This window comes from Paenibacillus germinis, assembly GCF_013141785.1.
Lineage (GTDB): Bacteria > Bacillota > Bacilli > Paenibacillales > NBRC-103111 > Paenibacillus_E > Paenibacillus_E phytorum.
In genome coordinates, this window is the sequence record NZ_WHOC01000142.1 from 1 (window position 1) to 93,219 (window position 93,219).

Consider the following 93,219-nt stretch of genomic DNA (forward strand, 5'->3'; position numbering starts at 1 on the left):
TACAACTTTACATGTTTTCAAGCTATCAGGTCAGGATGTTACCTTTTGTAATTTAGCAGGATTATTTATTTTGTAAGGCACGGGATGTTTGGAGAGCTTCTTCGCAACAATCTTACATTCGAACGAGAGCTTGTCCCCGATTTCCAGTTCCAATTTCTTAAGTGTGGCACTGTGGCTGGACCAGGCTTCGCCGATTTCCATCTCTGGTTCTATCATGGAAACAGCTTCGTAGATAATGACTTCATCTTCCGTATCAGAGAAATTGTTCGGTACCGTTGTAAATTCCTTGACTGTAGCTATCATTTTCACTTTTTCTTCGGGAAGTTGAAGCTTTGGAGCTTTTTCTTTTTTTACTTTCTCTTTTTTCGGTTCTTTGGGGACCTTTTTAACTTCAAGCTCTTCAACACTAGCTTCTACGTTAGTTTCCACATTAGCTTCTACGATAGCTGGAGCATCTTCTTGCAAAGTCTCAAGTTCTAAGACTTCCGCCTCTGTGGAGTCAGCGGAACCTGTACCCCTCTGGCTGTAATTGGCAGCTTGCATTTCCTTCAAGTAGGAGGGGTGGATGCAATGCAACTGCTTGTTGTCGAATTCAATGACAGCTGTCATTTTATCCACAAAACCAACAATGCCGCATGGCAGATTCATACCATTCCCCTTGTAGAAAAAAGCCTTTGTTTTCGCTGCTTTCTCCGATAGCAAGCCCCATTCTTTACACTGTTCGAGCTGCTCAGTCTCGTCTTCGAAAGTAGTATACGAAGCGGGCTGGATGGTAAACGCATGGACCATGTTATATCCGCCTTTCTATTATTTGTTTTGGATGTATGTATCCCTAGTTATTCTAAGCGGTAATCGTCGGTTTTCTCGCCATCTTCCCAAATCTCTACGAAAAGGGCCTCGCAGTTTTCAAAGTCAGTCGGCTTCAGAGAAAGTGCTTTCTCCTCATCTGCGCCTACATAAACATTTTCCATTCCTTCGCCATCGAAGGAGAGGATAACATATATTTTCATATGCCATTATGCCTCCAGTAATTTGATATTGAACATTATAACACAATTGCGGAAATGTTCGCTTGATGAGCACATATATATCAATACAACCTGTTCTCCATATTGTAAGGGCAGCACTTTCATCCATCCGTTATGAGGGAATCGAAGGAGGGGGTTCGAGGGTGGCGATATATGTATTATTTGTCATCGGGTGTCTATGTGGTTTCTTGTTATTTAGAAAAAATGTAATCACTGTCCGTCAGGAAAAAGGTCCTGAAAAAGTGAAGCTGTCAATCATTATTCCTGCCAGGAATGAAGCATGCAATTTGCCTCAACTCCTCCATGCACTCAAGATACAAACCTTGGAACCCTTTGAAATTATCGTTGTTGATGATTTTTCGGAGGATGATACGAAGGGAATTGCTGAAAGTTACGGGGTTACTGTCATTAGCAACACAAGTCTCCCGGAGGGATGGACGGGTAAAAACTGGGCTGTATGGAACGGATATTTGCATGCTTCGGGTGATCTAATTGCCTTTCTTGATGCGGATATTCGCTTAGCTCCACGTGCGCTGGAGGCACTGGTTAAGGCGAGAAATAAAGCGGGAGGCGTCGTTTCTGTCGTTCCCTTCCATTATACGGAGAAGTTTGTGGAAAGACTGGCGTTGATCTTTAATGTACTTGGTGTATTCGCTTTTACGTCCCCTTTTGAAAAGAAAAATCCGAAAAAGGGTCTGTATGGCTCCTGCATCTTAACGACTAGGGAAGATTATGAGAAAATCAAGGGACATGAAGGCATCAAGTCGGAGATGTTGGATGATTTGAACCTTGGGGCCTCCTATAGGAATGCCGGGATTCAAGTGACGAATTTTATTGGGCGAGGCCTGGTTTCTTTTCGTATGTATCCACAAGGGATCAAGAGCGAGGTTCAAGGCTTCGGTAAAGGAGCAGTCCTGAGCACGTCAACGTTAAGTCCGGGCACGATCCTCCTTGTTGCCATTTGGGTTGTAGGGCTAATTGCTTCAGAAACTTTCTTCCTATTTATCAACACTTCGTGGGCGCTACCACTTTTCATCGGATATCTCTTATACATGCTTCAGTTGTTTTATTTCATTAAACATGTTGGTATGTTTGGAATCATTATGCCAGTTTTGCACGTCCTCTCCACGTTATTTTTCATTTTCGTTATGCTGTATTCCGTTTATCAGGTCGTATTCCTTGGGCATGTGTCATGGAAAGGACGGCACGTCAAGGTAGGAAGCAGGAGGGGGCAATGACCATTGTTTGGACGGTTTGTGCCTTTCTATCAGGATCTTTCATGTTTTCTTACTGGCTTGGCATTATCGCCAAAAAAAACTTGAAGAAGGTTGGTGACGGGAATCCGGGGGCTCTAAATCTATGGAAAGCAGCTGGTTATAAGCTTGGTGTTGTTGGTGTTATTCTCGACTTTTTAAAAGGATACCTTATCCTTCTTTTTGTAGTAGGGAATGAAAGGATTCAAGGGTACTCAGTGATTTCCATCGCATTGGCTCCGATTATCGGGCATGCCTTTTCTCCATTCCTGAAGGGGAAAGGAGGCAAAGCCATCGCTGTGACCTTCGGCGTATGGAGTGCATTGTCCAGCTTTGAAGTTTCACTTGCTTTTGCCGTGGTTTTGGCCATTTTACTAAGTGCAATCAAGGTGATCAACAGAGGAAAGTCTACATCGACAGAGGCAGACGGCTTGCAGGTTGTTGTCGGTTTTCTGCTGGTAGGTATCTATTTGTATATGAGGGATTATTCGAGTGCGATCCTTTGGGTATGGTTAGGGAATTTTCTACTGCTTGCATTTACCCATAGAAATGAGCTTGCTGTTTATTTAAAAAGGTGATGAAGAAATAAATAAAATGGATCTCGGTCATGATGCCGGGATCCATTTTTTGTGTTCATAAACAGGGCAAAGTGATTACATACAAGGCTTAACATTAGGAAAAACTAGGAACTAAGCAGAAAGGAGTGAGCCTACGAATGGAAGATAGATTAGCTCTGAGTGAAGAACGGCTAAACGCATTAAGCCACGGCTTGGGCGCGGCGCTAAGTGCCTTCGGTCTTTTTTTACTTTTACAACGTTCCGTTCTGTTTGAAGATCTTGCCTATATCATTAGCAATGCGGTTTATGGGGTATCCTTTTGCCTGCTATATCTGTCCTCGACCCTGCTGCATTGCTCTCGCTCGAAGAAGTGGTGCGAACGCTTTGAAGTCATGGACCATTCGGCTATCTTTATTGCCATTGCGGGTTCGTATACGCCATTCCTACTGATTACCTTGCAAGGAACTCTTGGATACACTTTGCTGTTTTTGATATGGGGACTAGCTTTCGGAGGCGTGCGCTATGTTCATTTGATTATTAAGCGGTTTATGCCTTGGGGCCTGATTATGTATTTGTTGATGGGTGCCTTCATGGTTTCATTAATCGGTCCGCTAAGTGAACTTCTTCCCTCTATGGCTCTAGCTTGGTTAATGGTCGGAGTCGCTTTTTACTGCATTGGCGTGCCATTCTTTCTTTGGCGAAGGTTAAAATATCACCATGTCATTTGGCATTTGTTTGTACTTGCGGGAAGCAGCTGCCACTTTATTGCCATATATGCTTATGTGATGCCTGCCGTTTTGTAGGGGTGAAAATGTGCCTAGTGTCCGGCAGGCTGACATCGCATCGTAATTGGATCTATAAGCTCGGACCGATACGGTTAATGCTGAATTCCTGATGACCTAGAATCTCTGCCTTGGTCAGTTTGCCTTCAGCCACTTCGTAAATTTCCTGCCAGATTTGTTCGCCTGCTTGCTCCAAGTTTAAGGTTCCAGCGAGCATGCTGCTCACATCCACATCCATATTGTCTTCCATATTTGAGTAGGTGAATTTGTTTGCCGTAATTTTGGAATTGAATAGAGACTTTTCTCACGCATGTTAGCACAAGACTAAGATAATGGGGGGACTGACTTCATAGCGGGCTCCCGTTTTCGCCGAACGTCAGAAGGCGGGAAACTCTTATATTTCTTGTATAACTTCGTAAAATAGTTAGCGTTACCGCAGCCAATACGCTCGGCGATTTCGGTTACGGTCCATTCGGTTTCACGAAGTAAACGATCAGCTTCATTGATTCGAAGCCAGTTTATATAATCTACGAAGGTACGTCCGGTTAGCTTCTTGAATGTTTTGCAAAAATGGTACGGGTTCAGATTCACCATCCGTGCGGCCTGCTCAACCGACAAAGGCTCGGCAATATGGGATTCTATATGCTGGATTAACGGTTTGAAAGATTCCGAATGACGGGCAGGAGCTGGCTTATCTATGAACTTCTCCGGTAAAAATTGCCTAGATAACAGAGCGAAAAGCAGCTGAAAGTTATGTTTGATGACGAGCTCGTATGCGGCATTTTGATTCTCGAATTCAGCCGTAGATTCACGAATGAGTCTACGATAAGGAGCAGCAAGTTCATCCTCAGCAAACAATTGGGCAGGCATTGGAACTCGTCCGTCTAGAAACGGGAGAATATACCGTTCGTGCACAGGATCTGGATGCATCACTCGCAGTAAGGAAGCATTAAAAACGACAGCGACATACTCCATTGCTTCATCTGCTGCATTATAGCCAACATGCAAAGCTCCAGCGGGCACGAACAACAGGTCGCCAGCGTGGGCCTCATAAGGATGGCTATCTATATGAAATATAGCTTTACCAACCTGCATATCAATGATCTCGAAATGTTCATGCCAGTGAAGATACAGAATGTTATCGTCTTTAGCGGTCGACTGCGGTCGGTTTCGGTAAAAACGGAAAGGATAGCTGCTATCCCAGGGTGGTGTTTTTTCCATTAGATCTTGCGGGTACGTCATGTGCTGCCTCACTTCCTAATCATGCAGGTTAATGATGATATGCGATAATCTTATACCAATATAGAAGAGATATACAGTCGAGTACAAGAAGCTTGAATGGGCAGATTTTAAAGGATAGTTTAAAGAATCGTTTTCAGTCCATCTTAGTTTTGTGCTAGCTCTGATTAAGATCGTCTATTTTTAGTCAGAGACATCTTTCTTATAATAAGGTCATTGTTACCGCATTCATTCAAAGCCAAGGAGGCTAACAGCCATGCAGGAAAACACACCTTTATTATTGACAGATGAGCAGATGAGAGAATTTATCACAAATGGATGTTTAATACTCAAAACCGACTTTTCGAGCGAGTTTCACAGCAATCTTCTAGAACAATTAAACACGGTTTATGCGGAAGAGGGGAACCCCGGCAATAATTTACTACCCCGCATTCGTGAGCTGCAAAAAGTATTCGATCACCCTGTAGTGACAGGTGCATTAACAAGCGTATTAGGCCAGAACTATATGATGCACGCACATAGACATGGGCATTTCAATGCTTCAGCAACGGCTGGAGGCTGGCATAAGGACAGCTATTGGGGCTATGACAGAATGCGCAATCATCACCCCAATTGGGCAATGATTATGTATTTCCCACAGGATACACCAGTGGAATTAGGACCGACAGGTGTTATGCCAGGCACACAAAATTACCAGACTCGGACATTTGAATCGAGTGAACAAGAAGGGGAAGTCTTAGCAAGCGGGGAAGCAGGTACCTTTGCGCTGATCCATTATGATATTTGGCATCGTTCCACACCTAATGTGTTAGGAGAGCCGCGCTACATGCTGAAGTTTGAATTCATGCGTACAGAGCTGCCGCAAGCACCTAGTTGGAATAATCAAGAGGCTGCATGGAGGAAGCCAGCCAACTTGCATTTGCCAATAGCCGAGCATGATTTGATGTGGGAAGAAACCTGGAACTGGCTGTCTGGCAAAATCGGCAGTCTGGCAGGAACAGCTGCATCTGATCCGGATCAAATTAAAGAGTTATCAGCTAAGTTGGATGGTTTTGAACCGCTAGCGATCAATGCAGCCTATGATCTGGCACGTAGAGGGCAGCAGGGTGTGGACGCTTTACTCGAAGGATTAAATAGCGAGAATAAACAAGTATCGCGAATTTCCGCTTATGGATTATCAGTTTCTGGAAGCGAGGCAGTTAAAGGACTAATTGCAGCTTTGAATCATGAGAATATTGAAATCGTTACACATGCGATATTTGCTCTTGGTGAATTAAGAGATTTAGCGGCAGAAGCCGTTCCTACCTTCATAAAGCTGCTCGAACATCCTGCTGATCGAGTTCGCTGCGCCGTAGTAGATGCACTTGGATTCATGAACACACCGCTGAATGAGATCGTATCAAGCTTAGGCAGATGCTTACAAGATGCGAACGCGCAAGTTCGCTTCATGGCAAGTTTGTCCTTATCACGATTAGGCTCTCAAGCGGAAGCTGCTGTGCCGCAGTTAGAAATCGCATTGGATGATGAGAATAGATATGTTCGTGCTCATGCTGCGGAATCTCTGAATTATATCGGTTCGGAGCGGGCGAAGAATACGCTGATTAAGTTTCTGCTTAATTCCCGCTGGTGCCCGACAACGACAAAGACAAATGCGTTCTATCCGTAAACGCGTAAAATAGATTGAGAAAAAGGGCAAATTAACTTTTGCCCTTTTTGCGTTGTTCCATGTTTCATTTCAACATCGTTTCGTTGTAATCGATCATTTTCGGCTTCAAATCCCGGAAAGAAGTTGGTGTGAAACCCGTCTGTTCTCGGAACATGCGGGAAAAATACGATAACTCCATGCCCAGAGAATCGGCGATTTGTGAAATATTTAATTCCGACATCATGAGTAAATCCTTGGCCTTTTCCGAGCGCAAATGGTTCATATATTGAATCGGTGAATAACCCGTAAACTGTTTAAAAGCATTAATAAAGTAGTTAGGATGATAGTGTGCAATTTGGGATAATGTATCTATGGATACGTTATCAGCGATATGCTGTTCCATATAGTGCAGCACACTATTCATTTTCTCGTAAGTAGGGGTAGAAGCCAAGTTCAGCTTGACAGTTTCAGTTTGTTCAATGAAATCGGCAATGAATTCACTTATAATCGCATTGACTCTAAAGGCGGAAGTTAACTCTTCACTTTTATTATAGGCTATCAGTTGTTCGAATTTTTTTTGTAAAGCTTCTGGATCTTTGATCGTAATGAAAGCGGATGTTTGTAAAATCTGAAACAGATCCAAATCCCCGATTTTGGCCGTGAAATGACACCAGTACTTTCCGAATGTGTGATCACTTATGGTTCCATAAGCTTGATTACTCCCCGCTGGGAGCAGATAAAGTTCTCCTGGTTTCGGATAATAGGTCTGATCCCCAACTTTTACATAGCCTTCTCCCTCGATAATAAAATATAAGCGATTAAACGGACAAGAAGCGTTCGCATCGTTCCAGGATCTTAGTACCTTGGTGTAAGCCGCATAGGATAAATCAAGCTTCGCTTTAGCCATGTATTTTTTCCAGAAGGTGAGCTGGCTAGGATTCATATCAATTCTCATGAGCTCATATTCCTTTCACGAAGAGTCGGCAAATGCCCTCAACAAATTGCTGTTTGCTGTAGCCCAGAATTTCTCTATGATACAAGTATTGTTCTGGCGTTAGGGAGGCAAGTATAGTGTTAACTGTCAAATCGACATCGATCTGTTCAATCTCTCCTTGTTGAACAGCACGAGTGATCAAAGGAGCAACAATGCTGTGAAGTCGGATATAAATGGGCTTTTTGTGTAAATAAAAGCTTCGTTTTTCGGTATACATGGTGTTGATGACGGAAAGTAAAGAGGCTTTATCGTCCACAAAATCAATGATTCTAACGATCGTGTCCGACAATTGGTTCATAGCTGTTACCTCAGGACCGCGATCCGCGAGACCCTCTTCAAGAGAAGCAAGAAACTGGGCTGTTGTTGAACGAAGCAGATCGCTGCAAACCTCGCCAATATGGGCGTAACGGCGATATAGAGTACCTTGTCCCACACCAGATTCTTTGGCAATCTGGTGCATGGTAACGGATTCAATTTGATTGGTTTCGAACAGGCTTCTGGCAGAAGTAAGAATACGCTGGCGATACTCCGAATCACGTTCTTCACGTCGACCGCAAGGTGGAATGGCTTTCATATCTTGGTTATATAATGAATTCTCATTGGTATCTGGATGTTTCATACATGGTCCTCCTATAAGAACAATCTTAACAAAAGAAATAATTGACATTACGGACAATTGTCCGTAATATGATGTTGCGGACAATTGTCCGTAACTATTGTAGCACGATGGAATACATATTGTGAAGGAGGAACACAACATGAGTCAACCAATAACTTCTGGCCAAGCGGAGCCAGAGTTTAAGATTACGAGTATTCTGGTACCGCTCATCGCCATAATATCGGGTATATTTATGGTTATCCTCGACACAACTGCGATGAATGTGGCATTGTCGAAGCTGGTCATCGATTTTAAAACGGATTTACCTACTATTCAGTGGACTGTAACGGGCTATATGCTGGCGACAGCGGCCGTCATTCCACTAGCGGGATGGCTATCCGATCGATTTGGGGCGAAGAACGTATTCCTCACCTCTGTTGTTCTTTTCACTGTAGCATCGGTTTTATGTGCTACACCGAACAGCGCGGAGTTGTTGATTGTTTTCCGTATCCTTCAAGGTTTAGGCGGCGGATTCGTTATGCCTGTTGCTATGGCATACGTATTCCGGTTAAGTCCACCTAACAAAATTGGTCAAGTGATGGGAATGCTGGGTGTGCCTATTTTGTTGGCGCCTGCGATTGGACCTATCTTATCCGGATGGCTGGTTGAGTACCATTCCTGGCATTGGATTTTCTTAATTAATCTTCCCGTCGGTATTTTCAGCTTTATCTTTGGACTATGGAAGCTGCCGGCTGTTGCACGTAAGAAGGTAGCAGGTTTTGATTTACCGGGTATGATTCTAGGGCCCATTGCCTTTGCATCACTATCGTATGGAATTACACAAGGTGCTGAAAGCTGGACTTCCGATAAAACGCTGTGGGGCATCATCATTGGAGCTGTCGCCTTGATCGCCTTTATCATTGTTGAACTTAAATCCAAGCTCCCTCTGCTCGAGTTGAGAGTGTTCAGATCTGTTGATTTTTCCTTCGGTATTTTCGTACAGTGGGTACTGCAATTCTGCTTGTTCGGGGCTATTTTCCTGCTTCCGCAATTTCTTCAGCAAGCCCGCGGGTACGGTGCTTTCGACACAGGGATGACGTTATTCCCGCAAGCGTTAGCTTCGGCCGTTATGATGCCGATTGGCGGTTACTTATTTGATAAAATCGGTGTTCGCTGGTTGGTAGTCGTTGGGCTCAGTCTTGTATCCGGAGCGATCTTTCAATATTCACATGTCGATCTAACGACAGAAGGTCATGACTTAATTTTACCGCTTATTATGGCTGGTTCGGGTATGGGCCTTATGATGATGCCGCTTAATTCGCATCTGATTAAGAAAGCTCCGCATGATTTGGTGAGTCGAGTTACTTCTTTAACTAGTGCGATGCAGCAAGTAATCAATTCTTTCGCAGTTGCTACCTTGGTGACAATTCTCTCCTCGCGTGTGAACTCATCCATAGCTGCAAAAAACATGCCAATAAACAGTCCTGCTGATATGCAAAAAGCTATGCTTGCTGTAGCGCCAGAAGCGTTCGGCCAGACTTTCCACGTGATGCTAATTATTGCGATCTGTGGGATATTCTTAGGCTTGTTCCTTCGCCGTGACAAGACACAGCCTAGTGAGGCTGTAAAACAAGAAGTCGTGTTAGAAGGACTACACTAGATACGAACAATTGTGCAAGAAGCTTACCGATGAATCGGTAGGCTTTTTTTGTTATTACGAATCTACATAGAAGTTGGTATTTATGGAATTCTAAATAATAGCGTAAAACATCCTATTAGGGGGCAATACAATGAGTCAAGATGAGCATCATATTCAACTAACTTCTGGTGATATCGCACCTCTATGGGGAGGTTATTTAAGTGACAGTATGGTCAATTGCGTGCTTAAACATTTCTTGCATACAGTTGAGGATGGTGACGTAAAACCAATCATTGAATACGCACTTGGACTGACAACGGAACATATGGAATTTAGTAACAAGTTGTTTAAAGACGAAAAGTTCCCTATCCCTCTAGCCTTTACAGAGAAGGATGTCAATTTAAATGCGCGAAGACTATTTTCAGATGGATATATGCTTCTCTATCTCAGGCATATGGGCATTGCTGGTATAGTTAGCTATGGAATGGCATTAGGAAGCTGTTCAAGACAGGATCTTCGTGCATTCTTTCATCATAATCTGAAGACTGCGGCTGAGTTGCTAGAGAAAGCAACGGCTATTCTGCAATCTAAAGGAATTCTCCCAAGGAGTCCTTTCATACCGTACCCAGATTCAGTTGAGTATGTACACAAAGAAAGTTGGTTAAATGGACTGCTGGGTGATCGTAGACCCTTAAATGCAGTAGAAATCTCCAACCTTTATATGAATATTATGAAGAACAGTATTGGTCAGGCATTGATGTTAGGTTTTTCTCAAGTTGCTAAAACCAAAGAAGTCATTGAATATATCGTGCGCGGCAGAGATATTTCCTCAAAGCATGTCGAAATATTCAGCGCATTATTACGCGATGACCAGCTGCCCGCACCCACGACTTGGGAAACAGAAATTTCGAATTCCAAAGAGTCCCCATTTTCCGATAAGTTAATGCTCTACCATACGGTCTTTCTTGCAGCGATAGGAATGGGGAACTATGGAGCTTCTTCTGCAGCAAGCATGAGGAGAGATTTGATAACGGTATACATTCGGCTTACAGCTGAAATCGGAACCTACGCAGACGATGGCGCAGAGCTCATGATTAAGAATGGATGGATGGAAAAAATACCTGGTGCGATCGAACGTAACGCTCTATTATCCTTATAAGCGGTGATTTAAATGGTCGTAGAGAGTGATCAAAGTTGGCATATGCAGCTCTATTTTTTCAATAAAAAACCATCCAATGCTTGAATTGGATGGTCTTTGGTATGTCTGGATTGTACAGCTATACATTTTTACTCTTCTTGGTGCTTGGTTTTTTTCTCGCAGGAATCTTCTCTGGCAGCGCTGCGACCTATTGCAAGGATTGCTCGATCCACGCCGTAATTGTATCAGGCGTTTCCCGCCACTGGATCGGTAAGGTGACATATTCCTTCATCGTTTTGCCTGGCATGGGGGAAAATAACGATGCTCCTTCTTGCTCGACAAGACGAGTACGCTCGTCCTCCGGCAGGCGGATAAAGATTTGCTGTCCGTAAAGTCCAACGAACATGTTGCCATTAATAAAACCGGCCAGATTACCGAACATTGGACGAATATGAATATGAGGATCGCCGGGCATAACAGCAGCGAAAAATTGTTTCATCTCCTCATCAGGACGAGGCATGGACATCATGATGCTCCCTTCGAATTGTTTTTCTATGATTCCATAATCGTCTTAAGCCGCTTCAGGTCACCTTGAATGCTTCGTTTTACTTGTGGAGACATGAAGATATCTGTGAAACTATAGAAGCCTTCAGAGGTACCTTCAACACGTATTTGTGCAAGTGTGGCGTCATTTTCATCATCAAATTGATAAGTGACTTTCATCGGAAAAGGACCTTTGATCGATTGCATCACCATCAACTGCTCGGATTTATATTCAACTACTTTAAGCACATAATGAATTTCCTTACCCAGAAATGTTGCCATTCGTCTTACCTGAGTTCCCAAGCCAATGGGGCGTTCGGTAAGGAGTTCAGCCTCCTTAATGCCTTTGGTCCATTTGGGATCATTGGTTGGCTCCATCGCATATTGAGCAACCTCAATACGGCTTTTAGCAATCACCAGCTTGGCAGAAACATCAATTCCCATCTCTATAATCTCCCTACCTCGTAGTGTAATAAGTAAAATCAGTCGTTGTTGACACTCGTATTTTAGCAATCACTTATGTAAGTGTCAACTTAAATAGTTTTATTAGTTAAGTTGACACTTAATTAAGTATATGCTAAATTAACGTCATGATCGAAAAAGTGATCCAAGCCATCGTAGAGCCAAGACGCAGAGATATTTTATATCTCGTACGTGATGGAGAGCTTACGTCAAGCTCCATCGCGTCCCATTTTGACATTTCGGCGCCAGCAGTATCTCAACATCTTAAGGTTCTTGAGGAATCCGGACTACTAGTGGTTCGGAGAGAGGGAACCAAGCGGTATTATCGTATGAGGAGGGAAGGTTTTGCTGATCTGAAAGAATACATTGACCGTTTCTGGGATGATAGTCTACTGCTATTGAAGGAAGTCGCAGAAGAAGAAGAGAGGAGACAGCGTAACCGTGAATCAAACGAATCAAACAAGCGATACGATTAGGAAAGAGATGTTCATCGATTGCCGTCCGGAGATCTTATTCTCCTTTTTTACCGACCCAGAGAAGATGGTTCGTTGGATGGGCCGACATATTCTGCTCGAGCCAAGCATCGGAGGGAAATATCGGATCGATGTTAATGGATCGGATATTGCGATGGGGGAGTATAAAGAGATTATTCCTAATGAGAAAATCGTTATGACGTGGGGCTGGGAGAAATCCAAGGTGGTTCCACCTGGTTCAAGCACGCTCGAATTTAAATTCACAGCTAAAAACAAAGGTACTGTTCTGCTATTAACTCACTACGATTTGCCGGTCGAAGAAGTCGCCGCCCACACAGAGGGTTGGATGCACTATACAACTAGACTCCAAACGTTGGCTGAGGGTGGAGATCCTGGTATAGATCCTTGGTCTGTTAAGGCCATGCATTAAACATTTTGTTTCATAAAAAAGCTTATGGGGAGATGGAAGACAATGACGACATTATCTTGTGATTGTGGGTTCAAAGTAGAAGAGGAAAACCGGTACGAAGTAGAGGCAAAGATGTGGCATCATGCCATTCACGATCACGCTGATATGTTGAAAAGCATGTCTGTGGAGCAGCTTACACAATGGTTGAAGGGAAAAGACAAACAATTAGGCGATTCCTCAGCTATTCATCAGGAGGTTGTGTTCGCAGCAAGCCCAAACCGCGTTTATGAAGCATTGACCGATGCTGCACAGTTTAGCAAAGTCTCAGGTGGAGCACCTACAGAAATAACTCCTGAAGCTGGTGGTTCTTTCTCCTGCTTCGGTGGGATGATCGTAGGGAAAAATATTGAGCTTGAGCCAAACAAGCGAATCGTTCAAGCGTGGCGTGTCGCGAATTGGGAAGAAGGCGTATATTCTCTAGTGAAGTTCGAATTGGAAGGGCAAGGCGCAGAAACCCGCCTAATCTTTAGCCATACAGGCTTTCCCGAAGGCCAAGAAGCTCACCTGGCTCCCGGCTGGCATACAAATTATTGGGAACCGCTCAAGAAGTACCTAGCCTAAGTTGGGGCCCAAAAGGCATATTTGGAAAATTCAGCTCCTACGTTGTGAATTTAGCAGTCTGCCCGCTACTTCCATTGGATTAATCCAATGGAAGTAGGGATTTCATTCTGAATACCGATTCGAATGTTGTAATAGGTCTTATGGGGCTGTTCTCAAGTAGATTTTATCTACTTTTGGGACAGTCCTTTATTTATTTCTCGATTCTTCCAAAGGGTATGAAGTAGTAGTTAATCAATTCTTATTTACATGTTAGATGCAGACACCCTCTTCCTGGGATTAATTTGTATGAGCGTGGTCTACGCATTTATTGGGTAACCAATATGTAATTGGATTATGGTTGTTGTCTGTATCAAGTGGAAGTATGTTTACTCTGCCGTGTATGACATCGTTATCGGAATCATTGTAAGAGTGATTATAGAAAAACTAAAAGGGAAACAGGAAGAACGATGGCCTCCTCAAGCTTGAGGAGGCCATCGTTCTTCAATCACCACTCCTTACGAAGTGCAAACAAATCTTTCAATTCGTCGTTTGAGAGTTCCGTAATCCAACCTTCGGAGGTGGAGATCACGTTCTCGCTTAAACTCATCTTGCTCTCGAGCATCTCGTCGATTCGTTCCTCTAATGTGCCGAGAGAGATGAACTTGTGTACTTGTACATTGCGCGTCTGTCCCATCCGATAGGCTCGATCCGTGGCTTGGTTCTCTACGGCAGGGTTCCACCAACGGTCGAAGTGGAACACATGGTTCGCTGCGGTCAAATTGAGTCCGACTCCGCCAGCTTTCAGCGATAAAACAAAGATACCCGGCCCCGCTTCATCTGCGGCTTGGAACGTATCAATCATCTTATCACGCTCCAACTTGGGCGTGCTTCCGTTCAGATACAATACCGGTTCATTCCGATGTGCCCGCAGTACGTCTGCCAATATTCGCCCCATGCCTACATACTGGGTGAAAATCAAGCAGGAGTCGCCCTCGTCTCGGAGTTCACCGACCATGGCAACCAGCCGCTCAAGCTTCGCGGATCGCATCACAAAGGCTTCGCGGCTCTCCTCGGAAAGAAGAGATTCCTCCGATAGATTATCTTCCTTCGTGAGCAGTATGGGGTGGTCGCATAGCTGCTTTAGCTGCGTTAAGGCCGCTAGGATTGCTCCTTTGCGCTCCATGCCTTCCAGCTTTTGCATACGTTCCATGAGATCCTTGACGGATCGTTCATAGAGTGCTCCTTGCTCGGCTGTTAGATTGATATAGACTTTCATTTCAAGTTTATCAGGCAAATCAAGCTGAATCGCAGGATCTTTCTTTTTGCGTCGCAGCATGAAAGGTTTGACGAGCTTCTGCAGCTGTGCCGTTCGTTCCTCGTCGTGGTGCTTCTCAATCGGATTCGCAAAACGATGTTGAAACCCGCGTTGGTTCCCGAGGTATCCTGGATTAAGAAAGTCGTAGATCGACCACAGCTCGGATAATCGATTCTCAATCGGTGTTCCTGTCAGCGCAATGCGGTGCCGAGCTTTGAGCGTACGGATCGCTGCGGATTGTTTATTGTGGGCATTCTTGATATTCTGGGCTTCATCTAAGCAAAGGGAGCTCCACATGGTTTCCTGCAGAGTCTCTTGATCCATCAAAGCTGTCGTATAAGAGGTAAGCACAATATCGGTGTCTTTCAAAACCGTAGAAAGTGCCTCACCGCTTAGTCGTCCCTTCCCATAATGAAGAAAAACCTTTAAATCTGGGGCAAAGCGGACAAGCTCCTTCTGCCAGTTGCCAAGCACGGAGGTAGGGCAGATCAGTAGGGCAGGCTGCTCGGACTCCGCTCTATGGTGGAGTAAATACGTGATGAATTGAATGGTCTTGCCGAGCCCCATGTCATCGGCTAAACAGGCGCCAAGCCCGAATTTCCTAAGGAAGCTCAGCCACGTGAAGCCCTCGCGTTGATACCCGCGAAGCTCAGCGCGCAACCCCTCCGGTACCGCAATTTCCTTCAATTCCGAGGGCTGTCCAAGCTGACGCAGCAGCGCCAAGAGATGCGCATTCAGCTCGACTTTCAGCTTCAGCCGTTCTTCATTATCCGCTTCTTCTTCCGCCGTGAGACTTTCCTTTTGGGTTCTTTCCTTTTCTGATTCACTTAACAGGTGAAGCTGAAAGATATCCTGCAGGGACAGACCTTCTTCCGGATTCACACTCTCCATGAGCCTTCGAATTTGCACCAATAAAGAAGGATCCAAGATCACCCACTGTCCACGGAATCGGATAAGCCGTTCATTGCGTCTAAGCAGACCAGCGAAATCTGCTTCGCTCAGGTCGGTATCGCCAATGGCAATCCGCCAATCGAAGTTTACCAGCGAGTTCAGCCCGAACAGCGACTCGCCTCTGCCGCCAGCTTCTGAGGAAACCTTTGCGCGCAGACGAGGCTTCCTTTTGGAGGCGGCCTCCCACCAACCGGGGAGCATGACATTCCAGCCATCTTCCAACAAAAGTCGGCTGTCCGTTGTCAGAAACGACCAAGCTGCTTCGTCGCTTAAAGGCTCTGCAAATAGCTCGCCGCCGTTATTTCGTCCAGGCAATGCTTCTGTTAATCTTGTAGCCCAGCCAAGAGAACGCTCCAGAATATACGGGCTCCATTCACTAGCCCACGTGCCTGAAGCACGTCCATCAGCATAAAGGCGAATTAGGGTTAACACAGATCCTTCACTTTTATCTTGCAGTACCAAGCGAAGGCGCCAAGTATCATCGTTCTCGTCCGGTTCCAGCAGCTGCAGAGCAGGGCGGAAGGGAGCGGTGTCCGGTCTCCAGCCCAGAGAGGCGAGCCATTCTTCGTCCGTGAATGCATCAGCCGAGGTAGGGGCAGCTTTCTGTGCTCGGAACAGGGCTGGATAATCCCGCCGAAGATCGGATAGAGCAGCTTCATTGGGATAGTGCTCAGCCGAAACCACGGCAGAGAAGGCGGCACGCAAGCCAGACATTCCGTCACCAAAGCCATCTAAACTTTGCAGTGCATGCCAGTCAAGTTCTTTCAGTGACTCCGTCTCGGGATCCCAAGTCCAAGCCAGATTTCCATTTCGGAATGCGCTGTAACTGGGTACATAGTGACCTGCTTTAGCTTCTCGGTATAGAACCGGCGCCAATTCTAGCAGCCCCTTAGTGGTTTCGTTTCCCCCTTCCCATCGGAGGACATCCATGAAATAGGGTTCTGCGAAAAAGGGGAGCACCATCTCCACGGGCAGGACCGTAAGTGTTAACTCTCCTGCTACCAGTTGGTCCAGAATGGTCCCATAGTAAGAGGACTCATGCCACGCGAATAGCAGCTTTCGAAATTTATCACCGGGCACATCGCGTCCGTCCTGCAGCCCCCAGAGTAAGGCATCTCCGCTGTCCGTTAAGGTCACGTTTAATGTCATATCATGCAATTTTGTGCTCATCCCAGTAGCTTTCCTTTCCTTAGTTCCTCTTGCAGCGCCCTCAGCCTGCTGTGTCGTTCCACGAAACCAGAAAAGAAATGTTCCCATCGCTCGGTTTGTTTCATTTTCTTGTACACTTTATCGAGCCTCTTGAGGAGCCTCACCGCTAATTTGTAATCATGCCGATTTTTCAAACTGACATAGTGATCTACCGCTTGATGGTAATAGGGTAGAAGGAGTTTTGGTGTATCCTTCTCAATCGGCTGCAGAACATTGACTCGATGGTAAAGAGGGTCATGCCCCTGAAGGATCTGCATTTCCAACCATGGCTTCCATTTTCTTTGTTCGTATAGCATTTCCTCTATAATCCGGAAAGAATAAGGCAATAGCTCTTCTAGAACGCTCCACATTTGCTCTTCTGCTTGAGGGAGATGCACGATGACTTTTGTCCAAAAATCGGCATAAATCTCAAGTTCTTTGGTCCGTTTCCGATTGAAAAAAGAGACTGATCTTCTCAACCAATTCACTAACTCTTCCCAATTCTGGGTGTCATATAGATAGTCGAGGAAAGGAATAAATAGTTTGGCAGGGGCCTCTTTGAAAATACCATTCGTTTCTAAAGCCTCCCAGGCTTCTTTACTTCTGGATTGCTGCAAGTACAAGAAGGCCTTTGCGGCTGAGAGAGAAGGTGATGGACTGTCTATTGTCATCGTCTCAAGAGCTTCTATTTCCTTAGTTACATAGTGACTCGCCTCAGGATCTGGAGATACCCAATATTTCCAAAGCACCGTATAGACGCCATAATCTTGATAGTTATGACCAACTTCTTCAGCCATCTGCTGTCTGATATGACTTAACGTTTGATCAAGGCGCTCTCCGGAGATCGAGAAGTTGAGAAGGGAAGAATGTTGCTTCAGCCAAGTATGAATCTCATCGTAAACCCGGTAAAGGGTGGAAGAAGTGTAGTAACTTACACCACCTTGTGCATTCTGTTCTTTTATTTTTCTAAGGATAAATAATTCCTGATGCATGTCAAAAAAAATCCGATCCATATCAGAAAAAGGAATAGTGACCTTCTTGATGTTTTGCAATTGCTGCCGCAGCATATCAACATAATTTCCCAAATCATAGGTCGCCTTAATGGAGGACGTGTAATGATTCAGGAACTTCTGCCAGCCGGATACATCCATTTTGGGCAATTGTGTGAGTGTAGACTCCAAAGAGGTAATTGAAGTAGCCCGCTTAAGATGCATTTTGGCATTCATAATTTGGGAAGCGGGGTAACCTAGACGATCTCCAAGCTCCATCCAAACGGCTGCCATATGCTTGCAAGAGGCTGGTACCGGACAACTACATTCACTGGAGCGGGGCTTGTCTAAGTTCAGAGTAACTCGGTATTCTCCTGATTCTTCCTCTTCCACTCGGGCCTGAACAACTCGAGTCTCAGAAATGATCACAGAAGCTACCCGCTGTTGTTTAAAGTAGGTAAACCCTCGACTTAGGGTAACGTCATTATAAGTTTCGGCTACGTACTCCAGCAGCTTCAACCATTGGTCATCATTTAAAACGGGAGAACTCATAGAATAGCTCCTTTTTTCCACTTTCAATAATCAAAATCATCTTTTAGTATAAATAGTGAAGCTGATAATGTAAATTTAAAGAAATATGTTCAAATCATATAACAAATGAGAATGATACACCAGTTAGTGAGTCTATTTAATAGGAAGGAGGATTCTCATTGAAAACTCGGATAAAGTATTTTGTAGCCATAATAACTTCCGTCGTTTTAGGCTTAAGTTCAAGAACGTTCTCCGGCCTAATCCCTCACTTTATTGCTAAGCATGCTGGGGACGTGCTTTGGGCAAGTATGGTCTATTTTGGATTTCGATTTCTTTTTATACAGAGAAGTTTAAAATGGGCAGTAATAATCAGTGTCTTATTTAGCTTTGCTATTGAATGTAGTCAGTTATATCAAGCAGAATGGATAATCGAAATAAGAAATACGGTCATTGGATCCCTCATACTTGGAAGAGGATACTTAACGGTTGATTTGTTTCGATATGTCATAGGTATTACAATTGCTTTTTGGATAGACAAGCTATGGCTGCAGCGCGATAAGCGCATTTAATCATGCCATTTACCCACGAAGGGACGATTTTCGCATCCAACCTACAAGTACTATCAAGAGAGGATAGACTACACCTATCAGGAGTGCAAGGGGAATGAATGTTAAGTTATCCCATCTCTCTTCATGTACTTTATTTGGATAAACTACCAGCGATAAGACAGTAATGATTAAACCAATTGGGAAACAAAGTATTTTGTAGTCACGTATATGGAGCACATGCGCAAAACCTTTTATTGTTGTGTAATAATACAAAGATAGTTTGAAGTAAATGGAAACAAGCCATAAAAAGGCCATGATCACTTCTATCCGTTGTAAAAAATTCCCTATATTAATTCTTTGCGCCAAAGCATAACTTGGATAGACTTGCATAGCTGTATTACCTGCCCCTAATACCAGAATAGAGGATACGACGAGAATAAGCATGATGATACCGCCTGTTATTACACCTATCAAATAAGCTTTCTGGGCCCGCTGCATACTTGTAACTTTATGAAGTAGGGGTCCAATCGTAATAAACAAAGGTATAAACGTATAACTAGTGATTCTTATTACAGTTCGAGCCACAGGAAGGGGCGTGATTTCTCCAATCGGTAAAAGGCGATTCACTTCCATATTAGGAGTATTAAAGAAAATGAAGAAGATAAATAAAAGCAGTATCCACGGGAAGAAGATCTCTGCAGTTCTTAACAGGACAACCATCCCTAACTTTGCCCCCATGATGATAACTAGTATAAATACAATGTGAATGGCTTGAATTGGAGTTGTCGGCATGATTTGCGTATTCATAAAATCGCCTACATAAAAAACAACCATTGAGCAAAAAATCAGTGTCAAAAACGCAAGACAGAGTGTGATGAACTTCCCCAACCAATTTCCAAAAACTGTATCATTTATTTCAAAAATTGAACGCTTCGAGAATTTCTTCGCAATATACAAATAAAGCAAAGTGAGAACGACCCCTATCCCATTGCTTGCCAGTTGTGCCATCCATGCATCCTGCTTCGATTCCGCTGCTACCGATGCTGAAATAATCAAGATAGCCGTTCCAACGGAAACTAGGATGACGATAATCATTAATTGTCGCGGAGAAATTTGATCTGTACCCATCTTTGCACGTCCCTTGTTTACCTCATTTATCTCTTTCCACGCAAGTAACTGAGACCGATCAATAAGACTGGGTACAAAAATCCAAAACAAAACGCGAGTGGTACCCATGTCAAAGTATCCCATTGCCTTGTATATGCCGCATTTGGATACACCAATAACGAAAGCACAGCAACTATAACCCCAGTTGGAGTCGAAAGAGATTTGTAATCTTGGATATGAAAAAGGGAGGCGATTCCTTTAATCGCTACGTGAAAATACATTGTCAATTTAAAATAAATGGTAATAAACCACAAGAATGCAACCGTGACCTCGATACGCTGCAAAAAATTCCCTACATTTATTTTCTTTGCCAATGCATAGGTGGCATATACATTTCTTGACGACTGGTCGGGTCCCATCACCATGATGCTAAGAAAAGCTATAATAATCATCATACTTCCACTCACTATACCTCCATAGAGGAATGATTTAGTTAGTTGTTTAGGGAATTTAGCATCTCTTGAAATTAAGCAAATCGTAAAGATAATAGGAAAATAGGAATAAACGATCATAAAAATGGATGCTCGAGTTATCGACATCATACTTGTTTCACCTATGGGCAGCAGGTTATTATAATGGGTCTGCGGAGTTACAAAGATCACCAATAGGATAAACAACAGAAGAATCCACGGAAAAAAGATTTCCGCGGTTCTCCCCAATATAACTACGCCTAGCTTTGAACCAATGATTACGAAAGTAATCATGAGAATATGTATGGCTTGTACGGGTGTTGTTGGCATGATTTGTCTAGTCATGAACGAGCCGATGTAGAAGAGTACCTGTGCGCTCAGCACAATTGCGATAAAGACAATAAAGAGAGTGACTGTTTTGCCTAACCATGTCCCCAATACATGCTCATTCATATCAAATAGCGTATAATCTGGATACATCATCGCTAACTTGACATACATCCATAAGAAAAGCAAGCCAATTCCTACGCCCATTACACCAGAGATCCAGGCATCTTGTTTAGTTTCAGCAGCTAGCATCGAGGGGACTACAAGAATGGTCGTTCCCACCGAAAAAAAAATAATCAAGATCATGAGTTGACGAGCTGATAACACATTTTCGTTATTCATGACACGCCTCCCTAAGCAGGATGAATACTCACAATTTTAATAATCCGATGTGTAGTAAAATTTTGGTGAAAGGCACCATTAGAAACGTAATCCAGTCAGCCGGATTAGGTAGTTCTTTGTTCATTCCTTTCAGTGTTGCCATCACATTGCCAAGCAACATGAGAGTGCAGTAGATTCCGACTTCCTTCTTACATCCTTGTTTCCATAATTTCGGAATTTCATAGCACGCAATGAGAATGGATAACGCAAGTACACTTACACCAATTAACATAACGATTACTCCTTTATATCGTTAACAACAGAATCACCCAGAGTTCCCGTACCTCTCACTTTGATATCATACTTCAGATGGGGTTCCAAATGTTTGAAATGCTCTTCCCAATTGTTCTTTACTTTGTTCCAGTACTTCGGGTCAGCACGATGAACGGCCTCACCGAAACCGAATATATCTGCGCCTAATTGTTGTGTCTTCTTAATGGTCTTCCCCATATTCAACTTAGCAAATTCAACATATTGTTTATCTAAGTATGCGAGAGTCTCGACTTTGAATAAATCGATTTTACATTCTACATCTGAAACATTTCCCTCTGCTCGAGTTTCAATGAAAATCTCCGGTTTATCGTTCTTTACAACTGCGTAAATCTTGCTATGGATGGTTGCTACATCAATGCCAATGTTCCCTCCTTCGGGACAGGGCAGATGTATTGAAGACCTCTTGGCTTGATTGGTAATCACGGAATAAGCGCGAGACTCAAATTCGTTCAGCCAACCAACCAGTTTATCTTTCTTGATGATCGCATTACCCGAGTATTTTAATCGTACAGGTGGCATGGTGTAATCAATGTTTTTGTTGCTAGTACCAATAGAATGATCTCCCACAATCTGAATTCCTGATATGACCGTACTCTTACCTGGTGTCACTAGTGCATCTGATAGTTGATCTAGTTTAATGGTTATCCCAGATGTCCATTCTTTCTTGGCTGCTTCGAGGGAGTTGAAGATATAATTTGCTGGAACTTTTTCCAAAGGCGTCATCACACTTAATAATTCCTTAGCTGAGCTTTCTCTGGCAATGACGACGTCAAAATCAGATCGGAATTCGCTCCCTCTCATTAAATAGTCCATCGAATTGACAATCCCTTTTTTGGCTAATTCCTCAGAAAACACAAGAATACGAATGTGAGCGAAATAAATCTTTCTCGAAATCGACGAGGTCAATCGTTTAACAGCTTCGTTCAGTGTGACACCTTTGGAAGAATACACAATAACGGGAACTTCATGCTCCCCTTTCGCTTTCGTTACACTGCCCGGATTAACAATTTGAACGGTTAGCTCAAACTGATCACCGGTAATATCGATGCCAACTCCTTCGGCAATTGCAATATCATTAAGCTCCCTGCGGCTCCAACAGCCGCTTAACAGTAAGACTATAGCCAGTAAGCAAGCTGTTAGTCGAATCAAAGATTTCACATCTGCCTCATTCCTCCTTCTAAGGGTTGAAGGGCTTTCTATTCGCTTTCTTGACAACGTTTCTGGCATTAAGGGTACGAACTCGTGAAAATATGGATTGAAAAGGAAATCGAAACAAGGCATCCTTTTGTTGGTTCAATTCAAGTGGAGCAAAAGGGCTTAAATAAGGTACACCGAATGATTGCAAGCTATTCAAATGCAAAACAAGTCCGAGTAATCCCGCGAGTATGCCGAAAAACCCGAATGAAGCAGCGAGAGCCATCAGTGGAAATCGAAGAATGCGAATGGCATTCGATAAGTCATAAGAAGGGAAAACAAAACTGGAAATCGCCGTAATGGAAACAACGATAACCATGGCTGCCGAAACAATACCGGCTTCGACCGCTGCTTGCCCGATGACGAGTGTGCCGACGAACGATAAGGCGGAACCAATGCTCCGCGGCATGCGCAGTGCTGCTTCCCGTAAAACTTCAAATGTAATTTCCATCAATAAGGCTTCGATGAACGCCGGAAATGGAATGCCTTCTCTTTGTGCAGCGAGGCTAATGAGCAGTTGAGTTGGCAGCATTTCTTGATGAAACGTAGTTATTGCTACATAAAACGATGGCGCTAATAAAGCAATGAGAAATCCAGCATAACGAAGGATCCTTACTAATGTGCTTATATCTACCCGATGATAATAGTCCTCGGATGATTTGAGGAAAGTTTCAAATAAAGCTGGAGCAATCAGCACGAAGGGGGTCCCATCTACGAGAATGGCAATTTTACCATGAATCAATTCAGTAGCGACGACATCTGGACGTTCTGTGTTATACACGGTTGGGAAAGGAGTTATCACTTCATCCTGAATAAGTTCCTCAATATTACTGCTCTCGAAAATCCCGTCAATGTAAATCTGAGTCAATCGATTGCGGGCCTCGAGAATTAGTGAATCTAGAGCAATACCTTTTACATACATAAGAACAACGTCAGTTTGGGTAACCTGGCCAACCTGAAAGGTTTCCATCCATAAATTCGGATCTTTGATCTTTCTTCGTATCAATGCGGTGTTCGTTCGAATCGATTCGGAGAAAGCTTCCCGCGGTCCGCGCACGACGGTTTCTACATTCGTCTCTGTAACGCCTCGGTCTTTCCATCCTTTGGTACCTGCTGCCAGCCCTTTGGTATACCCGTTCATTAATATGACTGAATCGCCCGATAGGATATGATGAAGCATTCCTTTCATATCCGATACCTTCTGAATTTCACCAATCGTCAGTGTATGCATGGTTAATACATCAAATGGGTCTTGCTCGGGATCAATTTCCGTGGAATCTGCCATCAAAGATCTCATAACGAAATCATTGACGACAGTCGCATCAACAAGACCATCTGTATACAAGATGGCTAACCCTTCTGTAATGGAATTATAGGTAAATTCTCGAATAATAATATCCGTGCTATTTCCGAGAGTTTGTCGAACGTAATCAACATTTTCTTGAATGGTTGAGAATAAAGGCGTGGATGCCGTAGGTTCTACGATTGTGTTCTGTGAAGGAGCAATTGGATTCTTTTTGGAGCGCAGCCAGTGAGCGAACATGTGGTAGTTTCTCCAAGTTCTAGGATGTTGTTATATCATACATCATTTCCTGAACTTTCATGAGGTATGCGTACTGAAGTTCTTTTGTTGCGTTTCGAGCAACGAATTATCCGCACAAAAAGGCGACGTCAAATGTTAGTATGAAGAGGTCGTCGATTGCTTCACTTAATATGGTTCTACATTGGAGTGTCTTAAATCGGAATTCATTGACATATATGCTCACTGGAGGTTTCGGGATGAATGGATGAATGAAGGAATGATAGCTCTTTAAATATACAAATAATGCCCTAAACACTTCTTTTGGAAGCGCAAGGGCAGAAATTAATTCAATGTTATTCAGCTAAAGTCATGCAGTCAAAAGTTTGGTTTCAGGCGAATGATCTTATCATCGCCTGTTTTTGGCTTGCCGCGACCGTCACGGTTGTTCGTCATAAGATATAGAGATCCATCTGGTCCTTCGTAGACATTGCGAAGCCTGCCGAATTTCCCTTGAAATAGATGTTCCACGTTGGCGACTGAATCGTATTTCGGTCCTTTTAGGTTTACTTTTAAAAGTTGTTCTCCGCGTAATCCTGCCACCAAGAGGCTGCCTTTCCAAGGCCCTTTGCTAACGAATGCTGCGCCTGATGGTGCCCACGTTTCTTTTCCGCTTTGGAGGATTGGCGTTTTTAGATTAGCTTTCTCTGGACTCAATGCTGCTTCACCTTCAATTAATGGCCAACCATAATTGCCCCCAGGTTCAATAAGGTTAATCTCATCATGTGCGGATTGTCCATGTTCGGAACTGTACAATTGCCCTGTTTCTGGATGCCAAGCGAGCCCTTGAGGGTTACGGTGGCCCATGCTATAGATAGCTGAATTCTTAATAGGATTAGAGGCAGGAATAGACCCATCTAGGGCAATTCTTAATATTTTGCCTCCCATGCTAGTTGGATCCTGTGCTAATGGAGGATCGTACCGATCACCAGAAGTAATATAAAGCAGCTTATCGGCACCAATTTTAATCCTTCCGCCGTTATGGTTTGCCGCTCCTGGTAATCCTGAAATTAATACTTTATCCAGCTGCGCTTTATTATTTTTTTCGATAAGCCTCAACACACGATTGTTAACTTGATCCTTTACTCGATAGGTGTGATATACATAGATATAGTGGTTTTCCATAAAAGAGGGATCAAGCGCAAGTCCTAGCAATCCTCCCTCACCTTCGCTAATGAAGGGGGCCTCGAAAGAGATAAGCGGCTCAGGGTTCAGAAGACCCTTCTCAATAACACGCAGAGTACCGGGTCTTTCCGTGAAAAAAATCCGGCCATCCTTCGCAATATCCATCTCCCAAGGGACGTTAAGTCCTTCGGCGACTGTTTCCATTGTATAGGGAATATCCAATTGTGTAGTTGAAGTCTGACCTGGAGAGGGTTCAATAACTTTTTTATTCCGCGTACAGCCAGAGGTTATTCCAATCGATAAAGCTATTAGAATCACTAGGATCGTTCTCATAAACCTTTCCCCCTCAATGATTAGGATGAACATGCGTTTAGCCTGTGGTTTGTAAAAAATATTATACCATTTTGTGGAAGGAAGCGATAAACCGCATTGTTTATCAAATATCTATGCGATGAACCATAATTCTCGGTACCCCGCAATGCGGCGGGGAAGATACCCGTAACCCAAATACTCGTGGTAGTATAAGAAGAGAACATTGTTAGGTAATTAGCAAAAGTTTAATATAAGGAGCCAAAATCTTATGATTATATATCAAAATGAACATACAACCGTTTTTCAAAGCGCATTATATCAAACGACATCAACCGTTGTGCTGACGAACGAAATGGTACTAATCGTTGATCCGAACTGGCTTCCAAATGAAGTTGATGAAATTAGAAATTATGTTAATACGGTAAGAGGTGATCGGGACCTATACTTGTTATTTACGCATGGCGATTTTGATCACATTATTGGTTATAAAGCGTTTCCCGGCGCTAAAACAATTGGAAGTTACGCACTCAGCTGTCACCCGAAGAAAGACAATAAGATTGCTTTGATTCAAGAATTCGATAAGAAACATTATATGAATAGAAATTATCCCGTTGAATTTCCAACCCTTGATATTATCATTTCGAAAGATGCCGAGGAATTAAGGATAGGGGATACGCTATTGACTTTTTATAAATCCCCGGGGCACACGCCTGACGGATTGTTTACTGTCATTGAGCCGTTGGGTATTTGGATTACGGGTGATTATTTATCAGATTTCGAATTACCTTTTATTTATCATAGTGCCAAAGCATATAAGGAAACGATGATTACGGCAAGTCAGATTTTAGATAAACACAATATCGAGCTGTTAGTTCCGGGACATGGGCAAGTTACCATCGATACGGCGGAGATGATAAGGCGTTTGGACATGTCTTCGGATCATTTGGAACGGCTTATTAAGGCGGTCACTGCAAAAGATGAGGATGCTATCGCCGCGCTTGGTGATGAGCATGCTTATAAATCTTCTTTTACAGAAGAATGCCACGAAGAAAACATTAGAATCATTAAGCAAGAATATTCTAGTTAAGTCATTGGCGTGTGGCAATGATTCATTTTAACTAAACTAGTAAAATATGGTATAGTTAAAACATGGAATTTTTGAATTTGGAGGTATAATATGAAATTAGCTGAAGCCCTAGTACTGCGAGCAGATGCTCAAAGGAAAGTAGCTCAATTAAAGCAAAGACTAGAGAGAGTCGTAAAAGTTCAAGAGGGTGAGGAGCCCGTGGAACAGCCTGGTTTCCTTTTTGAAGAATTAAATAGAACGATAGAAGAGTTAACAAGTTGGGTGAAAAAAATCAATAAAACGAACTCTTTAACCTCTTTTGATACTAACATGAGTATTGCTGATGCACTTGCAGAGCGTGATAAACTTATGCAAAAGCGAAATATTTTAAATGATATATTAGAAGCAGCTACAATCAAACAAGATAGGTTTAGCCGTTCAGAAGTAAAGTTCTATAGGTCGATTGAAGTTAATGAAGTTCAGAAGCAGTTGGATGATTTGTCAAAAAGTTATCGAGAATTAGATTTTAAGATTCAAGAGAAGAACTGGACAGTCGAAGTCATATAGCAGTAATCAAGTTGGTAGCCATAGTCAACAAAAGCGAGCACAACCCGCCAACTGGGAAAGTTGGATGACTATCAGAGCAGGGCCATGCCTGATACAATAACTAATTAGCCCAGTAATGTAACAAGATGCTTGCGTCTACTTAAGGTTACTGCGTATTGTAATTACCACGTGCTGATTTGTTGATTACGGTGAGGGTGGGTAAGGGGACTTGGTAATTAGCGCAACATTATAGTAAAGAGAGCAAGCCTTCGGTTTTGCTCTTTTTTTGTTAAAGGAAGTGATTAAATTGAAGCTATTCGACATTATTTTGCTTGTTTTCATCGTTTATATGTTTTATAAGGGGATTAAAGCAATTAAAGCTAAAAAACAAGTGGGAGCTGTGATTTTTAAGGGGTCAAGTAATTATAAAAGCATTCAAACAATGATATTTTCAATTTTTGCTTTGCCATTAGTTATATTACTAGAGTGGAACATAAAATATATGATTTTGATAGTCATAGTTGTCCTTGGAGTTCTAATTGAACAAGTGTACATGGGAGAGCACGGAATAAAATTAAATGATGAATTCTTTGCTAAGGAACGAATCATGCACGTCTACATGGTTGAGGGTCGTGTGGATCAATTTGAAGTAATGATAAACGGAAGAACGGATACGGTAAAGATTACAATTAGTAAGAGCTTTATTGGAAAACCTGTAGAAGAAATTTTAAAGGCCTACGTGATTAACGGATAGGACATTGTGCAGCTATAACGAGGGAGTCGTCCTTAAATGAAAAAATTAATAATCAGATTTACACTTTTACTCGCAGTTATTATCATTATTGTAGGTTATCAATACGCTAGACCTATACTTACATCGGACGAAGCAATATCAATAGCTACAAAACATATGGATACAGTAAATAATAAAATGAATCTATCTTACAAAACAAATAACATTGAGAGCAGCCGGGTTAATAAAGATACTTTTTGGAATATCGCTTCAGGTAACAGAAAATGGTCTGTATCCATCGATGGTGTTGGCATTGATATCAATGCATATACAGGTGAGTTTATCGAAATGATTTTTCCATTGGATGGCGTCCTAACGAAGGATGACCACCCCGACTGGTTTTCAAAGTAACATGTTGTACTGTGCAACATTGCTCTGAAGTCCCCTTAATGGATGTGTGGAGGTGGACACTTTCATACAAGCTAGAGCTTGTTCATATGGGTGAAAGGTTCATTCCAGATTTGTAATCCAACAAACTACATATTTTTCACCCCTATCGGGCAAACCAAGCATGGATTCTTTTTCAATCCACTAATATTTGGGTTAGGGGTGATAGCTCATTAGCGTGCAAACGATACAAAAACCGCGCATGGGACTGCCGGATTTGAAGGATAAGGTCGCATTGATCACGGGAGCGGGATCAGGAATTGGTCAGGCTGCCGCCGAGATGCTTGCACAACAAGGGATGAAAGTGTGCCTTGTGGATATGAAGGACGACCGGCTAGAGCAGACGAGACAGGATATTGTGGCGACAGGCGGTCAGGCGATCACAGTTGATGTCGATGTTTCTGATCCGGACCGTGTTGCTCAGGCGTTCGAGCAGACGGTAAAAACCTGGGGACGACTAGACGTCGTCTTTGCTAATGCTGGGATTAACGGAGTTTTGGCGCCGATCGAAGATATGAACCCTGAGGATTGGGATCGTACGCTGTCCGTCAATCTGAAAGGGACATTCCTGTGCGTGAAACAAGCGATTCCTCATATGAAAGAGAACGGCGGCAGCATAGTCATCACAAGCTCGATTAACGGCAGCCGCGCCTTCTCTGGATTTGGGATGACAGCCTATAGCACTTCAAAGGCAGGACAAGTGGCATTCGCCAAGATGGCCGCATTGGAATTGGCCCGTTACAAAATACGCGTCAACGCTATCTGTCCAGGGTCAATCAAGACTAATATTGGGGAAAATACTCAGCCGACGCCGGAGCTTGAGAAAATCAAAATCCCAGTCAAATATCCGCAAGGCAGCCAGCCATTGGAACACGCGCCGGGTCAGCCGGAACAGGTTGCTAATCTAGTAGCCTTCCTAGCCTCGGACGCTTCAAGTCATATTACTGGCACAGAGCTGTTCATCGATGGTGCTGAATCGCTGCTTTAACGAAAGTTTGCAAACCGACTTACTAGTGGGTGAGGGATATGAATGATTTTCCAAGGAAATGAGCAGTCTATATTCGGAGGTGAACGAAACCATGGATGAACAAAAAGAAACTGTCACTTCATTCGATCCGAAAAGCGGACAATCCAAGGAGGTCAATATCGTCTTTGATCATGCTCGTAGTGGAGGTTTGAAATATACAATCGAAGATGCAGAGAAAGATAACAAGAAAAATGATGAATAGTCACTTATAAAAAGTAGAAAAGCGTATGTTGACTCAGGGGATTCTCCCGTAACCAACATGCGCTTATTTAATTTCTCTATCGATTAATCGTCAAAACCTGCTCGACATGTTTCAGGACTAGTGTGCTCGGAGCTTCTGATAACCGTATCATCTGGCCCGTCTTCATTGAAATCATCCGATTTACCTTCAGCATTAACTGTAGATTCAATGGTTGTCTCTCTGTTATTTGTCAAGTTATCTATGCTTCTCACCCTTTCAATTGTATAAGCTAATATGCTTCGTTTAACAGGGATTTATTCGTTGGCATTATAGATGGATACATCCATATTCGCTTTTGCAATCACTGCCATTGGCCTTCGAAAGAGGGATTTGTGGGTATTGACAAACCATACTGTAATATTTATAATTACAGTATAAAGTCCTTACAAAAAATAAGCTAATGGCGGTGATGATCATGAACTTTGTAATCAGTGATTGGGTTGTGGCAACTACAAATGAAGATGAATTGCTGCATGGTTATATTGAGTCTATTGATGTGCTGTTAGGCATTGCTCGGGTGCACGTTATTGCATCGGATCGTGAAACTGCCATCGGAAAAACAATGGAAGTAAGCAGTCAAGACGTAAAAAAATTGCCGGTAAGCGAGTTTGATATAGAAGATCAAGTAAAGAGCTTGATTGATGTGGCGTTAACAACGAGAGACGAGCAATGGTTCAATGAATTGTCAGCGAAATTATTCGTTATTCAACAAAATGGCACGAAACGCGGCGAACGTGATGCATTTCCATCCTATTATCATAACCGTTTAGGTGTTGATCAGTTTTAATGGGGCGAATAAAAGAAAAGGCCAATCCAAGAGACATGTCCTACATGTCGTCTAATGGATTGGCTTTTTAGTTTGTTTTCCCGCTTATTGAATAGGTGCCTTGTTTGAGACTTGTTTTTCTTTCGTGATTTCCGAGGCAAAAAGAGTCTGTAGTTCTGTGACTTTTCTGGGATCGGTAAGTGTCACTTTGTCAGCGAAATAATGTTCAACGAGCAGTTCCCACGTAGGAGTTACCTTTTGAGCTGTCATGGCTCGAATAGCGGTCTTAACCAGTCTTCGTTCCTTGGCGTTAGCGTACACGTCAATGTACTGCTGTTTGCGTTCGAAATCTAACTCCGTAAAAATAGCTCGAAATACTTCAGCTGTCATACGCGCGTCGTCTAATGCTCTGTGAGCGGTGCCTTCAGCAGCAATGTCAAGATCGAGTAAAGCAGCCTCGACACTGACATCATTCGTCACATTTTTATAGCGGATAAATCCTTTTAGTAGATCAAAATAGCTGGCGGCCATCCAGTAAGCATCATCTAACTTATGCATCCGCGTATCATACACGATGCGTTTCAAATCTTCGCCACCCCAGGTGACTAGCAGGAAGGTTTCACTTTTATTTAGCCAGTTCATGAAATCCGTAATGACTTTGCGAAAGCCGTCGGCTTGATCGATATCTTCTTGTGGGATGCCCGTTTTTTTCTTGATAAACCCATTCAATTTGGAAAAATAAACAGGTTTGACTAAAGATGAAAACTCATCAATAGCCTGTAGGGAGGAATCTAATCGGACTGCTCCAATTTCAATAACCTCCATAGGTAAATCGCTCGCAAACTTGCGACCGTTGAATTCAATGTCCAAAATAATGTAGTCCATGATGTGGCCCCCGTTCTGTCTCTGTGTTTCCATTCTATCAGAAAATGCCTAGGATACCAGCTTCCGTTTTCCATAGACCGTATTTAGAACGAAACTAAACAGTAGACCTGCAAAGGACATTCCTGAAATCCATAGATATAATTGTTTCCCGCCAAAGCTTTCGTAGAACCAACCACCCAAATAGGAAGCGACGATACCCGATACGCCAAAGAAAAGGATTGCAAGCACAGTTTGTCCCGTTGCACGCCATTCTTCAGGAACAATACGATATAAATATTGGATAGCAGCTGAATAAAATATCGGGAACGTGAAGGTTTGCAGCAGCTGAAGATACACGAGAATATGAGGATCAGTCACCCACGCGGATAGGAAAAAGCGAATGAAGTAAAACACTGCAGCGAAAGAAATGATCGCCAATTCTTTTCCTTTGCGAAGCCACCAGAAGCTTAGAGCGAATACGAGAATTTCGCTTCCTGCTGCTAGAAACCAGGCCAAACCGACCATGTCGGGGGTGCCACCTAATTTTCGAATATAGACGCCAAGAAAAGTATCGTTGATCCGTTGAGGCACGGCAACAATAAAGATAAGTAACATAAACCAAATGGTTTCTTTATTGCTTAAGAAATTGCGTAGACTTTTTAGAGAGATCGGTTTCCCAGTTACAGGCGCATCAGGCAATGGCAAGCAGATTAGAATGCTAATGATGCCTATTCCAGCGAACAAGAACGCCAAACTATTGATTCCGAAATATTGTGTGGTATAACCAACGGCTAAAGACATGACCGCATAACCAACAGCTCCGAAGGTTCGAATGGAACCGTAGCTTACCCCGTTAGCCTCCGCTGTTTGGAAATTTAGACTTTCAGTCAATGGATCGAGGGGCATTAAGAAAAAATACATAAGCATCGTAAAAAGAAGAAGCACAACAAAGCTTGATGAGGCGTATAACAAGTACCCCACAATGGTTGAACAACCTAAGAGGAGTAACATAACCTTCTTAATTGTCTTCGTTCGATCACTGATCATCCCCCATAAAGGTTGTGAGAAGATGGCAATGAAGCCTCCCGTTCCTATAATGAGACCAATCTTCGTTGCTGGAAGCCCTTGCGCATCTAAATAGACGGGAAGAAATGAAACAAACATAGCCAGAAGTGCAAAATACAAAAAGTTAAACGAACGCAATAAATTTGAAGAATTCATGATGACCTTAACCTTCCTAGATAAATTAGCACAATGCTTTTGTAAAACTACATTCTAACATGTCATGGTAAAGAATCCAAAGTAAATTAAAGCGATTCTTTCAGAGACGTACCTCGGATGGATTCGTCCCCGTTACTTTTTTGAACTGTCGACTAAAGAAATAAATGCTTCGATAGCCAAGGGCTTCCGAAACTTCCCCCACATTCATGCCAAGTCTGAGAAGATAAGCAGCACGCTCGATTCTTTTCTGAATGATATAGGACTCAATCGTTTGCCCCATGATTTCTTTGAACTTAAGTGAAAAGTAGCGAGGCGAAAGGTGCGCTTGTTTGGCTAAGTCGTGAATGCTATGTTGGCGCCCCGGATCTTGTATGATATGGGCCGCGATATCCATCATCACCCGATTCATAGAACGGCGAGCAGGATCACCTTGCGCTTGGTTCCCTGGGGTTTGGCGTTCAAACATGAGCAATAACAAACGAAGCAGCATCACGGCTTCCTCGTTGTGTCCATATGCACCAGTCAACCGCACATGAACGAAACGGTCCAAGTAGGGCTCATGAAATTCAGAGGGGTCAAAATGGACGAAAGAGGGAAGAGAGACTAGGGGAAATGCCGTGCCTTTCGTGTTGAAGTGGATATAGGTAACCGTAAGAGGGCGCTGCGGATTATGTTTGGCGCTCGTTAAATCTCCAGGACGAAAGAGAAAACAATCTCCTTTGCGGACATGGTAGTGTTTACCATTCAGGCTAACCTCACCTTCGCCGTCCCATACATACCAGAGGTCGTAATCATGGAATGGCTTATGTTCACGGCTCCATTTCCAGTTAGGTTCACAGATAACTTTGCCGAAATAACTGTCTAGGACGAGCTCTTGTGATGTGAAAACAGACATGAAAGATTTCCTCCGATTTATGTAAAATAGTGCAAACAATGATGTGCATTAATGCATTTAGTTTACTACCTTCCGTTCCTATAATAAAGATAGTAGTAAACAAATAATTTAAAGCGGAAGGGGTTATCCCAAATGTCAGAAATAAGTTCACCTAAAGAAATCTCGGCGCAGCTTTATCGGTATGATCGCATTGCGGATAAATGGAATGGCTTTGAAAACTGGGGTAAAGATCAGCTCGAGCAATATCGGAAAGACGGCTATGCGGCAATAGAGCATGTACTCAATGAGAAAGAAATCGAGGATGCGAAGAGGGCTTTGTATGAAATTATTTTTGTAGATGACAAAGGAGTCCATATTCAGTTCACAAAACCAAGCAGGGAATTGAAAACGGAAGAAGAACGTGAATTAGCCGTTCGTAAAGTCAGCGAGTTTGTCGATAGGGATGAACGGTTCAAACAGATTGCCTATCATCCTGCTATACTTGCGGCGGTGCGAGATATACTTGGCGAGGAGCCGCGTCTTGTCCAGGATATGGCCTTGCTCAAGCCTCCACATGGAGGGGGTGAAAAACCATGGCATCAAGACATGGCTTATGGAAGCCTTGCTTATGAGAAAGCAGTGGTAGGCGTATGGATTGCTTTGGATGAAGCAGCGCTGGATAATGGCTGCATGCATGTTATTCCTGGTTCGCACGCGGATGGCGCAACGCCGCATTACGCAGTTCGGGATTGGCAAATTTGCGATTCGCATGTTGCTGTTGAGAAGGATGTAGCAGTGCCATTATTGCCAGGCGGAATCCTAATGTTCCACGGTTTACTTAAACATGGGACACCTTACAATCTTTCTCCGAAGAAACGGCGCGCGCTGCAGTTTCATTATGTTGGTACGTCCGTTTCTAAACTAACGCCAAAAGAGTATAAACGTTTCTTCACCAATGAAATGAGCGGAGCCGAGTGTTAATTGATAATAGCATGTGGTCAGCACATTTTCTGACATACAAAGAAGAATAAGATGAGAACTCGGTAGCGACTTCCTGCATCTTCCAATCTCTATGAGGACGGTTTACAATTAGAGAGAGGAGTTGATGCATAATGGGATCACCAATCGTGCGACTGGTACTTGATGCCAAAGCCACATTGGCTGAAGGTCCGTGCTGGAATGCGGAACAGCGTTTGTTGTATTGGGTTGATATTATAGGAAAGAAATTTGGTAGGTTTGATCCTGAAACAGGGCTTAACGAAGATTTTTCCATTGGGGAATATGTCGGTGCTGTTGTCTGTGCGGGCGAAAATGAGGTTGTGTTAGCGACACAATCTGGATTCCAAACGTACCAGATGGAGCAGCGCAAGCTTACGCCTCTTGTTGATCCAGAATCTCATTTACCTGAAAATCGGTTTAACGACGGGAAATGTGATGCTAACGGACGATTCTGGGCGGGCACCATGGAGATTATTGAAAAAGAGGCAACAGGTGCACTTTATGTGCTAGAAACGGATCACAGTTATCGTAAGGTTTACGAGGGAGTGGGCGTTTCCAACGGGATCGCTTGGAGCCTAGATGAGAAAGAGATGTACTATATCGATTCTATGAAAAAGCTAGTGCACGCATTTGAGTATGAGGCGGATAAAGGGGAAATTAGCAACCCGAGAATACGGATCGATTTTCGGAATGAACAAGGGTTCCCTGACGGGATGACGATCGATGAAGAAGGGATGCTGTGGATCGCCCATTGGGATGGCTGGCAGGTGTCCCGTTGGAATCCCCGTACAGGTCAAAAGATAGACAGCATTGCCATTCCCGCAGCTAAAGCAACTTCCTGTGTTTTCGGTGGAGACGAACTTGACACCTTGTACGTTACGACCGCCCGCAAGGGTCTTCAGGAGGATCAAGTGGGGGATCAGCCACATGCTGGAGGGATTTTTGCGGTAAAGCCAGGTGTAAAAGGCACGAAGACGCATTCATTCGGAGATCAGCATGAGGAACGGAAAGGGTAGGGTAGGTTCTATGTCAAATGAGAACAGACATTTAAAGATTCAGTATATCGGTCAGGTCGGCGTTATTCTGCGTAAAAACGATATCGCTATAGCCATCGATCCTTATTTGACGGATTCTGTTGATCATCTTTCTGGGTTTCCAGAGGCTTTTTGGCAGCGGCGCTATACGCCTCCTGTGAAGCCGGAGACATTAACGAATTTGGATCTCGTGCTTTGTACGCATGAGCATATGGACCACATGGATCCAGACACGCTGCGGGCTATCGCCTTGGCATCGCCCAAATGCCAGTTTGGTGCTCCGAAGTCGTGTTTGCCTATGTTGGAGGCGATCGGCATTTCAGCAGAGCGGCTGCATGCGCTTGGGACTCAGGAAGTATTTCAATACGGTGTTGATCTGATCATTCACCCCATTCCAGCTTGGCACGAGGAACGAGTGCGAGATGGTGAAGGCTGGGATCACTACTTAGGCTACATCTTACAGTGGGATGGATTGTGCATTTATCATGCAGGGGATACGCTTCTGACGGAGGAGTTAGTCGAGGCGTTGTCCTGCTTCACCATCGATGTAGGTTTTCTGCCGATTAACGGAAGGGACATTTTCCGCAATCGCCTCGGTGTCGTCGGCAACATGAACGCACTGGAAGCGGCAGACCTAGCGGCTCACCTGAAGTTCGACATCGTTGTGCCAGTGCACTTTGATATGTATGCAAACAATAGTGAAGGGATCGCTCCCTTCGTGGACCGTTTATATCAGAAGCATCCAGGACAGAAGTTTCATATTTTCCAACCGGGTGAGACACTTGTGTATGTAAAATAATGAAGGTTTGGCTCCGAGGGGAGAGTTATGGAGCCTATCAAAAGTCAAAGGAGACATAATCGGAGGTTTGAGGCCCAGACTCTGATTTTAAGGATGATTTTCATCGCTACGGAGTCACAATCACGTACTCCCCAAACTTTAGCGATGAAATTCATTGTCTGCACTAAACATTTTCAGAGGACAATTTCATTTCTTATAAGTAATACAAAGCTTCACCCGCAACAGCCCCTAAGAGGACGATGCACCAAGGCGGTAATTTCCAGAACACCAGCAGGCCAAATAACACGATTACTAATGCAAAATCATAAGGACGAATAATGGCGGTTGTCCAAAGCGGGTTATAAAGTGCCGCGAGCAGGATACCGACAACGGCCGCATTAATGCCTACGAAAGCACTTTGAATTTTGACATTTGCTCGTAATGAATTCCAAAAAGGCAAAGCCCCTATTATCAGGAGATAAGCAGGTAGGAAAATGGCCAAGGTTCCCACGACAGCCCCTCTGAATCCGTCAAACATAGCGCCCAAATACGTGCCAAATGTAAAAAGCGGACCCGGAACTGCCTGCGTAGCCCCATATCCAGCCAGGAATACTTCTTTACTTACCCAACCTTGAGGGACAACTTCGCGTTCCAAAAGGGGGAGAATGACATGGCCGCCGCCGAAGACCAAGGAACCCACCCGATAAAACGAATCGAAAAGGGATAAGAGCTGCGAGTGCCATAAACCGCTGAAAATTGGAAGAAGCAGTAGCAGTAACGCATAAAGGATCAAGCAAAGGATCGCAACAGAGCGATGAACGCGTACTTGAATAATACTGTAATCTTGGTTGGAAACGGTTTTGAAAGCAAATAGTCCGATGAGTCCGGCGAGCACAATAATAAGAACTTGGCTATAAACTGCCTGCCATAGCAAGGTTACCGATGCGGCTGCAATAGCTATGGAGGCCGTGCTTTTATCGGACGCTAGCTTTTTTCCCATGCTGAGAACAGCTTGTGCGACGATGGCAACGGCGACGATTTTGAGACCGTGGATCCAACCGGTGCTGCTGACATCCATGGCTTTCATCAGTAGGGAAAAGAGAAGTAAGAGGATAATAGAAGGTAACGTAAATCCTAGCCATGCAGCTACGCCCCCCAACAATCCGGCTCGGATTGTACCGATACCAACACCTACTTGACTGCTAGCTGGGCCTGGGAGAAACTGGCAAAGAGCAACGAGATCGGCGTAGCTTTTCTCATCCATCCATTTACGTTTCTGGATGTACTCATTGTGAAAATAGCCCAGATGGGCAATGGGACCACCGAAGGATGTCAATCCTAATTTTGTTGAGACAAGAAATACTTCAAGCAATGCTTTTTGTTTACTTTGCTGTGGTTTTGCAGCGGTGTCCAACCCATTCCCTCCTCAATGACGCTTGATGAACATCTAAGTCATTTAAGTGTATCGGAAATTGGAGCGCGATTCTACCGTTTAACACAAATAATACAACAATGGGGACCATCCGATAACTCCCTGCACATATAAAAGGATCATGAACTCTACTTAGGTAGAAATCATGATCCTTTTTCAGTGTCCTCGAAATACTCGAACTGGACGTTCTTCCTATCATGTCACTCCAGCTGATATTCCTTCATCTTGTTGTAAAGGGTACCGCGGGAGATGCCGAGCATTTTGGCTGCTGCGCTTTTATTGCCTGCCGTTTTGGCCAGAGCTTCTGCAATCAGATGAATTTCTTCAACATCAGACACCTTCGATTTTAATGAATTCGCCGCAGTATCTGCTTCTGAAGAAGTCAGACTTGGTTGCTGTTCCTGTAAAGTGACTGGCAAATGTTCCAAAGTGATCAGGTCTTCATCATTAAGAATGATGCATCGCTCGATGACATTTTTCAATTCTTGGATGTTCCCTGGCCATGAATAGTTGGTCAAAGCCAAGATGACCTCAGGCGAAAGTGTGGGAACAGGCTTCTGGTATTGCAGTGAAAACTGCTTGAGATACATTTGGACCATCGCAGGAATGTCCTCGGTTCTATCCCGTAAAGGCGGAATCCGAATGGAAATCACATTGAGCGCATAGTACAGATCCGAGCGGAATTCATGATTGACTAGCTTGCTTGCTAAATCTTGTGTAGTTGCGATTATGATTCGCGTACGCACACTGATAGGTTGACTTCCTCCAGAGCGAACGATCGTTTGCTGTGTAATGTAATGATAAAGCTTAGCTTGAAGCTCTAAAGGAAGTTTTTCGATTTCATTAATAAACAAGGTGCCGTCTTTGGCTAGCTCCAACTTACCAGCTTGTCCACTATCACTTCCCGTGAAAGCGCCCCCTTGATAGCCAAATAGTTCAGCTTCCAATAGACCTGAGGGAACGATGCCGCAATTGATTGTCAAGAAAGGCTGCTCGGATCTTGAACTCGACTGATGGATAATATGAGCAAGCTGCTCTTTGCCTACACCCGATTCACCAATCAGTAGGACGGGTGTTTCTGTTGCTGCCACCTTCTTCGCCCATTGAATGACTTTGCCGATTGCAGGTCCTTTTCCTTTAATTAAGGTAAAGAGGTCTTCAGCCTGATCTTTTTGTGGTAGTCCGAAGGAATCGACGGTTGTTAATTGTTCGTTCAATCGTACCAATTGTGTAATATCCTGCTCGGTCGCAATGCCTCCAATGATATGACCCTGAGCATCTCTGATCGGTGACGCATTAATAAGGACGTGGGTGTCTGGCCGAGGTCGGTGGTATGTATTGCGAATCATCCGGCCTTCGTCCAAAATTTTCAGGACCATCAGTGTTTCGATATCAAAATGTTCGCCAATGCGTTTGCCCAAAATATCTGCTGCCGGAAGATGATAGAGTTCTTCAGCGACGGAATTCCAGCAAATCACAGCGCCAGCTCGATCGACGACCGTGACAGCATCGGTGACGGTATCCGCGAGTGCATTGAAATAGGCAGACCACTTTTGCAGCTCAGAAAGGGTGAAATTGAGATACGTGGATAATAAGGAGTATCCCCCGATGGTTCCATCCTTATCTTTGAAAAGTACCGGTCGATTTGTTCGTTGAGGCACAAGCGGTAAAGGGATGTTTTCGTCCACAGTGATAATTGCGGATACAAAGTGTTTGCTGATCTCTACTAATTCTTTAATGTTTCTAGCGGAAAAGGCCGTCATAAGGCCTGCATCTTCCGGTGTAAATAAGCATATTTCATCATGCCAATGGGAGATAACAGCCGTTCCATTGTTTAAATAGGAAGAAAGTTCTTCAAGTGTTGTTTCAACAGGGAGTGTGATCATAGGGTTGTTCAATGGAAAGTGTTCATTAATGAACATAATTGACCTCATTTGTTACATTTATTTGGTTTAAATTTACCATGAAAGCAAGGGAGATTCAACACAAGAAGCCGAGAAGGTGAGTATGATAGAGGTAAAGAAATAAAAACTGTTCAATCAAAATAAAAATATGCACATAAACAAATAGTGTTCAAAATATAAATTAAAGTGTATAATAAAATTATTAATTTTACACAATTGTATAATTCCTTTGGGGGAATAACAAATGGAACTTATCATGAAAAATATGTTTCAAGCTTTAGGTAAAAGCCGCACGGCTAATCGATTAGCCAAAAAGTATGGTTTACGCTTTGGTGCAGCACGTTTTGTAGCAGGAGAGACCATCCATCAATCCATTGAAGCTGTGCGCGGGCTTAATCAAGATGGCCGTATAGCGACCCTGGACCATTTGGGTGAGTTCGTCTTTAGTGAAGAAGAAGCGTTGGAATCAGCAGCTATGTGTATTCAAACGCTAGATGCGATTGCTAGTTCAGGCGTCAAATCCAATCTTTCACTTAAAATGACTTCACTTGGGCTAGATATCAGCAGAGATCTCTGTGTAAACAACATGAAACGTATTCTTGATTGTGCTCGTCAGCATGGAAATTTCGTGCGAATAGATATGGAGGATTATACGCATTGCCAAATCTCCCTTGATATCTACAGAGAGCTTCGACAAGAATATGACAACGTAGGAATCGTCATTCAAGCATATTTGTTCCGGACCATACAGGATATCGATGATTTACATGCACTCGGAGCCAATTTGCGCCTGGTGAAAGGTGCTTATAAGGAATCTCCGCAAGTTGCTTTTCCAGAAAAAAGCGCAGTTGATGAAAATTACAAAAAAATTATTCAAAAACATCTTTTGAACGGTCATTATACAGCTATTGCAAGCCACGATGAGGCGATCATTCATTTTACGAAAGAATTTGTAAGATCAAATCTTATCTCCATAGATCAGTTTGAATTCCAGATGCTCTATGGGATTTGTGAAGATTTGCAAAAGCAATTAGTGAAAGAAGGATATCGGGTTCGGATTTATGTCCCATACGGTGTAGATTGGTTCGGATATTTCATGAGAAGGTTAGCAGAGCGCCCAGCGAATGTTTGGTTTGTTCTGAAAAATATGTTTAAATAACACCCAAATTTTCCATTCGGAGAGGAGCAATAATATGAATACATTTACAAAGGTTAGTCCGTATGCCAATGAGCCATTTACTAATTTTGGTCTAGAGGAAAATGTGAAGGCGATGCAAGCTGCTATTGCCAAAGTGAAACGTGAGCTGGGGCGCGAATACCCGTTATATATCGGTACTGAGAAAGTAGTAACAGAGGCTAAAATCACATCGATTAACCCGGGGAATGTAGATGAAATTATTGGATACGTAAGCAAAGCGGATCAGAAACTTGCTGAAAAAGCGATGAACGTTGCCCTCGAGACATTCGAAACTTGGAAAAAGGTTCCCGCTAGAGAGCGTGCGGAGTATTTATTTAAAGCTGCTGCGCTAATGCGTGATCGTAAGCATGAGTTCTCAGCGTTGATGATTCTAGAGTCAGGCAAAAACTATATTGAAGCGGATGTAGATACCGCAGAAGCGATTGATTTCATCGAGTTCTACGCGCGGGAAATGATTCGTTTGAGCCAAATCAACGAGACGCAGCCATTAGCCAAAATTCCCGGTGAAAACAATCAAATTAGTTATATCCCATTAGGCGTCGGCGTTATTATCCCGCCATGGAATTTTCCACTAGCGATTTGTGTAGGTATGACCATTGCGGCGGTTGTTTCTGGTAACACCGTTTTGCTGAAGCCAGCTTCAACCACGCCTGTTATTGCACATAAATTCGTGGCTCTTATGGAGGAAGTTGGACTTCCTGCTGGAGTAATTAATTTCATTCCAGGAAGCGGTGCGGAAGTTGGAGACTATCTAACGACACATCCGAAGACTCGTTTCATTAGCTTTACCGGCTCCAAGGAGATTGGTTTGCGCATCAACAAGTTGGCCGCGGACGTGGCGCCTGGTCAAATTTGGATCAAGCGTGTGATTGCGGAAATGGGCGGCAAAGATGGTATTGTCGTGGACGAAACAGCGGATCTGGACGCAGCTGCTGCTGCTATAGTGGCCTCAGCCTTCGGCTTCCAAGGGCAGAAATGCTCGGCTGGTTCACGTGCTATCATTGTTGAATCTGTTTACGACATAGTTGTAGACAAAGTAGTTGCTCTGACGAACCAACTGCAAAGCGGCCTGCCTGAGCACAATTTCGCAGCGGGTCCGGTCATTGATAAAGGTTCCTATGATAAAATTTTAGATTACATTGAAATTGGGAAAACCGAAGGAACACTGCTTGCAGGTGGTGAAAAGGCCGAAGGAAACGGCTATTACATCCAGCCAACTGTGTTCGGCGATGTAAGCGGCAAAGCGCGCGTTATGCAGGAGGAGATTTTCGGACCTGTCTTGGCCATCGCTAAAGCGAAGGACTGGAAAGAAGCCATTGCGATGTACAACGATACGGAATTTGGTTTGACAGGCTCATACTTCTCTACGAATGAGGAGCGGATTTCTGAGGCATTGGACACTGTTCACTGTGGCAATTTGTACATTAATCGCAAATGCACAGGCGCATTGGTGGGTGTACATCCTTTCGGTGGCTTCAATATGTCGGGAACTGATTCCAAAGCAGGCGGTTACGACTACCTCATGCTTCTCACCCAAGCGAAGCTGACTTCACGCAAAATATAATGGTTGGTAGAAAGAGGGCGGACGATGAGTCTAGCCTTCTTTTTTTATAAGGATCGGCAGGCGAGGTGCGGAAACGCTAGGGGACTGAGTTCGTTTCAAGGATTGAATGCGAGTAACGAAAGGGAACTAGATTCTCATAATGTTTTAGACGAGAGAAGTTGTCGTTGAGATGAGAAGGGAGCAATAATTCGCCTCAAGGATCGGTCGTCGAGCAGCGAAAGTGAACTACGAGGCGCTATTTATCAAAATAGCTGCCTTTTTAGAGAGTAGAGGGAACGTCGATTCGCTATTTTGCCATTTTTGATGAAATGCTGAACAAAAAGGGGAAATAAGAGCTTGTAGTTCCGTCTAGGTAGCTAATTAGGTGAATTTAGCATAAATAGCGCTCGTACGTTCCCTTTCAGTAGTATTGATGACGTACTCGTCCCGACATGGGTGAAGTTAGCCTTCGAGTTGGGTACCCAATGCTGAAGAGAATTTCCTCAGATAACGTCCACAAGATCCAGTTTTCGTATTCATTACAGATTAAGCCGATACATGCGAGCTCGCTCTTGTCCGCGCGATACGACTAATAGCTGCTTTTCGCATAAGTGGTGCAAGACAGTTCTGGCGTGTCTTGTACTTACTTGGAGATGAGAGGAAAGGTCCGAAGGGGAGAATGGGCGCAATTGTCTCCGCGCGAATCGGACTGTTTCACTTTCTAGCCAAGAGAGTGAATTTGGTACATTGGATGAAATAAATTTTCCTATAATTGAAAGAATAAGCTGCTGACACTGCTTTGGCGACTCGACAATTGATGGGTATGCGATTGGCATAACCAGCCAGCCATCCAAAGCAAGATGGCAATGCCGAAGACAGAGGTCTTTGAATCTCCAAAGATCAAGATCTCGAGCATGTGAGCTGTAGCCTTGGATTTCAATCACACCCTTAGCATCTCCTGGCCTAAAAGCGAAGTCCAAATAGCGGTAACCGTTCGCGAAGTCACGCACTTCCCATTCTGGATAGAGATGGTCGAAATGTCCGACTGCCGGATACCACACGCAGCGCAGAAATTCCAATTCTCCATGTCCGAGCTCCCGCTCTAACCGTTCTCGTCTGCGACCGTTCGTCTCTGCTGCAATCTGCGAAGTCATGAAAGCTTCGAATGCTTGCTCAAATTTCATGGATATTCCCACTTTCTCTGCGAGTTTTGATTAAAACAAAACGCCGCATTCACCAATGTTCACAAGGAGCTGACTCCTTACGAACATAGATGAAAGCGGCGCGTACTTCACGACCAGCTTGATTGAATAACCCTAGTATAGCGGAATTTGATAATGTTTTGCCACCTCATTTTTGGAGGATCAATGCTTTACAAAGGCAAATCACGTTTGCGGAACAGCGCGATTCCCGCCGCAAAAGTCACGAGCCCAATCACAATCAATACTGACCATGCAAGCGCGGTTTCCGTCTGTCCGCCGATAATGCCGCTCGGATCATATAACGAGAAGTACGTCAGGTTGCGCATCCAATTGATTTTTTCGCTCAGTTTGCCGATAAAGTCCAGACTGAAAAAACCGAAGGTCAGCACGGCTGATATCCCGAGTGCCTTCTTCTCGTCGTTGGCTAAAGAAGAGACGAGAAAGGCGATTCCGCCTACTGCGAAGAACAGCAGTAATGCTGCTAAGTTCATCCGTAGGTATGCCGCTCCGTGAAAGTCGCTCAATTCCCCTATAAATATGGCATATCCCGCAAACCCGCATAATGTCGTCACCGCCATGATGGACAAAAGCCCAGTAACAAAAACGGCTGCCTGCGTCATCGCCACTTTCCCGCGAGTGGTGGGAGTCGCGAGCAAATACGCCATTGAACCTTGGTCAACCAACTTCGCCATCAGCTGTGTGGAGAACATGATGCAAAAAATCGAAACGATCAGTACGAGCAGCAAGCCGTAATATTCGCCTGAGATGAATCCCTCCACGGTGCCAAAGCCGCTGCCCAAGTTGAACGCATTGGTCATACCGGGCGGCAAGGACTTGATCAACTCATCTAGGGCTGCATTATTTCCTGCGAAGCTCGGGAACAGCCAGAACATGAGCAGGATATAAAAAGCTGATCCGAACGCATAGTTCATCATCCCTTTTATATGAATCTTCATCATGTGTTTATAGAGAGCGGAATTCATTGTAATGTCCCCTTCCGGTCGTAATAGTTCATGAACACGTCTTCGAGGCTTTGCGTAAATACATCCAAGTTTCGGACAGGGTACTTAGACGTCTCCGAGAGGAAACGACCATACTCTCCCTGCACAGCCACCCGCACTCGATTACCTTCACGCGATTCGACTGTTATGCCGGAAGTCCGCCAGAATGTTTCCGCATCCTCCGCACGTTCGAACGTCACTTGGAATAACTTTCGCTGCATCGACTGCAGCTCGTGAATATCTTTGACGGTAAGGATGACCCCGTCCTTAATAATTGCCGCGCGGTCGCATGTCCGCTCAATCTCGGGAAAGCTGTGGGACGACATCAGGAATGTTGTGCCCCGGGCTTTCTCCTCCAGCACCAGGTCGATAAACACCTTCTGCATGAGCGGGTCCAGTCCCGAAGTCGGTTCATCTAGGATGATTACCTCCGGCTGATGCATGAAAGCGGCAACGATGCCAACTTTTTGCTTCATACCTTTGGACATTTTGCGGATAGGAGTCCGGACGTCAAACTGAAAGCGGTCGATCAGCTCCTCCTGCCGCGCCGAATGCTTCGCCCCTTGCATTTCCGCCATAAAATCAAGAAACGTGCGCCCGGTCATGCCTTCAATAAACGCGATCTCTCCTGGCAAATAACCGATATACCGCTGGACGGTCCCCTGTTTAGTCCAGGTATCCAGTCCGCCAACCTTCACATAGCCTTTCTCCGGTTTCATGAATCCCATGATATGCCGGATCGTCGTGGACTTGCCGGCCCCGTTCGGACCCAAGAATCCGAATACCTCTCCTTTTTTGACCGAAAACGATACATCAAAAATCCCTTTTCCGTTCGGGAATGTTTTGGTCAGCTGCTGAACAGTCAACATGCGCGGCCACCTCCAAATATGAAAGTTATGAAATATTTATTATTAATAATTTCAAAACTTATGTTACTCCTGAATGTTCACCTCGTCAATACTTTTGAAATATAATTATGCTATAATTTCATTATTCCAAAAAAAACGGGTGATTCAAATGAACGGCTACGAAAAAAGAGCCCAGCAAAAAAAAGAAAAAATCATGCACGCGACTTTGAATATGCTGAAAACGTCCGATCCCAGAAAACTGCGGATCGCCGAAATTGCTGAAGCGGCTGGCGTATCACAGGTGACCATCTACAATTATTTCGGCAGCAAGGAAGCATTGGTGCGGGAAGTGTTCAAAGATTATGCACGGACGGCGTTGAAAGAATTTGGGGAGTTTCTTTCCAGCGATCACTCCCTGAAGGAGAAGATCGAGTACATCGTTTTCCAGAAGAAGAAATCATCCAGAACGTTCAGTCTTCAGGTCATGAAGCAGATATGGAACGACGATCCAGAAATGACGCATTTTCTCAAAGAGGAGTATATGGCCAAGGGTGTTCCACTTGTGATCCAGCTCATTGAAGACGGCAAGAAAAATGGGGAAATCACCGGGGCGCTGTCTACATCCACCATCATGATGTATATGCAAATGTTGACGAGCCAGGCGGACACCGTGCTGGAGTATGCCGGAATACATGGGGATATAGACACGTTGATCGAGGAAATGGTGCATTTGTTTTTCTATGGGATCGGGAGCATTCCTCAATCGATCATTCATACATAAGTTTTTGTTTTGTTGCTCCTTAGAAGAGGATTTGAGATAATGCTGATATCGATAACAGAAGAATGGGAGTGGCATTTTTGGAAAAGAAGAAAAAAACGTTAGCTTTTATTGGTTCATATGCGGATTCGAATAATCCTGGGGTATACACCTGCCAATACGATGAAGAGAATGGAAGCTTGGAAGTCACCCATCAAGTAAATGGTTTGCAAAACCCGACGTTCTTGACTGTGGATGCGAAAAATTGGAAACTATATGCCTTATCAGAGGGAATTGACGAGAATCAGCAGCGCTGCGGGGCGGCATCTTCTTATGATATTGATTCAGCTACAGGAGAATTAACGTTTCTGAACAACGAGATCACACTGCCTGCGACGACGTGTCACATTACATTAGACCATACGAACCAAGTGGTGATGGTGTCCAGTTATCACGGGGGTATGGTAGGCTTGTCTCCTGTGTTAGCGGACGGTCGTTTAGGTATAACGGCTGATATCCAGCAGCATCATGGCGCAAGCATACTATCGGTGCAAGATAGACCGCGTGCTCACTCTGTTTTCTTGGATCAAACAAACCGTTATGCGGGAGTCTGTGATCTAGGTTTGGATCGGATTATGATGTACAAGCTCGATATCCCTGCCAAACGCCTTATTCCTCATAATGAAGTGCAAGTAGCACCCGGTTCAGGTCCGCGGCATTTTACTTTCCACCCGTCCTATGCCTTTGGCTATGTTATTAATGAACTTGGTTCCACAGTCACGGCATTCAGCTATGAGGAAGAACGAGGAGAGCTGACCGAAATCCAGACGATTTCCACACTCCCAGAGTCTTATGATGAGGAAAATGCCTGTGCGGACATTCATGTTTCACCAGATGGAAAGTTCCTATATGGATCTAACCGCGGGCACGATAGTATTGTCGTGTATGCCATCGATCCAAGTACTGGTAAGTTAACAGTGGTGGAGTATGCGCCTACGTTAGGGAAGCATCCTCGTAATTTTGCGATATCGCCGGATGGTCAATTTCTGCTGGTAGCTAACAAAGATTCAGATCTTATTGTATCGTTCTCACGTGACTCGCAATCGGGGAAGCTCGTTCCAACCGGAAGTGTGCTAAATGTGTCTAAACCGGTATGCATCAAGTTTGCTAGTGTAGAATGACACCTTTCACGGAGCAAGTTATTCACATCATTCGGAGTATCCCCGAGGGCAAAGTCATGACCTATGGTCAGATCGCCAGGCTCGCTGGAAGCCCAAGGGCGGCACGACAAGTCGTACGAATTTTGCATGCAATGAGCAAGAAGCATCGCCTTCCTTGGCACAGAGTCATTAATGCAAAGGGAGAGATTGCCATCATGGATGATGAAGGATCTCATATGCAAAGTTTTTTGCTGCAAGCTGAAGGTGTCATCATTACGGATCAGCGGTATATTTCCCTTGAGCTTTACCAGTATCAAATGCAAGAAGAAGCATGAGTTTACATAGGCAGCCTCACTTCTTGCAACTGGAAGAAGTGAGGCTTTTTGCAAGAAGGAAGTGAGCCATAGCTTTGTCGAATTTTGAAAAATGAAGATCAATTCGCGGAGGTTGTTATGAATCAGGATCAAGCTTCACCGGCAACGATATATAATTTAATAACGATGAAGTCAAATCCGTCACAGCGGCGGTTTGCTTTTATTATTGGGGCTATAGTGGTTCTGATTTCACTGCTTTCTGTGCCGTTTGTAAGGATACAGTTGGTTGAGCTGCAAGCCTATCAGCCGGCCATTTTTTCCACGGTTATTTGTTTCGAATTCATTACTGCTTACGTGATTTATAGTCAATTCAAAATCAATCGCTCACCGGCTGTGCTGGTCCTGTTTGCCTTGTATCTGTTCTCCGGTGGTATGAGTTTGGTCTATATTCTCACGTTCCCTCGTGTTTTCGTTGAAAATGGCTTGTTCCATGCAGGAACACAAACCTCGGCTTGGCTATACGTGATCTTGCACGCAGGATTTCCTCTAGCGATTACCCTCTATATGATGATTGAATCGAAATTTGCAAATGTTAATTATAGTGCTAGCAAGGCTAAGAGATTAGGTCTGTACACCTTGATAGGTGTCATTTTACTAATTATAGGATTGACTTACATCACGACGCATTTCAAAAATCAACTGCCAATTGTGTTGTCTCAAGGTAAGCTAACGCCTTTGTTTATATATGGTCTTGGGCTGCCTATTGTCCTCATTACTTTGATTACATTAATTGTTTACTATAAAAGAACCAAAGCGAGTACGGTTACTTCGACCTGGCTATGTGTAGCCATACTTGCTTCAATGCTTGATGTGGCGATTATTCTTTGTGGCGGCGGGCGCTTTAGTGTGGGATGGTATGTGGCTAGGTGGAACACTTTTGTATGTGCAAATATTGTGCTTGCGGGAATGATTTATGAGTTTACCAAAATGTATCTGAGAATGACGGAGCTTTTCCAGCAAGTGAAGGACAGTGAATATAATTATAAGGTGCTGCTTGGTGAAAGCCAGCTGGCTGAGAGAAAAATTTCGGAACAGAGCGATATTATTGAGCGAATGCTTGAATCCAGCCATGAGGCCATTATCATGTGTGACATAGAAGGACGGGTTATCTTTGCGAATCGCCGCGTGGAACATTTCTTTGAACGTCCGCTCGAAAGCGGAGAAAGGATGTCTAGCTATTGTCTAGGAATGAAAACCGCAGATGCTGCTTTTGATGAGTTCATCGACGCTTATTTCGAACAATCCATCCCGCCTTTTCGTAAGCGTATATCTAGATTGACGTTGAAAGGCGAAACAAGGCACTATGAATGCTATGTCAATCCTATTTCAGGTGAAATGGAAGGGACGCTCAGAGGACATCTAGTCGGACTCAGAGATCGTACCGAAGAAGAGCGAATTGATGAGTTGAAAAATGAGTTTGTCAGCATTATTTCTCACGAAATTCGGACGCCATTATCCTCGATTGTAGGTTTTATTGAAATCCTGGCAACACGTGCTGTGACAGAAGAGAAGCGTGCTAAATATATTGAGACGATTCATAAGGAATCCTTACGGTTATCTAATTTGATTAACGATTTTCTTGATTTGCAGCGCTTGGATTCGGGCCGGCAAGAATTCCATTTCCAATCTTTGGACGCTGTTCTATTACTCCGCGAAATCGTTGAGCAGTGGCAGGGGAAAGACAATCATGAAGCTGAGCTGCATGCAGCAGCGGAACCCATATTTGTCCAAGGGGATGAAGACCGTTTAAAGCAAGTGTTTCATAATTTGATCTCCAATGCGATTAAGTATTCGCCGGGTGCGACGAAAATTGATATTTATGTTGAAACCGATAACGGTAAAGTGTTAATCAAGATACAAGATTATGGTCTTGGCATTCCAGCCGATGCTTTGGACAAACTGTTTACGAGGTTTTACCGTGTCGATAATTCGGATCGCAGGAAAATCGGAGGAACAGGTCTTGGGTTATCTATTGTCAAGGAAATCATTGAAGCACATCATGGGAAAGTGGTTGTTGATACGGAGCTCGGCAAAGGCTCAATCTTTATTGTGCAGTTAGTTGAAATAGATGCAGAGTAGTCGGGTGAAAAAGAGCATGTTCAAACCGTGAAAACCTCGCGGATTGACATGCTTTTTTTCATTTTGTAGTAATTGAATACTGCTTCTGACATGTGTCGAAATATAGAGGGATTTGTCAAAGTATATCGAATTCACATGAAAGATTAATGATCACATAGAGGAGTAATAAGGAATGAAGCCACAGAAAACTGTAAATGTAAAAGGATGGGTAAGTAAGCTATCATTTAAGTCTTTTAAAGCAAGAATGACAGCCATGTTTCTTTTTATTGCGTTAGTACCGATGCTGTTTAGTATTATTTTTTCTTCGTACTATTTGAAGAGTGTCGTGACAGGCGAAGTTCACTCCAAGGAAGAGAGTGTCGTTAAAGCCAATGTAACAGCAATTGACTATTCCATCCAGCGGCACATAGCGATTTTGAAAGAAATGCAAAAGTTTGACGAGTTCAAGAGTGGCAATGAACAGGAAATTATGAAGACGCTTAAGAAATTTGAACTAGCCAACAAAGAAGTTGAACAGTATGTTTATGCCAATAAAGACGATACTGCGCTTACTTCAGCTGGTCAAAAGATTCCTATTGGTGAACGTGATTACGTTAAGCAAGCCAAGCAGACGAAGCTGCCTGTGAGTAGTGATTTGCTCGTCAGTAAAGCTTCGGGTAAAAATGTCATCATTGTATTTGTCCCGCTGCTGGATGATAAGCAAAACTACATCGGTGGATTATTCTGTCCATTAACAACAGATAATCTTACCGTCTACACCAAGACGATAAAAATAGGGGAGACAGGCTACGGTTACTTAATGTCTCCTTCCGGAATGCTCTTAACCCATCCTGATGCAGCTAAAGTTGGCAAAAAAATGGAGGATGTATTTACGCCTTCGGAAGCAGCTAAGTTTAAAGAAACTGTTTTGAAAGCTGAGAAAGGAACGTTTCAATTTACACGCGAGGATGGGGTCGCATCAGAAATTAGCTTTGATACAATCCCGTCAACTGGCTGGCGCTTGGTTACGAATTTAGTGCATGAGGAAGTATATAGCTCGGTAAAAACAGCAAATCAAGTATCGATATGGCTGACTGTGATTACGACTATCGTAGTAGCAGCTTTCGCACTGATTGTCTCGACGAAAACAACGAAACCAATTATTGCTATTACGGAAGCAGTGAAGAAGATGGCTGAAGGCGATTTAACTCCACGTCTTGCTATGATGCGAAGTGACGAGCTCGGACAGCTTGCCGATAACATGAATCTTATGCTCGATTCTTTCTCAGACATTGTCGGAAAGGCTAGATACACCGCTGAACAGTTAGGCGCTTCGTCGGAGGAGCTTACGGCTTGCGCTGCGGAATCGGTCGACGTTGCCACTACGATCGCCGAATCGATTCAAGAAGTGTTCAATACGAGTAAAGGCCAACTGCAAGGAGCGGAGCAAACATCGACCGCGATGGGGGAAATGGCTATTGGAGTACAACGGATTGCAGAATCTTCGTCGGTCGTGACAGAAGCATCACATGCTTCGCTGCAGGAAGTTCAGCAAGGACGCGTTGCGATCAATCAGGCTGTCGAACAAATGAAGTTCATTAATGAATCCGTTGGGAAATCGGCCGATGATATGAGAGCACTTGAATCGTACTCACAAAAAATCGGTGAAATTGTGTCGGTTATCACTGAAATTACAAGCCAAACCCAACTTCTCTCACTCAATGCTTCTATTGAGGCAGCACGCGCTGGCGAACAAGGACGCGGGTTTGCGGTGGTGGCGAACGAAGTCAAGAAGCTGGCGGAACAGTCGTCATCCTCTGCAGCAGATATTTCGAGTTTGATTCGGGAAGTGCAGTCTTCGACGTCAAGAGCCGTACAAGCAATGAATAAAGGTGTACTAGACGTAGAGAAAGGTTCCGAGCTTATTGATGCAGCAGGGCAGGTCTTTAACCGTGTTACCTCGACGTTCCAAGAAATTTCCGACCAAATCCAGGAAGTATCGGCAGCATCTCAGGAAATGTCGGCTGGAACTCAGGAAGTAACGGCTTCCATGAGCGAAATTGTGCACATGACCAAAGCTTCTTATGACCACGGACAAGGCATTTCTGAAGGGTCGAAGAAGCAGCACGCGACCATGGAGGAAATATCTGCCTCAGCAGAAGATTTAAGCAATTTGGCGCAAGAGCTGCAAGAATCGCTTGCTAGATTCAAAACTCGTTAATATTTCAAACATGTATACAAGCTTGGCATAGGGTATTGAGAGGTCAACCAACGGGTTGGCCTTTTTTGTTTTTGCCCAAAAATCCAGAAAAGAAAGGAAAAAGAGTTACAAAGTCTATAAAACGAGAATAGACTAACGTATCAGTAGGCCATGCGGACAGGAGGCATGCTATGAATGACAGGACCTTATATCTATTCGATGGCATTAATAAAAGCTCTGTGAAAACCATAATCGAGCAAATCATGAGAATTAATCAATATGATGATGACAAAGATAAGAAAGAAAAAGACTTCAAGCGTCTGCCCATCGACTTAATTATTAATAGTAATGGGGGCAGTGTCTATGATGGTCTAGGATTGATCAATGTGATTGATAACAGTAAGACGCCGGTGCATACATACGTGTATGGACTTGCTGCTAGCATGAGTTTACTAATCGCTGTTAGTGGTCATAAGAGGTACGCTGGCCGACTTAGTACATTCATGTATCATTCTGTATCTACACATATCGACGGTCATTTGGAACACTTGAAGAATCGTGTGGATGAAACGCAAAGGTTGCAAAACATTTATGATGACTACATCTTATCCAAAACGAAGCTGCATACAGACGAGCTGCATCGTGTTCAGGAGCATCAACGTAATTGGTATCTAAGTCCAGATGAGGCCTTATCATTCGGGATTATTGATGAAATTGTTTAGACATGGCGGAGAGAAGCCTGCGGGATTCTCTTTTTCTTTGTTTTTTCTTTGCTTTTGGTGTTTAATTGAGAGATAGAGAGAAGAGGAGCAGCCGTGCTGCCGCCTAATGAAAAGGAGATCCATACCGTGTATAAAATTGTATTTTTTGATATTGATGGCACATTAGTTAACGAAGAAAAACATGTTCCTGCCAGTACGATCATTGCTATTCAACAATTAAAGCAGCAGGGGATCGAACCGGTTATTGCAACAGGACGAGCTCCCTACTTCATCAAGCCCTTGGCTGAGCAGCTTGGGATCGATTCCTATGTATGCTTGAACGGCGGCTATGCCGTTTATCGTGGTGAACCGCTCTACAGACGGATTATCGCCAAGAGCAGTATAGAGGCGCTGGTGAAATTGGCGACTAAGCATAAACATTCCCTCGTATTTGAAGGAGAGCATAACTTCTTCACGGATACAGAGGACCATCCTTTTGTTGTTGGATCGGTTTCCTCATTGAAGGTTGATTTGCCGGCATATGACCCGGATTTCTGGAAAACCAACGATATTTATCAAATCTTCTTGCATATTGAAGACACGGATGAGCATTTGTACGAGGAACTGCAATCGGAATTTAAGCTGATTCGCTGGCACCAGCATGCGATAGACGTATTACCAGCAGGTGGTTCGAAAGCCCAAGGGATTGCCGCGCTTTTGGAGCTTGTTGGATTGAAACCGGAAGATGCTGTAGCTTTCGGTGATGGGTTAAATGATATGGAGATGCTTTCGTATGTCGGATTCGGTATCGCGATGGGGAACTCCCACAAAGACTTACTACCTTATGCTGATCATGTAACGACACATGTGGATGAAGATGGCATTCGAAACGGACTTATTACAGCTGGATTGCTATAGAAAAGAAACAATACATACAGGGTGAAGATAATGAGAATAGCTTTTTTTGATTCAGGGATAGGCGGTATTACGGTCTTACACGAAGCCATGAAGCAACTGCCTCATGAAGATTTTCTATATTTTGCGGATACCCTTCATGTTCCATACGGGACGAAATCGAAGGACGAGGTTCTTGCTTTTGTCAAAAAATCCGTAGACATGATTATCAAAGAAGAGGTCAAAGCCCTCGTCATTGCTTGCAACACAGCAACTAGTATAGCCATTGCAGAATTACGGAAAACCTACGAGATGCCGATTATCGGCATGGAACCCGCGGTAAAGCCAGCACTTGAAATGAATCGTTCATCTGGTAAAAGAGTGCTCGTTTTCGCTACGCCTTTAACACTCAAGCAATCGAAATATAGAGAGCTAGTTTCTCGTATGGATGATATGGGTATGGTGGATTCAGTACCGCTGCCGGAATTGGTTGAATTCTGTGAACAATTAAATGTGGAGAGTCAACAAATCACTGATTATTTTCATGCTAAGCTTGAGCCGTTCGACCTGAGGATGTATGGGACCGTTGTTCTAGGATGCACACATTATCCCTTTTATAGGGGAGTTCTAAGAAAGATCCTGCCAAATCACATCCAAATTGTTGATGGAAGCTCGGGTACTGTGAATCGGTTGATACAACTGCTTAGCGACCGAAACCAATTACTTGGCGAGGGACAGTCGAACATCAAATTCATGTGTTCCAGCAATGAGACAGCTTATATTCAGAAAATGGAAAAAGCCTTGGAAATCATTCAAGCAATTGGTGAGTAAGGCTTGAGAACAAGTCAAAAAGGCATTGCCGTGCAGCCGCCGCTGCATGACAATGCCTTTTATTAAGTTTAGTAGAAGGATTGCGTTAGGTTACGCTCTGATTTCAAGCAGCTCATAGCTAATGACACCCATTGGTGCATTCACACTAATCACATCACCGACTGATTTGCCCATGAGGGAAACGCCAAGAGGACTTTCGTAAGAAATTTTATTTTCATTCACATCGGCTTCCTGCGTACCGACGATTTTATACTCAATTTTCTCTGCAAATTCCACATCATTGAGAATAACGGTAGAGCCAACTTGAACTTTGGAAGTTCCGATATTTTTAACAACTTTAGCCTTCTTCAGCATTCTTTCAATCGTCAATATTCTGGTTTCCATAAAAGATTGGTCGTTTTTAGCGGAATGGTACTCACTGTTTTCCTTGAGATCACCATAGCTAATCGCTGTTTTAATACGGCTGGCTAGTTCTTTGCGTTTGACGGTTTTGAGATCTTCAAGCTCTAATTCTAAACTACGTAATCCTTCTGGAGTTAGAATAATTTCATCATTGGACATATTTTTTGCAGCTCCTCATTCATTCGATACTAGATATACTACTAAAGTAACTGAGGCAAGTAAAGTAAGTAAGACAAGGAGAACTGTCTAACTTGATCATTTTTTCATAAGCTGGGCAGGATGTAAGCAACTTTATGGTTATAACTGGCGTCAAATAGATGGTAAGTTTTCCCTAATTTATTCAAGTCAGGATGTGATTGTTCCAGATGAGTAAAATGAAGATCCTCACTATCGCGATCCTAGCCGCTGGATTAGGATTAGGCAGTTTGCCGCATCAGACGAAAGCTGAACCCATTTATGGAGGATCCTACGCGCCTGAAGGAATTAGATTCCCTGCCACGATTGAGCTTTTGGCGGAGACGCCCTATTATGCAGATCCTAATCAGCCAGATGATGCGCCGGAAGGTACTTTTGCCCCTCAGGAGGTAAATGTCCTCACTGTAGAAAGCTCGTGGTCGACTGGTTTATCCACCTGGAAGATTGAAACAATGTTCGGGCCGCGGTGGATCAGGCCAAATCCATGGGAAATCGACATGGAGCCGCCTAAACGAATTACACTTTTAGAAGAAACTCCGCTATATCGCAGTCAAAGCACCAAAGGTGGACCAGCAACCTCCTTATCCGCACAAGAGGTTGAGGTAGTTGCGGCTGAAAAACAATGGTTCTATACGAACGATCCCACCAGTAAAGCATGGATTAAGGTGCACACCACCTGGTTAGGTGATCTCTGGGCGCATATACCCGTCAATCAAATAGGTACTGTACATAAGGTGCAGCGAAAAGCGCATTATTATGGGCTACCGTCCAATAGTGATCTTGGAACGGCTATGGGGATTGGCGAGCAGAAGCAAGATTGGTCAAACTCCAAGGCAGGCGATTACACGATCGCAAGGGAGTTCACAACCATCTATGATCGAGCATTCGAAGTTCAAACGGATCAAGGGACCACATGGACGGGTGATAAGGGAGTTCCGATCCTGAGTACGAATGAAACCATAGCGATTGTGCGTGAAACCCCGCTTATTCATGATGTTTGGGATGGATACAAGAAGGAAGATGCCGTGATTAATGGTGAAACGGTAATCGCTTTTGAGAAGATCGAAGAGCGATTGGAGAACGGGAGAGGTCCTTATTCGATTTGGAATAATAGCACTTGGTATCATGTACGTTCATCGAAAGGTACTGGATGGATAAACAAACTGTTTGGAGAGCCCGAATCAGCGACACCAGTTCATTGGAAGGTAAAGGTTAATGATCAAAAGGAGCTGTTCCGTTACCCGGAAATACCGTTCAGCTCTTCGACATTACTGCTGCGTGATCAGACCGTGGAGGCTACAGAGGCATGGAATGGACCAAACGGTGGGTTGTGGTTGAAAGTTCAAGTCGATGGGCGATCAGGATGGATACCCTTCTGGAATTATAGTCAGGACAAAATATGGGATGAAGATACGAATACGATATTTCATATTTCAAAAACGAACACGAATAGTTTAGGAATTGCACCTGCCGCGAATGGTGGATTACAGCTTAACAATGGCGGGCGAATTGGGTACACGGAAAAGGAGCAATCTTACTTGGATGCAATCCTGCTTGCTGAACAGCTTCAATACAAAGTAGAAATGGTGAAGGGCAGGGACGCCGTCACATTCAGTAAGGCTGATTATTCCTTTGAGCTTAAAGCTGGAGATAGGAATGCGTTGATTTCTTGGCACGGTACTAAGGATAAAAGTGTTCAATTAGCAGAGATGCCGCGTCATAGCCGCGATAGCTGGTATCTTAATTTGAAAGACGTTCAGACCCTTTTTGGATTAACGCAGGTATTTGCTGGGAACGAGTATAGCCTGTTCGAGAAAGTTTATCAGGTAAGGTTAGGGGAGCTCCCAACCAGTGCGGCAAAGGGCAGGCTGGAGTTACAAGCTTTTGTTGATGATTGGACCAGTCGAGAAGATTATAAGTCTGATCAGATGCCGCTTCAGATGTTCATTGAGGAGAACGGAGACCATGGCGGAGAAGGACATCTTTCCCAAATCAATGGGATCGTTAACAATCCTGATGCTAGTGTTGCGCCAGTCACGTTGTTTAGTTTAAAGGCTTCCCGACCGCTTACGAACGGTACCCACCAAGTGAGTGTCGTCATTCGTATCGGCGAAAGAATCATTTGGAAGCAGGACGTTAAAATTGTAGCTAATTAAACTTATCACATTAATAATTGACAAAAAGAAGGGCTTCCTCAATCATCTTACAATGGCCTTGGGGAAGCCCTTCTATTTGCTATGTAATCATCCTATCATCAAAATCTCCCGAATCTCTTGCTCCGTCAAGGCGGACAAGGCCTCATGGCCCGGTTGGATCACTTCATCAATCAGATTCTTCTTTTTCTGTTGGAGCTCGTACATTTTATCTTCTACGGTGCCTTGCGCAACAAGACGGATCACCTGTACGACCTTCTTCTGCCCGATTCGATGAGCACGGTCGGCTGCTTGCTGCTCCACAGCAGGATTCCACCATAGGTCGTAAAGGATAACGGTGTCGGCACCGGTAAGGTTTAGTCCAGTACCGCCAGCTTTTAATGAGATGAGAAACAGGTCTCGCTCGCCTTCATTAAATTTGTTGCACAGCTCTACACGTTCGGCAGATGGGGTTTTACCGTCTAAGTAGAAATACGGCACCCCTTGATAGCCTAAGTCTCGCCCAATCATGCCCAGCATCGCTGTAAATTGCGAGAATATCAGCACCCGCTTGCCGGCGCTTCTGCATTCTTCGATAATCTGCATGAGCTGCTCAAATTTGGCCGAGCTTCCGGCATAATCTTCGACGAACAGAGAAGGGTGGCAGCACAGCTGGCGAAGTCGGGTCAAGCCGGCCAGAATTTTGATCCGATGTTTATTAAAGCTGTCTTTGTTCAGATGCTTCAGTGTTTCCTGTTGTAGTTCGGCCAAATAGGCAACATACAGCTTCTTCTGCTCTGGCAGCAGCTCGGAAGCTTGCAGCGACTCGATCTTCTCCGGCAGTTCCTTCAGAACGTCGGTCTTCAACCTGCGCAGCAGAAACGGCCGTACCCGCTTGGCTACACTTTCACGGGATAAGTCATTGAATGCCCTTCTCCCGGAGAACAATTGAGGGAACACCGCGTCAAAGATGGACCATAGTTCCTCAAGCCTGTTCTCTACAGGAGTTCCAGTAAGGGCAAAACGGTATTGGGCCTGAATCGCCTTCACCGCCTGGGCCGTCTGCGTAGTGTGGTTCTTAAACACCTGCGCCTCATCCAAAATAAGCGTATGGAACAATTGTTCTATATACAGGTCGATATCCCTACGCAAAAGCGGGTAAGAGGTTATGAGGACATCCACTTGGGACGCATGTTTCAGAATCTTGCTGCGCTCTTCTCTGCTCCCATCGGCAATGGAGACCCGAATCTCTGGCGCGAATTTCTTCAGCTCATTGAGCCAATTGTAGACGAGAGAAGCGGGAGCAACAATGATTGCCGGCAGCGCCTGTTTTCTGATCTCGGGCAGCACAGAGACAATAAAAGCGATACTTTGTATGGTTTTACCTAGACCCATATCATCTGCCAAGATGCCGCCGAAATTGTACTGGGCCAGCGTCTTCAGCCATTGGAATCCATACTTCTGGTAATCCCGAAGTACACGCTCCAGACTAGCCGGCACCGTGAAATCCAGATTATCCGGATTCCGCATGTTTTCTAGTAACTGGCGGAATGTTCTGCCCAGCTTAACGGTATTTCCTTGCTTCTCAGAGTCCATCAAGATGAGCCCGCGGACCAAAGGGAGGCGGATTTCTGCTGCTTTCACGTCCTCCTTGGTAATACCCATTTCGTTCATGACGCGGACAATTTCCTGAAACTCTACGCTTTCGAGCGGCAATAACGCTCCATCCGGCAGCCGGTGGTACTTGCGTTTCTCCCCAAGGGATTTCAACAGCTTGCGGATTTCCGATTCAGGAATACCTTCTATATCGAACTTGAATTCCAGCCAATCTGTACGTTCATCCACATCAACCTTGACCTTCGGGGCATGTCCGGTTAGAAGTCTTGTTTTCACGGCAGACGTGGCATAAACAGTCACCAGCTTCTCCAATTGCGGAACGACGTGGTACAGAAATTCGTATTCCTCGTCTTCGCTATCCATGAAATATCCCCCCTCCGTCTTAGCAAAGGGACTTTGCTCCATAAGCTCCAGAATTCGTCGCTCCTGATCTCCGTCTCGCATTAGAATGCGGTCGGTTCCGCGCCTTTGTTCATTGCCTTCTAGCGGGTTAATGACAATATCGCCGTATTGAAACTCCAGACCGGCAAGCAGTCGATCTTTCACTCGGTCCAAATACAACTTAGCTTTTAACGGCGTTCGCATAATGCGGTCGGAAATGGCACCAGCGATATGGACACTGCCTAGCTTCATCAGGCCAGGAATTACTTTTTCCATAAAAGGTTCCATTTGTGCGGGCGGAATCTGAAATTGGTGCTTGCTGGAGTTTTCGAGCATTTGCTTTAGCTCCGAAAGGCGCTTGCACGGTTCAGCCTGGATGTGCAGCAGCTTTCCTTCAGAAAGGACAACCCCATACGATTCCATAACCGTAATCTTGTCCAGACCTTGGACATCCAATTGGAAGTCTTCGGCCTCTGTTTGGTCGAACTCAAAGTGGAGCGGGATGGGTTCATCGGATACACGGATTCCATCGAATGTGCGGTTATCCTGCTCAAGTTTTACAGACGAAGCCTCGGTAAGCGCGGGAAGAAAGGTTGTCCATGAGAAAGGAGGGACCAGAAGCATCCGATCGCCACTCAAATGATTCGCACGAACGGAGTACGTAGTTGAAGTCTCAAGGTACATCTGCTCATTGCGATAAATTTCGATGAGCTGCCGAATGACCGCATCATCTTCTTTTTGAAAACTATGGAGCTTAGGGTCGTAGGTAAAATGCTTTGAAAATTCATAGGCTTCTCTCCGGTCAATATGATCAAGAAATTCTCTTAATCTTTGGACGATATACAGTCGTTTAGGACCGACCTTCATCTCAATCCCGAACATGAACTTCCGATAGCCGTATTGGAATGGTTTGCAAGTAAACTCCAGTTCCAGTTCATCTCTTGTATCGAAAAGAGGTTGTGAACGGCTTGGACGCTGCGGTTTGTTCCCGAACAAATCCAGTATATGGCTCGTCAACTTACTATTTCCCTCTGAATGTCCAATAGGCCAGGTTATTGGACCGACGACTCGAGATACTTGCTGAATAGCATGAATATTCAGCAGTACGGCAGCGATATGTTCGCAGTATTTATCGTCTGGATCATACGCAGGACAGGTGCAATGGGCAGTAACATCCCCGTTTGTATCATCTTCAACGGTTACTAGGTAGGTTCCGTTATATCCTTCGACCGTGGCTTCATAGAGTGGTGTTTCAGGATCTTCATTTAGGAAAGTCACTTGTCTTTCATGGTAGTAGGCTTCTCCTTTTTCATAAGAAAACCGGCCGCACAACAATCTAATGATCCCATCTGTCAGCTGAAAGCTCATTACCTTGATCCTTCCTTTTGAAAATATATATGTTCCAGAATTGTTATTGGTTGAATTCATTATAGCAAACATTCGTTCTCGTGAAAAACAAGCTCAGATCAAAAAAATGCAGCCCAATTCCAAATGGAGAATGGACTGCATGTATTACTTGGCTGTCATTGATTTCCGGATGGCAGATCCGAACAATTTGACAATGGTCTTCCTAGGGAGGACACGTCCCAGAAAAGCATTGAACTTATTTACGCCGCCGTCGATGACGTAGGTTTTATTGCGTCCCAATGCCTTTATAGCCGTAGCTACGACCTGTTCCGGTGTCCGTTTATTGTTGGTTTCAACATCTTTGGCTGTATCAAAAAATTTGGTATCCGTCGGGCCAGGGCACAGAGCCAACAATTTAATTCCTTTATGGCGATATTCTTCCCATAGAGACTCAGTGAAAGAAAGAACGAAAGCTTTCGTCGCACTATAAACAGAACAATAAGGAAAAGGGAAGAAGGATAACAAGGATGCCAGATTAATGATGGTCCCATCGCCTTTTGCAACCATTTTCGGTAAATAATAATGAGTCATTTCCACGACTGAAGTTATATTCAGCATCATCTGCTGCCGATAGATGTCGGGGGAGTGATTTAAAAACTCGCCACTCAAGCCAAATCCGGCATTGTTGACCAAAATGTCGACGTGCGTTCCTAGCTGCTCAGTTTGCTTAAAGACCTCGGATGCTGCTTTCTCTACGCTCAAATCGATCGCAATAACATGAACTTTAACAGCATACTTAGTGGAAAGCTCTGTAGCTAGTTGATCCAATTTATTTTTGGACCGTGCGACTAGAATGAGATGGTTTCCTTTCTCGGCAAATCGTCTCGCGAAAACTTCGCCTATTCCGGAAGAGGCACCGGTAATTAATGCTGTTTTTGTCATTTATTGCGTCCCCCATGATCCTAATTCTATTGATTTCTTCCCTATATTACCAAACGTTTTGATGCGTGTATATTAATAGATAGACAAGGCTTTCGTATCCAACTATACTACTGAAAGAGGGATATTTCCTCGGTTTGTGTCGAAAATTATTTCACGTCTACATTGTAATATTGAGTTTACATCAAAAAGAAAGTGTGAAACTTCATGAGAATCAACACCAAAGTCATTTATGTCACCTTTGCTATTGTTATTTTATTGCTTGTATTCAATAACACCTCTTATTATTGGTTCACGAAATCACTCTTAACGCAAGCGTTATCTGAACGCATGGAATCGACTGCGAGTCAAATTCGCACATCCATTGAGCAATCAGAGGAAGGTTCATTTTTTGTAGAAGATTTGATTGGTGAGAATCTTCGTTCAGTCGCGCTTTTCGCCAAGAGTCAGCTAGATCCGGATATTGAAAAAGTTTCGAATGAACAATTAATTGAACTTGCCAGGCAAGCGGGTGTTGATGGCTTCTCGCTGATGAAGCGAAATGGTGATGATATTATGGTAGGTAAATCATCCGAGCCCAAGGAGCTTCAGATTACAAGTACAAAAACATTCGGGTATTGGTTTACGGCTTTTAGCCAGCTTCTGGATAACCATCAAGTTACGATTGCTGAGGGGCAAAAGCTGCCTAATTTCTGGTCGGGTATTTATGAAGTTCCGGCTTCAGGTTCGAGCAATGTTAGTAAGTTTGGGTACTTTTATGATGGAAGCACGAATTATTTAATCTGTGTGTTTGTCAATGCGGATAAAATTCAGAAATTCAAGCAAATTGTAGGCGCGGATACGATTGTGAAGAAAACGCTCGCTTCGAATCCAGATATTATGGAAATATCGGGACTGAACGGGACTACTTTTGGTACAAAGCCGATTGAGTATAAAGACAGTAATGGAGTTCCATTCATATCGGTCTATGACCGCCCGGTTTTATTTGGTACATATAACATAATGAGTCCGAAGGATTTGGATAATTACAAGGAGTCCATACAGAAAAATAAACCAGTTAGCGTTGTGGAGAGATGGAATGGGAAGCCCATTCTGAAAACGTTCATGTATGTTCCTGTTAAGGAGAAATTGACCGAAGTTCAAAGGGAAGTTCCTTATGTGATTACCATCGTCTCGGATTATCAAACGATTCAACGTACTTTAAACAAGCAGCTCGTTCAGCTTACAGTTCTCATTGTTTTATTTACGATTTTTAGCTGTGTGCTTATCTATTTGGTATTCCGATTTATTACGAAAAGCCGAGAAACAGCTGTCCAGTCCACACAAGAAATGTACATTCAAAACGTGGATCTGATGTTCGCTACGATACGTAGTCAACGGCATGACTTTCTAAACCATGTTCAAACCATGTATGCTCTGCTATCTAAAGGGAAAAAAGAAGACCAAATGAAATACATGAAGGAATTAATTGAAGAAATCAACGAAGTGAACGATATCATTCGAATCGGGCATCCGGCTATTGCAGCTCTTATCCAAGCAAAGATTGCGCTTGCCATGAGAACCAAAATCGATTTCAATTACCATTTTACCGGCCTAGAAGGCTTGTCGTTAGGTGTGAAATCCGTTGATATCGTGAAAATTATTGGGAACTTGATTGATAATGCGTTTGATGAGGTCAATAAATTCCCACCAGACGAACGTGAGGTCATGGTTAACGGATGGTCGGAGTCGAACCATTTAACCATATCTGTAACCAACCCGGTGGATCCCGAATTCCAACTTGATGATTATAACAAAATGTTCACGATCGGCTACAGCACCAAAGGTGGAGGTGAGCACCAGGGGCTTGGTCTATCAGTTGTGAAGGAACGAATCGAGTATTACAAGGGAACTATCGAAGTGTCTGTGGCAGACGGCTGCATCTGTTTCAAAATATCGGTTCCGATGCAATAATCATCGTATCCAAGCTTCTTTTAATAATTGAATCCCGCGCTCCATATTCTTCAAGGTTATTCCACCAAAGCCCATGTAAATCTTGGGCTTTTTGTTATTGGCTATTAGCTCTGTCTGTTGAGTAGTGTATACACGAACCCCTTTTGAAAGAGCTAGCTCCTTTAACATTTCTGCTGAACATGCAATATGGACCGTCAATTCAATGTGCAGTCCTGCTCCCCCGCCTTCTATTTGAACAAGAGAGCCTAAATGAGTGTGTATGAGCTGGAGCATTTTCTCATGCTTTTTCCGATACGTGTTACGCATACGCCTGATATGACGATACCAATGTCCACGTTCCATGAACAGAGCCATGGCGAGCTGATCCATACGTGAGGGGCTAGAGAGCGTGCGTTCCATAGTTTGAAGTTTAGGCAAAAGTTGATGAGGCAGCACCATATAATTCATACGTAATGCAGGCGTGAAAGCTTTGGAAAATGTTCCGATATAAATGACCACACCATGCTGATCAAGGCCTTGAAGCGAAGGAATGGTTTTGCCAGCATGACGAAATTCCCCATCATAATCATCTTCAATAATATGGCTTTGATTGTGATATGCCCAGTGAATCAGCTCCTGCCTAATCGCATAGGATAAAGGGTTTCCTGAAGGACGGTGGGAAGGAGTAACGTATACCGCGTCTATATTTGTGGGCCGCTGTTGTAGGAAAAGGATTCGTTTAAGCAAGCCTTCCACGCTTGAAGCGGGAAAGACTCGCTGTCGATTTCTAAAAGACTAAAATCAATAGGAGCTTCGTGTGAAGATTGCAGAGCTTTCATGTTGGAAATTTGTGTGTCTTTCGGTAGATTGAACGGATGTTGGTTTGGGATCGGTGGATGCAAGAAGGGAGCGACCACATAAAGACCTGAACGAGGCTTACTTATCACATATCCTTCTTCAATAAGCATTTGATAAGCCGTTTCAATTGTATTTTTACTAAAATGTATCTGTTGGCTGAGGGTGCGAATGGATGGTAATTTCGTTCTGTCTTGGATGTCACCGCGCTGGATAAGACCTCGGATATGACGATATAACTGTATATAAAGTGGACCTTGTTCATCACTTGTAAGCAAGATATCGAACATGAGAAACCTCAAATCTGACCCCTAAATTTTATGAGAAACTGAGCCTAATATCAGGGTCAATAATAGTATAGACTTTAGGATAAGCAATTATCAATATCGTCAGAGGTGAAGCATAGTGACAGAATCGATTGAGACGAAGTTAAACCAATTAGGTATTGTGCTACCTGAGAGCAGCAGCCCTGCTGCAAACTATGTTAATTATGTTGTAACTGGTCAATTGTTGTTTATCTCTGGAAAAGGTCCATCTGGGAAGCCAAAAGGGAAGCTTGGGTTGGATTACAGAACAGAAGAAGGCTACCAACTGGCACGCTTGGCAGGCCTTGAAGTACTTTCTGCAGCCAAGCATGCACTTGGCAGCTTGGATAGGATTACACAAGTCGTTAAGGTTCAAGGTTTCGTCAATGCAGATCCTAATTACGTCGAACATCATTTGGTTTTAAATGGGGTCTCTGACCTTATGCAGGAGGTATTCGGTGAGAAGGGGGCTCATGCTCGATCGGTTCTGGGAGCTAATTCTTTACGAGATCATCTTCCTCTTGTCGTTGATACTATATTTGAGATTACCAAATAAATACATTTAGAGGCAGAGAAAAAATGAGGTGGCAAGGTTACTTGCCTTCTCATTTTTTTGTTTTTCAACCGATGAAAGCCACCCGGCACTAGTTAGCGGAACGCAAATGCTGGTTACCGATTTTTGGGACAGTTTATTTTCTTTTTCAATAAAATTGTTACATGTTGTTTTCAAATACTTATGAATGGGGTAAGGATAACTAACGAATGAATTGAAGCGTGATATGTAGATTAATCGCAAAGGGGGAGCATTGATGAAGATGTCAAAGTGCCGCTACAAGGAAGAGTTCAAGAAAAGTTTCATTCATTTATTTCCTCTGTTTTTACTGTTTGCATTCATTTCTCCTGAGAAAAGTATGATGTCGATGGAAGAAATCCAACCGGGTCCAGCATATGTAGCAGGAATGGTCATGCAAGTAAAAAACAATGATACGGAAACGGTTTTATTGGTCTCCGTTCCTGACAATTTGGAAGTTCCGAGTCAGCTGCAGTATCACTCTGAATTATGGGATGAGAATAATCCGATTCATTTGAGCCATCCTGTTATTTCTCCGAGAACGCAGGGGAAAGAAGTCGAGATCCTTTTCCAATCCACGATGAAAAAGGAATTGAACGACTTCTTAGGTGTTCCTGCTGTTGGCGAGATCGTGCAGAGCTTAGCTGAGCCCGACGCTCAAGGAGCATATCATGCGCAATTTCTACTCAATGCCAATGGGGATTACATTGTTGCAACGCATTAAAACAAAGCGCTATGACTTAAAATTTGAGGAAGTATATAAGTCCAAAAAGGGATGAATAGACTCAAAACCAGAAGTAACCATCGAAAAACGGTCTCGCTCACTGAACCCGTGTCAATAGCTATCCATTTAGGGAGTAGACGAATCTTGAAGGGAATAGGCCAGAACAGCTGAACCCCTCTATCATTGAATAAATCAATAAACGAGTGTGACGCGTAAGAGAGGATGAATACCCAGAAATATAAAGGTGATAAGGGCATCGCAATTACGACTAAGAGAAGTAGAAAAAGCAGGGAATGGGTGACGGTTCTATGCTTTACCTTCAGCAGCCGCAGCAGAGCAGATAAAGGAAAAAGAACCTTCGCCATTGTAGAACCTGGCTTATCGACATCCGCTAGCGTACCTGCCAAACATCCAAGTAGGAGAGCCCCAACGGCATCCCATGAGAAGAAACTAATATCTTGATACGTGAGAACAATTTCCGCGGAAATGAATCCGGCAATACTGTGTGTTTTTTGTAACATCTTAAGCTCCTACTCATTCGTGATTTACGATAACTGTATATTATTCGCATGCGATTCCTAAATTGAGGGGAAGCCGAAAAAAAATAAATATTCCATGTCGTATTCTACCTATAAGATTGTCTGAATCCACCTTCATATTGTGTCAAAAGATGCTCTACAATAGGACATATTGATGCTTACTTTATGAATAGGGTATACGACATTTTTGATAAAAGTAGGAGGATTTTGAATGACGACACTCAATATTTCTAACTTAACATGCGAATACCGCGTCAACCCGATTGGATTGGATACGACCCAGCCTCGCTTTACTTGGCAATTAGATTCGGACATCAAACATACCATCCAATCAGCTTATCACATCCAGGTTAGTATGGTTGAAAATTCTTTCGAACCGAGTCATTTGGTTTGGGATTCCGGTCACATACAATCGGAACAATCTGTGCTTGTTGTTTATGAGGGTCAAGAGTTGCAGCCCCGAAATCGTTACTTTTATCGTGTCCAAGTAAGGGATCAGTCTGGTTTGCAATCGCCTTGGAGCGAAATCGCTTTCTGGGAAATGGGGCAGCTAAGCTCAGCTGATTGGACAGCAAAGTGGATTACACCTGATGCAGCTTCCATTGATTCTGACGCAGAAGAAGCTTTTTATTTGAGGAAGACATTCACAGTACGTAGGGGAATTCGTAAAGCGACTATTTATGCAACGAGTCTAGGCATTTATGAGCTAGAGCTCAACGGATCTCGTGTAGGGGATTGGGAGTTCACACCCGGCTGGACCAGCTACCGACACCGACTTCAGGTTCAGACGTATGAGGTAACGAGCCAACTGCAGCAAGGTGAAAACCATACCATTGGCGCCGTGCTGGCAAACGGTTGGTATAAAGGTAATTTGGCTTGGAAGAATCAACGAAATATTTTTGGGGATGTTAGAGCCCTTTTCCTCCAATTACATATCGAATACATAGACGGAACTTCGGAAATAACCGTTAGTGATGATTCTTGGCGTGCTTCATTGGGAGCAGTTCGGATGTCTGAGCTATACCATGGAGAAACCTACGATGCTAACTTGGAGCTTAGCGGGTGGAGCATGTCGACGTATCAGGATGATAATTGGTCCCAGGTAACGGTTCTTGATCATTCCAAAGACATCCTAATCATGCAAGAGAATGAGCCATCACGCATTACACAGCGTTTGAAGCCGATAACCGTTATTGAAACACCTTCTGGAGAAACCGTTCTTGATTTTGGGCAAAATATGGTCGGAAAAGTGCACATGCGATTGGAGCTGCCGGTTGGAACTCGTCTTCAGCTCCTGCACGCAGAGGTGCTGGATCAAGAAGGGAACTTCTATATTGGGAACTTGCGTAATGCGAAGCAGACGGTTACTTATGTATGCAAAGGTGGCGTAGAAGAACAGTATGAACCCCATTTCTCGTTCCAAGGCTTTCGATATGTCAAAGTGGTTGGCTGGCCCAAGGATGTAGCATTCGATGCAGAGTGCTTCACGGGACATGTCATTCATACGGACATGGCAGCTAGCGGCACTTTTGAATGTTCCCATCCCTTGCTGAATAAACTTCAGCAAAATATTGTATGGGGACAAAGGGGGAACTTCCTGGATGTTCCGACCGATTGCCCGCAACGAGATGAGCGACTGGGTTGGACAGGAGATGCGCAAGTATTTATTCGCACGGCAGCATTTAATTATGATGTGGCTTTGTTTTTCACCAAATGGCTGCGCGACTTAAAAGCAGATCAACATGAAAATGGCGGAGTTCCATTCGTCATTCCGGACGTACTTGGGCCGAATGACCACTCTTCCTCTGCATGGGGGGATGCAGTAGTCATATGCCCGTGGGCATTATATCAGGTATATAGCGATAAACGCATTCTGGAGCAGCAGTATGACAGCATGAAAGCGTGGATTACTTACATGCGAAGCCAAGGAGAGAATGAGTATCTGTGGAATACTGGCTTTCATTTTGGGGATTGGCTTGGGCTTGATGCCAAAGAAGGCAGCTATGTAGGAGCGACCCCTAGAGACTTAATCGCGACATGCTTCTATGCTTATTCGACTTCACTTTTCGTTAAAGCTGCGGAAGTATTGGAACGCAGCGAGGATGTGGCTAAGTATAGTGAGCTCTATGAGCGCATTGTTGAAGCTTTTACACAAGAATTCCTTACACCAAGCGGGCGTCTTGCCGCGCATACACAGACAGCACACGTTCTCCCGCTAATGTTTGGGCTCGTGAAAGGGAGTACGCGTGATCGATTAGCAAAGACGTTAGCCGAATATGTAGCGGAGCAGAAGAATCACCTGACGACTGGTTTCGTAGGGACGCCATATTTGTGCCATGTTCTTTCCGAGAATGGCTACCATGATCTGGCTGTTAAGTTAGTTCAACAAGAAGATTATCCATCATGGCTGTACTCCATTCACAAGGGAGCAACTACGATCTGGGAGCACTGGGATGGCATCAAGCCAGATGGGTCGTTCTGGAGTGATAATATGAACTCCTATAACCATTATGCATATGGGTCCATTGGGGATTGGCTGTACCGCGTAGTGGCGGGTCTCGATTCCGATGGTCAGCAGCCTGGATACAAACGGATTCATTTCCGTCCGCGACCAGATTCCGGCCTTGAATACGCGAAAGCATCGCTCCATTCTAGTTATGGTAAGATACGCAGTGAATGGAAGAAAGAGGCCGATGGCAGGGTCATTTATGAGTTCCAACTACCTCCGAATACTACAGGACTAGCAACCTTGCGAGGGGTGACATTAGCTATGGCTACAGTTAATGGTCAAGCAGCTCACACAGCTTCAGGAGTCCTATCAGCAGCGGAAAATGATGGAGAGCTTCGGTTAGAACTTGGATCGGGGACTTACTTCATTATGTGTTGAGAAATGAGGATATATGAGGGCTGCACGAATCCGTGCGGCCTCTTTATTTTGATAACTTTTTGATTAGGAGGATATGAGTTATAATAGAGATATAGTTGAATAAAGAAGGGGTACCCACAATGGCAGTCTTCAATGCAATGGAAACGATAGTGATGAATTTGTTTGATGAGTTTCAAAAAAACTATGAAATGAAATGCGATTGCACTACATGCAAAGAAGACGTGCTTGCTTTGGTTTTAAATAAAATCCCTCCGCGATATACCTCTAGTGAAAAGGGACAGTTATTTGTAAAAGGCTTATATATCAATCCACAGCTGCAGTCCGATGTCATGCGAGAATTAATGGAAGCGGCGAGTATTGTGGAACATCATCAACATCACCGAGATGAATTCCAATCATAAGAGAACTTAAAAAGACTGGTCTCTTCACTACGAAGAGGCCAGTCTTTTTTCATCATTATCTATGGACGCCGGTTAACTTCATAAATATGCTTGAATTGATTAAATTTATCTACTGCTTGCGCTCTTGATTTGACGCCTAATTTGTCATAAATTTTGCGTATATAATTATCTACAGTGCGCTTACTCATATGCACTTCCTCGGCCATTTGCTCATTGGTTAGGCCTTGGACAATCATTGTCATCATATGTACTTCATCGTCGTCCAATGAATCAGTCTGATGCAAATTACCGCTGTCCACTCTCATTTTATGGAAAACAGGAACGGGTATTACCGTGAAATTCTCTAACAAAAGGGTAACTAAGCTTTTAATAAGCGTACCGCTAGATTCCTTAGATATAACAGCACTAACCTCAAGTCCGATCAAATAATTGTAAAGATGGGATAATTCTATGCCCGAAAAAATCACAAGGTGGATGGAGGGATATTTTGCTTTAATGATTTTGGCAATCTCATCGCCGTATTGATCCGGAAGATTATAATCCAAAAAAACAATATTCGGTACATGCAAATCCACGAGTTCCAAGCATCGTTTGCCAGTACCAGCTATCCCTATAATCTGTATGCCCTCGATTTGCTGTAGTGTATTCGATGTCGCTTCCGCCATTAAGGGATGATCATCTACGATCAGAATCTTCGATTTCTTAATCATATGATACTTCCTTCCTGATTTGGTAAGGGGATCCGAATGGTGAATTCAACGTCGCTGCTCATGTCTTTCCTTAATTTTACCAAATTTCACAAAAAGATTGCAAATTAGATTTTATTTATCTGATTTTGCGTCTTTTTTCGTGATACGCAAAAAAAATTGCGCATTTATGGAAAAAAATGTGGATTTGCGAAAGAAAATATTGCGCTGTTATCGATGGCGTTTCTATATATGATAAGTATAGGTAATCTTCCAAAATTAAGTAAATAAGGAGGGAATTCATATTGAAAAACGAGCAATTTGATTGCATGTTTGATTCAGTGTTAACGGATGTTGTGAAGCAAACGTACTGCAACTTAACCTTGCCCTCTGCTGAACAAATGCAGCTTTCGATGAAGAAAATGATGGATATCATTGAAGCCAAAGATGGTTGGAATTCAACGAATGAAAGATAGGAATAACTAGCATTCGATTAGCGATGATTCGCTTATATATATAACATACAACAGTCTATTTTCTCTGAAGAGGAAATAGGCTGTTTTTTTAATCGACCAAGTCCGTTATACTACTTGTAAACGCTATCATGAAATGAGGGGGATGCATGAAGACTCGTTTGTTAGCTCTAGGCATGACTGTATCCCTGATACTTACAGCCTGTCAAACCCAGACAGTAACGGTTGTTCCTAAGCAGCAGCTCCAGGAGCAGACGCTTTCGTGGATACATCACTTTGATGAGGAGGGTGCACGGAAATGGCTGGAGGCGGGGACACAGCTATTTACTAAACAACATCCTTCTTATGTATTTACGCTGACAGGCGTGGATGGTGGCAATTATATGAGCTTGCTTCGCACGCGTGTGATTTCGAATAACATGCCTGATATCTATATGTTGGATAATATGGAGTCCGCTCAGGATCTTATTCATAAAGGATATGCGATGGACTTAACGGGTCAACCGTTTTTGTCGCAAATCAAAGAGAGGTTCCTGAATGGTGTGAAGACTGCCGATGGGAAAATATGGGCGCTTCCGATAGACTTGAATGGAGCGGGTGTCATTTACAATAAAGAAGCTTTCACCCAAGCAGGCATTCAAAGTCCGCCAACAACATGGCCGCAATTCTTAGCTGCTTGTGAGGCGCTACAGAAGGCAGGAATTATTCCTATTGCAGCAGGCTACAAGGACAGTTGGACCCTGACTTGGGACATAGCAGCGGATCTTTTGGCTAATCAGTACGCTGCCGGCTACAACTGGATTGCTGAGATTGAAGCAGGTCGAACATCGTTCGCTGAGGATCAAATTCACTTCAAAGACATTTTGAAACGCTATGGAGAACGTTTGCGTTATGTGAACATCAAGCCGTTCGAAACCGATTGGAACCAAGCCCAAGGGCTCCTTGCTGAGGGGAAAGCCGGCATGATCATTAATGGCACGTGGACGGTTGATGGTGTTAAATCCAAGAATCCTGCGAGTAATTTAGGACTGTTCGCTTTCCCTTATTCAAATGATCCCCAAGATGCCAAGTTTGGACTAAAATCAACAGGAGGGATTGTGATCAATCCCAAATCACCCCATAAGGAAGCGGCGCTTCAAACGCTAGAACTGTTTGCTTCGAAGGAAATGGGGACCATTTTTCAGACGAAAAAGAAGGCCTTGTCTGTGATTAAAGGCTTGCCGAATGACTTTGATTCAACGTATGTGGAGCTGGATGAAAATTATATCCAAACAGGCCAAATATATGACTGGTCGAGTTTACCAACAGATTTTGTGAATCAGGATCTGCAAAAAGTGTTTGTAAATGCACTCACGAAGTTCGTTATTGATCGAAGCCATAATGTGGAGATCTGTATTCAAGAGTTGGATCAAGCATTCGATCGGATTCGCAAACCATCCAAATGACAGCAAGGAGATCTGCGTATGACAGCCACCCCGTGGAACTTAAACCGGGTCAAGGACTTTCGCATCCGAACGAAAATATTTCTATCTAATATGATTATTATTTTGTTCATTTCATCGGCGATTGGTGGAGTTGCCATCTATGCCTCTACGAAATTCATTGAATCGAATACAAGAGACCTCTCGATGCAGGTCATTCATCAAGTTTCCGACAATATTGAAATTAGAGCGAAGGAAGCATTCACTTCCTCCGTTTACGTTCTGAGTGACAGTAATATTCGGCAAATTGCTGCTGAACAAGGTGAACAAGTTACAGTTGACAACTATCCGGCGTTCCGCAGCCGTATGGAGTTCTTGCTAGCTCAGTACGGGAATGGGAATCCCTATATGAATGCCATTATGATTCAAACTCATAAGGGACAGGTGTACTGGTGGGAAAATAAAAAAGGTATGGATCGTACACTAAATCATGAAGATGTAACCGTGATGACGAACGATGCTTCCGATTATTTGAAAAATCATGCGCAAAGCATCAGCTGGTCGCCTTCTCTGAGAAAACAAAAAGAAGTGTTCCTTATCAGAGATTTCATTGATCTGAGTCAAATAGATCGTAGTCTAGGCACGATTGTAATCAGTATCGATTCGGATTATTTCTTGTCCCTAGGGAGCAATAGCTCTATCATTAAGCAAAATAATGTTGCGATTCTTAATCCTTTGAACGAACTGCTAGCTGGTGGCGGAACCCCTCAAATGGACAATCTCATCTCAAGGAGCTTTAGTTATACGCTTAAGGAGAATGATGACTCTATGGCAATTGTCGATAATGCTGCGGGAGGGAGTCATTTATTCGTTCAAGAACGAACATCTACGCTGGGCTGGCGGGTGCTTTGTTTTATTCCGATGTCTGAGCTTCTGTCCAGTACACGCGTGTTAGTTTTTGTAATCGCTCTTGTATCACTGCTTGCTGTTCTGATATCAACCGGAATTGCCGTATTACTTTCCAATTCTACGACGCGAAATATCAAAATCTTGGAGCAAACGATGCGCCGAGTCGAAGATGGCAATTTCGATATTCGAATTATTCCGCTGGGGCGAGATGAGATTGGGAGTTTGTCTATACGGTTCAATTTTATGCTGTCCCGGATTAACGATTTAATAAACAAGGTGTATAAAGAGCAAATTGCTAAACAACAGGCTGAATTTACCGTCCTCATGAGTCAGATTAATCCTCACTTCCTTTATAACACGCTAGGTACAGTGAAATGGTATGCTCGCATGAACCATCAAGCCGAGATTGAGCGAATGGTTACTTCAGTGATTGAATTATTGAAATCCTCGGTACGACGTGTTGGCGAATTTCACAGCTTGGAGCAAGAGATTAACCAATTAAAAAACTATATTTATATTCAAAAAATTGGTTATGGGGATGCCTTTCACATGGACTATGAAGTGAATGAACAGTTGATGGAAAGTGAGGTGCCTTATTTCATTCTTCAGCCGCTTGTCGAAAATGCGATTCTACACGGCATCGAAATGTCCAAGGGGAGTGGACGTATTGTACTTTATGCACGCATAGAAGAGAAGCAGCTCCTGCTCATTGTCGAAGATAATGGAATAGGGATGGAAGCTGAACAAGCGCTTAATCTATTGAACGAAGCAACTCGTAAAGAATCGGTTCCGGGAGTGACGAGTATCGGCATTCACAATGTGAACGAACGCATTCAGCTGTATTATGGGGAGAAATATGGCCTTAGCTACGAAAGTGCACCCGGATTAGGTACGAAAGCTATTGTTCGAATTCCGCATAGAACGCATCGTCAAAGGAGGAATGAGCATGTTGAACGCCATGATCGTTGAAGATAATGCGATTTATCGGTATGCGATTAAAACGATCATTCGTTGGGAAGATTACGGTTTCCAAATAGTGTGCGAAGCACTCAATGGCGTGCATGCGCTGGATCTTCTGCAGCATCAGCAGGTTGATCTTATTGTGACGGACATTTCGATGCCCGAAATGAACGGCATTGATCTTATCCAGCAGGTAAAGCAAAAGGATGCTTCCATCAAAATTGTGGCACTCAGTTCTTTTGATGATTTCCGATTCGTGAAAGAAGCCCTCAAGCTTGGGGCAGAGGATTATTTGTTAAAACATGACCTTGAACCGGATGCGCTACAACAGCTATTAGAACAAATGAGCAGCAAGATTATGGAAGATCATAGGCGGAGAAAACAAGCCAGTATTCGTGATGCCAGCTTTCAAGAGGTGCGCTGCCTGTTGGGGCGTAAGCTTCTCTTAGGCGAGTTGAAACGAGCAGAGGACATCGAAGATCAAGCGAGCGCCGTTCATTTTCCAATTCATGGAGGTCCTACGGCAGTCGTTGTCATTGATGCTAATTTTAAAGTTCTTGCGGATGGTTCTAAGGAAGAACAGTCAGCTTACACAGACATGGTTATACCGATTTCAGAGCGAAGAACTGCGGTCATTATCTATTTTCCGCATGAGAAGAGTGAACACAAATGTATGGAGGAGGCTCTACGGCAAGCATCGCAGCTATATACCAGGATGAAGAAGCTCGGCTCTATTACAGTGGGAATTAGCTCGATCGGCTACGGATTGAAGGATTGGGCAGTGCTATATAAGCAAGCGGAAACAGCCTTAGATCAATATGTTTATGAAGGAACGGGTCAACTCTACGCCTATACGTCCTTTCAGATAAATGACAAGGTTGAAACGCTGGCCGGAATCACGATTCAGCCTCTGGTTGCAGCGATGAAAAGTGGTCTATTCACTGATGTTGAAACGCAATCAGAGCTTTTGTTTCAAAGCCTCATTCAGAGGAAGCCGCCTATATCCGAGCTGCGTAACCTGCTGGCAGAGTTAATGATGCAGCTGAGAACATTGGCAATGGAGAGGAACAGGTTCTCAGAACAGTTTGAACATGATTATAAACAGGTTAGCCAGGCGATAGAAGCCCTTCAGCCTCTGCAGCAAGTGAAGCCGTTATTTCTAAACTTGAATAAGCAAATTGCTGGGAATAAGGCTGAGCACACGATGATGCGGAAGGAAATCCAAGGAGCAATCGCCTATATGGAAGAGCACTATGCCGAAGACATCACGGTGGCAAAACTGGCGGATGTTCTCCATTTGAGCGCGAATTACTTATCCAATCTATTTAAAAGCGAGACGGGGATGCGGATCGTCGAATATATGAATCGATGTCGGATACAGAAGGCGAAACAGCTGCTTCAAGACCCTGCATGGAAAGTATATGAAGTCGCTGAGAAAACGGGATTTCAAGAAACTTCCTACTTTTGCAAAGTATTTAAAGAGCTTGAAGGGAAAACGGTTAAGGAATTTAGGCGCAATGGTTAATTATTCAAGATGAAAGATTATAAATTCTGTGAATTATATAAGAAATCAGTGTTATATAGAATGCAAGGGGCTGCGAATTTGGATATAATTCGGAGCTTTTTTTGTTCTGCGTGGGGCTATATCTTCGTAGTTTTGTTATATAACTTGATGTTTCTTTCAATGTAAGCGCTTTTAAAACAACTTATACTAACTTCATAAAGAACAGCAGCTAGACACCCCTCGCGGATGAAACGGGTTTCATAAATGAATGAGGGTAGATCAAGGAGGTTAGCCATTGTATTTATCAAAAAGTGAAGAAGCAGTGATTCAATTATCGTCAGAAGCACTGCGTATAGATGGAAAGTCAGAAATTATACTTTGTGCCTCCTTATTTTATTTTCGATTACCACGGGGTTTATGGAAAGAGAGACTAAATAAAGTTAAAGCCTTTGGATATAACGCTATTGATGTGTACTTTCCTTGGAATCATCATGAGACGGTGGAGGGGGTTTGGGATTTTACCGGAGAGAAGGATGCGGCTCAGTTTCTACAGGATGCTTCAGATGCAGGACTGTGGGTGATTGCACGACCTGGACCGTATATTTGCTCGGAATGGGATGGGGGAGCACTCCCCGCTTATCTTTTCGTGAAAGAAAATCTTCGCTTGAGGGATAACGATCCTGCCTTCTTGCGGCATGTGGCCAGGTGGTATGAACAGATTCTTCCCATCCTGAAGAAATATGAAACGGGTCAGGGAGGCACCGTCATTGCTGTCCAATTAGACAACGAGCTTGATTTCTATCCTTGCTCTGATCCCAAAGGGTATATCTCGGCGCTAAGAGATTTAGCTTTACAGCATGGGATAACCGTGCCGCTCATTGCTTGCGCCGGACAAGGCGGCTTGTATGAGGCTTCTGGTTTTGCTGAAGGCGTGGTGCCTACATGTAATTTCTATCCAAATGACCATGACCCTGCTTTCGAAGAAAAGGTGCTCTTCTACAGAGAGGAGTTGGCACGTCGAGGGCTGCCCTTACTCGTCACGGAGACGAATCGTTCGCACTTCCTGCTTCGAAGATTGTTATCGGCAGGAGCGAAGCTGCTCGGTCCCTACTTGCAGGCTTCAGGAACGAATTTTGGCTTTACCAATGCAGCTAACAATTGGGGGAATCCTCTTTCTTTTCTTACCTCGGACTATGATTTCCATGGGATGATAACACCTGAAGGACACATTCGAGAGGAAGCTTATGAAGGAAGAATGCTGCATCGTGTGATTCAAACGTATGGTGCTTCCTTGGCGGAGGCGAAACCTGAGCTCACGACTAGTGACTCAACCCCTTATCGGTTAGCGTTAAAGCAAGGCGGCGAGCTGCTCTTCCTATGCCAAGTAAACGAGCAAGATGAAGACGCTTACTTTCGCGTGGCTGAAGAAGTCATACCCCGTTATACCACACTTGTCGCCAAAGCAAGCCGTTGTCCAATTCTTCCCCTGCAAGTGCCCTTGCAGACTTGGGGGATCGCTGAAGGGACACTGGCCTACGCTACTGCAGAACTGCTGCTGGTGAAGCAGCTTGAGCAGCGCACACTGTTCGTGTTTCATACGGATGGCGAAGGCGAAATTCGTCTCTGCTTTAACACGGAGGTGCAGACGGAGGCTGGCACGATGACAGTACACGATGCCGAAGCAGGAGATCAGGTAACGGTATCCTTTCAATCAGGCGAACAAGAGAGATCAGCTCAGATTCACTTGCTAAGCGGTCACGTTATCGAATTGATCGGGATGAGTCGTTCACGTGCTTTGCTGTTAGAAAATATGGATGATGCAGGCGAGCTGCACGTTGGCGAATGGGTAGAACGAGTCTCGGAAAGCCGCGAAGTTGAACTCAGGTGGTCACAAAGCTTAGTGAATCCCTTGGATACACTTACGGATGAAAGCTTACCGATTGGTGATACCGCCGATTATCTGGAGAAGCATGGTATTTACCGAGGTTTCGCCTGGTACACCTCGCAATTATCACTACCGCTGGAGAACAGCTGTCATGGCATTATCGTTCAACAGGCAAGTGATGTCGTTTCCGTCTATACCGGTGAAACGTACCTTGGTACAGCAACACCGGGAGGAGGAAGTCACTTCCTTCCGATTCCTTCCGGCTCGCGCGTAGAGCCAAATCTGGTTGCTCGTGTTGAGATTTGGGGACATACCAATTTCCATGATACGAATTTGCCGGGTCTGCACTTAAACGCACTGAAAGGGCTAACGGGCATAGTTGGAGTAACGTCGGTTAGGGAAATAAACCAAAACTGGCGATTCAAGCTTATGCAATACGGAGAAGACAAGGACGATTACGCAGCATCAGACTATGACGATCGACAATGGCCGATTGCGAGTGTTGGAGGGTGGCTCTCCGCAGAACAGCCCGCCCATCAATGCTACCGTAAACAAGTAACGCTGTCGAAAGAAGCGGATACATGGATTCTCCACACGCCTGGTAATTTCTCGCACGCCTACGCTTACGTGAATGGGCACGCACTCGGACAATTGAATCCGCTCAATCCGTATCTCGATATTACGTCTTATGTAAAGGCAGGAGACACGGCAACGTTAACGCTATTTCTGGATAAAACATATGGTTCCCTTAGCGGCAATATACGTCTATACGAAGGAACCGCCGCTAAACAGTGGACACTATCTTCTTGTCAGGAGAATGGCTTACTACAGCATGCCAAAGCGTCGGCGCTTAAGGCTCTCCCCGTAGAAGGAGATATCTCCTTGATACCGGGTACTCTGTCATGGCTATATGGTGACCTCCATGATGATAACCAAGGATTAGGTTGGAGGGTTTATGTCGAAGGCAGCAACATGAAGCTGACCGTGTTCTTCAACGGACACCTAGTTGGCCGCCTGTGGACGCAAGGCGGTGCCAACAGACCGATATTCCGTGGCGGCAGCGATGAATCCTTTTATTTACCGGGACCGTGGTTTCAGGGTGGCGAATCGGGCAATGAAATAGCCATCTTACTGGAGGCGGTATCGGACTCTGAAGATGCCTTGCTAGAGCCTCTTCGCTTCGTACCCGTAGCCGCAGTTTAATTTGAAAGGAGAGTACGCATGAAAACTGCTATCTCAGCAAGCTCATTAGAAGGGGCGCCTATTGTTGTCAAAAAGCGTGTAACCCCATTGCGCAGATTTTGGTCGTATCGAACATTAGTCCTCATGTGTGTTCCTGCGATTTTATTTTTCTTAGTCATGTCGTACCTTCCAATGCCAGGGCTTTATCTCGCATTCATTAATTATAACTATACGGCGGGGATCTTCGGCAGTGAGTTCGTTGGGTTTGACAACTTCAAATTTCTAGTGAAATCAGGGGCACTTTGGAAATTAACGTTTAATACGATTGCTTATAATTTAGCTTTTATTATATTTGGGAATATTTTGCAGATTGGAATTGCCATTTTGCTGAACGAGCTTCGTAAAAAGTGGTTTAAGAAGCTTTCACAATCACTGATGTTCCTGCCTTTTTTCATCTCCTTCGTGCTTGTTGGGCTTATTGCCTATAACATTCTCAGTTATGACTTTGGACTGCTCAATGGGATTCTCAAATCGTTCGACTGGGAGCCGCTTAAGACGTACTCGAATCCAACGATCTGGCCTTTTATCATCGTCATTACATTTCTTTGGCAGTCGACAGGGTACGGCTCCATCGTTTATTTCGCAGCGATAATGGGATTGGACTCGGAGATTGTAGAAGCCGCAGAAATTGATGGGGCGAATGCCCTGCAGCGAATTCGCTATATCGTGCTTCCTTGGCTAAAGCCAACGTTCATTATTTTGTTACTTTTTTCATTAGGCGGTATTCTACGAGGGAACTTTGGATTGTTCTATAACTTGGTCGGAGCCAACAATACAGCCCTTTTTGATGCGACAGATATTATTGAAACGTTCGTGTTCCGCTCTTTGATGAACAACTTTAACTTCTCTCTAGGAAGCGCTGTCAGTCTTTATCAGTCCGTGTTTGGCTTCTTTATTGTCATCACAGCCAACTGGCTGGTTAAGAAAGTTTCGCCTGAAAACACGCTGTTCTAATTCAACGTGCAAGAGTTCGTCACTATAGATCGGTTAGGAGGGATATACGTGGAACAAGTCATTGCACGTCAAAGGGGAACTGATTTCTCCTCGGTGGCCATTCGGTTATTCGGCTACTTCTTTATTGGTCTGTTTGCAATCTTCTGTTTAGTGCCTTTTCTTCTTGTCCTTGGGACGTCGTTCACAGCAGAGAAATCGATCACGTTACACGGCTATAATTTGTGGCCTAGAGAGTTCAGTACGTTTGCTTATAAAATTGTCTTCGAGAACCCTGGCGTCATCATCGGCTCTTATGGGGTCACGCTCGGTATTACGCTGATTGGAACAACCATTGGACTATTTATCGTAGCCATGACGGGTTATTCCTTGCAGCGTCCTGATTTCCCTTATCGCAATCGGATCTCCTTCTTCATTTACTTTACAACGTTGTTTCAAGGCGGGGTTGTCCCCTTTTACTTAATTATGACGCAGTGGCTGCATCTGAAGGATAACTATTTGGCTGTCCTGCTGCCCGGATTGATGAGCCCTTTTCTTATTATTATGATGAAAAGCTTCGTTAGGTCCATCCCGCATGCGATTACAGAATCGGCTAAAATGGACGGGGCTGGTGATTTCAAGATTTTCACCAAGCTCATCCTGCCTATGACAACACCGGCGCTTGCTACCATTGGATTGTTTATTGCTTTGGGTTATTGGAACGAATGGTACAATGCGATGCTGTTCCTATCACCCGATTTGAAGTATAGACCGCTTCAATTGTTCCTGTACAACGTTGTAACAAGTGCCGATTTTATCAAAAACTCATCGGTCTCCTCCAATGTACAGCCAAGGGATATGCCGCTAGAGTCCATGAAAATGGCTACCGCCGTAGTCGCAACGGGACCGGTCATTCTCTTTTATCCAATGGTGCAGAAATATTTTATCCAAGGTATTACCGTTGGTGCTGTTAAAGGCTGACGCAAAGCATATACCAAAATGATTATGGGGAGGCAAATCCGTATGTTCAAGAGAAAAAAGAAAGCGCTTAGTGTAGCTCTGGCAGCGACGCTTGCTGTTAGCTTGACGGCGTGCACCACACCTAGCAGTACAGGAACTAGCTCCACGGATAAAGCGACAGCGACTGCTGCGGCAACAGGGACAGCAGCACCATCCGGCAAAATTGACACCTCCGAGTTCCAAACGATTTCCTACGTGATGTTGGGGGATAAACCGAAGAATGGTCAATTTGAAAAGGTGATGGAAAAGGTCAACGCCATTTTGAAACAAAAAGCAAATGCGAAGCTGGAAATTAAATGGGTTGAATGGGCTGATTGGCAAACCAAATATAATCTTTTGTTAGCTTCAGGAGAACCTGTTGATTTGATTACGGTTGCAACAGATTGGTTGGATACGTGGCAGAATGCCCAAAAAGGTGCTTTCCAGCCGCTGGATAAGCTGCTTCCTGTATATGCGCCGTTAACCTGGAAGGAAGTACCGCCAGAGAACTGGTCTGAGACGAAGTATAAGAATCAGATCATGCTGATTCCTGAAGATCATTATACGCAGTGGGTTAATCACGGTTTCTTGTATCGTGGCGATTGGGCCAAAGAGTTTGGGATCACGACGCCGATTACAGATTGGAAGCAGTTGGAGACCTATTTCCAAGGTGTGAAGGATAAGAAGTCAGGCGTTGTTCCTTGGGATGCGAATGGTACCGCCGCAGGTAATATTGGTGGCTACATCAATTCCTACACAGATGCGATTGAACTTCCGGTAAGTACAGGTCTATTCGGTCTAATCTACGGCAAATCCTATGATGAGAAGTATAAAGCCTACAGCCCTGTTCTTGATGATACCTTCGTGAATTTTGCCAAACTCATGAAGGATTGGGGCGACAAAGGCTTCTGGCGCGATGACGTGCTGAACTATAAAGGTGATAACCGTTCAGAGCTTGAGGCAGGTAAGACAAGCGTTGATCAGCATCACACGCAAACCTTCCTTGGTGAACGTATTAAAATGGATAAGCTGCAGCCGGGCTCGGATCTCCAGTTCTTCCCATTCTCGTCTACTCGCAACAATCTCGTATCCATGTCGATCACGCATGGCGGAACTTCCATTGGTGCGAAAAGCAAGCATCCGGAGCGCGCTCTGATGGTCTATGAGCTGATTCGTCAAGACCCGGAAGTGTATCGCTTGATGAATTACGGCTTGGAAGGCGTGCAGTACGTCATCAAAGATGGCAAACGGTTCCGTCCTGATGGCTATGATGTGCAAAGAGATGAATTCTACTCCAACTTCTGGGGTGGACGTATCGATAAGAATGAAATTCCAGATGGCAATGAGTATTCAGGAAAAGGCGCGATTTATGCATCCTATGACAAAATCAAAAAGCCATTTCCGTATGGCCGATTCGTTTTCGATAAGGGACCTGTATCAAACGAGTTGACAGCCGTTACCCAAGTTGTTGGACAAATGGGACCTGCGATTCTTTATGGCAAAGCAGGAGACCCTGTCAAAGCGGTTGATGATTTCCGCGCGAAGCTGAAAACAGCTGGTTTTGATAAACTGATGGCTGAAGTCCAGAAACAATTGGATGCTTTCAAAGTCACTGTAGAAAGCAGCAAATAAGGATTAAGATATCGAAGGTCTGTCTCTGAACAGGCCTTCGATCTTTACATTTTGACGTAACGGAGAGTGTATTCTTGGAATCTATAACCGTCTATGATATTGCCCGAGAAGCGAACGTCTCCGTCGCGACGGTTTCCCGAGTTCTCAATGATACCGCACCCGTTCGAACATCGACTAGGCAGAAGATTATGGCGATTATTGAAAAGCATAAGTTTCAGCCCAATGCGTTGGCACGCAGTCTGGTGAATAAGAAAACGGGCATGATTGGCGTGTTATTTCCAGATAGCAGTAATATGTTTTTCCCTGAGGTGTTCGGAGGGGCAGAGAGAGCTGCGATGAAGCTCGGATTCACACTCTTTCTATGTAATACATTCAGCAACTTCAGCAGAGAATCTGAATATTTAAATCTGCTTTGCGAAAGGCAGGTGGAAGGACTCATTTTCATGGGTGGACGAATTAATTCACGTCATTGCCCCGAGCTGCTCGTACAGGAAGTCGTGGATATCCAGAAGAGAATTCCAATTGTCTTGATTAATGGCAGTCTTCCGGGTCATCCCTGTCATCGGGTGAAAACGGACGAATATGTGGGCACCCAGCTCATTATGCAGCACCTTATTGATCGCGGGCATCGAAGCATTGGCTTCTTGGGGGGAAGCGCTGACACAACAACAACGATGGAAAAGCTGCAAGCCTACAAAAGTACGCTAGGAGCGAATGATCTCCCTTTTCGCAAACAAATCGTACGCTTGGGAGACTTCTCTATGGAATGTGGCCGCAAGCTGATGGACCAGCTCCTTTCCATGCCAATTTGCCCAACGGCCTTTCTTTGTATTAACGATTACGTGGCCATTGGTGCTATGAAAGCGGCCATTTCACGCGGGCTGCGGATTCCCGAAGACATTGCGATTGCGGGATTTGATGACACGCAATTGTCCTCTGCTATGAATCCCGAGCTTACAACCGTTTCGCAGCATAGTGAAGAGCTTGGGAGTCAAGCGATGGCCTTATTATCGAGATTGATTCAGAAGGAAAAGGTGAAGAAGCTGACGGTTCTGGAGCCTAAGCTCATTGTTAGGCAGAGTACATAATGAGGAAGAAGCGCGCTGACTCAGCAAGCAGTGGCAGTTGGTTAAACAGTAGGATAGAAGTAATGCGAAGTCCGAGGGTTAAGACTCCTCGGACTTTATGTATTATTAATAAAAGCAAGCATGATCACATCCAGAAATGTCCGCGTGACTTCATGCATCAAATATTGATGCATCAGTCCTTCTTGTTTAAAGCCCAGCTTCTCCAAAACCTTCAAAGAGGCTTTATTTTCAGGGAATACTTCTGCTTGAATACGATGTGCGCCAATATGTTCCCGACTAAAGGCAAGAACAGCTTCAAGTGCTTCTGACATGATGCCCTTATTCCAATAATGACGGTTTAATTCGAAACCAACGTTGAGAGGTAGAAGAGGCTTTTTTTCAAACGTATCTCGAATCGGCATGAACATGACGGTGCCAATTAAGGTGGGATCGGTCTTCATACATATCCCCCAAGGGAATAGCCGTTTATCTTGAAAATATTGATTCCATGAGTGAATTAAGTCTTTGGAATCTTGGACAGAGGCAGGGCCATACCAGTCTAGATATTGGGTGACCTTGGCGTCGGAATAGAAGAGATAAAGATCCTCAGCATCCTCAGTGTTCATTTGACGCAAACATAAACGGTTTGTTGTAAGTAGGGGGAAGGAGTCGAATAAACCGGTTGTTGTCACTCATGTCACCTGTCTTTTCTTCAAATTGTTCAACCATAACGAGTAACCTATCATAGTAATCTGAAGAATACCTTAAAAAGAAATAAGTTCAATGTTAGAAGAAGGATTTCCCAATTCTATGTCGAAAATAATCGAATCATGTTGAATGAAGAGGGGAATTTTATGTTTCGTTTCGTTATGTGGATTAGAAAACGATTGGTCGTACGCATCATTGCGGCCGTGATGATAGTCATTTTGGCATTGTCGGCAGGCAATATTTTCATTGAAATCAGAAATGCCAAGAAAGCGGGTATGGAAGCAATATCCAGCTATGGCGTTCGATTAGCAGAGAGCTACGTCCAAGGAGTCGATACAAGAAGATGGGAACAATTTTTAAAAGATCCAAACGAGACTGAGTTGTATTGGAATATCAGGCAGGAACTTGACCAATACCGTACGCAAATAGGAGCGCTATATGTGTATCTTGTTCGAATTGATGAAAAGAATCAGCCTCTCCTTATGATTGACGGACAACCAAAAGGAGAAAGTTCGGCTTCACCCATCAATGAAGTGACAGATATTCCAGAAGAAGCTGTTCAGGCATTACTCAAGGGAACTTCGGCGAGTTCACCCTTGATCGTAAACCCGCAATACGGTAAATATGTCTCCACTTATGCACCTTTGAAAAACGCTGAGGGTAAAACCATCGGTGTCCTAGGCATCGATACGGAGGCGGGGGTCATCGAACATATTTCCAACAGCTTGATAATGGGGAATATATCTGTTTATCTACTTATGCTTTTCCTCACATTACTTGGACTTGGGGCGGTTATGCTGCTTATATCCCGTTCGCTGCGTCCGTTACAATGGATTGTTACAGGTGCGGAAAGCATTGCGAAAGGAGACTTGCTCCTTGCTCATAAGCAATTAGCAGAAAAACCTGTTCATTCTATCGATGAAATTGGTGCCGTTTATCAGGCGATGAATAAGATGTCAGGCAACATCAATGACATTTTAAAAACGATTGTATCTAATGTATCGCACACCTCGGATCAATTTGTAGCGACGACGGAACGTTTCAACACGGAAGCTCATCATCTGCTGGAGATGAACACAAAAGTAAATGTCTCGATACAGATGCTCGCTGAAGGAGCCAATACCCAGCAGTCAAGCACCAATGAGAGTGCACATTCGATGGAGGAGATGGCCACAGCCATCCAACGTATTTCGGAGGCTTCTTTAACGGCATCTGACGCATCCATGAATGCGCTGGAGAGTGCGGAATCCGGACAAACGATCGTAAAGAATATGAACGGTCAATTCGTTACCATTACTTCTGCAACGGAAGAAGCGCTTAATCGAGCTGCCTTACTGCGCGGCCATTCACAGGAAATTGGGGTAGCCTTATCGGCGATTTCGGAAATCGCAGAACAAACGAAACTGCTTGCACTCAATGCGTCTATTGAAGCAGCGCGGGCGGGTGAACACGGTGCAGGCTTCGCTGTAGTCGCTGGTGAAGTGCGCAAGCTTGCAGACAATGCTACCGGCTCAGCTCATTTAATTGCTGGACTACTGCAAAATATTCAGAAGGAAACTCAGCTTATGGGTGAGGCCATGGAAGAAGGCATGAAGGAGATCCGGACCGGGGCTGGTCTTACAATGAAAGCGGAAGCGTTCTTTAGCCATATTGTGGAACAGTTCCGCTATGTCTCTGAACAAATTCATGATATCTCATCAGCAACAGAGCAGATGTCAGCAGGGGCTGAAGAGGTGACAGCATCTGTTATAGACATAGCGAATATTGCAAAATCTTCATCAGACGGGACGCTGAACATTCATAAGCTGACACAGGATCAACTTAAGATTGCCCAACATATAGCCGATTCAGCAACAGCATTAAGCGGATTAACGGATGAAATGCGCTTATCTATTCAACGAATTAATGTGTAAAAATGGATAAAGATTTGGCTAGTTTCAAAGATTAGACGAATCCTATACAATATAACCGACAGGTATTGGCTGACGGTAGATTGTATAGGATTTTTTCAGTTTTTGATAAGTAGGGGGCAAATCATGCAGTTTCTACAAAAATATATAACCATGCCTTGGTTTCGTAATCAACGCATTCGCTATAAAATCATCATGATATATTTTCCACTTATCTTCGTGCCTTTATTTGTACTAGGTTTTGTCTCAAATCAGGTGTACACGAATGCGATTGTCAAAAAGACGATTAAAAATGTTTCGGATAACTCGTCCCTTATTATTACGCGCATCACAGGCATGTTAACGAATGTAGAAAGCTGCGCCAATATGCTGACGATCAATCTCAACAAGTTGATCGTGGAAGACCCGCAATCCCAGGGGGCGGCGGAAACGAGCTTACAGATGTACACGCAGATTACGAATCAGTTGAGCTTTGCCCTGCTTGTATTTCCCGATGTCCAATCGGCTGCATTTATAGATGCGAATGGTCGGGTTTTTGGATCTAATCTCCTTATGGAACGGAATCTGGAGTTGATAGCGGGCAGTGAAATGCTTAAACAGGTTGATGTCTCCAGTGGTAATAATATGTGGTTTCCCATGCAGCAGCGTAATTACTTGACCCCTGACTCGCAAGAAATTGTCATGACGCTAGGTAAGAGGGTTGTAAATATTTATACGGGGCAAAAGCTCGGTATACTCGTACTGAATATCAAAGAAAGCTCCTTATCTGCGATATATCAGAAAATCGGCTCCATCCAGGATGGCAGCTATTTTATCGTGAATAAGGGAGGCGTCGTTATTTCATCGCAGCATCCTGAGGATTTGCTTCATGAAGTCGCAGAGCCAACGCTGAAAAACTGGATTACTTCCAGTAAGGATACGTCGGATCTAACTTCTTTTCAACACGAGAAAACGCTTGTAGTAAGCTCCGATGTTCCTAGCTTTGGGTGGAAACTCATCTCGATGGCTCCACTGGTATCCTTAACCGCGGATACGCGTAAAATTACTGTTCTTATTGTGCTTATTGGGTTGATCTGTTTATTTTTTGCTTTACTTGGAGCGGGTATGCTTTCTCAGTTAATTGCCAAACCGATTATGGGGCTAACGAAACATATGAAGAAAGTCAAAGAAGGCAGTCTGGACATTGAATTCCAAGTGAGTTCAGAGGATGAGATTGGTTTATTGGCCTCGGGCTTCAATGCCATGATAAGGCGAGTTCAAGAGCTGCTGACGAACATTAATTTCGAGCAAAAGAAGAAGCGTGAATATGAGCTAGCGCTTATTCAGGCGCAAATTAAACCGCATTTTCTGTATAACACCTTAGATGTTATTTACACTTTGTCAGAAATGGGGCGAGCACGGGATGTACAGCGAACAACCAAAGCGTTGGCCGATTTCTATCGCGCAGCTCTGAGTAAAGGAAGAGAGACGATAACGATTGAGGAAGAAATCCGCAATGTGAAGGATTATTTATCCATCCAGCGCATCCGTTATTCTGATGTGTTTACCTTTGAATTTGATATCCGTGGTGAGGTGCTCGGCGGTCTTATACCGAAATTGACCATTCAACCTCTCGTTGAAAATGCAATCTACCATGGTCTTAAAACGAAGGGCAGCCTCGGTCTTCTGAAAGTAACAGGTGAAATTGTGGAGGGTAAAATCAAGATTATCGTCAGCGATGACGGGGTTGGCATGCTGCCGGAGCGGCTTGAGGCTCTTGTAAAGAAGCCGGAATCTCCGGAGCAAGCTGTCGGCTATGGGTTAAGGAACGTGAATGATCGTATACAGCTTTATTTTGGCGATGAATATGGTCTGCAAATTGAAAGTCAACTGGGGCAGGGTACAGAAGTCACACTATGGCTCCCTTTTCAAAGTGAGGAAGGTTAAGATATGCAGAAAATATTAATTGTTGATGATGAGTCCATTTTCCGAGAATACTTGCGCACGGCATTAGATTGGGAAGCCTATGGATTTGAAATATGCGCAGAAGCCAAAAATGGGGTGGAGGCATTGGAACAAGTCGATGTGCATCGTCCCGATATAGCCCTTGTGGATATTACCATGCCGTTTATGGACGGACTAACGCTAACGGAACAATTGAAGCAGCGATATCCAGCTACAAGCGTGGTGCTGATTACGGGCCATAACGAATTTGATTACGCTCGAAAGGCGCTAAAGCTTGGCGTTGAAGATTATATTCTGAAGCCGTTTTCGAAGGATGAATTGGTGCTGACACTGCTTAAGCTTCAGAAGGAGCATCAGCGTGTTCAGGAAGAGAAGTCCACATTGAAGGAAAATCAGTTGTTGATGAAGGAGAGCTTTCTTAATCATTTGCTTAGCGGTGATTACAACCATTCCAATGAGGAGACCAGTTTAAGACTCCAGCAATTTGGGGAATCCTTCGACTCACTATGTTTTGTAGTGGCGTGTATTGAGATTGATAACATGGATCTCAAATGGAACAAAGTGAGTGAAAGATTACTCTGGAAATATGCGGTGACGAACATTCTGAACGAGGCGCTGGAGGAAACGGAGAATCACTTGATTTTCAATGGGCCTGAGGGGCGCATTATTTGCTTAGTGGAGCACCAAGGGAATGGTGATCTGGAAACTCCGGCGTTAGGCGGTTATGAGAAATTATGTTTCCTGATCAAGAAATATTTGAAATTTACGATCACGGTCGGTGTTGGTCGTAGTCAATCCGGTTATCAGGGGATCCGTACTTCCTATTTGGAGGCGCTTGAAGCCTTGCAAAATAAGTTTGTACTGGGGAATGATCGTGTTATCGCTTACGGATCAGGAGCTTTGGAGTCAGGGACTCAAGCCTTCTATCCCACAGAAGTGAATGAAGAGCTGCTCGTTCAATTGCGCATGCAAAACGGGGAAAAGGTAGATGCTAAGTTGGAAGAAATTTTCCAATCGATTCGTGATCAGCGGCTATCCTTAGACTACACCTATGTCATTAGTATGGGACTTATTTCTGTTTGCTTGTCTTATGTAACGGAAACGGGGCATCCGATTGAAGATTGCTTCGGAGAAACCTTTTTTCCCTATAGTGAAATTAAACGGTTGGAATCCATTGACGCCACATCCCTATGGATCAAGGAATTGTTTAATCTAGCGATCCTTTATACGGGTAAGCATCGAAAGACCCGATCGTCGAAAATTGCTCAATCCGCCAAAGAATATATCGAGCTGCATTACGGAGATTCCGAGCTGCAATTGGATCAAATTGCCCAGCAGGTGTTTATTAATCCCAGCTATCTCAGGGCTGTTTTCAAGAAAGAAATCGGCATGACAGTGACCGATTATGTCACGCATGTTCGTATGCATAAAGCGAAGGATTTACTCGGTAAAGGGAACATACGCCTTGCGGATATTGCCGAACAAATCGGCTTTAATGATCCTAGTTACTTCAGTAAAAGCTTCAAGAAATTTTTTGGATATTCCCCTAGTGAGTATGAGAATAACCGCTTATAATGAAAATTCCTAAATGTGCGGATTTTACAAGAACCCCTCGATTATTCCATTATCATAAGGGGTTTTTCCTTTTATACTCAGGTTGTAAAGAAGAGAAAGCACATGATGCCTGGGAGGTCCAACAAATGAAAAAAATGGGAGTCACTCTCGTAAGCTTGCTCGCGGCTACTAGCCTTGCAGCTTGCGGAACCACTAACACAACAAAAGATGCTGGTGCAACTAGCGCGCCAACGGCTGCAGCAACAGCAGCAGCACCCGTGAAGACGGATACCAAGCCGGTCAAACTTAGAATTTATGCCCAGTACGCAGATGAAGATACGAAAACACCTTATGACTATGCCGTTGCCGAATTGAAAAAAGAAATGCCGAATGTTGAGCTAGAGCTCGATATTCAAGCTCAAGATGATGGCCAGAAGCTGAAAACCTATGCAGCTACAGGTAATCTGCCTGACATTTTCGGAGCAGGATTAGACATTATCGATACGTTTAAGAAATCCAATAATATTCTAGTTCTGGATGAGTACGTAACTAAATTTGGCTTCAAAGACAAAATGCAACCAAGCGCAATGAATACACTTGCAACCGATGACGGCCACACTTACGCATTCCCTTATGCGGGTAATGAAGTAGCACTGCTTTACTACAACAAAGATTTGTTCCAACAAAATGGTGTGAAAGTGCCGACTACCTATGATGAAATGATGACGGCTGTTAAAGCGTTCAACGGGAAAGGCATTACGCCACTTTCCATTTTTGCGAAAGAAAAATGGCCCTGCGTAGCTCTTTATGACATGTTCGTTTCACGCGCTGAACCAGCTGGTGTGACGAAGCTTGATAAAGGTCTTGCCAAAGCAGATGATGCTGCTTACAAAACAGCTGCTGAAAAACTCATCGAGCTGGTTAAAGCAGGCATGCTGCCAAAAGGCGCTACGAACTTGAACTACGATCAAGCAGCAGCTCTCTTTCATGAAGGTAAAGCAGCGATGTTCATTAACGGTCAATGGGAAATTGAAGCGGCTACGAAAGCTCTTGGTGACAAAGCTGGCTACATGTACATTCCAGCTGCTGATGCAGCAGCTTATGAAAAAGGTAAAACAGCATTCAGCGGCAGCGGCGGGCCTGGTGGATATGCCGTATCTGCAAACACCAAGGATAAAGAACTTGCAGCGAAAGTGGCATCCTTCATTTCCTTGAAATATGCGGAGTACAAGTTCACAAACCGCAGCAATCCAATCGTAGCTACCAAAGTGGATAAACCGATTGTGAAACAGTTCCCTCCGATGATGGAACAGCTTTCCAAAGATATTCCCAAAATCACAAGCACAACAGCGTTCTCATGGGGATTGTCCAATCCTAAGTTCAAAGCAGCGCTTGAAGATGCCACGCAAAACCTGATGACAGGTAATTATACAGCGGATCAATTCGTGAAGGATTTGAATAAAGCGGCAGTAACAGCGAAATAACCGAAGTTTCTATGGAAAAGGAGACTCACACTGGATCGCTCTGAGCCGGTGTGAGTTTTCTACTAAAAAAAGGAAGTGATGACATGCGCAAATTCATGGGAAATAAGGCGGCTATTATGCTTTTCACACTGCCGGCACTCCTTTTGTATACAGTTATTGTGTTTTATCCGATTTTGCAAACTTTTTATCGCAGTACATTCGAATGGGATGGATTAAGCGAAGGCACTTTTATTTTTCTGGATAACTACATTCGACTGTTTCAAGACAGCATTTTCTACACATCGCTTTATAACGGTTTCATTTTTGCCGGTATTCTGGCTTTTGTGCAAATCGGGATTGGTACCATACTTGCTTTTGCCGTCGCAGAAGGGTTCAGAGGAAGCAAGTTTCTAAGAATTAGCTACTTCATTCCTGTGGTTCTTTCCATTACGGTGGTATGTCAACTGTGGTTGGCGATGTATAACAGTGAGTATGGCTTGATTAATAAAATATTTGAAGCGCTCGGCATCTCGTATCGTCAGGATTGGTTGACGAACAACAAAACAGCGATTTTCGCTATTGCGTTCGTGAATGCTTGGCAGTACATGGGTTACCAGTTCGCATTGCTGCTGGCGGCTGTAAAGTCCGTTCCGGAGCAATATCTAGAGGCAGCACGTATTGATGGAGCATCCAAGTTCAAGGCGCACATGGCCATAACGATACCAATGCTGGCTGAAACATATAAGTTTTGTTTGGTCCTTGCGATTACAGGCGGATTGAATGCTTTCGCCAACATGTTCATAATGACCGGTGGGGGACCAGGGAATTCCACGTACACATTGACCTATCTGATGTACCGCTCAGCGTTCCGTGTTGGTGAATTCGGCTATGGAAGCGCCGCGGCTGCTTTCCTGGTCATCGAATGCTTGATTGTGACTTTGGCTATTAACCGACTGATCGCAAGAGAACGGATTACATTTTAAGGGGGATGACAGATGAACGGAATACTCAAATTGCGTAAAAAGAATCCGCTCCTGGGCATCTTCTTGTGGGTATATGCGGGGTTGTCGGTGTATCCACTGCTGTGGATGGTCTTTTATTCGCTTAAAAATAACAATGAAATTTTCGTCTCGAATCCATTCGGTTTCCCGACGCATCTACGATTCGAGAACTATGTGGATGCTTGGTCAAGGTTCAATGTTCCAGTCTACTTCAGCAACAGCTTGCTGGTAGCAGCGGCGACTGTTGTTGGTACAATTGTACTTTCGGTTACGTTCTCCTATGCCGTTGCCAGAATGCAATGGAGGTGGAAGGAAGCTGCTCGTATTTATGTCGTGATTGGGATGTTCATTCCCGTGCAAGTTATCATGATTCCACTGGCGATTCTCGTACGTGAGTTCCATTTGGCGAACACGTATTGGGCGCTGATCGTTCCTTATATTGCTTTCAATATTTCATTCTCCAGCATGGTTTTCTATGGCTTTTTCCGGAGTATTCCGGTTGAGTTGGAAGAATCAGCTTGTATGGATGGTGCCAGCATTTACCGGACCTTCTATACGATCATATTGCCGATTATTAAACCTGCAATAGCAACGATGGTGATCTTCGTCTTCTTGTCGGCATGGAATGAATTTACGATGGCGTTAATTTTGATTACCAAGGAATCCCTGAAAACCTTGCCGCTCGGACTGCTCTTCTTCCAAGGTCAGTTCACCACCAATTGGGGGGCGATGGGCGCGGCGATGACGATTGCGAGCCTGCCGACCGTGCTTGTGTATGTACTCTTTAGTGAGCAAGTGGAGAAAGCGTTGACTGTAGGGTCTGCTGTGAAAGGATAAGACTGCTGAGTAATTGCAGAGCTTTTGGATCGTGTTGTTATAGGTTAAGACGATAAGGACTGCCTCCAAAGTCATATTTGGAAAATGTAGCTCCCACTTTGTGAATTTCGCAGTCCGGCTGCTACTTCCATTGGAAAAATCCAATGGAAGTATGAATTTTCGTTATGAATACCGAATCGGGTATTCTGGAAGGTAAATAGGCTTAAGGGGCTGTCCACAAGTAGATTACTTGAGAACAGCCCCTTTACGTTAATAAACAGCTCAATCGTGATTGAAATACGGAGTCGCAAGTGCTTCATCGGAAGCTTCAGCCTAAAGATGATAAGTGTTTTCTCACATTTATCCAAGTGGTAGATGGTCGAATTTCGATGTTGCAGTTAATGGGAATACCAACTTTGCAAACTATGGGTATTTCCGACCTGAACAAGCGGGAATTGACACCGCCATGCGGCGGCGATACGACGAGCGCCCAGTGCATTGGGAAGATATGGGTGGTTTCGTTGGTTGTGAGTTGTACT

General features: G+C 44.0%; 84 protein-coding genes and 1 pseudogene. 52 read left to right on the forward strand and 33 right to left on the reverse strand.

Features of this window, described 5'->3' with window-relative positions:
- Window positions 1–30 precede the first annotated feature (30 nt).
- Complete coding sequence (locus tag GC102_RS26010) at window positions 31–789, reverse strand: hypothetical protein (protein WP_171692102.1); 759 nt, start codon at window positions 787–789, stop codon at window positions 31–33.
- Between the two features lie 47 nt (window positions 790–836).
- A complete protein-coding gene (locus tag GC102_RS26015) occupies window positions 837–1,010 on the reverse strand; it encodes a hypothetical protein (RefSeq protein WP_164826796.1) in 174 nt (57 codons plus the stop codon).
- 161 nt (window positions 1,011–1,171) lie between these two features.
- Here GC102_RS26015 and GC102_RS26020 point away from each other — a divergent pair, with 161 nt between their 5' ends.
- The 3 genes from GC102_RS26020 to trhA all read left to right on the forward strand — a co-directional run bounded on the left by GC102_RS26020 (window position 1,172) and on the right by trhA (window position 3,641).
- On the forward strand, window positions 1,172–2,266 hold the full coding sequence (locus tag GC102_RS26020; protein WP_171692103.1) for a glycosyltransferase family 2 protein: 1,095 nt from the start codon (window positions 1,172–1,174) through the stop codon (window positions 2,264–2,266).
- Window positions 2,263–2,859, forward strand: coding sequence for a glycerol-3-phosphate acyltransferase (locus GC102_RS26025; protein WP_171692104.1), 597 nt, complete (start codon window positions 2,263–2,265; stop codon window positions 2,857–2,859). Before GC102_RS26020 ends, GC102_RS26025 begins: the two co-directional genes overlap by 4 nt.
- Before the next feature lie 137 nt (window positions 2,860–2,996).
- Entirely contained in the window at window positions 2,997–3,641 is a 645-nt protein-coding gene (gene trhA / locus GC102_RS26030) for a PAQR family membrane homeostasis protein TrhA (RefSeq protein ID WP_171692105.1), read from the forward strand.
- A gap of 52 nt (window positions 3,642–3,693) precedes the next feature.
- On the opposite strand, the pseudogene GC102_RS26035 reads toward trhA, so the two are convergent.
- Both GC102_RS26035 and GC102_RS26040 read right to left on the reverse strand, forming a co-directional pair.
- A pseudogene (locus tag GC102_RS26035) lies at window positions 3,694–3,903 on the reverse strand (UxaA family hydrolase); the annotation flags it as partial.
- 41 nt (window positions 3,904–3,944) lie between these two features.
- Entirely contained in the window at window positions 3,945–4,862 is a 918-nt protein-coding gene (locus tag GC102_RS26040) for a helix-turn-helix transcriptional regulator (protein ID WP_171692107.1), read from the reverse strand.
- Window positions 4,863–5,115: 253 nt separating this feature from the next.
- On the opposite strand from GC102_RS26040, the gene GC102_RS26045 reads away from it, so the two are divergent.
- Complete coding sequence (locus GC102_RS26045) at window positions 5,116–6,525, forward strand: HEAT repeat domain-containing protein (RefSeq protein WP_171692108.1); 1,410 nt, start codon at window positions 5,116–5,118, stop codon at window positions 6,523–6,525.
- Between the two features lie 64 nt (window positions 6,526–6,589).
- Here the strand turns inward: GC102_RS26045 and GC102_RS26050 are convergent, their stop codons facing one another.
- Together GC102_RS26050 and GC102_RS26055 are read right to left on the reverse strand one after the other, a co-directional pair.
- Entirely contained in the window at window positions 6,590–7,459 is an 870-nt protein-coding gene (locus tag GC102_RS26050; protein ID WP_171692109.1) for an AraC family transcriptional regulator, read from the reverse strand.
- Window positions 7,460–7,463: 4 nt separating this feature from the next.
- A complete protein-coding gene (locus tag GC102_RS26055) occupies window positions 7,464–8,117 on the reverse strand; it encodes a TetR/AcrR family transcriptional regulator (RefSeq protein WP_171692110.1) in 654 nt (217 codons plus the stop codon).
- 139 nt (window positions 8,118–8,256) lie between these two features.
- Between GC102_RS26055 and GC102_RS26060 the strand changes: the two genes are divergently transcribed.
- Window positions 8,257–9,756: an MDR family MFS transporter gene (locus GC102_RS26060; RefSeq protein WP_171692111.1), complete on the forward strand. Its 1,500-nt coding sequence runs from the start codon at window positions 8,257–8,259 to the stop codon at window positions 9,754–9,756.
- A 130-nt stretch (window positions 9,757–9,886) separates the two neighbouring features.
- On the forward strand, window positions 9,887–10,894 hold the full coding sequence (locus GC102_RS26065; protein WP_171692112.1) for a DUF3231 family protein: 1,008 nt from the start codon (window positions 9,887–9,889) through the stop codon (window positions 10,892–10,894).
- A 187-nt stretch (window positions 10,895–11,081) separates the two neighbouring features.
- On the opposite strand, the gene GC102_RS26070 is transcribed toward GC102_RS26065, so the two are convergent.
- Both GC102_RS26070 and GC102_RS26075 read right to left on the reverse strand, forming a co-directional pair.
- Window positions 11,082–11,402: a TfoX/Sxy family protein gene (locus tag GC102_RS26070; RefSeq protein WP_171692113.1), complete on the reverse strand. Its 321-nt coding sequence runs from the start codon at window positions 11,400–11,402 to the stop codon at window positions 11,082–11,084.
- A 23-nt stretch (window positions 11,403–11,425) separates the two neighbouring features.
- Complete coding sequence (locus tag GC102_RS26075; RefSeq protein ID WP_171692114.1) at window positions 11,426–11,860, reverse strand: SRPBCC family protein; 435 nt, start codon at window positions 11,858–11,860, stop codon at window positions 11,426–11,428.
- Window positions 11,861–12,006: 146 nt separating this feature from the next.
- Between GC102_RS26075 and GC102_RS26080 the strand changes: the two genes are divergently transcribed.
- The 3 genes from GC102_RS26080 to GC102_RS26090 are packed head-to-tail and all read left to right on the forward strand — an operon-like array spanning window position 12,007 to window position 13,381.
- Entirely contained in the window at window positions 12,007–12,354 is a 348-nt protein-coding gene (locus GC102_RS26080) for an ArsR/SmtB family transcription factor (RefSeq protein ID WP_216628170.1), read from the forward strand.
- Entirely contained in the window at window positions 12,320–12,781 is a 462-nt protein-coding gene (locus GC102_RS26085) for an SRPBCC family protein (protein WP_171692115.1), read from the forward strand. Before GC102_RS26080 ends, GC102_RS26085 begins: the two co-directional genes overlap by 35 nt.
- Before the next feature lie 42 nt (window positions 12,782–12,823).
- Window positions 12,824–13,381, forward strand: coding sequence for an SRPBCC family protein (locus GC102_RS26090; RefSeq protein ID WP_246321129.1), 558 nt, complete (start codon window positions 12,824–12,826; stop codon window positions 13,379–13,381).
- A gap of 484 nt (window positions 13,382–13,865) precedes the next feature.
- Here the strand turns inward: GC102_RS26090 and GC102_RS26095 are convergent, their stop codons facing one another.
- Window positions 13,866–16,796 carry a DEAD/DEAH box helicase gene (locus tag GC102_RS26095; protein ID WP_171692116.1) on the reverse strand — a complete coding sequence of 977 codons (2,931 nt, stop codon included), beginning with the start codon at window positions 16,794–16,796 and terminating at the stop codon, window positions 13,866–13,868.
- Window positions 16,793–18,355: an SWIM zinc finger family protein gene (locus GC102_RS26100; RefSeq protein WP_171692117.1), complete on the reverse strand. Its 1,563-nt coding sequence runs from the start codon at window positions 18,353–18,355 to the stop codon at window positions 16,793–16,795. The genes GC102_RS26095 and GC102_RS26100 overlap by 4 nt, the downstream gene beginning before the upstream one ends.
- A gap of 158 nt (window positions 18,356–18,513) precedes the next feature.
- On the opposite strand from GC102_RS26100, the gene GC102_RS26105 reads away from it, so the two are divergent.
- Window positions 18,514–18,903: a ribosomal maturation YjgA family protein gene (locus tag GC102_RS26105; RefSeq protein ID WP_171692118.1), complete on the forward strand. Its 390-nt coding sequence runs from the start codon at window positions 18,514–18,516 to the stop codon at window positions 18,901–18,903.
- A gap of 9 nt (window positions 18,904–18,912) precedes the next feature.
- On the opposite strand, the gene GC102_RS26110 is transcribed toward GC102_RS26105, so the two are convergent.
- From GC102_RS26110 to GC102_RS26135, 6 genes are all read right to left on the reverse strand, one after another.
- Window positions 18,913–20,010, reverse strand: a complete 1,098-nt coding sequence (locus GC102_RS26110) for a GerAB/ArcD/ProY family transporter (protein ID WP_171692119.1) — start codon at window positions 20,008–20,010, stop codon at window positions 18,913–18,915.
- A 26-nt stretch (window positions 20,011–20,036) separates the two neighbouring features.
- A complete protein-coding gene (locus GC102_RS26115; protein WP_171692120.1) occupies window positions 20,037–21,128 on the reverse strand; it encodes a GerAB/ArcD/ProY family transporter in 1,092 nt (363 codons plus the stop codon).
- A 28-nt stretch (window positions 21,129–21,156) separates the two neighbouring features.
- Complete coding sequence (locus GC102_RS26120) at window positions 21,157–21,399, reverse strand: hypothetical protein (protein ID WP_171692121.1); 243 nt, start codon at window positions 21,397–21,399, stop codon at window positions 21,157–21,159.
- A 5-nt stretch (window positions 21,400–21,404) separates the two neighbouring features.
- A complete protein-coding gene (locus GC102_RS26125; protein ID WP_171692122.1) occupies window positions 21,405–22,598 on the reverse strand; it encodes a Ger(x)C family spore germination protein in 1,194 nt (397 codons plus the stop codon).
- Window positions 22,599–22,617: 19 nt separating this feature from the next.
- Complete coding sequence (locus GC102_RS26130; RefSeq protein ID WP_171692123.1) at window positions 22,618–24,177, reverse strand: spore germination protein; 1,560 nt, start codon at window positions 24,175–24,177, stop codon at window positions 22,618–22,620.
- 354 nt (window positions 24,178–24,531) lie between these two features.
- Window positions 24,532–25,671, reverse strand: a complete 1,140-nt coding sequence (locus GC102_RS26135; RefSeq protein ID WP_171692124.1) for a PQQ-dependent sugar dehydrogenase — start codon at window positions 25,669–25,671, stop codon at window positions 24,532–24,534.
- Window positions 25,672–25,918: 247 nt separating this feature from the next.
- Here GC102_RS26135 and GC102_RS26140 point away from each other — a divergent pair, with 247 nt between their 5' ends.
- From GC102_RS26140 to GC102_RS26165, 6 genes are all read left to right on the forward strand, one after another.
- Window positions 25,919–26,737 (forward strand): MBL fold metallo-hydrolase, encoded by an 819-nt coding sequence (locus GC102_RS26140; protein ID WP_171692125.1) that lies wholly within the window; start codon window positions 25,919–25,921, stop codon window positions 26,735–26,737.
- Between the two features lie 90 nt (window positions 26,738–26,827).
- A complete protein-coding gene (locus GC102_RS26145; RefSeq protein ID WP_171692126.1) occupies window positions 26,828–27,283 on the forward strand; it encodes a DIP1984 family protein in 456 nt (151 codons plus the stop codon).
- A 286-nt stretch (window positions 27,284–27,569) separates the two neighbouring features.
- On the forward strand, window positions 27,570–28,016 hold the full coding sequence (locus GC102_RS26150) for a hypothetical protein (protein ID WP_171692127.1): 447 nt from the start codon (window positions 27,570–27,572) through the stop codon (window positions 28,014–28,016).
- Between the two features lie 36 nt (window positions 28,017–28,052).
- The gene (locus tag GC102_RS26155) at window positions 28,053–28,406 is read left to right on the forward strand and encodes a hypothetical protein (RefSeq protein WP_171692128.1); all 354 of its coding nucleotides are present in this window, start codon (window positions 28,053–28,055) and stop codon (window positions 28,404–28,406) included.
- Between the two features lie 238 nt (window positions 28,407–28,644).
- Window positions 28,645–29,430 carry an SDR family oxidoreductase gene (locus tag GC102_RS26160; protein ID WP_171692180.1) on the forward strand — a complete coding sequence of 262 codons (786 nt, stop codon included), beginning with the start codon at window positions 28,645–28,647 and terminating at the stop codon, window positions 29,428–29,430.
- 91 nt (window positions 29,431–29,521) lie between these two features.
- Window positions 29,522–29,671 carry a hypothetical protein gene (locus GC102_RS26165; RefSeq protein ID WP_171692129.1) on the forward strand — a complete coding sequence of 50 codons (150 nt, stop codon included), beginning with the start codon at window positions 29,522–29,524 and terminating at the stop codon, window positions 29,669–29,671.
- An 83-nt stretch (window positions 29,672–29,754) separates the two neighbouring features.
- On the opposite strand, the gene GC102_RS26170 is transcribed toward GC102_RS26165, so the two are convergent.
- A complete protein-coding gene (locus GC102_RS26170) occupies window positions 29,755–29,904 on the reverse strand; it encodes a hypothetical protein (protein WP_171692130.1) in 150 nt (49 codons plus the stop codon).
- 221 nt (window positions 29,905–30,125) lie between these two features.
- On the opposite strand from GC102_RS26170, the gene GC102_RS26175 reads away from it, so the two are divergent.
- Window positions 30,126–30,497, forward strand: coding sequence for an IDEAL domain-containing protein (locus GC102_RS26175; protein WP_171692131.1), 372 nt, complete (start codon window positions 30,126–30,128; stop codon window positions 30,495–30,497).
- An 84-nt stretch (window positions 30,498–30,581) separates the two neighbouring features.
- Here the strand turns inward: GC102_RS26175 and GC102_RS26180 are convergent, their stop codons facing one another.
- From GC102_RS26180 to GC102_RS26190, 3 genes are all read right to left on the reverse strand, one after another.
- Window positions 30,582–31,361, reverse strand: coding sequence for a 3'-5' exonuclease (locus tag GC102_RS26180; RefSeq protein WP_171692132.1), 780 nt, complete (start codon window positions 31,359–31,361; stop codon window positions 30,582–30,584).
- A 48-nt stretch (window positions 31,362–31,409) separates the two neighbouring features.
- Entirely contained in the window at window positions 31,410–32,561 is a 1,152-nt protein-coding gene (locus tag GC102_RS26185; protein ID WP_171647450.1) for an MFS transporter, read from the reverse strand.
- Between the two features lie 100 nt (window positions 32,562–32,661).
- Window positions 32,662–33,456, reverse strand: coding sequence for a helix-turn-helix transcriptional regulator (locus GC102_RS26190; RefSeq protein WP_171692133.1), 795 nt, complete (start codon window positions 33,454–33,456; stop codon window positions 32,662–32,664).
- A 132-nt stretch (window positions 33,457–33,588) separates the two neighbouring features.
- On the opposite strand from GC102_RS26190, the gene GC102_RS26195 reads away from it, so the two are divergent.
- From GC102_RS26195 to GC102_RS26205, 3 genes are all read left to right on the forward strand, one after another.
- Window positions 33,589–34,416 carry a phytanoyl-CoA dioxygenase family protein gene (locus GC102_RS26195; RefSeq protein WP_171692134.1) on the forward strand — a complete coding sequence of 276 codons (828 nt, stop codon included), beginning with the start codon at window positions 33,589–33,591 and terminating at the stop codon, window positions 34,414–34,416.
- 131 nt (window positions 34,417–34,547) lie between these two features.
- Window positions 34,548–35,450, forward strand: a complete 903-nt coding sequence (locus GC102_RS26200; protein ID WP_171692135.1) for an SMP-30/gluconolactonase/LRE family protein — start codon at window positions 34,548–34,550, stop codon at window positions 35,448–35,450.
- Complete coding sequence (locus GC102_RS26205) at window positions 35,431–36,267, forward strand: MBL fold metallo-hydrolase (RefSeq protein ID WP_171692136.1); 837 nt, start codon at window positions 35,431–35,433, stop codon at window positions 36,265–36,267. Before GC102_RS26200 ends, GC102_RS26205 begins: the two co-directional genes overlap by 20 nt.
- A gap of 193 nt (window positions 36,268–36,460) precedes the next feature.
- Here GC102_RS26205 and chrA read toward each other — a convergent pair whose 3' ends face one another.
- Together chrA and GC102_RS26215 are read right to left on the reverse strand one after the other, a co-directional pair.
- The gene (gene chrA, locus GC102_RS26210; protein ID WP_171692137.1) at window positions 36,461–37,660 is read right to left on the reverse strand and encodes a chromate efflux transporter; all 1,200 of its coding nucleotides are present in this window, start codon (window positions 37,658–37,660) and stop codon (window positions 36,461–36,463) included.
- Window positions 37,661–37,878: 218 nt separating this feature from the next.
- Window positions 37,879–39,600: a sigma-54 interaction domain-containing protein gene (locus tag GC102_RS26215; protein ID WP_171692138.1), complete on the reverse strand. Its 1,722-nt coding sequence runs from the start codon at window positions 39,598–39,600 to the stop codon at window positions 37,879–37,881.
- Between the two features lie 226 nt (window positions 39,601–39,826).
- Between GC102_RS26215 and GC102_RS26220 the strand changes: the two genes are divergently transcribed.
- Both GC102_RS26220 and pruA read left to right on the forward strand, forming a co-directional pair.
- Window positions 39,827–40,741: a proline dehydrogenase family protein gene (locus GC102_RS26220; protein WP_171692139.1), complete on the forward strand. Its 915-nt coding sequence runs from the start codon at window positions 39,827–39,829 to the stop codon at window positions 40,739–40,741.
- 34 nt (window positions 40,742–40,775) lie between these two features.
- A complete protein-coding gene (gene pruA, locus GC102_RS26225; protein ID WP_171692140.1) occupies window positions 40,776–42,344 on the forward strand; it encodes an L-glutamate gamma-semialdehyde dehydrogenase in 1,569 nt (522 codons plus the stop codon).
- 518 nt (window positions 42,345–42,862) lie between these two features.
- Here the strand turns inward: pruA and GC102_RS26230 are convergent.
- The 3 genes from GC102_RS26230 to GC102_RS26240 form a co-directional block, all read right to left on the reverse strand.
- Complete coding sequence (locus GC102_RS26230; RefSeq protein ID WP_171692141.1) at window positions 42,863–43,507, reverse strand: helix-turn-helix domain-containing protein; 645 nt, start codon at window positions 43,505–43,507, stop codon at window positions 42,863–42,865.
- A 188-nt stretch (window positions 43,508–43,695) separates the two neighbouring features.
- Window positions 43,696–44,508, reverse strand: coding sequence for an ABC transporter permease subunit (locus tag GC102_RS26235; protein WP_171692142.1), 813 nt, complete (start codon window positions 44,506–44,508; stop codon window positions 43,696–43,698).
- A complete protein-coding gene (locus GC102_RS26240) occupies window positions 44,505–45,395 on the reverse strand; it encodes an ABC transporter ATP-binding protein (protein WP_171692143.1) in 891 nt (296 codons plus the stop codon). The genes GC102_RS26235 and GC102_RS26240 overlap by 4 nt, the downstream gene beginning before the upstream one ends.
- A 148-nt stretch (window positions 45,396–45,543) precedes the next feature.
- Between GC102_RS26240 and GC102_RS26245 the strand changes: the two genes are divergently transcribed.
- The 8 genes from GC102_RS26245 to murI all read left to right on the forward strand — a co-directional run bounded on the left by GC102_RS26245 (window position 45,544) and on the right by murI (window position 54,349).
- Window positions 45,544–46,155, forward strand: a complete 612-nt coding sequence (locus tag GC102_RS26245; protein WP_171692144.1) for a TetR/AcrR family transcriptional regulator — start codon at window positions 45,544–45,546, stop codon at window positions 46,153–46,155.
- Between the two features lie 77 nt (window positions 46,156–46,232).
- Complete coding sequence (locus GC102_RS26250; RefSeq protein WP_246321130.1) at window positions 46,233–47,312, forward strand: lactonase family protein; 1,080 nt, start codon at window positions 46,233–46,235, stop codon at window positions 47,310–47,312.
- Window positions 47,309–47,626: an MGMT family protein gene (locus tag GC102_RS26255; RefSeq protein WP_171692146.1), complete on the forward strand. Its 318-nt coding sequence runs from the start codon at window positions 47,309–47,311 to the stop codon at window positions 47,624–47,626. Before GC102_RS26250 ends, GC102_RS26255 begins: the two co-directional genes overlap by 4 nt.
- Before the next feature lie 117 nt (window positions 47,627–47,743).
- Window positions 47,744–49,744 (forward strand): ATP-binding protein, encoded by a 2,001-nt coding sequence (locus GC102_RS26260; RefSeq protein ID WP_171692147.1) that lies wholly within the window; start codon window positions 47,744–47,746, stop codon window positions 49,742–49,744.
- Between the two features lie 172 nt (window positions 49,745–49,916).
- The gene (locus GC102_RS26265) at window positions 49,917–51,944 is read left to right on the forward strand and encodes a methyl-accepting chemotaxis protein (protein ID WP_171692148.1); all 2,028 of its coding nucleotides are present in this window, start codon (window positions 49,917–49,919) and stop codon (window positions 51,942–51,944) included.
- Window positions 51,945–52,114: 170 nt separating this feature from the next.
- Window positions 52,115–52,645 carry an ATP-dependent Clp protease proteolytic subunit gene (locus tag GC102_RS26270; protein ID WP_171692149.1) on the forward strand — a complete coding sequence of 177 codons (531 nt, stop codon included), beginning with the start codon at window positions 52,115–52,117 and terminating at the stop codon, window positions 52,643–52,645.
- 126 nt (window positions 52,646–52,771) lie between these two features.
- Window positions 52,772–53,542 (forward strand): Cof-type HAD-IIB family hydrolase, encoded by a 771-nt coding sequence (locus GC102_RS26275; protein ID WP_312883381.1) that lies wholly within the window; start codon window positions 52,772–52,774, stop codon window positions 53,540–53,542.
- 30 nt (window positions 53,543–53,572) lie between these two features.
- Complete coding sequence (gene murI / locus GC102_RS26280) at window positions 53,573–54,349, forward strand: glutamate racemase (protein WP_171692150.1); 777 nt, start codon at window positions 53,573–53,575, stop codon at window positions 54,347–54,349.
- Window positions 54,350–54,439: 90 nt separating this feature from the next.
- Here murI and greA read toward each other — a convergent pair whose 3' ends face one another.
- On the reverse strand, window positions 54,440–54,910 hold the full coding sequence (gene greA / locus GC102_RS26285) for a transcription elongation factor GreA (protein ID WP_171647486.1): 471 nt from the start codon (window positions 54,908–54,910) through the stop codon (window positions 54,440–54,442).
- A 206-nt stretch (window positions 54,911–55,116) separates the two neighbouring features.
- Here greA and GC102_RS26290 point away from each other — a divergent pair, with 206 nt between their 5' ends.
- Window positions 55,117–57,102: a hypothetical protein gene (locus tag GC102_RS26290; protein WP_171692151.1), complete on the forward strand. Its 1,986-nt coding sequence runs from the start codon at window positions 55,117–55,119 to the stop codon at window positions 57,100–57,102.
- Window positions 57,103–57,189: 87 nt separating this feature from the next.
- Here GC102_RS26290 and GC102_RS26295 read toward each other — a convergent pair whose 3' ends face one another.
- Both GC102_RS26295 and GC102_RS26300 read right to left on the reverse strand, forming a co-directional pair.
- The gene (locus tag GC102_RS26295) at window positions 57,190–60,444 is read right to left on the reverse strand and encodes a DEAD/DEAH box helicase (RefSeq protein ID WP_171692152.1); all 3,255 of its coding nucleotides are present in this window, start codon (window positions 60,442–60,444) and stop codon (window positions 57,190–57,192) included.
- Between the two features lie 144 nt (window positions 60,445–60,588).
- Window positions 60,589–61,365, reverse strand: a complete 777-nt coding sequence (locus GC102_RS26300; RefSeq protein ID WP_171692153.1) for an SDR family NAD(P)-dependent oxidoreductase — start codon at window positions 61,363–61,365, stop codon at window positions 60,589–60,591.
- A gap of 204 nt (window positions 61,366–61,569) precedes the next feature.
- Here GC102_RS26300 and GC102_RS26305 point away from each other — a divergent pair, with 204 nt between their 5' ends.
- A complete protein-coding gene (locus GC102_RS26305; protein WP_171692154.1) occupies window positions 61,570–63,315 on the forward strand; it encodes a sensor histidine kinase in 1,746 nt (581 codons plus the stop codon).
- Here GC102_RS26305 and GC102_RS26310 read toward each other — a convergent pair whose 3' ends face one another.
- Window positions 63,316–64,041 (reverse strand): aminotransferase-like domain-containing protein, encoded by a 726-nt coding sequence (locus tag GC102_RS26310; RefSeq protein ID WP_171692155.1) that lies wholly within the window; start codon window positions 64,039–64,041, stop codon window positions 63,316–63,318.
- Window positions 63,996–64,439, reverse strand: a complete 444-nt coding sequence (locus tag GC102_RS26315; protein ID WP_171692156.1) for a GntR family transcriptional regulator — start codon at window positions 64,437–64,439, stop codon at window positions 63,996–63,998. Before GC102_RS26315 ends, GC102_RS26310 begins: the two co-directional genes overlap by 46 nt.
- Before the next feature lie 115 nt (window positions 64,440–64,554).
- Here GC102_RS26315 and GC102_RS26320 point away from each other — a divergent pair, with 115 nt between their 5' ends.
- Window positions 64,555–65,010 (forward strand): RidA family protein, encoded by a 456-nt coding sequence (locus GC102_RS26320; protein ID WP_171692157.1) that lies wholly within the window; start codon window positions 64,555–64,557, stop codon window positions 65,008–65,010.
- 253 nt (window positions 65,011–65,263) lie between these two features.
- Window positions 65,264–65,749 (forward strand): hypothetical protein, encoded by a 486-nt coding sequence (locus GC102_RS26325; protein WP_171692158.1) that lies wholly within the window; start codon window positions 65,264–65,266, stop codon window positions 65,747–65,749.
- On the opposite strand, the gene GC102_RS26330 is transcribed toward GC102_RS26325, so the two are convergent.
- Entirely contained in the window at window positions 65,746–66,270 is a 525-nt protein-coding gene (locus GC102_RS26330) for a metal-dependent hydrolase (RefSeq protein WP_171692159.1), read from the reverse strand. The two genes, GC102_RS26325 and GC102_RS26330, sit on opposite strands and share 4 nt — an antisense overlap.
- Window positions 66,271–66,499: 229 nt before the next feature.
- Here GC102_RS26330 and GC102_RS26335 point away from each other — a divergent pair, with 229 nt between their 5' ends.
- Entirely contained in the window at window positions 66,500–69,175 is a 2,676-nt protein-coding gene (locus GC102_RS26335; RefSeq protein WP_171692160.1) for a family 78 glycoside hydrolase catalytic domain, read from the forward strand.
- Between the two features lie 119 nt (window positions 69,176–69,294).
- Window positions 69,295–69,576, forward strand: a complete 282-nt coding sequence (locus tag GC102_RS26340; protein ID WP_171692161.1) for a late competence development ComFB family protein — start codon at window positions 69,295–69,297, stop codon at window positions 69,574–69,576.
- Window positions 69,577–69,635: 59 nt separating this feature from the next.
- Here GC102_RS26340 and GC102_RS26345 read toward each other — a convergent pair whose 3' ends face one another.
- Entirely contained in the window at window positions 69,636–70,286 is a 651-nt protein-coding gene (locus tag GC102_RS26345; RefSeq protein ID WP_171647504.1) for a response regulator transcription factor, read from the reverse strand.
- Between the two features lie 281 nt (window positions 70,287–70,567).
- Between GC102_RS26345 and GC102_RS26350 the strand changes: the two genes are divergently transcribed.
- The 9 genes from GC102_RS26350 to GC102_RS26390 all read left to right on the forward strand — a co-directional run bounded on the left by GC102_RS26350 (window position 70,568) and on the right by GC102_RS26390 (window position 83,305).
- Entirely contained in the window at window positions 70,568–70,738 is a 171-nt protein-coding gene (locus tag GC102_RS26350) for a hypothetical protein (protein ID WP_171692162.1), read from the forward strand.
- A 146-nt stretch (window positions 70,739–70,884) separates the two neighbouring features.
- Window positions 70,885–72,180, forward strand: coding sequence for an ABC transporter substrate-binding protein (locus tag GC102_RS26355; protein WP_171692163.1), 1,296 nt, complete (start codon window positions 70,885–70,887; stop codon window positions 72,178–72,180).
- Between the two features lie 18 nt (window positions 72,181–72,198).
- Entirely contained in the window at window positions 72,199–74,034 is a 1,836-nt protein-coding gene (locus GC102_RS26360; RefSeq protein ID WP_171692164.1) for a sensor histidine kinase, read from the forward strand.
- Window positions 74,012–75,550: a response regulator gene (locus tag GC102_RS26365; protein WP_171692165.1), complete on the forward strand. Its 1,539-nt coding sequence runs from the start codon at window positions 74,012–74,014 to the stop codon at window positions 75,548–75,550. Before GC102_RS26360 ends, GC102_RS26365 begins: the two co-directional genes overlap by 23 nt.
- Window positions 75,551–75,824: 274 nt before the next feature.
- Window positions 75,825–78,617 carry a beta-galactosidase gene (locus GC102_RS26370; RefSeq protein ID WP_171692166.1) on the forward strand — a complete coding sequence of 931 codons (2,793 nt, stop codon included), beginning with the start codon at window positions 75,825–75,827 and terminating at the stop codon, window positions 78,615–78,617.
- 123 nt (window positions 78,618–78,740) lie between these two features.
- Window positions 78,741–79,610: an ABC transporter permease gene (locus tag GC102_RS26375; protein WP_246321134.1), complete on the forward strand. Its 870-nt coding sequence runs from the start codon at window positions 78,741–78,743 to the stop codon at window positions 79,608–79,610.
- Between the two features lie 48 nt (window positions 79,611–79,658).
- The gene (locus GC102_RS26380) at window positions 79,659–80,567 is read left to right on the forward strand and encodes a carbohydrate ABC transporter permease (RefSeq protein ID WP_171692168.1); all 909 of its coding nucleotides are present in this window, start codon (window positions 79,659–79,661) and stop codon (window positions 80,565–80,567) included.
- Window positions 80,568–80,609: 42 nt separating this feature from the next.
- Complete coding sequence (locus GC102_RS26385; RefSeq protein ID WP_171692169.1) at window positions 80,610–82,217, forward strand: ABC transporter substrate-binding protein; 1,608 nt, start codon at window positions 80,610–80,612, stop codon at window positions 82,215–82,217.
- A gap of 74 nt (window positions 82,218–82,291) precedes the next feature.
- Entirely contained in the window at window positions 82,292–83,305 is a 1,014-nt protein-coding gene (locus tag GC102_RS26390; RefSeq protein ID WP_171692170.1) for a LacI family DNA-binding transcriptional regulator, read from the forward strand.
- Window positions 83,306–83,400: 95 nt separating this feature from the next.
- Here the strand turns inward: GC102_RS26390 and GC102_RS26395 are convergent, their stop codons facing one another.
- Window positions 83,401–83,976 carry a GNAT family N-acetyltransferase gene (locus GC102_RS26395; RefSeq protein ID WP_171692171.1) on the reverse strand — a complete coding sequence of 192 codons (576 nt, stop codon included), beginning with the start codon at window positions 83,974–83,976 and terminating at the stop codon, window positions 83,401–83,403.
- 162 nt (window positions 83,977–84,138) lie between these two features.
- Between GC102_RS26395 and GC102_RS26400 the strand changes: the two genes are divergently transcribed.
- The 7 genes from GC102_RS26400 to GC102_RS39160 form a co-directional block, all read left to right on the forward strand.
- On the forward strand, window positions 84,139–85,905 hold the full coding sequence (locus GC102_RS26400; protein ID WP_171692172.1) for a methyl-accepting chemotaxis protein: 1,767 nt from the start codon (window positions 84,139–84,141) through the stop codon (window positions 85,903–85,905).
- Window positions 85,906–86,028: 123 nt separating this feature from the next.
- Complete coding sequence (locus GC102_RS26405) at window positions 86,029–87,828, forward strand: sensor histidine kinase (RefSeq protein WP_171692173.1); 1,800 nt, start codon at window positions 86,029–86,031, stop codon at window positions 87,826–87,828.
- A 3-nt stretch (window positions 87,829–87,831) separates the two neighbouring features.
- Complete coding sequence (locus tag GC102_RS26410) at window positions 87,832–89,421, forward strand: response regulator (RefSeq protein ID WP_171692174.1); 1,590 nt, start codon at window positions 87,832–87,834, stop codon at window positions 89,419–89,421.
- A gap of 125 nt (window positions 89,422–89,546) precedes the next feature.
- Window positions 89,547–90,884 carry an ABC transporter substrate-binding protein gene (locus tag GC102_RS26415; RefSeq protein WP_171692175.1) on the forward strand — a complete coding sequence of 446 codons (1,338 nt, stop codon included), beginning with the start codon at window positions 89,547–89,549 and terminating at the stop codon, window positions 90,882–90,884.
- Between the two features lie 83 nt (window positions 90,885–90,967).
- On the forward strand, window positions 90,968–91,846 hold the full coding sequence (locus GC102_RS26420; RefSeq protein WP_171692176.1) for a carbohydrate ABC transporter permease: 879 nt from the start codon (window positions 90,968–90,970) through the stop codon (window positions 91,844–91,846).
- Between the two features lie 12 nt (window positions 91,847–91,858).
- Window positions 91,859–92,701: a carbohydrate ABC transporter permease gene (locus GC102_RS26425; protein ID WP_171692177.1), complete on the forward strand. Its 843-nt coding sequence runs from the start codon at window positions 91,859–91,861 to the stop codon at window positions 92,699–92,701.
- Window positions 92,702–92,991: 290 nt separating this feature from the next.
- Window positions 92,992–93,219 (forward strand): hypothetical protein (locus tag GC102_RS39160; protein ID WP_216628171.1); only part of this gene is annotated, 228 nt, incomplete at its 3' end.

Bases quoted from the DNA above. Each gene is read 5' to 3' on its own strand.
- GC102_RS26010 (WP_171692102.1), bottom strand. From the start codon at position 789: ATGGTCCATGCGTTTACCATCCAGCCCGCTTCGTATACTACTTTCGAA.
- GC102_RS26015 (WP_164826796.1), bottom strand. From the start codon at position 1,010: ATGAAAATATATGTTATCCTCTCCTTCGATGGCGAAGGAATGGAAAAT.
- GC102_RS26025 (WP_171692104.1), top strand. From the start codon at position 2,263: ATGACCATTGTTTGGACGGTTTGTGCCTTTCTATCAGGATCTTTCATG.
- trhA (WP_171692105.1), top strand. From the start codon at position 2,997: ATGGAAGATAGATTAGCTCTGAGTGAAGAACGGCTAAACGCATTAAGC.
- GC102_RS26040 (WP_171692107.1), bottom strand. From the start codon at position 4,862: ATGACGTACCCGCAAGATCTAATGGAAAAAACACCACCCTGGGATAGC.
- GC102_RS26045 (WP_171692108.1), top strand. From the start codon at position 5,116: ATGCAGGAAAACACACCTTTATTATTGACAGATGAGCAGATGAGAGAA.
- GC102_RS26050 (WP_171692109.1), bottom strand. From the start codon at position 7,459: ATGAGAATTGATATGAATCCTAGCCAGCTCACCTTCTGGAAAAAATAC.
- GC102_RS26055 (WP_171692110.1), bottom strand. From the start codon at position 8,117: ATGAAACATCCAGATACCAATGAGAATTCATTATATAACCAAGATATG.
- GC102_RS26060 (WP_171692111.1), top strand. From the start codon at position 8,257: ATGAGTCAACCAATAACTTCTGGCCAAGCGGAGCCAGAGTTTAAGATT.
- GC102_RS26065 (WP_171692112.1), top strand. From the start codon at position 9,887: ATGAGTCAAGATGAGCATCATATTCAACTAACTTCTGGTGATATCGCA.
- GC102_RS26070 (WP_171692113.1), bottom strand. From the start codon at position 11,402: ATGATGTCCATGCCTCGTCCTGATGAGGAGATGAAACAATTTTTCGCT.
- GC102_RS26075 (WP_171692114.1), bottom strand. From the start codon at position 11,860: ATGGGAATTGATGTTTCTGCCAAGCTGGTGATTGCTAAAAGCCGTATT.
- GC102_RS26080 (WP_216628170.1), top strand. From the start codon at position 12,007: ATGATCGAAAAAGTGATCCAAGCCATCGTAGAGCCAAGACGCAGAGAT.
- GC102_RS26090 (WP_246321129.1), top strand. From the start codon at position 12,824: ATGACGACATTATCTTGTGATTGTGGGTTCAAAGTAGAAGAGGAAAAC.
- GC102_RS26095 (WP_171692116.1), bottom strand. From the start codon at position 16,796: ATGAGCACAAAATTGCATGATATGACATTAAACGTGACCTTAACGGAC.
- GC102_RS26100 (WP_171692117.1), bottom strand. From the start codon at position 18,355: ATGAGTTCTCCCGTTTTAAATGATGACCAATGGTTGAAGCTGCTGGAG.
- GC102_RS26110 (WP_171692119.1), bottom strand. From the start codon at position 20,010: ATGGGTACAGATCAAATTTCTCCGCGACAATTAATGATTATCGTCATC.
- GC102_RS26115 (WP_171692120.1), bottom strand. From the start codon at position 21,128: ATGAATAACGAAAATGTGTTATCAGCTCGTCAACTCATGATCTTGATT.
- GC102_RS26120 (WP_171692121.1), bottom strand. From the start codon at position 21,399: ATGTTAATTGGTGTAAGTGTACTTGCGTTATCCATTCTCATTGCGTGC.
- GC102_RS26130 (WP_171692123.1), bottom strand. From the start codon at position 24,177: ATGTTCGCTCACTGGCTGCGCTCCAAAAAGAATCCAATTGCTCCTTCA.
- GC102_RS26135 (WP_171692124.1), bottom strand. From the start codon at position 25,671: ATGAGAACGATCCTAGTGATTCTAATAGCTTTATCGATTGGAATAACC.
- GC102_RS26140 (WP_171692125.1), top strand. From the start codon at position 25,919: ATGATTATATATCAAAATGAACATACAACCGTTTTTCAAAGCGCATTA.
- GC102_RS26145 (WP_171692126.1), top strand. From the start codon at position 26,828: ATGAAATTAGCTGAAGCCCTAGTACTGCGAGCAGATGCTCAAAGGAAA.
- GC102_RS26155 (WP_171692128.1), top strand. From the start codon at position 28,053: ATGAAAAAATTAATAATCAGATTTACACTTTTACTCGCAGTTATTATC.
- GC102_RS26160 (WP_171692180.1), top strand. From the start codon at position 28,645: ATGGGACTGCCGGATTTGAAGGATAAGGTCGCATTGATCACGGGAGCG.
- GC102_RS26165 (WP_171692129.1), top strand. From the start codon at position 29,522: ATGGATGAACAAAAAGAAACTGTCACTTCATTCGATCCGAAAAGCGGA.
- GC102_RS26175 (WP_171692131.1), top strand. From the start codon at position 30,126: ATGAACTTTGTAATCAGTGATTGGGTTGTGGCAACTACAAATGAAGAT.
- GC102_RS26180 (WP_171692132.1), bottom strand. From the start codon at position 31,361: ATGGACTACATTATTTTGGACATTGAATTCAACGGTCGCAAGTTTGCG.
- GC102_RS26185 (WP_171647450.1), bottom strand. From the start codon at position 32,561: ATGAATTCTTCAAATTTATTGCGTTCGTTTAACTTTTTGTATTTTGCA.
- GC102_RS26190 (WP_171692133.1), bottom strand. From the start codon at position 33,456: ATGTCTGTTTTCACATCACAAGAGCTCGTCCTAGACAGTTATTTCGGC.
- GC102_RS26195 (WP_171692134.1), top strand. From the start codon at position 33,589: ATGTCAGAAATAAGTTCACCTAAAGAAATCTCGGCGCAGCTTTATCGG.
- GC102_RS26200 (WP_171692135.1), top strand. From the start codon at position 34,548: ATGGGATCACCAATCGTGCGACTGGTACTTGATGCCAAAGCCACATTG.
- GC102_RS26205 (WP_171692136.1), top strand. From the start codon at position 35,431: ATGAGGAACGGAAAGGGTAGGGTAGGTTCTATGTCAAATGAGAACAGA.
- GC102_RS26215 (WP_171692138.1), bottom strand. From the start codon at position 39,600: ATGTTCATTAATGAACACTTTCCATTGAACAACCCTATGATCACACTC.
- GC102_RS26220 (WP_171692139.1), top strand. From the start codon at position 39,827: ATGGAACTTATCATGAAAAATATGTTTCAAGCTTTAGGTAAAAGCCGC.
- pruA (WP_171692140.1), top strand. From the start codon at position 40,776: ATGAATACATTTACAAAGGTTAGTCCGTATGCCAATGAGCCATTTACT.
- GC102_RS26230 (WP_171692141.1), bottom strand. From the start codon at position 43,507: ATGAAATTTGAGCAAGCATTCGAAGCTTTCATGACTTCGCAGATTGCA.
- GC102_RS26235 (WP_171692142.1), bottom strand. From the start codon at position 44,508: ATGAATTCCGCTCTCTATAAACACATGATGAAGATTCATATAAAAGGG.
- GC102_RS26240 (WP_171692143.1), bottom strand. From the start codon at position 45,395: ATGTTGACTGTTCAGCAGCTGACCAAAACATTCCCGAACGGAAAAGGG.
- GC102_RS26245 (WP_171692144.1), top strand. From the start codon at position 45,544: ATGAACGGCTACGAAAAAAGAGCCCAGCAAAAAAAAGAAAAAATCATG.
- GC102_RS26255 (WP_171692146.1), top strand. From the start codon at position 47,309: ATGACACCTTTCACGGAGCAAGTTATTCACATCATTCGGAGTATCCCC.
- GC102_RS26260 (WP_171692147.1), top strand. From the start codon at position 47,744: ATGAATCAGGATCAAGCTTCACCGGCAACGATATATAATTTAATAACG.
- GC102_RS26265 (WP_171692148.1), top strand. From the start codon at position 49,917: ATGAAGCCACAGAAAACTGTAAATGTAAAAGGATGGGTAAGTAAGCTA.
- GC102_RS26270 (WP_171692149.1), top strand. From the start codon at position 52,115: ATGAATGACAGGACCTTATATCTATTCGATGGCATTAATAAAAGCTCT.
- murI (WP_171692150.1), top strand. From the start codon at position 53,573: ATGAGAATAGCTTTTTTTGATTCAGGGATAGGCGGTATTACGGTCTTA.
- greA (WP_171647486.1), bottom strand. From the start codon at position 54,910: ATGTCCAATGATGAAATTATTCTAACTCCAGAAGGATTACGTAGTTTA.
- GC102_RS26290 (WP_171692151.1), top strand. From the start codon at position 55,117: ATGAGTAAAATGAAGATCCTCACTATCGCGATCCTAGCCGCTGGATTA.
- GC102_RS26295 (WP_171692152.1), bottom strand. From the start codon at position 60,444: ATGAGCTTTCAGCTGACAGATGGGATCATTAGATTGTTGTGCGGCCGG.
- GC102_RS26300 (WP_171692153.1), bottom strand. From the start codon at position 61,365: ATGACAAAAACAGCATTAATTACCGGTGCCTCTTCCGGAATAGGCGAA.
- GC102_RS26305 (WP_171692154.1), top strand. From the start codon at position 61,570: ATGAGAATCAACACCAAAGTCATTTATGTCACCTTTGCTATTGTTATT.
- GC102_RS26315 (WP_171692156.1), bottom strand. From the start codon at position 64,439: ATGTTCGATATCTTGCTTACAAGTGATGAACAAGGTCCACTTTATATA.
- GC102_RS26325 (WP_171692158.1), top strand. From the start codon at position 65,264: ATGAAGATGTCAAAGTGCCGCTACAAGGAAGAGTTCAAGAAAAGTTTC.
- GC102_RS26330 (WP_171692159.1), bottom strand. From the start codon at position 66,270: ATGTTACAAAAAACACACAGTATTGCCGGATTCATTTCCGCGGAAATT.
- GC102_RS26335 (WP_171692160.1), top strand. From the start codon at position 66,500: ATGACGACACTCAATATTTCTAACTTAACATGCGAATACCGCGTCAAC.
- GC102_RS26340 (WP_171692161.1), top strand. From the start codon at position 69,295: ATGGCAGTCTTCAATGCAATGGAAACGATAGTGATGAATTTGTTTGAT.
- GC102_RS26345 (WP_171647504.1), bottom strand. From the start codon at position 70,286: ATGATTAAGAAATCGAAGATTCTGATCGTAGATGATCATCCCTTAATG.
- GC102_RS26355 (WP_171692163.1), top strand. From the start codon at position 70,885: ATGAAGACTCGTTTGTTAGCTCTAGGCATGACTGTATCCCTGATACTT.
- GC102_RS26360 (WP_171692164.1), top strand. From the start codon at position 72,199: ATGACAGCCACCCCGTGGAACTTAAACCGGGTCAAGGACTTTCGCATC.
- GC102_RS26365 (WP_171692165.1), top strand. From the start codon at position 74,012: ATGTTGAACGCCATGATCGTTGAAGATAATGCGATTTATCGGTATGCG.
- GC102_RS26375 (WP_246321134.1), top strand. From the start codon at position 78,741: ATGTGTGTTCCTGCGATTTTATTTTTCTTAGTCATGTCGTACCTTCCA.
- GC102_RS26385 (WP_171692169.1), top strand. From the start codon at position 80,610: ATGTTCAAGAGAAAAAAGAAAGCGCTTAGTGTAGCTCTGGCAGCGACG.
- GC102_RS26400 (WP_171692172.1), top strand. From the start codon at position 84,139: ATGTTTCGTTTCGTTATGTGGATTAGAAAACGATTGGTCGTACGCATC.
- GC102_RS26405 (WP_171692173.1), top strand. From the start codon at position 86,029: ATGCAGTTTCTACAAAAATATATAACCATGCCTTGGTTTCGTAATCAA.
- GC102_RS26410 (WP_171692174.1), top strand. From the start codon at position 87,832: ATGCAGAAAATATTAATTGTTGATGATGAGTCCATTTTCCGAGAATAC.
- GC102_RS26415 (WP_171692175.1), top strand. From the start codon at position 89,547: ATGAAAAAAATGGGAGTCACTCTCGTAAGCTTGCTCGCGGCTACTAGC.
- GC102_RS26420 (WP_171692176.1), top strand. From the start codon at position 90,968: ATGCGCAAATTCATGGGAAATAAGGCGGCTATTATGCTTTTCACACTG.
- GC102_RS26425 (WP_171692177.1), top strand. From the start codon at position 91,859: ATGAACGGAATACTCAAATTGCGTAAAAAGAATCCGCTCCTGGGCATC.